The sequence below is a fragment of the Flavobacterium sp. genome, from assembly GCF_043778725.1.
Classification (GTDB): Bacteria; Bacteroidota; Bacteroidia; order Flavobacteriales; family Flavobacteriaceae; genus Flavobacterium.
The window spans coordinates 1-115,343 of record NZ_JAYWFT010000001.1 but is presented as its reverse complement, the minus strand read 5'-3'; the positions used below and the strand labels follow the sequence as shown (position 1 = coordinate 115,343).

At 31.5% G+C, this 115,343-nt stretch carries 102 protein-coding genes and 1 pseudogene (1 of these 103 running past the window's edge); 38 read left to right on the top strand and 65 right to left on the bottom strand.

The genetic code is table 11. The features are described from left to right. The 8 genes from ACH2CG_RS00515 to ACH2CG_RS00480 form a co-directional block, all read right to left on the bottom strand. On the bottom strand, positions 1 to 660 hold the beginning of the coding sequence (locus ACH2CG_RS00515; protein WP_395061117.1) for a tetratricopeptide repeat protein. It extends 1,383 nt beyond the left edge of the window; only the first 660 of its 2,043 coding nucleotides appear in the window; its start codon is at positions 658 to 660; its stop codon lies beyond the left edge, outside the window. Positions 661 to 756: 96 nt separating this feature from the next. Beyond that, positions 757 to 996 carry a hypothetical protein gene (locus ACH2CG_RS00510; RefSeq protein WP_395061115.1) on the bottom strand — a complete coding sequence of 80 codons (240 nt, stop codon included), beginning with the start codon at positions 994 to 996 and terminating at the stop codon, positions 757 to 759. Positions 997 to 1,346: 350 nt separating this feature from the next. Then, positions 1,347 to 3,377 (bottom strand): sensor histidine kinase, encoded by a 2,031-nt coding sequence (locus ACH2CG_RS00505; protein WP_395061113.1) that lies wholly within the window; start codon positions 3,375 to 3,377, stop codon positions 1,347 to 1,349. A gap of 96 nt (positions 3,378 to 3,473) precedes the next feature. After that, positions 3,474 to 3,809, bottom strand: a complete 336-nt coding sequence (locus ACH2CG_RS00500) for a hypothetical protein (protein ID WP_395061112.1) — start codon at positions 3,807 to 3,809, stop codon at positions 3,474 to 3,476. Positions 3,810 to 3,888: 79 nt separating this feature from the next. Next, entirely contained in the window at positions 3,889 to 4,146 is a 258-nt protein-coding gene (locus tag ACH2CG_RS00495; RefSeq protein WP_395061110.1) for a hypothetical protein, read from the bottom strand. A gap of 1 nt (position 4,147) precedes the next feature. Next, positions 4,148 to 4,774, bottom strand: a complete 627-nt coding sequence (locus ACH2CG_RS00490) for a hypothetical protein (RefSeq protein WP_395061108.1) — start codon at positions 4,772 to 4,774, stop codon at positions 4,148 to 4,150. Positions 4,775 to 5,233: 459 nt separating this feature from the next. Then, positions 5,234 to 5,893, bottom strand: coding sequence for a response regulator transcription factor (locus ACH2CG_RS00485; RefSeq protein WP_395061106.1), 660 nt, complete (start codon positions 5,891 to 5,893; stop codon positions 5,234 to 5,236). A gap of 44 nt (positions 5,894 to 5,937) precedes the next feature. After that, a complete protein-coding gene (locus tag ACH2CG_RS00480; RefSeq protein ID WP_395061104.1) occupies positions 5,938 to 6,972 on the bottom strand; it encodes a LytR/AlgR family response regulator transcription factor in 1,035 nt (344 codons plus the stop codon). Positions 6,973 to 7,765: 793 nt separating this feature from the next. On the opposite strand from ACH2CG_RS00480, the gene ACH2CG_RS00475 reads away from it, so the two are divergent. Together ACH2CG_RS00475 and ACH2CG_RS00470 are read left to right on the top strand one after the other, a co-directional pair. Beyond that, entirely contained in the window at positions 7,766 to 8,083 is a 318-nt protein-coding gene (locus ACH2CG_RS00475) for an ArsR/SmtB family transcription factor (protein WP_395061102.1), read from the top strand. A gap of 69 nt (positions 8,084 to 8,152) precedes the next feature. Beyond that, positions 8,153 to 8,710 carry a DUF3575 domain-containing protein gene (locus tag ACH2CG_RS00470; protein WP_395061100.1) on the top strand — a complete coding sequence of 186 codons (558 nt, stop codon included), beginning with the start codon at positions 8,153 to 8,155 and terminating at the stop codon, positions 8,708 to 8,710. Between the two features lie 69 nt (positions 8,711 to 8,779). Here ACH2CG_RS00470 and ACH2CG_RS00465 read toward each other — a convergent pair whose 3' ends face one another. Further along, positions 8,780 to 10,324, bottom strand: coding sequence for a glycine--tRNA ligase (locus ACH2CG_RS00465; RefSeq protein ID WP_395061098.1), 1,545 nt, complete (start codon positions 10,322 to 10,324; stop codon positions 8,780 to 8,782). Between the two features lie 96 nt (positions 10,325 to 10,420). Between ACH2CG_RS00465 and ACH2CG_RS00460 the strand changes: the two genes are divergently transcribed. Next, complete coding sequence (locus tag ACH2CG_RS00460; protein ID WP_395061096.1) at positions 10,421 to 11,101, top strand: ComF family protein; 681 nt, start codon at positions 10,421 to 10,423, stop codon at positions 11,099 to 11,101. 82 nt (positions 11,102 to 11,183) lie between these two features. Then, positions 11,184 to 12,785 carry an Ig-like domain-containing protein gene (locus tag ACH2CG_RS00455; protein WP_395061094.1) on the top strand — a complete coding sequence of 534 codons (1,602 nt, stop codon included), beginning with the start codon at positions 11,184 to 11,186 and terminating at the stop codon, positions 12,783 to 12,785. Between the two features lie 93 nt (positions 12,786 to 12,878). On the opposite strand, the gene ACH2CG_RS00450 is transcribed toward ACH2CG_RS00455, so the two are convergent. From ACH2CG_RS00450 to ACH2CG_RS00415, 8 genes are all read right to left on the bottom strand, one after another. Beyond that, positions 12,879 to 13,643 carry an amidohydrolase gene (locus ACH2CG_RS00450; protein WP_395061092.1) on the bottom strand — a complete coding sequence of 255 codons (765 nt, stop codon included), beginning with the start codon at positions 13,641 to 13,643 and terminating at the stop codon, positions 12,879 to 12,881. Positions 13,644 to 13,702: 59 nt separating this feature from the next. After that, positions 13,703 to 16,534 carry a GH92 family glycosyl hydrolase gene (locus ACH2CG_RS00445; RefSeq protein ID WP_395061090.1) on the bottom strand — a complete coding sequence of 944 codons (2,832 nt, stop codon included), beginning with the start codon at positions 16,532 to 16,534 and terminating at the stop codon, positions 13,703 to 13,705. A 39-nt stretch (positions 16,535 to 16,573) separates the two neighbouring features. Continuing rightward, positions 16,574 to 17,413, bottom strand: coding sequence for an endonuclease/exonuclease/phosphatase family protein (locus tag ACH2CG_RS00440; protein WP_395061088.1), 840 nt, complete (start codon positions 17,411 to 17,413; stop codon positions 16,574 to 16,576). A 113-nt stretch (positions 17,414 to 17,526) separates the two neighbouring features. Further along, entirely contained in the window at positions 17,527 to 18,288 is a 762-nt protein-coding gene (locus tag ACH2CG_RS00435) for a succinate dehydrogenase/fumarate reductase iron-sulfur subunit (protein WP_395061086.1), read from the bottom strand. A gap of 94 nt (positions 18,289 to 18,382) precedes the next feature. Further along, complete coding sequence (locus tag ACH2CG_RS00430) at positions 18,383 to 20,392, bottom strand: fumarate reductase/succinate dehydrogenase flavoprotein subunit (protein ID WP_395061084.1); 2,010 nt, start codon at positions 20,390 to 20,392, stop codon at positions 18,383 to 18,385. Between the two features lie 19 nt (positions 20,393 to 20,411). Then, complete coding sequence (locus ACH2CG_RS00425; RefSeq protein WP_395061082.1) at positions 20,412 to 21,251, bottom strand: succinate dehydrogenase cytochrome b subunit; 840 nt, start codon at positions 21,249 to 21,251, stop codon at positions 20,412 to 20,414. Positions 21,252 to 21,412: 161 nt separating this feature from the next. Next, positions 21,413 to 22,291, bottom strand: a complete 879-nt coding sequence (locus ACH2CG_RS00420; RefSeq protein ID WP_395061080.1) for a hypothetical protein — start codon at positions 22,289 to 22,291, stop codon at positions 21,413 to 21,415. Between the two features lie 125 nt (positions 22,292 to 22,416). Further along, the gene (locus ACH2CG_RS00415; RefSeq protein WP_395061078.1) at positions 22,417 to 23,268 is read right to left on the bottom strand and encodes a ChaN family lipoprotein; all 852 of its coding nucleotides are present in this window, start codon (positions 23,266 to 23,268) and stop codon (positions 22,417 to 22,419) included. A 77-nt stretch (positions 23,269 to 23,345) separates the two neighbouring features. Between ACH2CG_RS00415 and ACH2CG_RS00410 the strand changes: the two genes are divergently transcribed. Further along, entirely contained in the window at positions 23,346 to 23,939 is a 594-nt protein-coding gene (locus ACH2CG_RS00410) for a Crp/Fnr family transcriptional regulator (protein ID WP_395061076.1), read from the top strand. Positions 23,940 to 24,193: 254 nt separating this feature from the next. Next, positions 24,194 to 25,483 carry an aminopeptidase P family protein gene (locus tag ACH2CG_RS00405; RefSeq protein ID WP_395061074.1) on the top strand — a complete coding sequence of 430 codons (1,290 nt, stop codon included), beginning with the start codon at positions 24,194 to 24,196 and terminating at the stop codon, positions 25,481 to 25,483. A 66-nt stretch (positions 25,484 to 25,549) separates the two neighbouring features. Here ACH2CG_RS00405 and ACH2CG_RS00400 read toward each other — a convergent pair whose 3' ends face one another. From ACH2CG_RS00400 to ACH2CG_RS00385, 4 genes are all read right to left on the bottom strand, one after another. Continuing rightward, entirely contained in the window at positions 25,550 to 25,873 is a 324-nt protein-coding gene (locus tag ACH2CG_RS00400; RefSeq protein WP_395061072.1) for a hypothetical protein, read from the bottom strand. Continuing rightward, positions 25,861 to 26,058, bottom strand: coding sequence for a hypothetical protein (locus ACH2CG_RS00395; protein ID WP_395061070.1), 198 nt, complete (start codon positions 26,056 to 26,058; stop codon positions 25,861 to 25,863). The genes ACH2CG_RS00400 and ACH2CG_RS00395 overlap by 13 nt, the downstream gene beginning before the upstream one ends. A 183-nt stretch (positions 26,059 to 26,241) precedes the next feature. Further along, positions 26,242 to 26,634: a DUF1398 domain-containing protein gene (locus ACH2CG_RS00390; protein ID WP_395061068.1), complete on the bottom strand. Its 393-nt coding sequence runs from the start codon at positions 26,632 to 26,634 to the stop codon at positions 26,242 to 26,244. A gap of 2 nt (positions 26,635 to 26,636) precedes the next feature. Beyond that, entirely contained in the window at positions 26,637 to 27,899 is a 1,263-nt protein-coding gene (locus tag ACH2CG_RS00385; RefSeq protein WP_395061066.1) for an AbiH family protein, read from the bottom strand. A gap of 131 nt (positions 27,900 to 28,030) precedes the next feature. Here ACH2CG_RS00385 and ACH2CG_RS00380 point away from each other — a divergent pair, with 131 nt between their 5' ends. Then, a complete protein-coding gene (locus ACH2CG_RS00380; protein ID WP_395061064.1) occupies positions 28,031 to 28,813 on the top strand; it encodes an alpha/beta fold hydrolase in 783 nt (260 codons plus the stop codon). A gap of 123 nt (positions 28,814 to 28,936) precedes the next feature. On the opposite strand, the gene ACH2CG_RS00375 is transcribed toward ACH2CG_RS00380, so the two are convergent. The 3 genes from ACH2CG_RS00375 to kbl form a co-directional block, all read right to left on the bottom strand. After that, positions 28,937 to 31,693 carry a PD-(D/E)XK nuclease family protein gene (locus tag ACH2CG_RS00375; RefSeq protein ID WP_395061062.1) on the bottom strand — a complete coding sequence of 919 codons (2,757 nt, stop codon included), beginning with the start codon at positions 31,691 to 31,693 and terminating at the stop codon, positions 28,937 to 28,939. A gap of 65 nt (positions 31,694 to 31,758) precedes the next feature. Next, positions 31,759 to 33,174 carry an OmpA family protein gene (locus ACH2CG_RS00370; protein WP_395061060.1) on the bottom strand — a complete coding sequence of 472 codons (1,416 nt, stop codon included), beginning with the start codon at positions 33,172 to 33,174 and terminating at the stop codon, positions 31,759 to 31,761. Between the two features lie 131 nt (positions 33,175 to 33,305). Then, the gene (gene kbl, locus ACH2CG_RS00365) at positions 33,306 to 34,496 is read right to left on the bottom strand and encodes a glycine C-acetyltransferase (protein ID WP_395061058.1); all 1,191 of its coding nucleotides are present in this window, start codon (positions 34,494 to 34,496) and stop codon (positions 33,306 to 33,308) included. 372 nt (positions 34,497 to 34,868) lie between these two features. On the opposite strand from kbl, the gene ACH2CG_RS00360 reads away from it, so the two are divergent. The 4 genes from ACH2CG_RS00360 to ACH2CG_RS00345 are packed head-to-tail and all read left to right on the top strand — an operon-like array spanning position 34,869 to position 38,109. Continuing rightward, positions 34,869 to 35,237, top strand: a complete 369-nt coding sequence (locus tag ACH2CG_RS00360) for a hypothetical protein (RefSeq protein ID WP_395061056.1) — start codon at positions 34,869 to 34,871, stop codon at positions 35,235 to 35,237. 6 nt (positions 35,238 to 35,243) lie between these two features. Continuing rightward, entirely contained in the window at positions 35,244 to 35,777 is a 534-nt protein-coding gene (locus ACH2CG_RS00355; RefSeq protein ID WP_395061054.1) for a hypothetical protein, read from the top strand. Positions 35,778 to 35,781: 4 nt separating this feature from the next. Further along, positions 35,782 to 36,321, top strand: a complete 540-nt coding sequence (locus ACH2CG_RS00350) for a hypothetical protein (protein ID WP_395061052.1) — start codon at positions 35,782 to 35,784, stop codon at positions 36,319 to 36,321. A gap of 6 nt (positions 36,322 to 36,327) precedes the next feature. Further along, positions 36,328 to 38,109, top strand: a complete 1,782-nt coding sequence (locus ACH2CG_RS00345) for a T9SS type A sorting domain-containing protein (RefSeq protein ID WP_395061050.1) — start codon at positions 36,328 to 36,330, stop codon at positions 38,107 to 38,109. Here ACH2CG_RS00345 and ACH2CG_RS00340 read toward each other — a convergent pair whose 3' ends face one another. The 4 genes from ACH2CG_RS00340 to ACH2CG_RS00325 form a co-directional block, all read right to left on the bottom strand. Further along, positions 38,110 to 41,280: a UvrD-helicase domain-containing protein gene (locus ACH2CG_RS00340; protein ID WP_395061048.1), complete on the bottom strand. Its 3,171-nt coding sequence runs from the start codon at positions 41,278 to 41,280 to the stop codon at positions 38,110 to 38,112. A gap of 57 nt (positions 41,281 to 41,337) precedes the next feature. Next, positions 41,338 to 41,955 (bottom strand): transposase, encoded by a 618-nt coding sequence (locus tag ACH2CG_RS00335; protein ID WP_395061046.1) that lies wholly within the window; start codon positions 41,953 to 41,955, stop codon positions 41,338 to 41,340. Positions 41,956 to 42,041: 86 nt separating this feature from the next. Next, a complete protein-coding gene (locus ACH2CG_RS00330; protein ID WP_395061044.1) occupies positions 42,042 to 42,335 on the bottom strand; it encodes a hypothetical protein in 294 nt (97 codons plus the stop codon). Then, entirely contained in the window at positions 42,332 to 42,862 is a 531-nt protein-coding gene (locus ACH2CG_RS00325) for a GNAT family N-acetyltransferase (protein WP_395061042.1), read from the bottom strand. Before ACH2CG_RS00325 ends, ACH2CG_RS00330 begins: the two co-directional genes overlap by 4 nt. 263 nt (positions 42,863 to 43,125) lie before the next feature. Between ACH2CG_RS00325 and ACH2CG_RS00320 the strand changes: the two genes are divergently transcribed. Continuing rightward, positions 43,126 to 43,734, top strand: a complete 609-nt coding sequence (locus ACH2CG_RS00320) for a superoxide dismutase (RefSeq protein WP_395061040.1) — start codon at positions 43,126 to 43,128, stop codon at positions 43,732 to 43,734. 417 nt (positions 43,735 to 44,151) lie between these two features. On the opposite strand, the gene ACH2CG_RS00315 is transcribed toward ACH2CG_RS00320, so the two are convergent. The 5 genes from ACH2CG_RS00315 to ACH2CG_RS00295 all read right to left on the bottom strand — a co-directional run bounded on the left by ACH2CG_RS00315 (position 44,152) and on the right by ACH2CG_RS00295 (position 48,895). Continuing rightward, the gene (locus ACH2CG_RS00315; protein ID WP_395061038.1) at positions 44,152 to 46,050 is read right to left on the bottom strand and encodes an amidophosphoribosyltransferase; all 1,899 of its coding nucleotides are present in this window, start codon (positions 46,048 to 46,050) and stop codon (positions 44,152 to 44,154) included. 155 nt (positions 46,051 to 46,205) lie between these two features. Next, positions 46,206 to 47,132 carry a PfkB family carbohydrate kinase gene (locus ACH2CG_RS00310; RefSeq protein WP_395061036.1) on the bottom strand — a complete coding sequence of 309 codons (927 nt, stop codon included), beginning with the start codon at positions 47,130 to 47,132 and terminating at the stop codon, positions 46,206 to 46,208. Between the two features lie 106 nt (positions 47,133 to 47,238). Further along, positions 47,239 to 47,721: a ribonuclease HI gene (gene rnhA / locus ACH2CG_RS00305; protein ID WP_395061034.1), complete on the bottom strand. Its 483-nt coding sequence runs from the start codon at positions 47,719 to 47,721 to the stop codon at positions 47,239 to 47,241. Between the two features lie 5 nt (positions 47,722 to 47,726). Continuing rightward, positions 47,727 to 48,332 carry a hypothetical protein gene (locus ACH2CG_RS00300; RefSeq protein WP_395061032.1) on the bottom strand — a complete coding sequence of 202 codons (606 nt, stop codon included), beginning with the start codon at positions 48,330 to 48,332 and terminating at the stop codon, positions 47,727 to 47,729. Positions 48,333 to 48,334: 2 nt separating this feature from the next. Next, positions 48,335 to 48,895: a phosphoribosylglycinamide formyltransferase gene (locus ACH2CG_RS00295; protein WP_395061030.1), complete on the bottom strand. Its 561-nt coding sequence runs from the start codon at positions 48,893 to 48,895 to the stop codon at positions 48,335 to 48,337. A gap of 176 nt (positions 48,896 to 49,071) precedes the next feature. Between ACH2CG_RS00295 and ACH2CG_RS00290 the strand changes: the two genes are divergently transcribed. The 12 genes from ACH2CG_RS00290 to ACH2CG_RS00235 all read left to right on the top strand — a co-directional run bounded on the left by ACH2CG_RS00290 (position 49,072) and on the right by ACH2CG_RS00235 (position 59,848). Next, positions 49,072 to 49,308 (top strand): acyl carrier protein, encoded by a 237-nt coding sequence (locus tag ACH2CG_RS00290; protein WP_007137004.1) that lies wholly within the window; start codon positions 49,072 to 49,074, stop codon positions 49,306 to 49,308. 189 nt (positions 49,309 to 49,497) lie between these two features. Further along, on the top strand, positions 49,498 to 50,751 hold the full coding sequence (gene fabF / locus ACH2CG_RS00285; protein ID WP_395061028.1) for a beta-ketoacyl-ACP synthase II: 1,254 nt from the start codon (positions 49,498 to 49,500) through the stop codon (positions 50,749 to 50,751). A 6-nt stretch (positions 50,752 to 50,757) separates the two neighbouring features. After that, positions 50,758 to 51,501, top strand: a complete 744-nt coding sequence (rnc, locus tag ACH2CG_RS00280) for a ribonuclease III (RefSeq protein WP_395061026.1) — start codon at positions 50,758 to 50,760, stop codon at positions 51,499 to 51,501. Positions 51,502 to 51,615: 114 nt separating this feature from the next. After that, the gene (locus ACH2CG_RS00275) at positions 51,616 to 52,104 is read left to right on the top strand and encodes an IPExxxVDY family protein (RefSeq protein ID WP_395061024.1); all 489 of its coding nucleotides are present in this window, start codon (positions 51,616 to 51,618) and stop codon (positions 52,102 to 52,104) included. A 5-nt stretch (positions 52,105 to 52,109) separates the two neighbouring features. Continuing rightward, complete coding sequence (pyk, locus tag ACH2CG_RS00270; RefSeq protein ID WP_395061022.1) at positions 52,110 to 53,540, top strand: pyruvate kinase; 1,431 nt, start codon at positions 52,110 to 52,112, stop codon at positions 53,538 to 53,540. A 175-nt stretch (positions 53,541 to 53,715) separates the two neighbouring features. Further along, complete coding sequence (locus ACH2CG_RS00265) at positions 53,716 to 54,864, top strand: helix-turn-helix domain-containing protein (protein ID WP_395061020.1); 1,149 nt, start codon at positions 53,716 to 53,718, stop codon at positions 54,862 to 54,864. Between the two features lie 126 nt (positions 54,865 to 54,990). Beyond that, on the top strand, positions 54,991 to 55,521 hold the full coding sequence (locus tag ACH2CG_RS00260; RefSeq protein WP_395061018.1) for a hypothetical protein: 531 nt from the start codon (positions 54,991 to 54,993) through the stop codon (positions 55,519 to 55,521). Between the two features lie 193 nt (positions 55,522 to 55,714). Continuing rightward, on the top strand, positions 55,715 to 56,320 hold the full coding sequence (locus ACH2CG_RS00255; RefSeq protein ID WP_395061016.1) for a hypothetical protein: 606 nt from the start codon (positions 55,715 to 55,717) through the stop codon (positions 56,318 to 56,320). Positions 56,321 to 56,331: 11 nt separating this feature from the next. After that, positions 56,332 to 56,934: a hypothetical protein gene (locus tag ACH2CG_RS00250; RefSeq protein ID WP_395061014.1), complete on the top strand. Its 603-nt coding sequence runs from the start codon at positions 56,332 to 56,334 to the stop codon at positions 56,932 to 56,934. Positions 56,935 to 57,097: 163 nt separating this feature from the next. After that, positions 57,098 to 57,562: a hypothetical protein gene (locus ACH2CG_RS00245; protein ID WP_395061012.1), complete on the top strand. Its 465-nt coding sequence runs from the start codon at positions 57,098 to 57,100 to the stop codon at positions 57,560 to 57,562. Positions 57,563 to 57,702: 140 nt separating this feature from the next. After that, positions 57,703 to 58,455: a Bax inhibitor-1/YccA family protein gene (locus ACH2CG_RS00240; protein WP_395061010.1), complete on the top strand. Its 753-nt coding sequence runs from the start codon at positions 57,703 to 57,705 to the stop codon at positions 58,453 to 58,455. 163 nt (positions 58,456 to 58,618) lie between these two features. Beyond that, on the top strand, positions 58,619 to 59,848 hold the full coding sequence (locus ACH2CG_RS00235) for a GDSL-type esterase/lipase family protein (protein ID WP_395061008.1): 1,230 nt from the start codon (positions 58,619 to 58,621) through the stop codon (positions 59,846 to 59,848). Positions 59,849 to 59,863: 15 nt separating this feature from the next. Here ACH2CG_RS00235 and ACH2CG_RS00230 read toward each other — a convergent pair whose 3' ends face one another. The 4 genes from ACH2CG_RS00230 to dinB form a co-directional block, all read right to left on the bottom strand. Next, positions 59,864 to 61,342, bottom strand: coding sequence for an MBOAT family O-acyltransferase (locus tag ACH2CG_RS00230; protein WP_395061006.1), 1,479 nt, complete (start codon positions 61,340 to 61,342; stop codon positions 59,864 to 59,866). Next, positions 61,339 to 62,889 carry a hypothetical protein gene (locus ACH2CG_RS00225; RefSeq protein WP_395061004.1) on the bottom strand — a complete coding sequence of 517 codons (1,551 nt, stop codon included), beginning with the start codon at positions 62,887 to 62,889 and terminating at the stop codon, positions 61,339 to 61,341. Before ACH2CG_RS00225 ends, ACH2CG_RS00230 begins: the two co-directional genes overlap by 4 nt. A 165-nt stretch (positions 62,890 to 63,054) precedes the next feature. Then, positions 63,055 to 63,570, bottom strand: a complete 516-nt coding sequence (locus tag ACH2CG_RS00220; RefSeq protein WP_395061003.1) for a PAS domain-containing protein — start codon at positions 63,568 to 63,570, stop codon at positions 63,055 to 63,057. 81 nt (positions 63,571 to 63,651) lie between these two features. Then, positions 63,652 to 64,734: a DNA polymerase IV gene (dinB, locus tag ACH2CG_RS00215; RefSeq protein WP_395061002.1), complete on the bottom strand. Its 1,083-nt coding sequence runs from the start codon at positions 64,732 to 64,734 to the stop codon at positions 63,652 to 63,654. A 73-nt stretch (positions 64,735 to 64,807) separates the two neighbouring features. Here dinB and ACH2CG_RS00210 point away from each other — a divergent pair, with 73 nt between their 5' ends. Further along, the gene (locus ACH2CG_RS00210) at positions 64,808 to 65,275 is read left to right on the top strand and encodes a CYTH domain-containing protein (protein WP_395061000.1); all 468 of its coding nucleotides are present in this window, start codon (positions 64,808 to 64,810) and stop codon (positions 65,273 to 65,275) included. On the opposite strand, the gene ACH2CG_RS00205 is transcribed toward ACH2CG_RS00210, so the two are convergent. The 13 genes from ACH2CG_RS00205 to uvrC form a co-directional block, all read right to left on the bottom strand. Next, the gene (locus ACH2CG_RS00205) at positions 65,276 to 65,767 is read right to left on the bottom strand and encodes a septal ring lytic transglycosylase RlpA family protein (protein WP_395060998.1); all 492 of its coding nucleotides are present in this window, start codon (positions 65,765 to 65,767) and stop codon (positions 65,276 to 65,278) included. Between the two features lie 106 nt (positions 65,768 to 65,873). Then, entirely contained in the window at positions 65,874 to 66,305 is a 432-nt protein-coding gene (locus ACH2CG_RS00200; protein WP_395060996.1) for a hypothetical protein, read from the bottom strand. Positions 66,306 to 66,400: 95 nt separating this feature from the next. Beyond that, positions 66,401 to 69,244, bottom strand: coding sequence for a TonB-dependent receptor (locus tag ACH2CG_RS00195; RefSeq protein WP_395060994.1), 2,844 nt, complete (start codon positions 69,242 to 69,244; stop codon positions 66,401 to 66,403). A 218-nt stretch (positions 69,245 to 69,462) separates the two neighbouring features. After that, complete coding sequence (pgi, locus tag ACH2CG_RS00190; RefSeq protein ID WP_395060992.1) at positions 69,463 to 71,106, bottom strand: glucose-6-phosphate isomerase; 1,644 nt, start codon at positions 71,104 to 71,106, stop codon at positions 69,463 to 69,465. 115 nt (positions 71,107 to 71,221) lie between these two features. Continuing rightward, a complete protein-coding gene (locus ACH2CG_RS00185; RefSeq protein WP_395060990.1) occupies positions 71,222 to 72,445 on the bottom strand; it encodes a peptidoglycan DD-metalloendopeptidase family protein in 1,224 nt (407 codons plus the stop codon). A gap of 12 nt (positions 72,446 to 72,457) precedes the next feature. Further along, entirely contained in the window at positions 72,458 to 73,384 is a 927-nt protein-coding gene (locus ACH2CG_RS00180; RefSeq protein WP_395060988.1) for a tryptophan 2,3-dioxygenase family protein, read from the bottom strand. Beyond that, on the bottom strand, positions 73,384 to 74,157 hold the full coding sequence (locus ACH2CG_RS00175) for a DUF3108 domain-containing protein (RefSeq protein ID WP_395060987.1): 774 nt from the start codon (positions 74,155 to 74,157) through the stop codon (positions 73,384 to 73,386). Before ACH2CG_RS00175 ends, ACH2CG_RS00180 begins: the two co-directional genes overlap by 1 nt. Positions 74,158 to 74,497: 340 nt before the next feature. Next, positions 74,498 to 75,658, bottom strand: coding sequence for a 4-hydroxyphenylpyruvate dioxygenase (hppD, locus tag ACH2CG_RS00170; RefSeq protein ID WP_395060985.1), 1,161 nt, complete (start codon positions 75,656 to 75,658; stop codon positions 74,498 to 74,500). An 88-nt stretch (positions 75,659 to 75,746) separates the two neighbouring features. Next, the gene (locus ACH2CG_RS00165) at positions 75,747 to 76,106 is read right to left on the bottom strand and encodes a four helix bundle protein (RefSeq protein ID WP_395060983.1); all 360 of its coding nucleotides are present in this window, start codon (positions 76,104 to 76,106) and stop codon (positions 75,747 to 75,749) included. A 202-nt stretch (positions 76,107 to 76,308) separates the two neighbouring features. Then, the gene (locus tag ACH2CG_RS00160; protein WP_395060981.1) at positions 76,309 to 77,463 is read right to left on the bottom strand and encodes a homogentisate 1,2-dioxygenase; all 1,155 of its coding nucleotides are present in this window, start codon (positions 77,461 to 77,463) and stop codon (positions 76,309 to 76,311) included. A gap of 208 nt (positions 77,464 to 77,671) precedes the next feature. Beyond that, positions 77,672 to 79,309 (bottom strand): amino acid permease, encoded by a 1,638-nt coding sequence (locus ACH2CG_RS00155; protein ID WP_395060979.1) that lies wholly within the window; start codon positions 79,307 to 79,309, stop codon positions 77,672 to 77,674. Positions 79,310 to 79,391: 82 nt separating this feature from the next. Next, positions 79,392 to 81,770, bottom strand: coding sequence for a patatin-like phospholipase family protein (locus ACH2CG_RS00150; RefSeq protein ID WP_395060977.1), 2,379 nt, complete (start codon positions 81,768 to 81,770; stop codon positions 79,392 to 79,394). Between the two features lie 12 nt (positions 81,771 to 81,782). After that, positions 81,783 to 83,582, bottom strand: coding sequence for an excinuclease ABC subunit UvrC (gene uvrC / locus ACH2CG_RS00145; protein ID WP_395060975.1), 1,800 nt, complete (start codon positions 83,580 to 83,582; stop codon positions 81,783 to 81,785). Positions 83,583 to 83,685: 103 nt separating this feature from the next. Here uvrC and ACH2CG_RS00140 point away from each other — a divergent pair, with 103 nt between their 5' ends. Further along, entirely contained in the window at positions 83,686 to 84,270 is a 585-nt protein-coding gene (locus tag ACH2CG_RS00140) for a 5-formyltetrahydrofolate cyclo-ligase (RefSeq protein WP_395060973.1), read from the top strand. Here the strand turns inward: ACH2CG_RS00140 and ACH2CG_RS00135 are convergent. The 6 genes from ACH2CG_RS00135 to gdhA form a co-directional block, all read right to left on the bottom strand. Continuing rightward, positions 84,267 to 84,917: a lipoprotein signal peptidase gene (locus ACH2CG_RS00135; protein ID WP_395060971.1), complete on the bottom strand. Its 651-nt coding sequence runs from the start codon at positions 84,915 to 84,917 to the stop codon at positions 84,267 to 84,269. The genes ACH2CG_RS00140 and ACH2CG_RS00135 overlap by 4 nt on opposite strands. Positions 84,918 to 85,005: 88 nt before the next feature. Continuing rightward, entirely contained in the window at positions 85,006 to 85,386 is a 381-nt protein-coding gene (locus ACH2CG_RS00130) for a TraR/DksA family transcriptional regulator (protein WP_395060969.1), read from the bottom strand. Between the two features lie 6 nt (positions 85,387 to 85,392). Then, positions 85,393 to 88,806, bottom strand: a complete 3,414-nt coding sequence (gene ileS, locus ACH2CG_RS00125) for an isoleucine--tRNA ligase (RefSeq protein ID WP_395060967.1) — start codon at positions 88,804 to 88,806, stop codon at positions 85,393 to 85,395. A 158-nt stretch (positions 88,807 to 88,964) separates the two neighbouring features. Next, the gene (gene recO, locus ACH2CG_RS00120; RefSeq protein WP_395060965.1) at positions 88,965 to 89,678 is read right to left on the bottom strand and encodes a DNA repair protein RecO; all 714 of its coding nucleotides are present in this window, start codon (positions 89,676 to 89,678) and stop codon (positions 88,965 to 88,967) included. Positions 89,679 to 89,705: 27 nt separating this feature from the next. Then, positions 89,706 to 92,045 carry a T9SS type A sorting domain-containing protein gene (locus tag ACH2CG_RS00115; protein WP_395060963.1) on the bottom strand — a complete coding sequence of 780 codons (2,340 nt, stop codon included), beginning with the start codon at positions 92,043 to 92,045 and terminating at the stop codon, positions 89,706 to 89,708. Between the two features lie 125 nt (positions 92,046 to 92,170). After that, positions 92,171 to 93,514, bottom strand: a complete 1,344-nt coding sequence (gene gdhA / locus ACH2CG_RS00110; protein ID WP_395060961.1) for an NADP-specific glutamate dehydrogenase — start codon at positions 93,512 to 93,514, stop codon at positions 92,171 to 92,173. 261 nt (positions 93,515 to 93,775) lie between these two features. On the opposite strand from gdhA, the gene ACH2CG_RS00105 reads away from it, so the two are divergent. Then, entirely contained in the window at positions 93,776 to 94,564 is a 789-nt protein-coding gene (locus ACH2CG_RS00105; protein ID WP_395060959.1) for a glutamate dehydrogenase, read from the top strand. Between the two features lie 61 nt (positions 94,565 to 94,625). Here ACH2CG_RS00105 and ACH2CG_RS00100 read toward each other — a convergent pair whose 3' ends face one another. Next, a complete protein-coding gene (locus ACH2CG_RS00100; protein WP_395060957.1) occupies positions 94,626 to 95,771 on the bottom strand; it encodes a cystathionine gamma-synthase in 1,146 nt (381 codons plus the stop codon). Between the two features lie 255 nt (positions 95,772 to 96,026). Beyond that, the gene (locus tag ACH2CG_RS00095) at positions 96,027 to 96,464 is read right to left on the bottom strand and encodes an acyl-CoA thioesterase (RefSeq protein ID WP_395060955.1); all 438 of its coding nucleotides are present in this window, start codon (positions 96,462 to 96,464) and stop codon (positions 96,027 to 96,029) included. 71 nt (positions 96,465 to 96,535) lie between these two features. Here ACH2CG_RS00095 and ACH2CG_RS00090 point away from each other — a divergent pair, with 71 nt between their 5' ends. From ACH2CG_RS00090 to nadD, 6 genes are all read left to right on the top strand, one after another. Beyond that, positions 96,536 to 96,895 carry an arsenate reductase family protein gene (locus ACH2CG_RS00090; RefSeq protein ID WP_035127603.1) on the top strand — a complete coding sequence of 120 codons (360 nt, stop codon included), beginning with the start codon at positions 96,536 to 96,538 and terminating at the stop codon, positions 96,893 to 96,895. Beyond that, positions 96,888 to 97,772, top strand: coding sequence for a DMT family transporter (locus ACH2CG_RS00085; RefSeq protein WP_395060952.1), 885 nt, complete (start codon positions 96,888 to 96,890; stop codon positions 97,770 to 97,772). Before ACH2CG_RS00090 ends, ACH2CG_RS00085 begins: the two co-directional genes overlap by 8 nt. Before the next feature lie 174 nt (positions 97,773 to 97,946). Continuing rightward, on the top strand, positions 97,947 to 98,807 hold the full coding sequence (locus ACH2CG_RS00080; RefSeq protein ID WP_395060950.1) for a YicC/YloC family endoribonuclease: 861 nt from the start codon (positions 97,947 to 97,949) through the stop codon (positions 98,805 to 98,807). 95 nt (positions 98,808 to 98,902) lie between these two features. Continuing rightward, entirely contained in the window at positions 98,903 to 99,478 is a 576-nt protein-coding gene (gmk, locus tag ACH2CG_RS00075) for a guanylate kinase (RefSeq protein WP_395060948.1), read from the top strand. Positions 99,479 to 99,612: 134 nt separating this feature from the next. Further along, positions 99,613 to 99,975: a four helix bundle protein gene (locus tag ACH2CG_RS00070; RefSeq protein WP_395060946.1), complete on the top strand. Its 363-nt coding sequence runs from the start codon at positions 99,613 to 99,615 to the stop codon at positions 99,973 to 99,975. Positions 99,976 to 100,039: 64 nt separating this feature from the next. Further along, positions 100,040 to 100,621, top strand: a complete 582-nt coding sequence (gene nadD, locus ACH2CG_RS00065) for a nicotinate (nicotinamide) nucleotide adenylyltransferase (protein WP_395060944.1) — start codon at positions 100,040 to 100,042, stop codon at positions 100,619 to 100,621. Positions 100,622 to 100,659: 38 nt separating this feature from the next. Here nadD and ACH2CG_RS00060 read toward each other — a convergent pair whose 3' ends face one another. From ACH2CG_RS00060 to ACH2CG_RS00040, 5 genes are all read right to left on the bottom strand, one after another. Beyond that, positions 100,660 to 102,108 carry a nicotinate phosphoribosyltransferase gene (locus ACH2CG_RS00060; RefSeq protein WP_395060942.1) on the bottom strand — a complete coding sequence of 483 codons (1,449 nt, stop codon included), beginning with the start codon at positions 102,106 to 102,108 and terminating at the stop codon, positions 100,660 to 100,662. 21 nt (positions 102,109 to 102,129) lie between these two features. Next, entirely contained in the window at positions 102,130 to 102,960 is an 831-nt protein-coding gene (gene prs, locus ACH2CG_RS00055; RefSeq protein ID WP_395060940.1) for a ribose-phosphate diphosphokinase, read from the bottom strand. 102 nt (positions 102,961 to 103,062) lie between these two features. Then, entirely contained in the window at positions 103,063 to 108,459 is a 5,397-nt protein-coding gene (locus ACH2CG_RS00050) for an AAA domain-containing protein (protein WP_395060938.1), read from the bottom strand. A gap of 2 nt (positions 108,460 to 108,461) precedes the next feature. Continuing rightward, complete coding sequence (locus ACH2CG_RS00045) at positions 108,462 to 109,664, bottom strand: M48 family metalloprotease (RefSeq protein WP_395060936.1); 1,203 nt, start codon at positions 109,662 to 109,664, stop codon at positions 108,462 to 108,464. Positions 109,665 to 109,679: 15 nt separating this feature from the next. Next, positions 109,680 to 110,372: an NUDIX domain-containing protein gene (locus ACH2CG_RS00040; protein WP_395060934.1), complete on the bottom strand. Its 693-nt coding sequence runs from the start codon at positions 110,370 to 110,372 to the stop codon at positions 109,680 to 109,682. Positions 110,373 to 110,457: 85 nt separating this feature from the next. Here ACH2CG_RS00040 and ACH2CG_RS00035 point away from each other — a divergent pair, with 85 nt between their 5' ends. The 5 genes from ACH2CG_RS00035 (at position 110,458) to ACH2CG_RS00015 (ending at position 114,584) form a co-directional block, all read left to right on the top strand. Next, positions 110,458 to 111,030, top strand: coding sequence for a Crp/Fnr family transcriptional regulator (locus ACH2CG_RS00035; RefSeq protein WP_395060932.1), 573 nt, complete (start codon positions 110,458 to 110,460; stop codon positions 111,028 to 111,030). Positions 111,031 to 111,219: 189 nt separating this feature from the next. Further along, positions 111,220 to 111,900: a type 1 glutamine amidotransferase domain-containing protein gene (locus ACH2CG_RS00030; RefSeq protein ID WP_395061197.1), complete on the top strand. Its 681-nt coding sequence runs from the start codon at positions 111,220 to 111,222 to the stop codon at positions 111,898 to 111,900. Between the two features lie 3 nt (positions 111,901 to 111,903). Next, positions 111,904 to 113,070: an iron-containing alcohol dehydrogenase gene (locus ACH2CG_RS00025; protein WP_395060930.1), complete on the top strand. Its 1,167-nt coding sequence runs from the start codon at positions 111,904 to 111,906 to the stop codon at positions 113,068 to 113,070. A gap of 285 nt (positions 113,071 to 113,355) precedes the next feature. Next, positions 113,356 to 114,351, top strand: coding sequence for an NAD(P)H-dependent glycerol-3-phosphate dehydrogenase (locus ACH2CG_RS00020; RefSeq protein WP_395060928.1), 996 nt, complete (start codon positions 113,356 to 113,358; stop codon positions 114,349 to 114,351). Between the two features lie 2 nt (positions 114,352 to 114,353). Further along, positions 114,354 to 114,584, top strand: coding sequence for a hypothetical protein (locus ACH2CG_RS00015; protein ID WP_395060927.1), 231 nt, complete (start codon positions 114,354 to 114,356; stop codon positions 114,582 to 114,584). A gap of 38 nt (positions 114,585 to 114,622) precedes the next feature. On the opposite strand, the gene ACH2CG_RS00010 is transcribed toward ACH2CG_RS00015, so the two are convergent. Then, positions 114,623 to 115,030 (bottom strand): hypothetical protein, encoded by a 408-nt coding sequence (locus tag ACH2CG_RS00010; RefSeq protein WP_395060925.1) that lies wholly within the window; start codon positions 115,028 to 115,030, stop codon positions 114,623 to 114,625. A gap of 82 nt (positions 115,031 to 115,112) precedes the next feature. Further along, positions 115,113 to 115,343: pseudogene (locus ACH2CG_RS00005) on the bottom strand (phenylalanine--tRNA ligase subunit alpha); the annotation flags it as partial.

Genomic DNA, 115,343 nt, shown 5'->3' with positions numbered 1-115,343 from the left:
TCTTAATGATTCTTCGAGATAATTTATAGCTTTTTGATGTTGACCAAGTTGATTACACGTTAATCCTAATTGATTAAGTATTGCATTTTTTTTTAAATTATCATTGCTCTTTTTAGATATAGATAAAGCTTTGGAAAGAGTTAAATCTGCTGCTAAATAATCATTTATATAATATTGAATTATTCCTTTTTTTAAAAGAATAGTAGAATAACCATCATTGTCATTTAATTTTTTATAAATCTTTTCAGATTTAGAATAAAACGAAAATGCACTATCAAGAATTTTCTCCTGAAAATAATAATTTCCATATGACCTGTAAGATTTAGCTATATTTATAGAATCATTTGCAGATAAAGAATTGTTTAACAATAATTTTGCTGCTTTCTTGTATTTAATCCAATCATTAAGAGAGTAATATTTTGAAATAACTTCATAGTTAAGTTGTCTATTTTCAATAGAGTTTTTTGATTTTTCTAATAAAATTACAATTTTATCAAGTGATCTTAATATTTCTTTTTCAGAAACATCATTAATTCTAGACTTTAAAATATATAATGCAGTACTATCTGAAAGTTTTTCAGATAGTTTTATTTCCTTTTTGTTTTTTGAACACGAAAAAATAAATACTGAAATAATAACAATTAAAAATATTTTTTTCAAATCATATAACTTTTCAACAAACTTACTAAACAATTACAACAAAAAAAAACTATCATGAAAAATGATAGTTTTTTAAATATTTATGTTTTATTTTACTTATTGACCAACCGGGACTTCTGTTCCTTTACCTCCAATTTCAAGTTGACCTACTGGGACTTCCGTTCCTTTACCTCCAATTTCAAGTTGACCTACAGGAACTTCTGTTCCTTTACCTCCAATGTTAAATTGACCAACTGGAACTTCTGTTCCTTTACCACCAATTTCATTTGGAGAAGTAAAAGATGTTAATACCATCATTAAAGAGAATAATCCGAATATTACTAATGATTTTTTCATAATGTAATTGTTTTGTATGTTATTGTTAGACTTTAATTGTTGTAAAAGCTAAATCGTTTTAGAATTTGTTTGGGGCTTTTGACTTCGTAAAACTACTACAGCAATTAGCATCAATAAATACGTTTTACAATGTATAATGTAGAATGATATCGTTTGATAGTGAATGGATGTCAAATCTGGGTGAATGACACATTTAAGGAAATAGCAAATTTTAAAAAACAAAATAAATTATAAAACTTTGATAATCAACACTTTAAAAATATAAAATGCACTTTAACTTATAAAAATGCAGTTAGTCTGAGGAAGGATAACCAAGAAGTAATTATGTAGCTAATAATATGATTGTTGTTTTAAAATGGAAATGCAAAGAATATACTGGTGCCTTTATTAAGAACAGGATGAATTGTAATTTTACCTTTAACTTCTATAATTCTTTGACGCATGTTTTTTAACCCTATTCCATCTTGAACATAGGATTCATCGAAACCTTTTCCGTTGTCTTGAACTGCCATACAAATATTACGCTCGTCTAAAATGATATTAATAGAAGCATTTGTAGCATCTGCATGTTTATTAATATTATGAATGGCTTCTTGGAGTATTCTATATAAATTCATTTTTATTTTACTCGCTATCGTCTCCCAATTGATGTCGTTCTCTATCTCTAACTTATAATTCGTGGATTGAATAGTATTTTGTTCTTCTATAAGTTTTTCTATTAGGGTTTTAAAACTGTAAGTTTCTTCAAGTGATTCTTTGCTTAATGAGTGAGTAATAGATCTAATTTCATCTTCAATACCCTTAATTTTTGCTATATGGACTACAGCATTATCAATAGTTTCTTTGTCCGTTTTTTGAGAAATTGCAAATAAATTAAATCTTGTTGCAGCTAATTTATTCATAATATTATCATGCAGTTCTAATGCAATTCGCTTTTTTTCATATTGTCTTGCCTCATCTTCTTTAGAATGTTGGTTTAGCATTAACTGATAAATTTCTTCGTTAGACTTTTGTTGGTCTTGAAGAAATTTGAATTCTTTTTGTTTAGCTTTTTGTTTAAAAATTATAAATAGCAATATAACAATTAATAAAACTGCTGCTATTATTGCTATTGCAGTCCATTTTTGTTGTATTGCGGTTTCTTTTTCTTGAGTGATTTCGTTAGTATCAAGTTGTATTTTGTAAAATTGATTTCTTGTTTTTCTTTCTGCACTTAATAAACTATCAATCTTTTTATCGTATTTATCAATACATTGTTGAGCCTTACTTTCATCTGTATAACCAACTTGTCGCAATCCATTCAAAATACTAGATGAAACTTTAGATTTATTTCCAAAAAAAAGCGCCTTTTCAGCATATTGTTTTGCAAGAGTTGAGTCTTTCTTATATAAATAATATTCAGAAATATCAAAATAACTATCTGAAATTCTGTATGAAATATTTAGTTTTTTTCTTATTCGCAAAGACTCAAAAAATAATTTAGTCAAATCTTGATTATCATTTAATTTCATTTTCGACCAAGCTAATATCTCAATTGTATTAGAATATAATTCAGGATCTATGAGCTTCAAGTCTTTGTTTAACAAGGTTTTTTCACAATAAATGGATGAATTTTTATAATCTTTCTTTTTACAGTACAAAAGAGCCAAATTGCCTAGACAAAGTTCATAAAGATTATAGTGTTTAATATAAAAATTCTCTTTGTTTTTATTAATAATTTTCAATGCATCAAAGTACTTTTTTTCAGCTAACTCATAATTTTTAAGTTCAATATTTACCAATCCTTGTTGATTTAATACATCACAAATTCTTGAAAAATCATCTAGCTTTGATAATATAATATATGATTTGTTTAAAGATAACTCTGAACCGATATAATCATTAATACTATATTGGATTATTGCTTTTTTAAGTGAAATAATGGCATAATCACGTTTATCATTAACTTTTAAGTAATTCTTCTCAGCCTTAAGATAATAATAATAAGCACTATCTAATATTTGATTTTGATAAAAATAATTTCCAGTAGACCTCTGGGAAAATGCTAAAAAATATGTGTCCTTTGAATTTTTAGAATCTTGATAAAGTATTCTAGTCACTATTTTATATTTATACCAATCTTTTAAAATAAAACAACTACTTAAATATGACTTACATAATTTTCTTTTTTCAACACTATTATTCATTTTTAATATCAATGAAAATAATTTGTTATCGTAATTTTTTCTAGTTTTTAGAGATATTGTATCATTACTTGCCAACTCCAAATATTTTTTTATAAAATCATTTATAGGCTGCGATTCTAAAGTGTTGCTTGAGTTAGTACATCCAAAAAGCAATAACAATAAAAATGCAATTATAAAACGAATAATAAAGTTCATTGTTGGGAGTTTAAAGTTATTTGAAAAGTTAAAAATAAACAAAATGAGTTTCAAATTTTCACTTGAAACTCATTTTTATTTATAATTCTGCTAATCTTATTTTATTGTCATTGTAATTTCGTCATCAAACTTATATTCACCTTTTTTATAAATTTCTTTATTAGCAAGAATAATTTCGTAAATATAAATACCCTTAGGCAACTCCAGAAGGCATTCTTTTTCGTCTTTTTGGATTACGAGTTCTTTCTTTATAATGCTCCCATCTGCACCTTTTCCGATTAAACTAAAAGTTATTTTATCTGCAAGTTTATTTTTAATGCAAACACTTTCTATTAGTTTTGAGTTTGATGTATTTGTTAAATTTGATTTATTTCCTTTTAAAAAAGATAAACCATTAACTATTATCTCTCCTCCTTTTAAAATTTTGTCCACATCCGATTGAGAATAAGAATTATGAATAAAAAATAAAAAAACAAATACAATAATTTTATGCTTTGAAATTAATCGCATCTTAAACTAAAAACTTTTTAGTAATAACAAGATATCCAATAATTAAGAATATTAAAACCATAATCATATTAGATATCATTGTAATTTTTTCTTTTGGATTATCTTTATAAGTTTTTATTAATCTAATTATGAAGAAAGGAATAACCGTAATTAAAGCAATAATCATTGCATAAAATTGATAATCACCTTTAAATATAAATTGAATTAAAATGATTACTATTAAAAATGCCCATCCAATATTGAAATTTAGCTTTTTCATATTATTCAGTTATACAAGAGTTATAATCATCTAATGCGTCTGATTTACAAAACCATAAATTTGTACAAGCTATAGCGCCTCCAATAAGACCACCTATTCCGCCTGTTAACCCTGCTGCTATAACTGCACCAGCTCCAGTAATAGCAAAATTTCTATTACATCTACTAACAGCAACTTGCCATTGACCATAACAACCTCTTGTAGTGCTATTGTTTGCAATTACATCTTTAAAATCTGAGTTGTTAAATGAAGTTTCAAATGATTCGTTAAACATTTTTAATCTTTTATCTTCATCAGTGTTATAAAAATTTGGGTTTTGTTTCCTAAAATCATTAGTCAAATCTTCACCCTTCTTAATAAGCAAAATTAATTCATTTGAATTTTTAATATTGTTATTAATTAATAGATTATTTAATTCTGTCTCGGTTTTACAATTTGTAAGTTTATCTTGAAAAGATTTTTCTAATTTTAAATCTTTATTTGCATAAAGTTTAGTTACTATTTCTATATCATTCTTCAAAGAAGCATTTGTGTAATCAGTAAGATTCTGTTGAATTGTTGTGTTTTGACCAAATGAAAAACTTGATACTAGAATTGTGGCAAATAAGCCGAAAAAAATATCCTTCATATTAAATTGTTTATTATTCTATTCTTTTTTTTGCGAATAGATTATGTTTTTATTTTAAAATTTTTACTTCAAAATTCAATTTACAAACAGCAATAGTTGTAAATAGCATTATTTAAGGTGGTAAGCCTCTGTAAATTTAGTTTTTTTACCAAGAGTGTTAAAGATATTTTTTTATAACTTTGATTCTATTTTTTTATATTTTACAATTAATGATTTTCAATAATAAAAACATTTTTAATATCTAGCAGGAGTAAATTGATTTAATATGCTTGTATACAATTTATTCCCTAAGAGAAAACTAAAAAGCATTTTTTACATCTAATACTTTATTGGTTAATATCACATTGTTAATATTCAAAAAATAATATCATTTTGTTTATTTTGATTTGACAAATGTAAAGAGGGATTTTCAAACAATTGGTAAGCAAAAAGTGTACATTTTTTAAAAATAAAGTTTTCTTATATTAATCCTATTTTTCTGGCTTCACGTAAAATATCCTCGTCGTTACCTTTGTCAATCCCTAAATACGTCTTAATTATAACTTTTCTTTTATCTACAGCACTTTTAGAAAGATGTAATTGCTCTTGTATGGTTTTGTTCATAATCCCTTGTGAAAGAAATACTATAATTTGTTGGTTGTAACTATCTAAAAGTTTTTTACTTGCCGAAAACACAAATTTATATTTTCTAACTGTTTCACTATGATAACACTCTCCATTTATAATCGTCGTAAAAGCAATAAGAAATTCTTCTGCGTGCATATCATTTTTAAGTAATAATCCGTCTGGCTTACATTCTTCAAGCAATCTATGTAAAATGAATTTTTCGGTATGAGATGTAAGAATAACAATTTTTGCAAAAGGCATGAATTTTCTAACCAAAAAAACTAAATCTTCCCCAGATTTTATTTTTTTTTCAGGAAAATCAGGTAATGTAATGTCAATAAAAACTATATTAAAAAGCACTTTTGGCTCTCCAATGATTATTTTATAAGCATTCTCACAATTAAAAGCTGTAGTAGTTTTAATTTCAAAACCTAGCTCATTAAATGATAAAATTGCTTTATAACCTTCAATTATGGCTGGATGATCGTCGACCATCAGTACATTTAATTCCATATTTTAATTTTTGTGAAACTATGAAATTTTTATAAAACAAAAAATTAAATTTCCAAGTAGTTTCCTGATGCAATTGTAGCAATTATTTCTTCAATGTTTTCTTTGTAAGATTTAGAAAACGGAAGTTTGGTTGTAGTATTTTTAATATGACATACAGCATTTCCTGTGTGAATTCTTGAAACATAATCAATGTTAACAATATAGCTGTTATGAATTCTCACAAAAGGATAACTTAAAACTCCTTCAAAGTGCTTTAGGGTTTTAAAGGCTGTAATCATCTCGCCAGAATTTAAGTGTATATCCGTCGAATTGTTATCTGCCTGTAAGTAACAAATATCTTTCGCTTCTATATACCGGTAATCGCCATAAGATTTTACACATATTATTAGTGGTTTCTCCTTGGTATTCTCCGTTTGAAGAAAAGTAACCGATTTAGCCTCTAAATCATTGTTCTTGAGAACTTCTTCAGTAATGTCACTTTCTTCCTTAACTTGTATAATTTCTTGATTTTGAACGTATTCCTCAATAACATCTTGGCTTTCTATAGAAATCAATTCAATAATTGGATTTTCTATGATTGACGCATTTGGTGCAGTATCGTTCAAACTTTCTACATCTTCTTCGGAAACATTTTCTTCAGAAGCATTTTTTACAATAGATTCAACTGTTTTAATTGCTGTTTGTGGTCTATTTTTACCTGGTATTTCTTTATCAAATCTAAATAGGGTTTTGCGAAGCTCTCTAGTTTCTAACGGATTAATAAAATAATCATAAACACCATATTTAAAAGATTCCCGACAATGATTTTCTGTAGTTGTAGTTATAAAAACCTTGGGAACCACTGTCATGTATCGGTATAATTCATTGATAAAAGCTAAAGAAAGCTTAGATTCTTTATCTAACGGATCAATTTCTAGAAAAATAATGTCTGGATTGTATTCTAAAACAACATCTATTCCGTCATCATAATTATCGGCCATAGCCAAAAATTTCAGGTTTGGAAAACCCTCAGCCGTAGCTTTAGTCTTCAACCTGTTTTTTTGGTTGTCATCAATGATTACAAATGTAAAATTATTCAATTGCCTTACTTTTTTGGGGTAAAGCATTAGATTATTGAACTAAAATTAGTTCTAGGTTAAAAATATAGATAGCTTGGGACTATTTTTATTCGAAAAAATTGTAAAACCACACCTTTTACAACGTTACTAAAGTAAAGGTTTTCTAGATACCTACATAATTTGTATTTACGATTTTTTAACAATCAAACCTTTTTAGTTGAACGGAATATATAGCCGATGAACCACAATAAAAATGTTGTTTTTTCTTACAATATTACAATTTTAAGCAATGCGTAAGAGAATTAATAAAAAATAATTACTATATTGCCACATAGTAATATATAACAAGATAATTTATTTGCAAATTACTCAATATTAAATACATAAGTAAATTTAAATAAAAAATAAAAAAATAAAATCTAGAAAAAATAAAAAAAAATAAAAAAAAATATTTTCAAAAAAGACATCATTACTGTTGTAATTCATTTTTTTATGTACTAAATAATTTTTAATGTTATCAACAATGAAGTTTAGAAAATTCAATTAATTTGAATGAATATAATTTTAAATACATAATTAAAATTGATTGTTTTAACTTTCAATATAAACTAATGTCTTACATAACAAATAATTAAAAATAAAGTCGTGGGTTTTTAAAAAGGCAAAACCTAAAAGATGCTTTATAATTTAAATAAACAATTAAGATGGCTTACTTCATTTAAATTAATTATTGCAAAACATATAAAAAATGATGGATCATTTTCTAAAATAATATAAATTACAATACAAATAATTAAATACTATATATAGCGATATGGGAATCACAAAAACGTTCGGTTTCTCTTTTAAAATCAATGAAATGGCAGATATTTTGAAAGCATTAGGCAATCCTGCAAGGCTTAAAATAATTCAATTTTTAATGACCTCTCCTACTTCTTCTTGTGGCGATATTATAGAAGTTTTACCACTTGCTCAATCTACTGTTTCTAAACACTTGTCTGAATTAAAAAGAGTAAAACTTATAAAAGGGAAAAATAAAGGAAATAATATTTTTTACTCCTTAAACATAAAAACTTGGGATAAAGTGAGAGAATTTGTTTTAACCGAAATTAATTTACCAAAAGAAGATTAAAATTTTAACTTTAAAAAAATAAAAAATGTAAGTTAAAACGCTATTTTTGATCAAACTAAAAACTTAAACATGAAAAAAGCTATTGTTCTATTAACATTATTGTTTATCAATGTTACTTATTGCCAAGAAAAACCAAAAGATGATTTCAAGAAAAACGAAGTCAAATTAAATGCTTTGTATCTAATTTTAGGCGCTTTTGAAGGTACTTACGAACAAGCAATAAATGACGAATCAAGTTTTGGCACCTCATTAACTTTTACGCTTGGTGACGATCCAGATCTTAATACTGCATTTGCTATTTCTCCTTACTATAGATTTTACTTTGGTGAGAAACCTGTTGCCGGATTTTATGTAGAAGGATTTTCACTCTATCAAAGTTTAAATAGAAATTATGACTCTTACACTTATGACACAAACGGAAACTATTCTTATGGTTCTAAAGAAGAAAAAGTAAAAGCATTTGCTTTGGGTATTGGACTAGGAGGAAAATGGTATACAAAACGCAATGTAATGTTCGAAATTGGTGGTGGACTTGGAAGAAATCTTTCTATTTCATCCAACATTCCTAACACGGATTACTCAAGAATAACGGGTAAAATTGCTATTTCTGTAGGATATAGATTTTAAAAAAAACATATTAAAAAAGCCATTTAGATTTAAATCCAAATGGCTTTTTTTATATAAAAAATTAAGAAATTAAACAATCTTCATCAACCAATTTCTCATAGAAACTTCTTCGTTAATAATTCCGCGTAATTCAGATATTGCAACTCTATCTTGTTTCATTGTATCTCTGTGACGAATTGTTACTGTTTGATCTTCTAATGTTTGATGATCTACTGTAATACAAAATGGCGTTCCAAGTGCATCTTGACGTCTGTAACGTCTTCCTACGGCATCTTTTTCATCGTACGCCACGTTAAAATCCCATTTTAAATCGTCAATGATTTTTTGGGCTGCTTCAGGCAATCCATCTCTCTTAATTAATGGAAAAACTGCAGCTTTTGTTGGTGCTAAAACTGATGGCAAACTTAAAACTATTCTAGTAGAACCATCTTCTAATGTTTCTTCTTTTAATGAAGTTGCAAAAACGGACAAGAACATTCTGTCTAGTCCAACCGAAGTTTCTACAACATAAGGAACATAATTAGCATTAGTTTCGTTATCAAAATATTGCAATTTTTTGCCCGAGAATTGTTCGTGAGCTTTCAAGTCGAAATCTGTTCTAGAATGAATTCCTTCCAATTCTTTAAATCCGAATGGGAAATTAAATTCGATATCGGCAGCAGCATTGGCATAATGTGCTAATTTTTCGTGGTCGTGAAAACGGTAATTTTCTTTTCCTAAACCTAACGACAAATGCCATTTTAGACGGTTTTCTTTCCAATATTCGTACCATTTCATCTCTTCTCCTGGCTTTACAAAGAATTGCATTTCCATTTGTTCAAATTCACGCATTCTAAAAATAAATTGTCTTGCAACAATTTCATTTCTAAAAGCTTTACCTGTTTGAGCAATTCCGAATGGAATTTTCATTCTACCAGTTTTTTGAACGTTTAAGAAGTTTACAAAAATTCCTTGAGCCGTTTCTGGACGAAGGTATAAATCCATTGCTGTATCGGCAGAAGCGCCAAGTTTTGTTCCAAACATCAAGTTAAACTGACGCACTTCGGTCCAATTTCTAGAACCAGTTTCTGGATCTGCAATTTCTAATTCTTCAATTAATGCTTTAACATCTTCTAGGTTTCCATCACCTAGAGATTTTCCCATTCTTTCTAGAATTTCTCTCTCTTTAGCAAGATATTCTACAACTCTTGCATTGGTTGTAATGAATTCTTGTTCGTTAAAAGCATCTCCAAAACGAACTTTTGCTTTTTCAATTTCTTTTTTGGCTTTCAGGTTTAATTTTTCGGCATAATCCTCAATTAAAACGTCAGCTCTGTATCTTTTTTTAGAATCTTTGTTGTCAATTAATGGATCATTAAAAGCATCAACGTGACCTGAAGCTTTCCAAGTTGTTGGATGCATCAAGATCGCCGCATCAAGTCCAACAATGTTTTCGTGCATTTGCACCATTGCTTTCCACCAATATTCGCGGATGTTTTTCTTTAGTTCAACTCCATTTTGTGCATAATCATAAACTGCACTTAAACCATCGTAAATTTCGCTTGACGGAAAAATAAATCCGTACTCTTTTGCGTGCGAAACTACATTCTTAAATAAATCTTCTTGTTTTGCCATAATGATGCAAAAATATAAAAGTGAAATTAAATAGTAACATAAATTGCTAATGAATCGCTGATTTTTATATTTTTATAAAATAAAACAGCATTTTATATGATAAAAAGTATTGCAAATTTATTTTTTCCGAGAGCTTGTTCAGGTTGTAACTCATTTTTACTAAAAAATGAAATTGTAATTTGTACAGAATGCCGACATGAAATTCCGCTTACCAATCATCATAAAATTCAAAACAATGAAGTATTTAGTAAATTTTATGGACGAATTCCAATAGAATTTGCTTCGGCACTGATGTATTTTCACAAGAAAGGTATCGTTCAAGAAATGATTCATAAATTAAAATACAAAGGCCATCAAGAAATTGGTGATGCCATAGGATGTTGGTATGGCGAGGAATTAAAATTAGAAAAAAAAATAAAAGATATTGACTTTATAATTCCTGTTCCTTTGCACAAAAAACGTCTTAAAGAACGAGGTTATAATCAAGTTACCGCTTTTGGAAAATCATTATCTGAAAGTCTTAAAATAAAATACGATGACACCGTATTAACAAGAAATGTTTATTCAAAATCTCAAATTTCTAAATCAATTTTAGGAAGAAGCGAAGTTGTTGAACGTATTTTTGGAGTAAATTTTGACGAATCACATCACAACAAACATTTTTTATTAGTTGATGACGTGATAACAACAGGCTCTACACTGGAAGCTTGCAGCAGAGAATTGCTAAAAATTCCGGGTGCAAGATTGAGTATTGTTTGCATGGCAATGACGCAGTAATGGTTTTTAGTTAATTATAAATAAAAAGATTTCATTTCCTCTAAATATAATTGTTATTTTGCATTATGAAAATCATGAATTGATGCAAAAAATTTATTTTAAATATATCTTTCTATTATTGGCAATTTCAGTTGTAAGTTGTGCCAAAAGAGGTTCAATTACTGGTGGATTGAAAGACACTTTGTCTCCAAAAATGGTGAGTAGTTTTCCTAAAAATAGGACAACCAATTTTAACGGAAAAGAAATTAAAATCTATTTTGACGAATATATAAAGCTGAAAAACATTAATAAACAACTTGTTGTATCGCCACCAATGAAGAAGCAGCCCGAAATTTTACCTTACTCAGCAAGTAAATTTATAAGCATTAAAATTAAAGATACATTATTACCCAATACTACTTATAGTTTCAATTTTGGAAAAAGCATTGAAGATAATAACGAAGGAAATCCCTACCAACAATTTAAGTATGTTTTTTCTACAGGAAGTTATATAGACTCATTGTCGCTAGATGCTAAAGTAAAAGATGCTATTGCATTAAAGGTTGACAACTACGTTTCATTGATGCTTTATGAGGTGAATGAAAAGTATAACGACTCTACTATTTATAAGCAAGTTCCTAGATACATAAGCAATACATTAGACAGCTTGAAGGTAGTAAAATTTGACAATATCAAGGATGGAAAATACCAACTTATTGCGGTTAAAGATGTAAATGGAAATAACAAATATGACCCTAAAACTGATAAAATAGGATTTCAAAAAGACTATATAACCTTACCTAATGATACCCTTTATGAATTGGAATTATTTAAAGAAATACCAGTTTTTAAAGCTGTAAATGTTTCTCAGGCATCGGGTTCTAGATTTACTATTGGGTATGAAGGTAATGCAAAAGACATAAAATTGGCGGTGAAGAAAGGCGGTAAAGAAATACCATTTGTTGTCAGTCAATTTCCTAAAAAAGATTCTCTACAAGTATGGGTAAACGCTATAAAAGGTGATTCATTGGATATTGCTATTACAAAAAACAATTATAAAAAGAGTTTTTTATTAAAAATAAAGGCTCAGAAAAAAGATACAATTGGTTTTTCTGCAGAGCAAAGTGGCGCATTGGCTTTTAGAAATACATTTACCATTAATACCGTAACTCCATTATCTAAATGGGATGAAAGCAAAATGAAATTAATCAATAAAGATTCGGCAGTTGTAAAATTTACTACCGAGTATGATGCCCAAAATCAGAAGCTGAAATTTAACTTTGAAAAACAACCCTTAGAAAAATATAATTTAAAAGTCTTTCCTGGCGCAATAACCGACTTTTACGAGAGAAAAAATGATACTTTGTCTTATGATTTTACCACAAACAACACATCTGATTATGGCAACCTACGCCTTGTTTTAGAAAACGTAAAACGCTATCCAATTATTATTGAATTAACAGACAAAGAAGGTAAAGTTTTAGCATCACAATATTCGGAGAAATCTAACAATATTGTTTTTGACTTATTGGAGCCTACACTTTTTACAGTTCGTGTAATTTATGACGACAATAAAGACAGAGAATGGACACCAGGAAGTTTCATAGAAAAACGCCAAAGCGAAGAGGTTATTTATTTCCCTAAGCAAATTGATGTTAGAGCCAATTGGGATGTTGAGCAACCATTTGATATAGGTACTAAGTAAAGAACGAGGTTTTAAATACAAAGATGAGATAAGAGAATTGAAATACTGTTTACGAATATTGAAATATGAGAAACAGAATACGAAATTTGGAGTTTATATTAATTTAAAGTTGTCTTTGTCGTTTAGGAATGCCAATTTTTTTCTAGTTTCTAATAGTTGGTTTTTATCTAATTCTACTATAAAAACTCCTTCAATTTCTTGTGGTTCTTGTATGTAATTACCAAGAAAATCTACAACTTGTGAATGTCCAACGTATTCGTGATTATTTGCATCGGTTCCAACTCTATTTACGCCTATTACATAACTCATGTTTTCTACGGCACGTGCTTTTAACAAAATATCCCATGCGCTTACACGTGGTTTTGGCCAATTGGCAACATATATTAAAACATCGTAATCTTCAACATTTCTTGCAAAAACCGGGAAACGCAAATCGTAACAAATTAGTGGACAAATTTTGAATCCTTTATATTCGATAATTAATTTTTCTTTACCAGATGTATAAACTTTGTCTTCACCGGCTAAAGTGAAAAGATGTCGTTTATCATACGTTTGAATTTCTCCTGATGGAAAAACAAAAACCAATCGGTTGTAATAATTGCCGTTTTCTTCGATTACTAAACTTCCTGTGATAGCGCAATCTTTTTCTTTTGCAGTTTCTTTTAGCCACGAAATTGCTTCACCTTGCATGGTTTGTGCTACATTTTTTGGATTCATTGTAAAACCAGAGGTGAACATTTCGGGCAGAACTATCAAATCGATATATTGCGAAATAGCATTTATCTTTTCTTGAAGTAATGCTTTGTTTTCATTGGGATTTTCCCAAGATAGTTTAGTTTGGATTAAGGCTATTTTCATAGTTTTTGGAACGCGGATGAAACGGATTCACTTTGTGAAAACGCGGATTTTCGCGGATTTTATTTAATTGTTATTTCATCTATAAAAATAAATGCTTCGCCTTTATCATAATAGCCAATATGCCATTCTGGAAGTCTACCGAAATTGTAAGCTTTCACTTTTATGTATCTTGCATTGATTGGTTTTGCTGATTTGAAATTGAAATCTTTAATGGTGTTTTCCTCTTTTTTGGTATCAACATCATTGGCGACAGCTGTTATTAATGTAAAATTGATATTATCTGATGAACTGTAATATTCAACTTTGGTTGGCATTAAAATCCAAGAACGTTGATCTTGTAGAAAAGTTGCACTAAAATTGGATACATTTTTCTCAGATTGCAAATCAACAATTGCCTCAAAATCTTGACTTTGATATCCTTGCCAATCGCCTTTTCTCCAGTTGGTAGAACCATTAATTCCGTCAATCAAACCTTCGTTTCCTCCAGCATGATATTGCGGATTGTATTTGGATTTGATGTCTATGGTGTAATTGTTTGGTTTTTTGAAATAGGTTGCTGAAATTTTTTGACTTCCTCCTAATCCACTTTCTAAATCAACAACCGAATAAGCTGTTACTTTTGTTGTTTTATTTATCTCAAAAGGCTGACTATAAACTTTAAATTCTGAATTATTTTGAGTTCCATCTTCAACTTTATATTTAATCAAATTAGGTCTGTAATCTTTATCGAAATTATCTGTTTCCATTGAAACAATAAGTTTTTCTTTAAACGATTTACTATCAGCATTTATTAATGGCACAGATATTATGATTTCATAGGTTAAATCACTGAATTCAACAGGTAATTTTTCAATTCCCAAATCAGAAAAAACATGATTAAATGGTTTATCAATAATTCTTTTTCCTTCCTTTCCACAATTTATAATAATATTTTTAAAATAAGGTTTTGAGGTACTCCAAATTTTATCGCCTGGCGTAACCGCATAAATTCCCATAGAACTCAACACATACCAAGCACTCATTTGTCCGCAGTCTTCATTTCCTATCAATCCATCTGGTGAATTTTTGTAGAAATTATTTAGTATGAAATGTACTTTTTCAGTTGTTTTTTCTGGTTTTCCAATATAGTTATACAAATATGCCATGTGATGACTTGGTTCGTTTCCGTGAGCATATTGACCAATTAATCCTGTGACGTCCGCTTGTTCTCTACCTGTAGTTTTACTTTCAGAATTGAACATTTCGTCAAGTTTGGCTTCAAATTTATCGTTTCCGCCATAAGCTTCAATCATTCCAGGAATATCTTGTGGCACAAAAAATGAATATTGCCACGAATTTCCTTCCGTATAATTATTATTGATTTCTTTGGCATCAAATGGTCTGTCCCAACCGCCATTTTTCTTAGGTCGCATGAAACCAGTATTCCAATCGAAAATGTTCTTCCAACTTTGAGAACGCTTCATGAAGTATTCATAATCTTCTTTTTTATTTAAAATTTCAGCCATTTGAGCAATACACCAATCGTCATAAGCATATTCTAATGTTTTAGAAACGCTTTCGTGCTCGTCATCCATCGAAATAAAACCTTGCTTTTTATAAGCATCCAAACCCAAATGATCTAACATAGCAGAATGTTTTGCTGCTTCAAATGCTTTTTCATAGTCAAAACCGGTAATTCCTTTCGCCATTGCATCTGCCATTACCGAAACCGAGTGATAACCAATCATACAATCGGTTTCATTGGATGCCAATTCCCAAACCGGTAATCTTCCGCCTTGTTCGTATTGTTTTAAAAAAGTATTTATGAAATCGGCAGTACGTTTCTTTTCGATTAATGTATATAATGGATTTGCGGCTCGAAACGTATCCCAAAGAGAGAATACTGAGTAATAATCAAATCCTTCTGCTAGATGAATTTTATTATCACGTCCTCGATACTTCCCATCAATATCTTGAGCAATATTGGGCTGAACCATTGTGTGATATAAAGCCGTGTAGAAAATCGCTAGTTTATCTTTATAAGATTCTGTAATCTCAATTTTAGATAATTGTTTGTCCCAAAGCTGTTCGGCATCTTTCTTAACTTTATTGAAATCCCAACCTTTTATTTCGGACATATTCAATTTAGCACCTTCATAACTTGTTGGCGAAAGCGATACTTTTACTAAAATTTTTTCGTGTATTTTAACTTGTTTTGAAAAAGCAATTTTTAAAATTGTACCAGAATAAAAGTCTTTTTTGTTTTCTTGATTGGCATCTACTTTAGAAATTTGCATCGGTTTATCAAATTCAATTCTTGCATAAACGTATTGATCTTTTGCCCAAGCTTCACTTCTTCTTAAAATTTCTATGGTTTTATTATCGATGATTTTTATATCGCCATATAGCAATTTGTCTCTATGATTTAAATCGAGAATTATATTGGCTTGACCAGCTTTATTAAAAGTATATTGATGAAATCCAACACGAGTTGAAGCGGTTAAATTAACATCAATATTATGTTTATCTAACTTTACAGAGTAAAATCCGGCAGTTGCTTTTTCATTCGAATGTGAGAATTTAGAACCATATTCTTTTGGAGTAAAGTTTGGTTCTCCCATAGTTGGAATTAACATAATATCACCATAATCGGTACAACCAGTTCCGTTTAAATGCGTGTGAGAAAATCCGTAAATCACAGAATCGTCGTGATGATAACCCGAACATCCATCCCAACTTCCGTCAATTCTAGTATCTGGAGAAAGTTGTACCATTCCAAACGGAACTGTTGCGCCAGGATAAGTATGACCATGTCCGCCAGTTCCAATCATTGGATTAACGTATTTGTGAAAATTTTGTCCGAATGATATTATTGAAGTGAATAGAAGCAACGATAAAAATAAGTTTTTCATTGTGTGATAAGTTGGTTTTCCAAAGATAAAAAAATGCTTTTAATTAAAATTTATTTCGGCGTAAACTGGCAAATGATCTGATGGATATTTCAAGTCTTTGGAATCGCTTAAAATAGCAAATTTATTAACTTTCAAATTATTATTTTTCGATAAAAAGATGTAGTCAATTCGTTTTGTAACGGCTTCATTGTGTTTAAATGCATTGAAAGTTCCTGATGGACCAAATGGTTTTTCTACAGAAACATCATAACTGTCTAACATTTCCTTTTTTAAATTTACAATTCGTTCTTCCGATGGTTCTGAATTGAAATCGCCCATAAAAAATACAGGATAATTTTTAGCATTCAAAGTTTTAATCTTCGAAAGAATTAATTTAATTGAATTTGTTCGTGCCAATTCACCAATATGATCAAAATGTGTATTAAAAACCCAGAAGATTTGTTTGGTTTTTTTGTCTTTCAATAAAGCATAGGTACAAACTCTATTCAGCGCAGCATCCCAACCTTTGGACATGACTTCTGGAGTTTCTGACAACCAAAAAGTGCTTTCTTGCAATAATTCGAATCTATCTTTTTTGTAAAATATATTGGACGATTCTCCTTTTCCTATGCCATCGCGACCGATTCCTACATAATTATATTTGGGCAAAGCCGATGCTATAGCAATAACTTGATGGGGTAATGCTTCCTGAATTCCAAAAACATCTGGTTCATAAAATGCTAGTTGGGAACAGAAATAATCTTTTCTGTTAGACCAAGCGTTTTCGCCATCACTTACCAAATCTAAACGAATATTATACGTCATTAGTTTTAGATTTTGTGCCTTTGACGAATTACTAAAAAGTAAAATTACAGTTGCTACTAAAAGAAATTTCTTCATGTTAGTTGAAATACAAAGATTTGAATTGTAAAGATAATTGATTTGGTATTTATCCAACAAAAAAACGCATCCAAATTAATGAATGCGTTTTAGATATTTTGATAAGCAGTTACTTACTTAATACTAGCTTTTAAATATTCTCTATTCATACGAGCTATGTTTTCTAGAGAAATTCCTTTCGGACATTCTACTTCACATGCTCCAGTATTAGTACAGTTTCCGAAACCTTCTTCGTCCATTTGACGTACCATGTTTAACACACGATTAGTAGCTTCTACTTTTCCTTGAGGTAACAAAGCATATTGTGATACTTTTGCTCCAACGAATAACATTGCTGATCCGTTTTTACAAGTTGCAACACATGCGCCACAACCAATACACGCTGCTGCCATAAAGGCTTTATCTGCATTGTCTTTTGCAATTGGAGTTGCATTGGCATCGATTGTTCTTCCAGATGTATTTACCGAAACGAAACCACCAGCTTGTTGAATTCTGTCGAAGGCACTTCTGTCAACGACTAAATCTTTTACAACTGGAAACGCTTTACTTCTCCAAGGTTCGATAAAAATAGTATCTCCATCGTTGAATTTTCTCATGTGTAACTGACATGTTGTTGTTCCAGTATCTGGTCCGTGAGCACGTCCGTTGATGTACAATGAACACATTCCGCAAATTCCTTCGCGACAATCGTGATCAAATGCTACTGGTTCTTTTTTCTCGTTTATTAATTGCTCGTTCAATTGATCAAGCATTTCTAAAAACGAACTTGCAGTAGAAACATTATCTAATTTATAAGTTTCCATGCTACCTTTAGCTTTAGCATTTTTCTGACGCCAAATTTTAAGGTTTATATTGATATTTTTTGCTGAAGACATAATGTATTTTTTTTGAGTGATAAGTTATTAGTAAGTAGTGATTAGCTTTAAAAACTCTCTTGATCACTAGTTACTCTTTACTTTTCACTAGTTACTATTTGTAATTTCTAGCTGCAATTTTGATAAACTCGTATTTCAATTCTTCTTTGTTAAGAATTTCTTTGGTAATGTCATAACCCATATATTCCCAAGCGCTTACGAAAGAAAAATTCTCGTCGTCACGAAGTGTTTCACCTTCTGCATCTTGATATTCTTCACGAAAGTGTCCGCCACAAGATTCTTTTCTTTGTAGTGCGTCCATTGCCATTAGTTGACCTAAATCGATAAAATCGGCAACACGAAGTGCTTTTTCCAATTCTTGATTTAACTCATCTGAACTTCCTGGAACATAGACATCTTTGTAAAATTCTTCTTTCAAGGCTGCAATTTCTGAAATAGCTTCTGTTAATCCAGCTTCATTTCTTCCCATTCCAACTTTATTCCACATAATTAATCCTAAACGCTTGTGAAAATGATCCACAGTTTTAGTACCATTATTATTTATAAATTTATCTATTGATTCCTTAACTCTGTTTTCTGCATCAGCAAATTCTTGAGTATCTGTTGCGATTTTACCTGTTCTAATTTCATCTGCCAAATAGTTAGAAACTGTGTAAGGCAAAACAAAATAACCATCGGCTAAACCTTGCATTAAAGCAGAAGCTCCAAGTCTGTTTGCTCCGTGATCAGAGAAGTTAGCTTCTCCAGCAACGAAACAACCTGGAATTGTAGATTGTAAATTATAATCTACCCAAACACCACCCATTGTGTAGTGAACTGCTGGATAAATTTTCATTGGAGTTTCATACGGATTCTCATCTGTAATTTTTTGATACATTGTAAACAAGTTACCATATTTTTCTTCCAACCATTGTTTTCCTAGTTTGGTAATTTCTTCATCAGTTGGATGATGATTTCCTTTTGCATAAGCAGATTGGCGACCTTTATTTTGAATTTCTGAAGAAAAATCCAAGTAAACACCTTCATTAGTATCGTTGGCTTCAATTCCGTGACCTGCATCACAAACTTCTTTCGCTGCTCTTGAAGAAATATCTCTTGGAGCTAAATTTCCGTAAGATGGATATTTTCTTTCTAAGTAATAATCTCTATCTTCTTCTGCTATTTGAGCTGCTTTTAATTTTCCTTCACGAATTGCTTGCGCATCTTCTTTTTTCTTTGGAACCCAAATACGACCAGAATTACGCAATGACTCTGACATCAAAGTTAATTTTGCCTGATTGGTTCCGTGAACAGGAATACAAGTTGGATGGATTTGAACAAAACATGGATTGGCAAAAGCTGCTCCTTGCTTGTGAATTTTCCAACCAGCAGTAACATTACTTCCCATAGCATTTGTAGAAAGGAAATAAACGTTTCCATATCCACCAGTTGCTATAACTACTGCATGAGCTGAGTGTCTTTCTAATTCACCTGTAACTAAATTACGAGCAATTATTCCTCTTGCTTTTCCATCTACTTTTACTAATTCTAGCATTTCATGACGGCTAAACAATTCTACTCTTCCTAGACCAACTTGTCTAGATAAAGCCGAATACGCTCCAAGCAACAATTGTTGTCCTGTTTGTCCAGCTGCATAAAAAGTACGTTGAACTTGTGTTCCACCAAAGGAACGGTTATCCAATAATCCACCATAATCTCTAGCAAAAGGAACTCCTTGCGCTACACATTGGTCAATTATATTAGATGAAACTTCTGCTAAACGATGAACGTTTGCTTCACGCGCTCTATAATCACCACCTTTAATGGTATCGTAAAATAATCTAAAAGTACTATCACCATCATTTTGGTAATTTTTAGCAGCATTTATTCCACCTTGTGCAGCAATTGAATGCGCACGACGTGGTGAATCTTGAAAACAAAATGCTTTTACATTGTAGCCCATTTCGCCAAGCGAAGCTGCAGCTGAAGAACCTGCAAGACCTGTTCCAACAACGATAATATCAATTTTTGGTCTATTGTTTGGAGCTACTAATTTTAAATGATCTTTATAATCGGTCCATTTATCTGAAATAGGACCTTCTGGTATTTTTGAATCTAACTTCATAATATATATCTGATGTTGATTATTTTAAGAAAAAGTGAATGTAAACTGGAATAATAGCGAATAACAAAGGAACAACTATTGCAAAAGCAGCTCCAGCTTTTTTAATTCCAGGAGTATATTTTGGATTGTTTAATCCAAGTGATTGAAAAGCACTACTAAAACCGTGTAATAAGTGAAACGATAACGTTATCATTGCTAAAACATAAAGTATTGTTGCAATTAAACCCCATTTTGCATCTTTGAAAAAAGCTACTGTTATTTTATGAAGATCTTTGTAACCATCACCCATTTTAACATTTGCAACTTTGTTATAAAACTCAGTTTTGTTTCTAATTTCTAGTCCAGCTTGTACAAGTTGAAGACTGTCTTTTGGAAAAAACTTACCGGTATCTGTGGTAATATAATATTCTAATTTTTGACCTGCATTTTCAACTACAACAGTTTGCAAAGGCATCTTTTTATCAAAGTGCATTACAGCCCAAAAGTTTACCATGTGGGTTATTATAAAAACTAAAATAATTGTACCAAGAACAGCCATATTTCTAGAAGAAAAGCTACTGTTTTTACTTGGATTGTTTTTTGCATAACCAATTGGTCGTGCCTTTACATTTTGATAAGTTAACATGAATCCATCGACCGCATGGAATAAAATAGAAATGTAAGTAAGGTAAGAAAGTAATTTTACAGCTGGATTTGAAGTCATAAATAACGCATATTGATTAAAATGTGATGCGTCGCTAAAAATCAATTGAAGATTTCCAGCTAAATGTCCTGCCAAAAACAAGCATAAAAATAAACCTGTAAGAGCCATCCAATATTTCTTTGCGATGGATGACTTTAAAAGTGCAGATTTTGCCATAAGATTGTATAATTTATTTTAAAAAATCAAACAAAAATACAGCATATTGTTATTAACTACAACCTTTTCGACCTAATTTATAATGAATTTAAAGTGAGTTTAACACTTGTTGATTTTCAAAGTGTTATAAACCCAAAAAACAGAATAATTGTTAAACACTTTTACTTTGTAAATGACGGAATTAATCCTCTTAGTCCCATATCAACTACTGTTTCTCCTTGAGAAGGATCAAACTTTCCATTTGCATTAGTATCAATCCACTCAAAGCTTTTGTTTGTAGATAATGAAAGTGTTACTGTAACATTCTTTTTTTCTAATCCAGTTATTGTTAACGGCGCATCGAATTTTCCTGTAACCACACAAGAGGAAAGAGGAATAGGCGATGTTGCTGCTAACGGATTTGGTACTGTTGTTGCTCCTGCTGGTGCTTGACCCGAAGAGGAATAGGGAAAATCATTTAATGCAAATGCCCAATATCCTTGTGGTTTGTTTGCGTCAACTTGAAAGAATGCATTTCCTATTGAATGGGTTCCAATATAAGTATTAAAACCTACAAAACTTTCTAATGTGCCATCATACTCTAGACTTGAGCTTGGTTTGCGGATTTTAATTTGAAAATTTTGATATGATAACGATACTCGCATCCATTCATAATTTCCAATGGCTAATTCTTTTAATGGAATTTCTAAAAAAACTTCGTCTTGAGCTACAATTTTAGCTTGACTAAAATCTATTGCATTGTCGCCTCCAACTGTTGTTTCTTGACCATGATAAACTATACTTCCTGCTCCCAATTGTGTATTGGCGTCTTGTGCAAACTCGATATAATGTGATGAAATGGTATTGAAAATTGGTGTTTGTGCGGCATGACCAAACGGAACAAATGAACCTTGCCCTAAGTTATTCAACCTAGTTTGAGTAGGATTAAATTTAAATTTAATTACCAACATTGGCTCTACAGGAGTGTCGTCAATATCTTCGCAAGAGAAGAAAGAGATGCTTGATAAGAATATTATTACTAGTAAAACTATTTTTTTCATACTAAGGTTTAGGTTTTAGCCCTGATCGCAATGGCATCTCGTCTTTTGGGACGAGATATAATGTAGAGCAGGAATATGGATTGCAAAAAAAGCCTACTGATTCGCTCCACAAATATAGGACGAATCTAGTAAGTTTTTGTTACATCTTCATCTATAACGAGAATAAAGTTGGCTTTATTGTAATTTTCTTGTTCTAATTTTGAAATATCCTTTTGTTCAACGGTTGAAATTGTGATGATTTGAACCGCAGAATTATAAGTTTTTAAATACCAACTAATTCCTTCAAAATTATCGGAATGGTAGCTTCCATTGTAATGAATGAAAACAGTGTTTTCTTTTAGATTTTTGTTAATGAAATAAGCCATTGTTGCGTCTTTGCTGGCTTGCGCTTTGGGCATATTCGGACTAGTATGTTCGCCCATCATCTTCATCATTTCTAAATAACCTGGTAAATTGGCGTCGTAAGGAATTGGTTGTGGCGCAATCCAAGATTTCTCTTCTGCACTTAGAGTTTCCAATGCTTCAAAACCTTTTTTTGAAACTATTGAAGCAAATCTTCTTGGAATATTTGTTGCTACAAATGGATTTTTATTTTCTAATGCAAAATCGACTAATGGTTTATAATCGGTTTTATAATTTGGCCAAAGTCGTGCTGTGGAATCTAATTTTTTTTGATTGATTTCTCCGTTTAAGTATTGATTTACTTGTTTTTGATTGTCGGATTCGAGCATTTCGGCACCTTGAACGATAGCTTTGTTTTGGGAAATATCTTTGGTTAATTCCAATTCTAACCAATGTGAAATGGCGTTGTTATGGAATTCACCGAACAAAACTACTTGTGTAGATTCAGCTGATTTTAAAAGTTTTTTATAAGATAATTTCTTTCCGTTTCTATCAAATAGTTGATACGCTTTTTTATCTTGTGCTTCAATAACAATCGTAAAAAGTAGCACTAGTGAAAGAAAAGTAGTTTTCATTGTGAAAATTTTTATAAAAATATAGATTTTAATCTGAGTTGAAAACTATTTGGATATTTTTGTTGAAAGTTTTACAAATGTCGATTTCAAAATCTAACGATGCTTTTCTTGATTATTTATGTCAATTTATTGATGTGAAGGACCAATCTATGGAGGAATTGATTGTAATAGCAAGAGCAACTTTTCAAGTTTTGCATCTGAAAAAAAACGAATTCTTTGTTAAAGAAAATGAAATTTGCCAGCATTTTTGTTTTGTAGAAAGCGGAATTTTACAGCATTCTATTGAAGTTTTAGACGAAGAAAAAACAACTTATTTAGCGTTAAGAAACTCTGTTACTTCTTCTTTAAGCAGTTTTTTATTTAGAAAACCATCCAGAAAAAGCATTAAAGCTACTGCTGATTGCAAATTGTGGATTGTAGATTTGAAAACTTTCAAAGATTTAATTGAAAATAACAAAGCATTCAATCAATTTTATTATAATGTTATTGAAAAACAAATATGTTTAATCGATGATTATCGCATTGATTTATTGACTTTAACTCCAGAGGAACGTTACAAAAAACTATTAACCACCGAACCTAAATTACTTCAAGAAGTTCCGTTGCATTATTTGGCTTCATTTTTAGGAATTTCGTCGCGACACATGAGTCGTATTCGTAAAAGTATTTAGCCACGAATTACACAAATTTACACAAATTAGTATTGTTAAAAAAATTACACAAATTAAAATTCGTGTACTATTACTTTTATAGAATTCGTGACAATTAGTGAAATTCGTGGCTAAAATAAAATAACGCCATTTGGCTACACATTAAAAAGATAGTTTATGTAATTTTGTTAAATAGAAATTATCAAATTTATTCAAAATGACATGAGCCATTTGGCGACTGCACACGACCATTAAAAAACAATAAAAAAAGACATATGAAATACCATCAAATAAACCGTGATTTGTTTATTAAAAACAGAGCGAAATTTGCGGCACAAATGAAACCTAATAGCGTTGCCGTTTTCAATTCGAATGATATTTACCCAGTTTCTGCCGATTCTACTTTGCCATTTGCACAACATCGCGATATTTTTTATTTATCTGGCGTTGATCAAGAAGAAAGTATTTTGTTGCTTTTTCCAGATGCACCTTACGGGCATTTGAAAGAAGTTTTATTCCTGAAGGAAACCAACGAACACATCGCAATTTGGGAAGGCGAAAAACTTACTAAAGAAAGAGCGTTTGAAGTTGCCGGAATTAAAAGTGTGATTTGGTTGCAAGATTTTCATAAAACGTTGAAAGAAGTTATGGCTTACGCCGAAACGATTTACATCAATACTAACGAACATTATCGAGCGGTTATTGAAACTGAAACTCGTGAAGCGCGTTTTGTAAAATGGTGGAAAGAGAATTATCCTGGACATAAAGTAGAGAAATCGAATCCTATTTTACAACGTTTGCGTTCGGTTAAGGAAAGTGAAGAGTTGGATTTGATTCAAGAAGCTTGCAATATTACCGAAAAAGGCTATCGCAGAATTCTAAATTTTGTGAAACCAAACGTAATGGAATATGAAATTGAAGCCGAATTTGCGCATGAATTTCTAAGAAATCGTTCTAAAGGTTTTGCTTACACGCCAATTATTGCTTCGGGAAATAATGCGAATGTATTGCATTATATTGAAAACAACCAACAATGTAACGCAGGCGATTTGATTTTGCTTGACGTTGGTGCCGAATATGCAAATTATTCTAGTGATATGACGCGAATGGTTCCAGTTTCGGGACGTTTTTCTGACAGACAAAAAGAAGTTTATAATGCAGTTTTACGTGTTAAAAATGAAGCTACAAAAATGTTGGTTCCAGGAACTTTGTGGAAACAATATCATGTAGAAGTTGGAAAAATAATGACTTCCGAACTTTTAGGTTTGGGATTAATTGACAAAGCCGATGTTCAAAACGAAAATCCCGATTGGCCTGCATACAAAAAATATTTTATGCACGGAACGTCGCACCATATGGGATTGGACACGCACGATTATGGATTATTACACGAACCAATGCAAGCGAATATGGTATTTACAGTTGAACCAGGAATTTATATTCCGGCTGAAGGTTTCGGAATTCGTATTGAAGACGATATGGTGATTCAAGAAAAAGGAGAAGCGTTCAACTTGATGCGCAATATTCCTATTGAAGTGGAGGAAATTGAATCGATAATGAACTAATAGTGATCAGTAAATAGTTTTAAGTGTTCAGATATGACGGTTTGCGAAAGTGAGCCGTTTTTTTATTTATAAATCGTTTAGTTCTTTAACGTGATTGTTGGTTAGATGCGTAATTAAATAACGATTGTTACTTTTTTCGAAGAAAATATACCAAGTTGTTCTGTTATTTGGTTTGTAAAAAACATAATTCGAACCAAGTTTTTTTAATTTTATAGGAGTTGTTTTATGTGGGAAATTTATTAAATCGTTTTCAATGAAAAAGGTTAAATTGTCTACATAATCTGCTGCATATTCATAAAAAGAGAAATATTCTTTTTCAAAAAGTAAGTCACTTAAATTATTAATAAAGTATTCGATTTCAGGCAGATATTGAACACTTATTTTTTCCAAGGTAACGATTTTAAGTGTTTTTTTGTTCTGTCTCTTAACTCATCACCTGAAATACCTCTTGCCCATTCTTTTTCAAAATCAAAAGTATCGTCTGATTTAATAGATTCTATTTTTTTTAAAATGGTCGCATCTTCAATGGTTTGAATCCATTTTATTAGATTGTCTTTTTGAGTCGCTATATTCATATTAAATTGTAATTTTTAACAAAGCTACTAAAAAAAAAATTGATTGAATAATTTAACTGAATAATTGTAATCTGATTTTAAAATACTTAAGGAATTGAAGTGTTTTTATTTTAACACAAAAGGCACAAAAATTTTTGCTTCTGTAACTTTTGCTTTTTCTTATGTGACTTTTGTGTTTGAAGACTAAACTGATGGAATTACTTCCACAACCATTTCATTTCCTAGTTTGTCATAATAGCTGCAAGTCATTGTATCCATTACAACAATCCATTTTTCAACGCCAGATTTTGCGCAGTCGTTTAAGAACGTCATATAATCGGTTTTTCCTTGTTGGTGCATTTTTAAATCCGATTTGAATTGCTCGATGTTGCTTTTGTCTGCAATAACTAACGTTTCTGAAAAACCAATTGACGAAATTTGAAAATTATCTTTTCCGTAATAATTGGTGTGATTATCAAATACAAATGTTTCAAATGAAGTAACACCAAGTGCAATAATGTCTTGCATGTATTTTGGGAAATCTGCTCCGCTTTTTACTTTGGAATGGGCTTCTTTTATTTGTTGGATTGTGAACATATTTATTTTTTTTCTGGTAATTTATAACTAGGCATAATCTGTTTGTCTGATTTATGAACTATTTTTAAACGCATTAAAGCTTTTTTATTAAAATGTCTAGAAATGTTTTGTGTCAATTCTGTAAAATTATCATTTTGTCCATTTTTATAATAAAAAATTTTTATCAATCTACAATTCTCATTTTCAAAAATAGAATTTAATAAAGTTCTATCTGATAAACCACACGATGAGCCCATTATAAAAACTTCAAATTTTTCACTTTCTGTAAAATCTAATAATCTTTTATAATTCGAATTTTGAAAGTATTGGAAAGATTTAAAATTCTTTAAATATTCATTGTCATCAATATTTTCAATTAATTTATAATCATTATCCATTTCATCTCCAAAACCAAAGTTTATTTTATTGTCATTCGTATTACCTACAAGACCATGTATATAATTAATACCAACTTCTATTTCAGGATTACCTTTTAGATACTCATAATATTTATTAAGAGTTGGTGTGTAATTAAATGTTAAGAAATGAATTTTAATCTTAAGCTCTTTTTTACTGATTACATTCTCTATTTGTTCTCTGTCATTTTTTGAAAATAATTCTAAATATTTTGAAATTTGAATTTTATCATTTGTCAATAATTCAGGAAAAAAAATATTGTGGAATTTAAAAAAATTACCTGTTGAATCGGGATATTCTTGAAAAATAAATTTATTTATTACTTTATCTTTTAAATAATTTTCTAAAAGATTTTTTATTTGTTCAAACTCATTATTTAACTTTTCTAATCTTTTCTTCCTGCCGTTTTCAAAATTTTTTCTTTCTAAATCGTTAGGAGTTCCTGTTAAATCATCTTTAACTATTAATTTTAATTGTCTATAATATTCATTTTCTATATCAACCCAGTTTTCCGAATTCCTTTTATTTATTTCTTTGAAAAAATCATTTTTAAACTCAAATATTGACTCTTTCTTATCAAATTGAAATTTACTAGTATAAAAAAATAGCGATTTTTCTTCAAAATGACATTCTGGATAATCCATACAATACGCAACAATATTAGATTTAAAATCTTCAAAATTCTTTATTGGTTTATATGAAGTATAATATCTGTCATATCCAATATTTGTATAAACTAACTCTTGGTAAGCTTCATTTTTACAATAATCTTTGAAATTTTTCCAAAAATCATCAATAAAATCTCTATAACTAGTAGGCAAACCATGAGCTAAATCAAATCCATTTCCAACGATAACTAATCTATTCATATTCTAATATCTGTTTATCAAATATATTTATTTTCAACCAAAAAAGACACAAAAGTTATTAACCATAATTGTTTTTACTTTCTTTTGTGACTTTTGTGTTTCAAAAAAATTAAAGTTATAGTTTTGCACCAATGAAAACCACAATCTACAAAAACACAAAAATCACTTTCACCGACCAAGGAAAAGGAACGGCTGTAGTTTTACTGCACGGTTTTTTGGAAAATCAAACGATGTGGAATGCTTTTGTGCCAGAGTTTTCAAAGAAAAATCGTGTAATTACAATCGATTTATTAGGTCATGGACAAACCGAGTGCTTGGGTTATGTGCATTATATGGAAGATCAAGCCGATATGGTGCATCATGTTTTACACGAATTAAAAATTAGAAAAACAGTTTTTGTTGGTCATTCAATGGGTGGATATATTGCGTTGGCTTTTGCCGAATTGTATCCCGATTTTATGAAAGGTTTGGTACTTTTAAATTCCACTTCTAGAGCTGATAGCGACGAACGAAAAACCAATCGTGACCGAGCAATTGTGGCTGTAAAACAAAATTATTCGGCATTTGTAAGCATGAGTATTGCCAATTTATTTAGTATTGACAATAGAGAACGCTTAATTGAAAAGATTGAAAAAGTAAAAATTGAAGCGTTGAAAACTCCGTTACAAGGAATTGTTGCTTCGCTGGAAGGCATGAAAATTAGAAACGATAGAGAAGTGATTTTGCATTTTGCAAACTATCCAATTCAATTGATTTTGGGCAAAAAGGATGGTGTTCTAATCTATGACGACAATATCGAACAAATTGAAGGGACACAAGTAAAACTAACCACTTTCGCTGACGGACACATGAGTCATATTGAAAATGAAAAACAATTACTGAAAGTTTTGTTGGAGTTTTTTAAAAGAGTTTAATTTTTTTTAACCGCAAAGACGCAAGGAAAAAAGCGCAAAGTTCGCAAAGTTTTTCTTTACTATTTTCAAAAACCTATTTCATTTTCTTTGCGAACTTTGCGAAAAAACCTTGTGTCTTTGCGGTTAGATCTTTTCTTCAAAAGCCACATCTTTACTCAAAATTTCATTTAATAAAACCGCAATTTCCTCTATATAACTTTCCATTATTTCAGGAGAAATCACTTCGAAAGTTTCTTTGTCGACTTTAAAATTGAATGGTAAAAATCCAGCTTTTAAGTTCTTGAAAGAGATAATTCCGGCTTCAATTTCTAAACCTTTTGCTTCTTCTTCATACATAAATGCGTAAGCAAGAATTTGGATGATTTTGTCGTTTTTAATGTCTTCTGTTAAACCATTCCATGATTTTAAAGTAACACTTGGCTTGGTTACATTTCCGGTTTTATAATCGATGATTCTTATTTTTCCATTTCGGTTTTCGATTCTGTCTACGTTTCCTGCAATTTTTACTGGAAAAGGTAAACTTGGATCATCAAGAATTCGAGCCAAAGGTTTTTCTAAAGCAATAATCTGAATTTGATCTCCGTTTTGAATCGCTTCCAATTCTAATTTTAGAAAATTTAGTACATTTCGTTTGGCAACTTCATACGCTAAAAGGTTTCTCCCTTTTTTGATATCGCCTTCTTTGTAAACTTCTTTAAATTGTTTTAAAACTTCTTCGTCAATATTTTTGATGCAGATTTTAATATCATTTTCAATTAAAATTTTACCAATAAATGGTTTATACAATTCTTCTAAAGCGCCATGAATAATAGTTCCTAGAGTATTTACCGCAATATTTTCTTCTACTTCATCTGTTTCAGAAATGCGTAAAATTCGTTGAAAATAAAACTGAATCGGATTCCGAATATAAGTAGTCAATGATGATGGAGAAAATCCTTTATCTGCTATTTCTTTTAATCGCAGCATTACCTTTTCCGATTTTTCAACTATAATTGGCTGGTGGGCAATTTCTGGAACATCGGCATTATAAGTTTGAAAGGTCAAGTTGTGTTTGGGTTGTTTTTCGACTTCCAATTGCGTTATGAAACGGCTTTTTTCTCCGGCATCCAAACCTTCACTATCAGAATTATAAAGTAAATAAACATTTTTAGCGCGTTGCAATAAATGATAGAAATGATAGGTATAAATAGCGTCTTTTTCTTTAAAAGTTGGCAAACCATATTCGCGTTTCACATCATACGGAATAAAGGAATTCATACTTTTTCCTGCTGGAAATTTTCCTTCGTTTACCGAAGTGATTATAACAGTTTCAAAGTCGAGCACACGACTTTCAAGAACACCCATAATTTGTAATCCGTTTAATGGTTCACCTTCAAATGAAACTTCGGCTACATCAATTACTTGTTTGTATATGGCATAAAGTGTATCGATAGAATCAATATTTTCGTGAGATGAAAAATAAGAAATCAATTGATTAATTACTTTAAAAATTGAATATACAAAGGCGTTAGTGATTTTTTCTTCTTCGTTATCTTTATTCAAATTTGACTTTATTGTCAATAAAATCTGCGATAAATTCTCAAGAACTTTAACCGAATTGGTATCCCATTTTTGAAAAAGTAATTCAAATAATTCATTAGAATCAGGATGTAATTCTACAATCTTTTTATGAAGAATAAACGTGTAATTATTTTGATTGATTCGGTTAACCAATTCTTTCGCATTCACAAATGGTTCAATTAACGGATGTGTTAAAATGTCGAGAACATCTTTGTAATACAGCACGTAACTAGTGGCATTTCGAGACAACGCATTGGTATGCATTTTGAATAATTTTGCCATTAATAGCTGAGCAGGATTGTTCTTACTAGAAAATCCCATAGTGATATTTAAAGCATCAACATTACTTGGTAATGAGTATAAAATGGGAAGTAAAAGACTTTCTTCACCAAGAACTACGGCAACATTTTGAAGTTGTCCATTATTTTCATTACTGTGTTTTTCTATAATATCGCCTACAATTTTGGCTTGACCAATAGATTTTGGCGTACCAATAACCTGAATGTTTTTTTCTTGCTGATAATCTTTAGAAATCCACTCATACGAATTGGTTTTATAATGCGACCAAGTTGATTTAAATCGGCGCTGAAAAAGTCCTGTATCGTGATAACTATCGTTTAAAAAAGTTTCATCAATATCCCAATAAATTTTGGCTTTATCAATGGCTAAAAGATGTTGTACAATTTTTTCTTCAGCTTGATTGAGTGCGTTAAATCCAGCGAAGATAAATTTCTTTTCTTTTATAGTTTCCGAAAAGTGATTTAGATTATTGACTGCTTCTCTATAAATTAATCCTTGATAGCCAACTCCTTTATTTAGTAAATAGTTATAAAGTGAGTGATAATATAACGGAAGTTTTTTCCAGAAAATTAGATAATTATCAATTAAAGTAGTTCGTTTATCGGCGTCAACTGCCCAATGTTCTACTTCTTTAATGTTTTCTAGATATTTTAAAATCTTATCAGGTTCTAATAAATACCTATCAATTTCATTAAAATCTTGAAGCAATGTTTTTGCCCAATTAGCAAAGGTTTCAAAAGACTCTTTATCTTTTTCTGTAATTTCTAAATAAATGGTATAAAATTCAAATAGTAGTTCGACGCTATCAATAGAACGAATTCCGGCTAAGTCTTGAATAAAGTCTTCAATGCTTATAATTTCTGGAGAAAATATTGTTTTGGTTGCTTGCTTCTTTAATGCATCAATTAAAAAGACTTTAGCTCTTCGGTTTGGAAGTACAACAATTGTGTCTGATAATTTATCGGAAAAATCATTTAGAATAACTTGAGCTATGCGTTGAAGAAAAGTTTCATTTACCATTTTATAAAAATAAAAAAAACGCTCCGAATATCGGAGCGTTTTCTTGAAAATATTTTAAGAGGAAATTATTTTACTAATTTCACTTCAACTCTTCTGTTGTTAGCTTTACCAGCTTTAGTTTTGTTAGAATCAATTGGTTTAGATTCACCATATCCTACAGAACTTAATCTAGAAGAAGCAATACCGTGCTCAAGTAAATAACCTTTTACAGCAGCAGCTCTATCTTCAGATAATTTTTGGTTAGCAGCATCTTTACCGTCAGAATCCGTATGACCTTCGATAGAGAAATTAGAGTTTGGATATTCTTTCAAGATAGAAGTAATAGCCTCTAATACTGGGTAAGTTTGTTTTTGGAATGAAGCTTTAGCTGTATCAAACAAGATAGTTTTAGCATAATCGTTCAATCTTTTAATAGCTTCTTCAGTAACTTCTGGACAACCTTGATTAGCAACTGTACCTTTTACATCTGGACATTTGTCATCTTTATCTAGAACTGAATCTCCATCTCTGTCTGGCCAAGGACAACCACCGTTTTCTTTTGGACCTTTAACATCTGGACATTTGTCAGATTTATCAGTTACACCATCACCGTCAGCATCTGGACAACCACCTAATGATTTTAAACCAGCAACTTCAGGACAAGCATCATCTTTATCAGCGATTCCGTCTCCATCAGTATCAGGACAACCTTGAAATTCAGCTAAACCTGCAACATCAACACATGAATCTTTGCTATCTTCAATTCCGTCTCCGTCTGTATCAGGACAACCTTTAAATTCTGGTAAACCAGCAACTTCTGGACAAGCATCTTCTCTGTCGTAGATTCCGTCTCCATCTGTATCTTTAGCGCCAAATTTGAATGTTAAACCAGCGAAATGTTGCATGTGAGCAGCAACATCTACATTTGGAGTTCTTGTATCATCAAATGAATGTTTGTAAGTAGATTGAAAAGATAAACCTACGTTTTCAGAAAACCAAAAAGTCAATCCTAAACCTCCGTTTATAGTTCCAGCAGAAGCATCACCTAACCAAGTATAACCACCACCAATGTGAGCAGAAGGATCAATTACTTTAGATTTAAGGAAACTCATGAAGCTATATTTAATAACTCCATCAACGCTATAATACATTAAATCACCAGGATTAGTAACTACATAATCATTAGTGTTTGTTGTAGGATCATAAGTTCTTTCGCCAACAAATTTTGAAATTTTGTTAACAGAACCAGTTACTCCAAAAGAAAAATTATCGCCAACGTATTTTGATACGCTTACGTAAGAAACTGAAGGAATAATGTTCCAATATTTTTTTGCGTCAAAATATTGAGAAAATTGATCCTCAATTTTAGAGGCTGCGCTTACTCTACCTCCGTCTACTGCGTTTGCACCAAACCCAATAGCCCATTTGTTGTTACTATCTTGTGCTTGAGAACTCAATCCCAATAGCATCAATAAAGCAAATAATTTGTTAAGATGTTTCATACTTAATTTTGTTAGATTATATACATATAATGACGCAAAAGTAATACGTTAAAATGAATTATCAAAATGAAAATGTTAAAATGTGGGAATTATGAAATAATTCTACAAAAATATGTAAACAAACTGCTTACTTAAATCACGTTTAAAGTCTTTGCGACTTCTGTAAAAGCACTAATTGCCTTGTCCAAATGTGCTTTTGTATGTGCAGCAGAAAGTTGCACTCTAATACGCGCTTTATCCTTTGGAACAACTGGATAAAAGAAACCAATAACATAAATTCCTTTCTTCAATAATTCATCTGCCATGACTTGCGACAATTTAGCATCATATAACATTACTGGTACAATTGCCGAATCACCATCAATAAAATCGATGCCTGCTTTTCTCAAACCGTCCTTAAAATAATTGGTATTCCATTCTAATTTATCTCGTAGTGTTGTGTCTTTTTCTAAAAGCTCAAAAACTTTAATAGATGCGCCAACAATTGCTGGAGCTAATGAATTGGAAAATAAATACGGCCGCGAACGTTGACGTAAAATTTCAATTACTTCTTTTTTGGCTGTTGTATATCCGCCCATTGCGCCTCCAAGTGCTTTTCCTAATGTTCCTGTAATGATATCTACTCTTCCCATTACGCCTTTTGCTTCAAGCGTTCCTTTTCCTGTTGCACCAATAAACCCAGCCGCGTGACATTCGTCAACCATTACTAAAGCATCATATTTGTCGGCTAAATCACAAATTTTATCTAATGGAGCAACCAATCCGTCCATTGAGAAAACTCCGTCGGTTACAATTAATTTGAAACGATGTCCAGCTTCAACAGCTTTCTTTAATTGATTTTCCAAATCTTCCATATTGGAATTTTCATATCGGTAACGTGCTGCTTTACACAAACGAACACCATCAATAATAGAAGCATGATTTAATGAATCAGAAATAATACAATCTTCTTCACCTAATAATGGTTCGAAAACACCACCGTTAGCATCAAATGCTGCTGCATATAAAATGGTATCTTCTGTTCCGTAGAAATCGGCAATTTTTTGTTCTAATGTTTTGTGAATGTCTTGAGTTCCGCAAATGAAACGCACAGACGACATTCCGAAACCGTGTGAATCTAAAGCATCTTTGGCAGCTTGAATCACTTCTGGATGTGATGATAAACCTAGATAGTTATTGGCACAAAAGTTTAAAACTGTTTCGCCATTAACTGTAATTTCTGCTCCTTGTGGAGAAGTTATAATGCGTTCTTTTTTAAAAATACCGTTTTGTTCAATGGTATTTAGTTCGTTTTGTAAGTGTTGTTGGATTTTTCCGTACATGTTTATTTTAGTTTGTTTTATTTGTTTGCCACGAAGACGCTAAGTCACGAAGGTTTTTGGACTCGAATTCTAATTATTTTATTATTACACAAATTTAAAACTTCGTTTTATTTATTTCAATAAATTAACTCTTTTTTAAATAATTCTTTTATTCTAAATTTTATAATCATACCAAAATTACGAAATATTCAACAAAAAACTAAAATTATTAAATTATTAACATAACTACAACGTTATCGAAATATATTATTAATGTTAAATTTTAAAAAAACTGTAAATATTCTTGCAAAAGTCGTTTTTTTTTTTATTTCGCTATTGAATATGCAAACAAACATTTATTAACCGTTGAACTTTTCAACTAAATTAAACATTATGAAAAAAATTGCATTAATGACTATTACTTTAATTGTTTTAAGTTCTTGTAGTAAAGACGAACCAATAGATTCGACTTCATCACAATATCAAAAATCTAAAATTAGCCAAATTGAAATTGAAAATTTTAAATCTGTTTTGATGAAAGATATAGATAACAGAATTTCGTCTAAAACATTAACTGGTAAAGATGATATTGTTTTAGGCAATCAAAATCAAGTTCTAATTTATGATGCTTCTTGTAAATTACTTATTTCTTCGGGAATGACTGAAAATAAGGTTAAATCTTATTCAAACCATTTAGAAGTTATTGGCCTTGCAATGGATTTCTTTGCAAATAATAATCAACAAAATCAATCTATTAAATAATTTACTATGAAAAAGTTTTTTTTATCTCTAATAATTTGTTTTAGTGTTTTTAGTTATTCTCAAAAAAGAGTTTTAATTAACAACCTATCAACACTTCCTGTTACAATTATTGCAATAAATACTGTTGGTACAAGTAACGCTCAATATCCATCGATAAGAAGTGAAACTCCTAGCAACTTAATTATACCAGCAAGTCAATCAAGAACGATGCAAAGTCCGACATCAAATGTTACTCAATTTCCATTTAACTCAACCTCTTCTAGTATACAATATACCTCTTGGAGAAGATTTACAAGTGGAACAACTTCAAGTACAGCACCAAATAATAGTGGAAATATTACAACATTATATGGAAATGGCAACAAATTTAATTTTGCAGAAATTACAGTTGGGACATTAAATTACAAAATTGGAACTGGTTTAAATAATAGCTCTTCGACCTCGTTTACTGGAACATCTGGAACTACTAACTTTACTATAACCTATTCAGAAAATGTAATTGCGCCTGGAAATATTCAGTATATAATTCAAATTAATTAATATCATGAAAAAAATAATTTTACTTACGTTTTTGTTTTTATCATTTACAATTAACGCACAAAAGACAGTTTATATTTACAATGGTTCTTCAAAGATTTTATATGTTGGTAACTTAAAGACAAAAAGTTTAACGAGTCCAAATACTTATTTAGTTACTAATAATTACAATGTTATTAATGGTATATTGCAACCAGGACAGATACTTATTTTAGAGAATACAACAAGCGCAACACGTTTTCCGTTTCTTTATACATCAAGCCAAATAAGCAATTTATCTGTAGTTAATTGGCAAAGAACAATTAATAACGGAGCTACTTTCAGTACTGTTAGTAACAGTGCTGCATATTCAGCAAATGGTGCTAGTCAAATATTTGACAGAGCAAGTTTTAGAATAGGAACTGGAGGTAGTCTTGGAAGTTTTACACTAGGTGTTGGCTTACCAACTATTGTAAGCGGTAGTACTTGGACAGCAGATTATACAACCAATACCGATCCAAATTTTCCCAATTTACAAGAAACAGTAATAACAATTAATGACTTATAAATTATCATGAAATCCTCACTACTTTTTTTGATGTTATTTTCTTCATGTGTTTTCAGTCAATCAGTAAGTTTTACCAAGACATGGTCAACTTATTATTGCGATGGTTACACCTTTGTTAACATGTCGGCTGTAGATAAATTAGGAAATATTTACATGGTTGGAAATGTAAAAGGAAATGGAGTTAATTCTCAATTTACACCAACATTAAATGCGCATCAAACTCAATATGGTGGTGGAACTTGTGATGGTTTTATAACAAAATTTAGCCCAAACGGTGAAATCGTTTGGGCTACTTTTTTTGGAGGTATTAATGATGATGCTATTGAAAGTATAAGTATTGATGGTAATAGTAACTTAATATTATCTGGATCTACAACAAGCCCTAATAATATTGCAACTACCAATAGTTATAGACCAAACATAACAGGAAATATTAATAGTTATTTGTCAAAATTTACTAGTGATGGACAATTAATATGGTCAACTTATCTTACAGATTATAATTCATCAAGTACTGTAGGTGTTGGTAATAGTTCCATACTATTAACAGATACAAGTGTTACCCATGATGCAAATAACAACATTTATATAATATCTACCACTGGCGAGGATAATCAAGCAACGTCAGGTACTTTTCAAACAGACAAGCAAAGTGCTAAATCCTTAATTTCAAAGTTTTCACCTAATGGACAAGTTATATGGTCAACCTATTATGGCATTAACGAAAGTTACTTGTCAGGATTATGCGTAAATCAAGCCGGACTTTATGTCTCGGGCAGATCAAGCAGTTGTAATCAAACAGTTGCTTCAAATTATTTTGCAACGCCTAACTGTTATCAAAGTGATGGTTATAACGAATGTGGCACTCCATTTGTGTCTAAATTTGATTTAATAGGACTACGAGAATGGAGTACTTATTATGGAGGAAATAACATTCAAGAAGACATCATATTAAAAAATAGTATCAAGTGTTTTGATGACAATTTATATTTTGTTGGTTATACTTATCTAGATACAGATATTGCAACAACTGGAAGTTTTCAAGAAAACAAAGACTTCCAATACTGTAATTATTTAGCCAAATTTAATTCAAGTGGACAGAAAATTTGGGGAACTTATATAGGGTTAAATATTTTAAATAATTATATTATACTTCAAAATTCGTTAGAACTAGATTTTTCTGGAAATGTTTATGTTAGCGGCGTTACCAATTTTCAAAACAATATTAGTACACCAGGATGTTTTCAAAACAATATAGTTTATACTCAACCAGATTTTAATGTTGATGCTTTTGCAATGAAATTTAACCCAAATGGTGAGCGAATTTGGGGTACCTATTTTGGAGGAGAAAATCCTGAGTATTTAGGAAATATATTACTTTACCAAGATTATTTTTATATGTATGGTTTTACGCAAAGTACAAGTGGTATAAGTACGCCTAACGCTTTGCAAGAAAATTACAATACTAATGGAATATCTAATTTTTATGATAGCAATATATTTTTAGCTCGTTTTGATCCAATACCATTATCCAATTCAACATTTAACGAAGACTTTTTTTCAATTTATCCTAATCCTAATAATGGTACTTTTACAATTTCATTAAAGGAATATCCGTTAGAACATTTAAAACTGGAACTTTACGACGTTTTAGGTAAAAAATTAGCAACACAATCGTTAGGTCAATTAGAAACAAGCATCAAAACCAATAATTTAGCTAAAGGCATTTATCTAGCTAAAATTTATTCAAAAAATAAATCTACTAGTAAAAAAATAATTGTTGAGTAATTACAAATTTACAATTTCAATTCCTTCTCCTATATATATAAGCGATTTTTTTGCAACTTTAAATCCCATCGATTCAATTGCGTTTTGATAATTTTCTAATTGCGCTTTATATTTTGGCAAATGCGAACCTGTTTTATAATCTAACAAATAGATTTCATTGTTAGCATTCAGCACCATTCTATCGGGTTTTACCAAATTTCCTTCTTTTTGGATGATGGTTTGCTCGTTTAAAACTTTGGTCCCGTCTGCGAAAAAATCTATTAAATCATGATGATTTACAATTTCGTTTATCGTTTTAGTGACTTCATCTTTTTGAGTAAACACAATTAATCCGTTTTCGATGGCTTTTGTTATGGCTAAATCAATGTCGTTTTTAATTTTTATAAATGAAAGAATTTCGTGAATGGTGTTTCCGTATTCTATGGCATTTTGCTGTTTTGTATTCCACATTACGCTTTCTCTTTGGGCAATTTTGATGCTTTTCGGATTCAAAGTCGATGCAATTTGCGGAATTACTTGCGTTATTTTTTCGGTTTTAGTATCAACTGATAATTTTTTGGCTTGACCGAATTCATAAGTAAAATTGGTCTCTTCAAATCCTTTATCTTCAAGAAATTCTATAAAAAACGATGATAAATTATTAGGCAAACTTCCATCTCTTTTAATATTCATTGCCGAAATTACGTGCAATTGTTCTTCGGCACGCGTTAAGGCAACGTACAAAACATTTACCGTATCTAATAAATCTTCCTGTTTTTTCTGATTGTAAATTTGCGATGCGTCTTCGCCATAACCTTCTACTTTGCTGCTTTTATCGACCAAAGCTTTGGGCAAACCAACAATTTCTTCATCGGCATTGAGCCACATTTTTTGTTTCGGACTTCTACTGAAATCTTCTTCGGCAAACGGAAAAATCACTACTGGAAATTCCAATCCTTTAGACTTATGAATGGTCATAATTCGAACTGCGTCGTTTCCTTCGGGCGATGGAATGCTTAATTTTTCTCCGTTTTTATCCCAATAAGTAAGAAAATCGGATATTCCTGCTTGGTTTTTTATATCACGTTCCAATACAATATCCAAGAAATATTGCACGTAGGCATTTCGTTTTGCCATAGGAATAACTTTAGAAATAATAATTTCTGTAGCTTCGTACAATGATTTTTTTCGGCTGTTTTCAAATGAAAATTCCAATCCGAATTGCGAAAGCCACGTTTGAAATTCCTTCTCGTTTCTATGTTCAATTCCTTGAAATATAAAATCGTGAACTGGCAATGCATCTTGTTGATTGTTGGCTAAATAATACAAGAAATTTGCCTTAGCTTCAAGATCATTATTATTTTTCAAATATCGCAATATATGAATTACACATTGCACTTCGGAAGATGCGCCAATCAACAAACTTTCGGATGAAAGAATTGGAATTCCGTTTTCCGTTAAATGATTTGCAATGGCTGTTCCTTGCGATTTTTTACGTGTTAAAATTACAATGTCTTTATTTCGAAAACCATTGGCTTTTGATTCTTGAATTTTCTTAAATGTTGCTTCTAAATACAATTCGTTTCTGTCCAAACTGTCTTCGTCAAGTTCTTCTTTCTCTATTTTTGGAATAAAAGAAATAGACACGAATCCGCCTTTTTTACTGTTTGTTTTTTGATGGCTGTGGTTCAAATACAACTCTTTGTAATCTTCGTTTTGAAATTCTTTAGATAAAAATCCGAAGAAATTATTGTTGAAATCAATCACTTCAGAATAACTTCTGTAATTGGTATCGAGCGTAAAAGGTTTTTTATCAGGATTATTAAACGGATTTTTATCTTTACTTAATTCGATAAATTGCTCGGCTTTTCCACCACGCCATCGATAAATAGATTGTTTTGGATCTCCAACCAACATTAGCGAACCTCTTTCGCCTTGCAAATCTTCGCTAACCAAAGCATTATCTATAAGCGGAATCAAATTTTGCCATTGCATTTCGGAAGTATCTTGAAATTCGTCAATGAAAAAATGCTTGTATCGTTCGCCCAAACGCTCGTAAATAAAAGGTGCAGGCTGATTTTGAATTTGTTCGTTAATCAACTTATTGAATTCAGCAATGGAAAGAATATTTTGTTCTTTTTGGATTTTTGCTAATTCATTACTAACGGTATTCAACAGCGAAAGTGGTGTAATGTTTTTTAGAAAAGCTTCGTAAAAATTTCGCTTTTCAAATTTGGTATAAATGGATTTTAAAAGTTCTAAAAGTTGCGGAATTATTGATTCTATTATCGCGCCATCTTTAGCCGTTTTATTGATTTTTATATCGTCAAATTCATGGTAGGTTTTATTAGCCGGATTGAATTTTCCTTCTTGAATACTAACCAAGTGTTTTGGAAAATGTCCAGCAGAAAACGACTTTAAATCGATTCCGTTTTTTTCGATTAGTAACAAAGATTCGGTTGCCAAATCTACAGTTTCGGCTTCAATTTGTTTGGAAAGTTCGCCGAGTTTGTTTTTGATTTCTACAAATTCGGCAATTGTTTTATTGTTAAAATGCGTAATTTCTTCGCGGTTGTTTTCGTTTAAAATCAATCGTCCAGTATCCATAATTTCTCGTGAAACGTCCCAACTTTTATCGTCGTCGGTTTTTTCCATTGTGAAATCTACCAGTAAATTGGTCAGCGTTTCGTCTTCTCCAGCTTGTGCAATAATGGCGTCAACTGCTTCTGTTAATAGGTTTTCGGTGTCAAGTGAAACTTCAAAAGTTATGGGTAAATTCAAATCGTGCGCGAAAGCGCGAATGACTTTATGCGTGAATTTATCGATGGTAGAAATATCAAAAGCTGCATAATTATGAATTAGGTTTTTGATGATGCTTTTGGCTTTGACTTGAATAGTTTTTGGATTCCAATGTGATTTTTCTTCAAGATTTTCGTTGATTTCTTTGAGAATATCGTGCATCAATTGCAACGCTTTATCGGATGGACTATCTTTGGAAAACTCGGACAGACTTTCTACAACGCGGCTTTTCATTTCGTGTACCGCTTTGTTGGTAAACGTAATGGCGAGAATGTTTCTGTAGGCATCATTTTTACTAGATAACAGAATAATTTTTAGATATTCTTTTACCAAAGTATAGGTTTTTCCTGAACCTGCGGATGCGTCGTATATGGAGAAAGCTGGTTTTGTCATTTGATTTTATTTAACCCTTTTAGAGTTTTGAACTCTGAAAGGGTTGTTATTAAAAAATTATTCAATTATTAAATCTATAATTTCATTGAAATTTTGTTTTTGAGAATGATAATCAATGAATTTTTCCTTTGATTCAAATATATTAATAACATTATCACGTTTTAATTTTGTTGGTTTATCTGAAATGATTGTTTCATAAGAACTCCAAGGATAATTATTTATATGATCTGTAAACCTATGAAATACTGGATTGTTATGAATATAAAAAATTAAATTTTGAAAATATTTTTCAGATTTTACTAATTTTCTTTCGAAAGGCTTTTCAAATAAACTTCCTGTTCTATTAAATTTTTTATTTATTGCTTGTGTGTATGCATTAAATAAGTGTCCGAATTGTTTAGATGCATCAATTACTTTTGGGCTTTCAACTGTAGAATATTCGAGTTTTGAAATATCAATTTCATCATCAGTTTTAATGTATACTAATAAATGAAAATGATTTTTCAACAAACACCAGGCAAAAGTATCAGCAATTGGTATTATATATTTTTCATAAAGTCGCAGAAAATGATAATAACTCTCGGTATCATAAAATATATCAATACCATTATTGCCACGGTTATAAATATGGTAATAACTTCCTCTTTCTAGCGGTTTAGGTTTATATGAACTCATTTTTGTTTTATTTTAATTAAACCCTTTCAGAGTTTTGAACTCTGAAAGGGTTTTTGAAAGAACGATTTCCAAATTTAAAACAATCTCTAATCATCATAATATTTGAAAATTAAAGATTTTGATACTTTATCAAATTTAAAAATATATTTATCACCAAAAAAAATATTCGAATTGTAAACTAATAATATATCGCCGACATCATCTTTATAGATAAATTCTTTATTTGGTTTTCCCCAATCAGATTTAAATATTTCTATACTTACACCTAGTTTTTGATTTTTAAATTTAGAATCTTTCTTGTATCCTTTATATATAAAAATTCCAAATATTAAAACTAATACAACTGCTGTTACAGTGAAAATATCGCTTATTTTTTTCATACTAATAGTACTTTATTAATCCGATAAATATAATTCAATTTAGAATCTTCTCCGTAATATTCTACTTCAAATTCGTCAATTTTTATTCCGCCAATTTTTTCTAATGCTTTTTGAGAACGAATGTTGTTGGCGCCAATGTGAAAATAAATGGTGTCAACGTATTGAAATGCATAGTCCATCATGAGTTTTTTTAATGCTTTGTTGTAACCATTTCCCCAAAATTTTCTTGCTATAAAAGTGTAACCTATTAATATGGAATTGGTTTCTGGATTATAATCATAAAATCTAGTACTGCCAATGGGTTCGTTGGTTGTTGCTTCACGGATAAAAAATGCACCTTTGGAAGCGATTGCTCCTTCAAAAAAGTTTTGGAAAACTGGTTTTTGATAGCGTAATTTATTGGGATGTTGTTCCCAAAGTAATTCGTCGTTTGCTACAGAATAGAGTTCTTCAAAATTTGTTTCTTGAAGTGGCTCTAATTTTAGTAACTGATTTTGCAGGTGTGATGGTTGTAAGTTGAAATTCATTATTGTTTCGATTGTGTTAGCCCAGAGTGCAATGGAAAGCTTTGTGAAGGAAAATTATATTTTTTCTTGTTGTAAAAAAGCGACCATAGAAGCTCTTTTTACAGCTTAGAAAAAAATAATTTTACAAACAAACTTGCAATGTAAAGCTGGAAATGGCTTCTAAAAGGATTTAATAAAATTATAACGTAATTGTGTAACATTTTTAGAAGTTAAATTTATAACTTTGAATTCACATAGTAGTAATCTTTTAAAATAAATATATCATGGCTTTTGAATTACCACAATTACCTTACGCGTATGACGCTTTAGAACCAAATATTGATGCTAGAACGATGGAAATTCATCATTCTAAACACCACAACGCTTATACTACCAACTTGAATGCTGCTGTTGCAGGAACTGAATTGGAAGGTTTAACGATAGAGAATATATTGATAAATCTTGACAAGAAAAATGCTGCTGTTAGAAATAATGGTGGTGGTTTTTACAATCATAATTTGTTTTGGACAGTTATGTCACCTGATGGTGGTGGTTTGCCAACTGGTGAATTACTTGAGGCAATTGAAAGAGATTTTAAATCGTTCGACGAATTTAAAGCACGTTTTAGCAAAGCTGGCGCAACTCAGTTTGGAAGTGGTTGGGCTTGGCTTTGTGTTAAAAAAGGTGGTGAACTTGATGTGTGCGGAACTCCAAATCAAGACAATCCGTTGATGCCAGAAGTTGGATGTGGCGGAACTCCAATTTTAGCAATGGATGTTTGGGAGCATGCTTACTACTTGCATTATCAAAACCGTCGTCCCGATTATATTGAAGCATTTTTTAATGTTATCAATTGGACAGAAGTTGCAAGACGATATGCGTTAGAGAAATAGTTTTTTATCAAGAAAAAGTAAAAAACCGTCATGTTGAAGAACTTGACGGTTTTTTTGTGTGAATTTTTTTAAAAAGACGTTCGTTTTCACGAACGCCTTTTTGCCCCAAATCTACCATAAACTTAACCTACTAAGTTCTATGATGCAGCAAACATAGTGGGAAGATGCTTACAAATGCTTATAAAATGATAAATATATTGGAATGATAGGCAAATGAGAGTAGAATTTACCTTTTTGAAAGTGGAACTTATAGAAAATAAAAAAGGTGAAATTTCTTTCACCTTTTTTGCCCCAAATCTACCATAAACTTAACCTACTAATGCTATGGTTCTCCAAAGATATATGCCCGAGTGTTGTGTTTCAAAATATTATTGATGAATTACAATAATAATCGACAAACTACATGTTTTGCGTTTTTTAGTATGCTCTTGCGTCTTTTCCTTCATAGAAATTCATAAATGCTCGGTTAACAACGCGGTTTCCGCCAGGTGTTGGATAGTCTCCGGTAAAGTACCAATCGCCCAAATTTTTAGGACAAGCTACATGAAGATTATCAACCGATTGAAATATGATTTTTACTTCGGCTTTTACACTTGAGGTTGTTAATAATTGTGCTATTTTATTGGATATTTCCATATCGCTAAATGGCGAATATATTTCTGTTACATAATTAACTACATCAGAGTCTTTTAAATTCTCTTGTGTCTTGCATTTTTTATAAACCTCATCAACAATATCATATAAATTTCGCTCTTTTAAAAGTTCAATTGCTGCTTGAAAAGCTACTAATCCTTCGAGCTTTGCCATATCAATTCCGTAGCAATCTGGATAGCGAATTTGTGGTGCCGATGAAACAACAACTATGCGTTTAGGATTCAATCGATCCATCATTTTGATGATACTCATTTTTAAAGTGGTACCACGAACGATACTATCATCAATAATCACTAAATTATCGGTTGGTTTTATAACTCCATAAGTTACATCGTAAACGTGCGCTACTAATTCGTCACGATTTTTATCATCGGTAATGAACGTTCTTAGCTTGGCATCTTTTATTGCAATTTTCTCTGTTCTAATTTTTACCGATAATAATTCATTTAACGTTTCTGCTGTTAATGTATTTCGGTTATCAAGAATATGTTGGTTTTTTCTTTGGTTTAAAAAATCTTGAGCTGCTTCTACCATTCCGTAAAATGAAGTTTCGGCTGTATTTGGAATGTATGAAAAAACGGTATTATCAGTATCGTCATCAATTGCTTCCAAAACTGCTGGAAGAATTAATTTACCAAGATTTTTACGTTCTTGATAAATTTCGGCATCGCTTCCTCTTGAAAAATAAATTCTTTCGAACGAACATGCTTTTTTTACTGTTGGAACAATAATTTCTTCTTCGGTAACTTTTCCGTTCTTTTTGATTATTAATGCATTTCCTGGTTGTAGTTCTTGCACTTTATCAAATGGAACGTTAAAAACCGTTTGAATAACTGGTCGTTCTGAAGCGACTACTACAATTTCGTCGTCTTCATAGAAATATGCAGGACGAATTCCGGCTGGATCACGAAATACAAACGCATCGCCATGACCAAAAAGTCCGGCCATTGCATATCCTCCATCCCAACCTTTGGAAGCGCGTTTTAATATTTTTGCAATATCTAATTTTTCAGCAATTACTGGTGAAGCTTCTCTTTTAGACAATCCGTTGTTTTTACATTCTTGGTATAAATCGGTTACTTCATCGTCTAGAAAATGCCCTATTTTTTCCATTACAGTAACGGTATCTGCCATTTCTTTAGGATGTTGCCCAAGTTCTACCAAACTGTTAAAAAGTTCTTTAACGTTAGTCATGTTAAAATTTCCTGCAACGATAAGATTTCGGTGCATCCAATTGTTCTGACGTAAAAATGGATGAACACTTTCAATGCTATTTTTTCCAAAAGTTCCGTAACGAACGTGACCTAAAAATAATTCTCCTATGTATGGAATATTGGCTTTTTGTGCCGCAACATCATTTACATATTCTGGGTGCAAAGTCAACTCTTCATTAATGCGTTCGTTTATTTGCTTAAAAACATCTTGAATTGCTTGCGCATCATTAGATCGAACTCGACTAATATATCGTTCGCCTTGTTCAACATCTAATTTAATTGATGCAAATCCGGCGCCATCTTGTCCGCGATTGTGTTGCTTTTCCATCAAGAGGTACATTTTTTGTATTCCGTAGAAAGCTGAACCGTATTTTTCTTTATAGAATTCTAACGGCTTTTTTAATCTTAAAAGTGCAATTCCACATTCGTGTTTGATTGCGTCGCTCATTGTAGTTGTATTTTAGTTGTGTTGTTTTGTTTAGACACGAGTTGTAAAATGCTTCGTGTTATTTTTTAATATATTTCACAAATATTTAGTAGTAAACTATTTATACTATTTGTGTATTTGAAATAAAAATGCCCCGAAAATTTCGAGGCATAAATTTATGATAATTCTATGTCAAATTGTGTTAAAGCTTTGAATTGTTTCAATCTTTCTTGCACCTCTTCTTTTTTCAATGTTTCCATTCGTTCGGTTCCAAATTTCTCAACGCAGAACGAAGCTAAGTTGGAGCCGTGAATGATTCCGTTTTTCATATTGTCAAACGAAATGTTTTCGCTTTGCGCGATGTATCCAGAGAAACCACCAGCAAATGTGTCACCTGCACCGGTTGGATCAAAAACTTCTTCTAACGGAAGCGCTGGAGCAAAGAAAACTTCTTTGTTATGAAACAACAATGCGCCATGTTCTCCTTTTTTAATTACTACATATTTTGGACCCATTGTATGGATTTTTGCAGCCGCTTTCACTAATGAGTATTCGCCCGATAATTGACGTGCTTCTTCATCGTTAATTGTAATTACATCAACACGTTTTACAATGTCTAATAATTCTGGCAAAGCACAATCCATCCAAAAATTCATCGTATCAAGAACTACTAATTTTGGTGTAGTTGTCATTTGATCAAGAACTGAGCTTTGAACTAATGGATGCAAATTTCCCAACATTACCACATCGGCGTTTTTAAAATCTTGAGCAACAACAGGATTAAAATCGGCTAGAACGTTTAATTCTGTAGCTAAAGTATCACGAGAATTCAAATCGTTGTGGTATTTTCCGCTCCAAAAGAATGTTTTTCCACCTTTTACGATTTCGATTCCAGAAATATCGATGTTTTTCGCAGTCAATAAATCAAGATATTCTTGCGGAAAATCTTCTCCAACTACAGAAACAATTCCTGATTTCACATTAAAATGTGATGCTGAAAGCCCAATGTAAGTTGCAGCACCACCAAGAATTTTATCTGTTTTTCCAAAAGGAGTTTCGATAGCGTCAAAAGCAACCGTTCCTACTATTAAAAGTTTGTTCATTTTTACGTTTTCAAATTAAAGGTGCAAAGATAAACTTTAGTTTAGAAGTTTAAAAGTTTATAGTTTAAAACTTTAAAAGGATTTGTGGATTAAAGTTTTGGATAGTTTACAACAACTTCCCATCTTCATTTTCATAAAATGCATCAATCGATAAGTTAGGCAAACCTGATGCATAAACGGCTAATTCATCGCAACGTTCATTTTGTGGATGATTGTTGTGTCCTTTTATCCATTTGAAATTTACTTGGTGTTTACGGTAAATTTTTAAGAATCGTTTCCATAAATCGGAGTTTTTTCTTCCTGCGAAACCTTTCTTTTCCCAACCTAAAACCCATTTTTTCTCCACAGAATCCACAACATATTTAGAATCGGAAATCACTAAAACCGTCATGTTTGGATTTTTTAGTTTTTCTAAACCTACAATTACTGCAAGAAGTTCCATTCGATTATTAGTTGTATGTCGAAAACCTTCATAGAATTCTTTTTTGTGTGGCGTTCCTACTAATTCCATAACCACGCCATAACCACCGTTTCCGGGATTTCCTTTGGCTGCTCCGTCTGTGTAGATGTGGACTTGATGCGTTTTCAAAATAATTACTTAGTTAATGCTATACTTTTTATCAATTTTTCAAAAAGATTATTATTGTCTTCTTTACCAACTTCTTCAATAAAATTTAAAGAAATATAATATCCTTTTCTTAAAATGTAATAACTGTTGCTCTTAATTTCATATTCCTTACCTTGATTTTTAAGCAAAAATTGAACTGAAAACTTTACAACATCATTATTAGAAATTTGAACAATTGTGGGGTTATCAACAAATCTGAAGTTGGTCAACGCTTTTTTGGCACTTTCATTGGAATCTTGAACAAATTTCAGAAAATCTTTACTGTCTTTTGATTCATTTAAAATAGTTCTGATTTTTATTGTTGGGATAATTCCGCTATATTTTCTTGAATCATATTTAGTGTAAGTTGAAATATTGAAAGAAGAATTGTTTTTCTTTAAAAGCTCCTCTAATTGATCATCTGTAAGTTCATAATTATCTAGATTCTTTAATATATCATCGTTATTCACAGAAATCCAATCGTTAGGAACGTCCATTGAAAATCCTAATTTTTTTATTTCTATTCTTTCTTGTGAATAAAAATTTAGTACTCCAAAAAAGAAGAAAATAGTTAGTAGAATTGATTTCATCATTTTTAAATTAAAAGTTTTTCAATAACTTCTGGAAAATGCAATTGTTCTAAAACGCTATTTTTGTCTGCAATTTCTTCAGCCGATTTACACTCTTCGATATTCACCGATTTTTGAAAAATAATTCCGCCTTCGTCATAATTTTCGTTCACATAATGTATGGTGATTCCTGTTTCTTTCTCATTATTTTCTAGAACTGCTTGATGCACATTAATGCCATACATTCCTTTTCCGCCATAATTTGGTAAAAGTGCTGGATGAATATTTATTATTTTATTTGGATATTGTTTTATAATTGCATCTGGAAATTTTAATAGAAATCCGGCAAGAACAATTAAATCGGGCTGAATTTTATTTATTAATTCTAAAACTTTTCCTTCATTTAGTTCTTGACGCGTAAAAATTTCGGTTGGTATTTCAAACTTTTTTGCTCTTTCTAATACTTTGGCATTAGGATTGTTAGTAAAGATTTTGAGTACGTTCGCAACACTTTTTTTATTGAAATGTAATATGATATTCTCGGCGTTAGAACCCGATCCAGAGGCGAATATTACTATCTTTTTCATTTATACTGTAATTTTTATTACGCAAAAAAAAGAATAATAAATGATAATAAATAATATAAATGAGGACTTTGTGAAATAATTTTTTTAATTTCGTATTCACATTTACTAACTAAAAGGTGGTTTTAAGATAAAGTTTTTTATTTTTGCCAACAATTAAAATTTTAAAATTAAAGATTATGTCAGACATTGCATCAAGAGTTAAAGCGATTATCGTAGACAAATTAGGCGTTGACGAGAATGAAGTTGTAACAGAAGCAAGCTTCACAAACGATTTAGGAGCAGATTCATTAGACACTGTTGAGCTTATTATGGAGTTCGAAAAAGAATTTGATATTCAAATTCCAGACGACCAAGCCGAAAATATTGCTACAGTAGGTCAAGCTATTTCTTACATCGAAGAAGCAAAAAAATAATAAAATAAATAACCCGTTCGCAATACTTGTGTGCGGGTTTTTATTATTTTTTTTGATTTAGAAAAAAAATTAGACTATTTTTGATTGAATTTCAATCACACTATATTGAAATACCCTTGTCTCTTTAAGCTAAATAAACATAAAGAAATATGGGTATTATTTATTTAAACGATATTTAAAAAAAATTATATGCAATTAAAGCGTGTTGTTGTAACTGGTCTTGGAGCATTAACTCCCATTGGCAATTCCATTGAAGAATATTGGAATGCTTTAATAAGTGGTAAAAGTGGTGCTGCTCCAATAACGTATTACGATACTGAAAAGCATAAAACAAAGTTTGCTTGTGAGGTAAAAAACTTCAATATTGAAGATTATATGGACCGCAAAGAATCACGTCGATTAGATAAATTCTCTCACTATGCTATTGCATCAAGTGATGAAGCTATTAAAGACGCCGGAATTACTCATGACAATGTAAACAAACATAGAGTTGGTGTAATTTGGGGTGCAGGAATTGGCGGTTTAGAAACTTTTCAAGACGAAGTAATGTATTATGCCAAAGGCGATGGAACTCCAAAGTTCAATCCGTTCTTTATACCAAAAATGATTGCCGATATTGCTCCGGCTCATATTTCTATGAGAAATGGGTATATGGGTCCAAATTATACAACTGTTTCTGCTTGTGCATCATCTGCAAATGCTATGATTGATGCTTTTAATTATATTAGATTAGGAATGTGTGACGTTATTGTTACTGGAGGTTCTGAAGCTGCTGTAACAATTGCAGGAATGGGCGGATTTAATTCAATGCACGCCTTATCTACTAGAAATGAAAGTCCAGAAACAGCTTCGCGTCCGTTTGATGCTACTCGTGACGGATTTGTTCTAGGTGAAGGTTCGGGTGCAATTGTACTTGAAGAATACGAACATGCAAAAGCTCGTGGTGCAAAAATATATTGTGAAGTTGGTGGTGGCGGAATGTCATCTGATGCTTACCATCTAACTGCTCCACATCCAGAAGGAATTGGTGTAATTGCTGTTATGGAAAACACGTTGCGTGATGCAGGTATGACTCCAGAAATGGTAGACCACATTAACACTCACGGAACTTCTACGCCACTTGGTGATGTAGCCGAGCTGAAAGCTATAAGTCATGTTTTTGGCGCTCATGCAAAAAACATCAATATCAATTCAACTAAATCCATGACTGGTCACTTACTTGGAGCTGCAGGTGCGATTGAAGCGATTGCAGTTATACTTGCAATGCAAAACAGCATCGTTCCTCCTACAATCAATCACAAGGTTGTAGATGAAAATATTGATCCATCATTGAACCTGACTTTAAACAAACCACAGAAAAGAGAAATCAATGTTGCTATGAGCAATACTTTTGGGTTTGGTGGTCACAATGCATGTGTTTTATTCAAAAAATTAGTAGACTAAGTTTTCATGCGATTACTTAAAAAAATATTTTTCAGAAATTCCCAACCTATTGAGGTTGGGAATTTTTTTATTGCAATAGAAAAAATTATAGGATTTAAAACTTCCAATATTAAATATTACGAAAAAGCCTTTACGCATCGCTCCTCCAACAAAGTTGATGCTCTAGGAAACCCTATGAACTATGAACGATTAGAATTTCTTGGAGATTCTATGTTAAGTTCAGTTATAGCAGCTCATTTATATAAAGAAGCTCCACTTGGAGACGAAGGTTATTTGACTAAAATGCGATCAAAGATTGTAAGTCGTGAGCACTTAAATGAACTTGGTAGAGACATGCATTTAATAGACTTTGTTGAAAGTAAAGTTCCATCATCCCATTTTGGAGAAAACATTCATGGTAATATTTTTGAAGCCCTTGTTGGAGCCATTTTTCTTGACAAAGGATATGCTGGTTGTGAAGAATTCATAAGAAAAAAAGTGATTATTCCTTACGTTGATATTGCTAGACTAGAAGGAAAGGTAATAAGTTATAAAAGTTTGGTTATTGAATGGTGTCAAAAAGAAAAAAAACAATTTCATTTTGACATTTATGATGATAACGCAAACGATGGTCAACGTTATTTTGGAGTAAAATTAAGTATAGACGATAAAGTAATTGCAAAATCGAGAGCTACATCTAAAAAGAAGGCAGAAGAAATTGCGGCAAAACGCGCTTATTTTGCATTTCAAGAAAAAATTAACAAAATATAATTCATATTCTTAAAAAACTACAACGTTTTCGTTTATAAAATAACGTTAATCTAACATTTCTGTTGTGTTTTGTTTCTTATAAATCTTATATTTACAACTTATTTTAGGCAATAAATGGCAGTTCATAGAGTAAATATTGAAGAATTCGAAGAAGATGATTACCATATTATCGCTATCCATACTTCATTAGAAGACTACCGACTTGCTTATTTTTTAAATAGAGATTTAAATATTTGTTTAGGTAAAAGCAAACATGATATTTCATCTGAAGTTAAAGAAGGAGAAACCTCATTTATTAGATTTACTTATGAAGATCAAGAGAAAATCATTAAATGGGATTTAATTCAAAATAAGAATGTAGTTATTGGTTCTGTAAATATTAAAAGTCAAGACTTATTTTCAGATTCTAAAAATTCTTTTTCTTCATTGGCTTATTTATTACCCGAATTTAAAAAAGTAGATTATTTTCTAAAAATTGGTAATGCCGAAAAAGAAATTAATACTTTAGAAATAGTTTCAAAAATAAATACTATTGATGGTATAAATATGGTTTACTCCATTGCAATAGATAAAATAAAATCGAAAAATAATTTAATTTTTTAATAAAAATGTCAACAAGAAAAAAGACTAAAATTGTAGCCACACTAGGTCCAGCTTGTAGTTCAAAAGAAGTAATTAAAGACATGATTGATGCTGGAGTAAATGTATTCCGAATCAACTTTTCTCATGCAGATTATGCAGATGTAAAGGAACGCATAGATATCATAAGAGAATTAAATCAAGAATATGGTTATACAACCGCTATTCTTGGTGACTTACAAGGTCCAAAACTTCGCGTAGGAGTTATGAAGGAAGATGTTGTTGTAAATCCTGGAGATATTATAACGTTTCAAACAGCAGAAGATATTCCTGGAACTGCAGAACGTGTTTACATGAACTACAAAGAATTTCCAAGAGATGTAAAACCTGGCGAAAAAATCCTTCTTGATGACGGAAAATTAATGTTTGAAGCTCTAGAAACTAACGGTACGACAGAAGTTGTTTGTAAAGTAATTCAAGGCGGACCATTAAAATCTAAAAAAGGTGTAAACCTACCCAATACTAAAGTTTCTTTACCTGCACTTACAACCAAAGATATCAATGATGCAATTTTTGCTATAGAACAGGATGTTGACTGGATAGCACTTTCATTTGTAAGAACTCCAGAAGATTTAATTGAATTACAAGAATTAATTGCAAAACATTCTGATCATAAAATTCCGATAATTGCTAAAATTGAAAAACCAGAAGCAGTTGAAAATATAGATAAAATTGTTGCTTTTTGTGATGGTTTAATGGTTGCTCGCGGCGACTTGGGTGTTGAAATTCCGGCTCACGAAGTACCTTTAATTCAAAAGAAATTAATTCACAGAGCAAAAACAGCAAGAATTCCTGTTATTGTGGCAACACAAATGATGGAAACTATGATTACAAGTTTAACGCCAACACGTGCCGAAGTAAATGACGTTGCCAACTCGGTAATGGATGGTGCTGATGCTGTGATGTTGTCTGGTGAGACTTCTGTAGGTAATTATCCTGTTCAAGTTATTGAAAAAATGACACAAATTATTGAAGCTGTAGAAGATTCTCCACTTATAATTGTGCCACAAAATCCGCCTCATGTTAGAACAAAACGTTTTATTACAAAATCTATTTGTTATCATGCCGCTACAATGGCAAATGATATTAAAGCCAAAGCGATTTCGACTTTAACAAATAGTGGTTATACTGCTTTTCAAATTTCGGCTTGGCGACCATCTGCTCATATTTTGGTTTATACATCTAATAAAAGAATTTTAACTCAATTGAATTTACTTTGGGGTGTAAATGCTTTTTTCTATGATAAATTTGTAAGTACAGATGATACTGTAGAAGACATTAACCTAATCGCTAAAGAAAACGGTTATGTAAAAAAAGGGGATATTCTTATCAATCTTGCTGCAATGCCGGTTGTTGATAAAGGAATGGTAAATACCTTGAGGATTACTGAAATAGAGTAAGTATCATTTTATAAATAAAAGGGTCAAAGTTTATTACTTTGACCCTTTTTTTATTGTAAAAAATCAGTCATAATTTATCTAAAATAATTTTTTATACATTTGCTTAGATTATAAGAATATATTTACAGAGGTGAAAAATAAAATTTGTAAAATAAATTGCTTCAATAAAAACTAAATGATATTAGCCAAAATTATTTTCAACTTCACGATGATTGCCGGAATTATACTTGGTGTAATTTTTATTCTTTTTACTCAATTTTCTAGTAAAAGGAGGGATAAAACAGTTGTATATCTAAATCTAGTAGTTTTGTTTATTACCTTAAACAATCTTCAAATTTTTATTATTGACAATCTGTTTACAGATGCCAACTACTTTGTAAGGAAATTATTGATTCCTTGGTATGTACTTATACTGCCTGCTTTCTATGCTTTTTTGGTATATTACTTAAAGATAGAGAAAAAGATTTATTCGTTTGTTTCTTTTTCTATGGCTTTGTTTGCAATTGAATTACTAGTTAGACTGGTTTTAACTCCTAATTATTATGGTCTAAATGGTGATTATTGTGTTGCCAAATACTCGCAAATTGAAGAAATTGTTAATGCTGGCTATACCGTTTTTTTATTTTTTAAATGTTTTTTAGTGCTTTTCAAATACTCTAAACTGTATAAATATGTCTTGAGTTTTGACAATATTAAATGGCTTAAAACATTTATGTTTCTTGGTAGTTTTGTGATATTAATGTGGATATGTGCCATTGTTTTAAATATTGACAAGGTGATAAACCCGATTATCTATATCTATTATCCATTGCGGTTTAGCTGTTCTGTTTTACTGTATTGGATTGGTTATCAAGGGTTTTATAATTATAGGTTAATGACAGAGCGAATTGAGTTGCGAAACTTGGTACATGATAATGAAGCAGAACAAAAAGAGGAGGTGCCAAAAGAGAAAAATAGCAGTGCTATTTCAACTAAGGAATTGCAAAAGAGTGATAAATTTTTAGCCATTGAAAAATATATTGAAAACAACAATCGTTTTTTAGATTCTGAATTGACCTTAGAATTGTTGGCAAGCGAGTTAAAATTAAGTACAAGCTCACTATCAAATAGCATAAACAAGGAGAGTTCTTATAATTTTTCTGACTACATTAATTCACTTCGTGTGGAGAAGGCTAAGGAATATTTAATTTCTAGTGACTTTAAAAAATATACTATTCTTTCTATTGGACTTGAATGTGGATTTAACTCAAAATCAACATTTTATTCATCATTTAAAAAGTTCACCGACAGTACTCCGTCAGAATTTAGGATTAAAAACAGCTAGATCTGATAGTCCGAAATTATACATTTTCATTAAAATACGTCCGAAAAGATACAATTTACATAATTTAGGACATTCGTTTTTTTTTTACACTTCTATTTTTGGAGAGAATTTTAAAACTAGTAGTTTATGAAATGTAACAAAATAGTACTGGTGTTTTTTTTATTTATTATTAATCACTCCTTTTCGCAAACTGGAAACGACAATAAATTGAAATTTCATTCTATCGCTATGGGATTTGGCGGTTTTAATGTTAAAAACGCTTACTCGGAAGATGGCGGAGTTTCTTTTACTACAGATATTGTTCTTGCTGTAAATAAAAATTTAATTTCTACGTCTTATATTACTGGCTCAGAAGTTGGGCTATTGGGCGGTTCTACTTTTAGTTTTAATGATTTAAGCTTGTCCTATGGCAGAGCGTTGAAGGTTACCAATTGGTTTTATCTTGAAGGATATTTGGGACTAGGAAGGTACACACAAGAAAGAAGTAGGTATTTGGTAAATTATGGTAGTACCGTCTCTTTTCCTATAAAAATAAATACGAAATTTTACTTTAATAAAAAATTTGGCATGGGCTTAAACACCTCCTACATTACCAATAAAATAAATAATAACCTTAGCGTAAATTTAATTTTTCATTATAAATTTTTAAAACAATGAAAAAAGTATTGCTAACATTACTGTTAAGTTTTATAATAGGTGGACGCTCTAAAGACAACGAAAAAAATGGCTCCCGATTATATAAACAAAGGCATGCAAGTACAACTATTTATACAACAACAAATAGCAGGTTTAACATAAATAAAAACTCGCTAGATTATTAATTCTTTCCTTAATAAACAAATTTAAAACAATGAAAAAAGCACTCTTAACATTAGTAACAATTCTCTTTTTAACAGGATGTTCAAAAGATGATGAAAATGAAAGTAATGGTTTACAACTACCTCAAGAAACTCAGTCTGGCGCAAATACTTTTGGCTGTTTCATAAATGGCAACTTATTATTGCCTCGCGATGGCGCAGGAGACATATCAGGCGATAACAAAGGATTAAGTTTTTTAGGAGGCTATCCTGATGGAGCATACAATGAACTTGACATTAGAGATTTAAAGAGTGAGCATGGAGCAAGAATGTTAATTCATATTCAAAATCTACAGCTTATTGGTGTTGGAACCTATATAATTGATGAATCTAATGGTTATAGTAATATTGATGGTTTAAACCATAATTATATTAATTGTAAACTATTTGATATGGCAACTAATTCATACAAATACTATCGTTCATCTACAAATTCAGGTGTTTTAAAAATAACTCGATTTGATTGGGCTAATGGAATCATATCTGGAACATTTACATGTCAAGTTAAAAACTCTACTAATATAAATGATGTAATAGAAATAACACAAGGTAGATTTGATATAAATGGTTACACATTACCAAACAAAATATTTCTATAATAATTTAAACAATGAAAAAAGTACTTTTAACATTAGTAATTGCAATTGGATTATTTGGCTGTAGCAACGACAAGCTAAGTGATGAACAAAAAGGATTCACCCTGCCCGATGAAACGCAAACAGGTGCAAACACGTTTGGGGTAACAATTAACAATAAAGTGTACATACCACGTGACCCAACTGGAGTAAATGTTGGACCACAAGGTCATGGAATGATCTTCACATTTAATTCTCCTGATCCATGGAGAGAGTTAATTATTGTGGATGGAGCAAGCGCAGTAGGATTTAAAATGGTACTGCACTTTAAAGACTTAGTTAACCAAGGCGTAGGCATTTATACTTTAAAGCAAAGTAACTTTCAAGACAATATTGATAGTATAGATGAGAACCATATTTACTTTAAAATATGGGATAATGCACTAGGTAATTATGCTTATTATGGTTCTATAGAAAATCAAGGTGAAATTAAAATAACCAAAAGAGATAGTGGTATTATATCTGGAATTTTTAAAGGAAAATTTGCTCGTTATGGCAGTACAACTGATATTATTGAAATAACAAATGGTAGATTTGATATAAAAACGGCTACATTAATTTCTCATGTTTTTCCATAAAACTAAAAAAATTAAAACAATGAAAAAAGCACTCTTAACATTAGTAACAATTCTCTTTTTAACAGGATATTCAAAAGATGATTAAAATGAAAGTTATGGTTTAATACTACCTCTAGAAACTCAGTCAGGCGCAAATACTTTTGGCTTTTTTATAAATGGAGGTTTGGCACTACCAAGAACTGGGACTGGAACTTTTAACTCTCCTGATAGTGGTGCAATACTTTGGGGTGGATATCCAAATACTACTGACTACTATGAACTTGATATACATGATTATAAAAGTACGTCTACTCCAAGTATATTTATACATATGCAAGCTATTCATGCAAATGGAATTGGGACTTCAATAATTAATGAATCAAATGGAATGACTGAAATTTATGGTTTAAATCATAATTATATGCATTGTAAAATATTCAAAGCTTCTTCTAATTCATATCAATATTTTAGATCTTACGCAAATTCTGGAACTTTAACAATTACAAAATATGATTATTTAAATAAGATTATTTCGGGCACTTTTAGCTGTAAAGTAAAAAATTCTACAAATCCTTTGGACGAAATAGAGATTACACAAGGACGATTTGACATAAAATGGCACACTGTATTTACCAAAGTAATTCCATAATAAATTTCATTTCTGAAAAGTGTTTTTCATCAAAACAAGATTATTTATAAAAAGGATTACAGAAATAGTTAAATATTTTAGTAATCCTTTTTTCATTTAGAAAGAAAAAGTATATTTGAACAACTAAAAACAATTTTTAAATGGAATCGAAGAATCCCTTTTTTAGAACTAAGACATTTAGCAACACTTCGCCTGCTAATGATTATGTAAATGCTATTGATTATAGCGAACCGATGACTGTTGCCGGAACAATAAACAAGAGTTTTATTCTTTTGATGTTGCTTGTTGCCAGTGCTTTTGGCACTTGGACATTGGCATATAGTGGTTATAATCCAATGCTTTTGGTAATTGGCGGTGCTATTATTGGAATGATATTGGTTTTGGTTTCTACTTTTAAACCGCACCTTTCTACCTATTTGGCTCCAGCTTATGCCGTATTTGAAGGTTTATTCATTGGCGGTATTTCAGCAATTTTTGAAGTAATGTATCCTGGAATAGTCATTCAAGCTGTAGGTGCAACTTTTGTAACTTTTTTAGTATGCTTTGCATTATACAAATACAATATAGTTCAAGTTACTGAAAAGTTTAGATCGGTTGTAATTGCAGCAACACTAGCCATTGGGGTTTATTATTTAATTTCGTGGTTGCTTACTATGTTTACAAGTTTTCAACCTGTTCATTACGGAAACTCTATGATGAGTATTGGTATTAGCGTTTTTGTAATTATAATTGCTGCCTTAAACTTGTTTTTAGACTTTGATCAAATAGAAAAAGGTGCGCAACAAAAAATGCCAAAATACATGGAATGGTATGGCGCAATGGGATTAATGATTACGCTTGTTTGGCTTTATATTGAATTCTTAAGATTACTCTCTAAATTGAATAGAAAATAAATATTTATAAAATACCTCTAAAGCCATCCGTTACTAAGGATGGCTTTTTTGTTTAAGTTAAATTGTAAAAAAAATAGTTGTAAAAAAACTATCTTTGAAACCTTTACAAAATTTGCCAAAAAAGGCATATTCTTTGTTTGCTATAATTAAAATTAGGTTTCTAATGTTTTCAAAAAAAATACTTTTGGTCGTTGCTTTTACATCTTTTATGACGATGCAAATCACTGCGCAACACATAGAAAATTGGAACATAAAAGGTATAGATTCTACTGTCTCTAACAAAATTGATCCATCTAAAAATATTTTTATCAATACCTACTCTATGAATCCGCTTTTGGCTAAATTGTATAAAATAAAGCATTTTAGTCAAGAAAATGCAGTCTTTGTTCATATTGGCGATTCTCATATTCAAGCCGATTTGGAAACTTCGGTTATTAGATCTCAATTGCAAAGTTATTTTGGAAATGCCGGACGTGGCTTGGTTTTTCCGTATCAAGTGGCCAAAACTAATGCGCCTTACGACATTATTTCAAGTTCTAAAAGCAGTTGGAAAAACAATCGTGTTGCTCGTATTGATACACTAATTTCTTGTGGAATTTCGGCCTTTGGAATTGAATCTCAAAGTGCAAATCCAGAATTTAATTTAGATTTACGATCTATAAATGGCATAAAAGATAGTTTTGACAAAGTAAAACTGTTTATGGGTGGAGAAATTTCTGAATTGGCGTATGTATATAATGATAATCAAACTGAAAATATTTGTTATGCTGTTGCTCCCAATTATGCTGAGTTTAATTTAAAATCGGCTACTTCTGGATTCAAATTGACTTTTCCCACCACAGATACCATTCAGTTTTTTGGCGTTTCTTTAGAAAAAAAAGAAACTTCTGGCATTATATATCATAGCATTGGCGCTAATGGTGCAAAATATTCTGATTATACTAAAACATCAAGATTTTGGAAACAACTTAAAAATTTAAATGCTGATTGTTATATTATTTCTTTAGGCACAAATGAAGCGCAAGATCCAAATTTGAAAGCCGAAGATTTTCTTGATGATGTAAATAGTATGATTAATAAAATTCGCTTGATTTCGCCAAATGCTTGCATAATACTTACAACTCCACCGGTTTCTTATTTTAAGAAAATTAGTCCAAATAAATCTTTAGAAGTGATTACCAATGCTTTAATTGAATTTTCTAATGAAAACAATGTTGTATGTTGGGACTTATTCAACGTTAGTCGCGGTTTAGAAGGTGCTAAGGTTTGGAAATCTACGCAGCTTTTACGTAGCGATTTAGTGCATTTTTCTCGAGAAGGTTATATACTTCAGGGCACTTTATTTGCAGCTGCATTTGCTGAAGTTTGGAATAAATTTATGCTTAAAAATTAGTTTTCTATTCAATTATTAAAACTGCAAATAGATGGGCATCACTGGCTCGGCACTTTTAAAGAACGAATATAACGTTATAAATAACATCATTACAATCACATAATACACTAAAGGAAAACGTTTTTGTCTTTCTATAATTTTCTCTTGAAAATTGTCTGGAATAATGTGAATTGAAAACCCAATTGCAATCATAATAACGACATATTTATAATTTTCAAAATACTCATAGGCACCATCGAATGTAAATTGATATACAATTTGGTGTATGAATTGTAAAGCTGTATCTAGGTTACTGGCTTTAAAAAAAATCCAACAAAAACAAACAAAGTGAAAGGTAATTAGTGCAAATAAAAAGTTTGCTACAACTTTAGGCAAGATTCTAAATTTACCAAAAAGAGTATTCCAAAGTTTGTTTATTGCTAATCCGATGCCGTGTAATGCACCCCAAATAATGAAATTTAAACTTGCTCCGTGCCAAAAACCTCCTATTAACATGGTTAAAAACAAGTTCAAATTGGTTCTAAATTTTCCTTTTCTATTTCCGCCCATTGAAATATATAGATAATCACGAAGCCAACTTGATAATGAAATGTGCCATCTTCGCCAAAATTCACTAACCGATTTACTTTGATAAGGCGATAAAAAGTTAGTTGGAATAGTGATTCCCATCCATTTAGAAATTCCTATTGCAACGTCACTATAACCACTAAAATCACAATAAATTACAATGGCATATCCATACAAAGCCATCAAACATTCGAAACCATTGTGCAAATTTGGACCGTCAAAAACATAGTTAACTAGATTGACAGAAATATAATCGGAAATGATGAGTTTTTTGATTAGTCCTGTTACAATTAAATAAAATCCTTTAGAAAAATCGGAATCACTTACAAAATATTCTTTCTTTAATTGCGGAATAAAATCGGATGCTCTAACGATTGGTCCCATTACTAATTTTGGAAAAAAGGACAAGAACAATAAGTAATTTACAATTTTCTTTTCTGGCTCAATTTCTCCGCGATAGACATCAATGGTATAACTTAGGTTTTCAAATGTGAAAAATGAAATCCCAATTGGCAAAAGAATATGAAGCGGATCAAATTTTAAAACAGTAAAATTATTAACTAAATCAATAAAAAAATTAGTGTATTTAAAGTAAAACAGCAGTCCGAGATTGAAAATAACACTCCAAAAAAGAAAAAATTGCTTGAGTGATTTCTTTTTTGCTTTAAAAATTAAATTGGAAATACCAAAATTAAAAAAAGCAGATAGAATAACAATTCCAACAAAGCTTCCGCTGGCTTTATAGAAAAAGTATAACGAAAATAAGGTTAAAACAATGGCTCTGTGCTTATAGTTTTTTCTGAATAAATAGTAAAATAAAATGAACGCCACCATGAAATACACAAAAAAACCATTATTAAATAATAACGGATTGTGTGCATCATACAAAAGCTGATTTTGAACACTATTCCAATCAATATTAATCATAAAGAATCAATTTTTTTAGTGTTTGCTTTTGTAACTATTTGTTTTATAACTTTAGATTTTGATGAATCTGTTGTTGGTGAAACAATTTTTGGCACGTTGGGTTTACCACGCAACGTTTCTTTTTCAACTATCTTTTTGTCAACTGCTTTTTTGTCAATTGCTTTTTTGTCAATTGCTTTTGGAGTTACCAAAGGTTTGTTGGCTTTTTTTAATTTTACTGCCTTTTCATAATCGTGAATGATAGCGCTATAAATAGTTTTGGCAGCAATTTTAGCGCCTCTAAAGTTAAAGTGAATATAATCTTTATTGGCCAATTGAAGTGTGCTGTCTGCCCATTTTACAACCGTGCCTTTTCCGCCAATAGAATTATAAAAATTATAAAACGGAATGTCATTATCATATGCCAATCGTGCCTGGGTATTGATAAGTGAATCAATTCCGACAGCAGTTTTCCATTCTCCGTCATAATTGAATGCTCTATCAGAACAACTAAACATTAAAAATTCGGTATTGGTCATGTTGTTCTTAAATTTCTTTAAAACCGGTCGCATGGCACGATAATAATAATCATAATTGGTATCGTTGGGCTTAAACATTAAATTAACACCATATTGAAAAACGATCAAATCATAATAACCCGATTTGTTGATTTCTGATAATAATTCGCTGTTCAGTTTTTTTAGTTCTACGCCAGTGATGCCTCTAAAAGAAAAATTATCCAATACTATTCCAGATTTTGGTTCGGAAGAAACGCCATAAATAGGAGTTTTATTAGACGAAATACTGAACGATACTTTATTGGATGCCGAGTTATTGATTAATACTTTATTGAAAGTTTTATCTGCTGGATATTTTCTAATAGAATCTTTAATTTTTACTGCAATAGAATCTCCTTTTCCATAAAGTAACCACTTTTGAGAGATTTGATTTTTAGCCGTATTATCAGTAAAATTGACGGTTAAATCATTGCTAAAAAAAGAATATCCCGAGAAGAATAAACTAGAATTTCCATCAGATTTTTTAAAATTATCGGCTTTTATATCTCCTGTAGTAAACAATTTGGCTGTTTTTCTAAAATCGGAAGAAACAGATGTTATTGGTACAAATCCAACACCTTTTTGTGATCCAAAGTAATTTTGAAGTAACGTTCTAATGTCTTGCGTAATAAAATCGCCTTCTATTTGACTATCTCCAAACCAAGCAATTCTAATCTTTACGTTTTTACCTTCAGACAAAGCTATTAGTTTCTCATTGAACTTTGTTAACGCTGGTTGTAAAGTATCGGCATTAAACCTAATTAAAGTTCCTTTTTTTATATAGGTATCGAAATCGTTTATTACAACTCCATCTACCGAGTTGGCATTGGTTTTTTTTACATTCTTGGCAAGATTATTTTTTGGTTTTTCTTTTACAAGAATATCCGAAAGTAAATGTACATTTTTAAAAGAAGGATAATAGTCAATAAACTCGCTTGAAAAAACGGATAATGTCAACTGAATAATAGTAACTACTAAAATTAGGATGATGACTTTTCTACTATTGTTCATTAAACTTGTAAAGATAAAATGTTTGCTTAAACCTACTAAAATCACTAACAACAATAAATTAATTTTATTGTGTTAAGCGATTGTAAATTTCACGCAAAAGTAGAAAAAAGGATGGATGTTTTGTTTTTTTGTTGAAAAAAATTTTAAGTAAAAAAATACTGCGATTTAAGCTGCAATTTTCTCAAAAGCTATAAAATTAATTAGCTCGCCTTTTTTATCAAATATTGGATAACCTTTAATATGACATTTGTATAATGAACCATCTTTGCAATAGTTTAAAATAATTTTATCAAATGGTTTTTGATTTTTTACAGCTTCGCTAATTTCTTTTGAAATTTTTTCATTGGTTTGCTCACCTTGAAACATTTTAGGCGAGTTACCAATCACTTCTTTCGGACTGTAACCGTTCATTTTAACGATGTTCTTAGAAGCAAATACAATCTTTAATTTAGAATCTGTTACTACAATAACGGTATCGTTTTGCAAATGCTCTTGAAAATTCCAGTTTGTTTTCCAATTGTTTAAATAAACAAGTTTCTTTAACTGGGTTGCATCTGCCACAGACATTTTCATTTTACTTAAGCCTTGCAAATAAAAATCCCAACTAATTAAAGGCGCACTCATTACAGACAAAGTATCGTAGTGTTTTGCTATTGCTTTTTCATATTCTAAGAATTCCATATCGTCTAATTTTGAACAAATATAGAAGATTTATAAAACTAGATTTAATTACAAGTAATATTTAACTTTTGTTGAAGGGTTTTAAAATTCAAATCGTAGTTGAACCACAACCGTTTTCTTGATTTCTGTGTTTAAATTATTCAAAGAAATTCCGAGAAGTCTAACGGATTCTTTCATTCGTTCTTGATACAATAATTCTTTAGCAGTTTCATACAGCAATCCTTTATCGGCAATAAAATAGGGCAAGGTTTTACTTCTTGTTTGTGTTGTAAAATCGCTGTATTTTATTTTTAAAGTTACCGTCTTGCCCGAAATATTATATTTTTTTAATCTTTTTTCAAGTTCGGCAGCAATTTGTTCTAATCGTTGTTGCATAAAAATTTCCGAAGTGAGGTTTTCGTTAAATGTATGTTCGGCAGCCACAGACTTAGATATTCTATCAGGTTTAACTTCGCTGTTGTGAATACCGCGAACGATACTGTAATAGAAAACTCCGCTTTTTCCAAAATGTTGCTCAAGATATTCTTTGGTTTTTAATTTTAAATCTTTGCCTGTAAAAATGCCATGTTGATACATTTTTTCTTTAGTAACTTTTCCTATTCCATAGAATTTTTTTATTTCTAGATCTTCTAAAAAACTTTCAACTTCATTAGGGTTTACCGTTTTTTGTCCGTTGGGTTTATTATAGTCACTTGCAATTTTCGCTACAAATTTATTTACAGAAATTCCGGCCGATGCTGTAAGACCAACTTCGTCGAATATTCGTTTTCTAATTTCTTGAGCAATTAAACTCGCACTAGGATTTCCTTTTTTATTGTGTGTTACATCTAAATAGGCTTCATCGAGTGATAGTGGCTCTACTAAATCTGTATAATCAAGAAAAATCTTTCTAATCTTTACAGAAATTTCTTTGTAACGATCAAATCGAGGTCTTACAAAGATTAAATTGGGACAATTTTTAGCCGCTTGAACGCCACTCATGGCACTTCTTACTCCAAATTTTCTGGCCTCATAACTTGCTGCCGAGACAACACCACGAATTTCGCTTCCGCCAACAGCCAATGGTTTTCCTTTAAGTTCGGGATTATCCATTTGCTCGACCGAAGCGTAAAATGCATCCATATCTACATGAATTATTTTTCGTTGTTTTATTTCTTCTGACACATTACAAATTTAGTTTTTTTATTGGATAGAAAAATGATGGAGTTTCACTATTTTTGATAAAAAAAGTTGTGTTATGATTGAAATAGAACGTAAATATTTGGTTACTTCCAATGATTTTATTAGAGACAGTTTTGCTAAAAATGATATTGCTCAAGGTTACATTTCTATAGTTCCTGAACGAACAGTTCGCATTAGAATAAAAAACCAAAGCGGTTTTATAACGATAAAAGGAATAGGAAACGAAAGCGGTGCATCTAGATTTGAATGGGAAAAAGAAATTCCAATTGACGAAGCTAAAGCGTTGTTAAAACTTTGTGAAAAAGGAGTTATTGAAAAAACACGTTATGAAGTAAAATCGGGCAATCACACTATTGAGATTGATGTTTTTCATGAAGATAATTCTGGACTAATTATTGCAGAAATTGAGCTTGAAAATGAAGATGAAACAATACTTAAACCCAAATGGCTGGGTGAAGAAGTGACAAATGATTCTAAATATTACAATGCTTATATAAGTAAAAATCCGTTTAAAAACTGGTAATTATTTTTGTAAAACCTCTAAAGTTACTTTAATATATCCTGCACCACTACTAGAAGCAATTGTATAAAATGCTTTTCTAGACAAATCAATTTCTCTACCTCTAACGAATGGTCCGCGATCTGTAATTTCTACTATCACTGATTTTCCATTAGATTCATTAGTAACCCTAACAATTGTGCCAAAAGGAAGTGATTTATGTGCAGCTGTTAATTTGGTTTTATCATATTTTTTTCCGCTTGCTGTTCTTCTTCCATGAAATTTATCGGCATAGTAAGAGGCGTGAGCAGTTTTTTTAAATGATTTAAATTTTCCTTTAAAAGTTATAATTGAATCAATTAATACTGGATCACTTGCTATTTTAAGTTTTTTAATGGTGTCAACTTTAACTTTTTTAGTTTCTATTAAAGTTGTTTTTTGTGCTACAAAAGTTAAGCTCGAAAGGAGCAAAATAAAAGTAAGTGATTTCCAAAAAAGAGGATTTATTTTTTTCATAATTTATTGAAACTAATTTTCAAAAATAATACCATATTAGCATTATTCTTGTAGAAATAATTTGACAAAAGATAAAAAAAGTCCTAATGCGGACTTTTTTTAGTATTTAAAACCATAGAGACCAGGGAATTCTTGCCAGAATTAGCAATAATCCTAATGAGAAGAAAATAGCAATTGATTTGAATTTTGCTTCGCTTGAAGTTGCTTTTTTATGTTTTGACCAACCAATAGTGATTAAAGTAATTGCTATGATATTTATTAATGGATGTTCTAACATTGTCAATCTTAGTGCAGGAATTTTCATCGCTCCTTCTGTTGAAAAAGCTTTGAAACCAACTTCTGATACAAAATATAAAATCAATCCTACTACTAATTGAATGTGAGTTGCAATTAAACCAAACAATGCTATTTTTCTATCTTTTGCTGTAAATTCTTTTTTAGAAGTCACACCAATAATCGCGTTAATAATGGCAACTAATAGTAATAAAAGTGCTAAATATGCCCAACCTGAGTGAAATTTTTGAATGAAATTATACATTGAAATTTAATTTTAGTTTTAACAAATATACAGAAAAAAAGTATAAAAAAAAGCATCCTTTTTCAAGAATGCTTTTTTTATAAATTGTTTAAGTCTTAGAAATTATAAGACATTCCAAAGTTCCAAGTTCTTCCAAAACCGAAGAAAACATTGTTTGCTGTTGCAACACCGTTGTAAGTTCTACCATTAGACTCATAAGTACCTTGTGATGGAACGGCATTATTAACGTTATCATCAGCAAATATATTAGAACTTGATTCTAAGATATAAATTTTATCTAATACGTTGTTAACATTCAATCTAAAGTTAACTGAGTTTGCTTTGTCTTTTCCAACTAGCATTTTATAAGAAAATCCAGCGTCAGCTAATCCAAAAGAAGGTAATTCTAATACACCTTTATTTGTTTCAGATTGAAAGTTTGTTGGCGTCATATTAGCATACAATCTTTCGGCATATCTGTAGTTAGCATCAATTTTAACTCTTTTTACAATTTCATAAGTTGCTCCAATAGAAGCAGTTGTTTGTGCAGCATTACCAACTTTTACTTTGTCCAAAAATAAAGTTTTAGCTGTTGCTGAACCACCAAATGCATCGTTAGAAACCGTAAATCTTGAACTAGAAGCATTACCATTATAGAACCAATCTCCAACAGAAACCATTCCGTTGATAACTAATTTATCAAATGGTTTATAGTTCATGTCAACTTCTATACCTTGATGTGTTTCGCTTATTCCCGAAAAAGAAAAATAACCATTTGGATTTTCTAATGCAGTTGCATTTGGATTTCCTGGAGTTGGCGCAGCAATTGTAGTAACGTCTGTTATGGTTTGAAATCTATCTTTCCAAGTAGTTCTGTAAAAATTTAAATTTGCATTAAATTTAGATGAACGATAACCATATCCAAGTTCAACACCAAGAATTTTTTCATTTGTTAAATTATCGTTTACAAAGTTTCTGTTGTTAGGATATACTGCATTGAAAAATGGTTGTTTAGAGTAGTAACCAGAATTTACAAATACATTATTGTGAGCATCCAAATTGTAATTTAACCCTGCTTTTACATTTCCTCCAAGAACTTTCTTGAAACTAGTTTCTTGATTTCCGCTAGCATCTGTAAATCTAAAATAGTCAATTCTCTTAAATCCTTGTTGAGAAACAGCGCCTTGAATAAATGCAGTTAAATCGCCTTTAGAATATTCTAATTGAGAAAAAGCACCCAACCAGTTCACTTTACTGTCGTTATTGTAATTTACTTTGGTTTGATAATCTGTATTCCATAATGGATTTAAATTTGGCAAAGCTTCATAAGTTGAATAAACAAGATTATTAGGCACATTGATATTACCATTGGTAGCAGTCAATAAATCTTTGTATCCTTTAGCACCAACATTATCGTTCACTGTTTGAAAGTGAATTCCTTTGTAAGTTCTTAAATCAACTCCAAAATCTAATGTAAGTTCGTTAGTAAGTTTAGTATTTAAACTAGCTACACCACCATACCAATCATGAGAATTTGTAGATGCAATTTTAGATATACCATTAGTAAGATCTGTTGCAGTGCTTGAATAATTTATGTATGCACCGTTAGTTAATACTCTAGGCTGAGCTGGACTAGTTCCTGCTGCAATAGCAAGATTTCCTGTATTCCAAGCTTGAATTTTATCTACGTTTAAAGTTCCATCTGCGTTTCTAAAAAGGTCATTTGTATATTGCAATCCTCTAGCAACACCATTAGCATTTGTTCCTCCACCACGACCCCAAGATCCGTAAAGAACTGTAGAGAATTTCATTTTTTCAGAAATTTTATAATCCCAATTTAAAGAAGCAACTGGTTTATGGTAATAATTAGTTCTAAAATTATAATCTTGACCGTTTAAATATCCTGCGTCTAAATTTAATTTACGATCTGGATCTCCATCTTGACCATATTTTAAATATTGAGCAATTGTAGGAGAAGTACTTCTTTGATTGTGCCATTGAGGCGCACCAGTAAAAGTAAATTGAATATCGTTTTTCTTGTTAATTTCATATCCTAAAGCAATAAAATAATTACCTCCTTGAAATTCAGTTCCTCTAGCATATTCGCTGCCGCTTGTTTGGCTCAATAAAACGGATGCAGACAAACCATTTTTCAATTTACCTGTATTGTAAGCAATATTGGTTTTTAAATAATTATTGTTGGCAACACTAGCAGAAACAGAACCACCTTCTTTCATGTCTGATGTTCTTGTAACTATATTAATATTTCCACCAACAGCAGCATTTACAATTTTAGACGAACCTAAACCTCTTTGTACTTGTAATGATGAAGTAACATCTGACAATCCTGCCCAGTTACTCCAGAAAACAGCACTGTTTTCCATATCATTAACTGGAACACCGTTAATCATAACTGCAATATTCTTCTGGTCAAATCCACGAATAGTAATTCTTGAATCTCCAAAACCACCACCAGCTTTAGAAGCATAAACCGAAGGAGTATTCGCTAATATTTCTGGAAATTCTTGATTTCCTAATTTTTGTTGAATTTCTGAAGCTTTAATTGTAGAAACAGCTACTGGAGTTTTTCTATCTTTTGCTACGTCAATTATAGTACTTTTTACTACCACTTCATCCAATTGATTTGTATCTGCATAAAGTTTTATCATTCCTAAATCAATTGTCTCTCCATTTTTTACTGAAAAACTCATTGTTTGAGATTTGTATCCAATGTAAGAAACAACTACTTGACCCGATGCTGAACTTGCACTCAATATAAATTTTCCGTCAATGTCTGTTGAAGTTCCAGTTGAAGAACCTTTAATCACAACGTTAACCCCTGGTATTCCACCCTTTAGATCGCCATCAATTATTGTTCCTTTAATCTTTCCTTGAGAAAACATTACTGTTGTCATTAAAAGAAACAATAATGAAAACAAATTAGTTGTACTTTTTTTCATGTTGTTTTGGTTTTTAAATATTTTCTGCAAAATTCCAATTTTTAAACGTTACAGGTGTTAAGCTAATGTTAACAAAGTGTTTTTTGTTACGCTTTTCTCAGTTAATCAACTCGTTTTGTCTAATTGTTGAATTATCACTAACACTTTGGCAAAATACATGAAAAAGCCTCAATATTTATCAAAATATTGAGGCTTATATAAAGTTAAATAAATATAAATTACTTATTTTCAAGAAAATATGTTAACAAAAATGATGTTGAACTATCATGTTGATTCACTTTGTTAGAATTAATTTCATCTAAAATAGAATTGGCTAGTTGCTTTCCAAGTTCTACACCCCATTGATCATAACTAAAAATATTCCAAATAATTCCTTGAACAAAAATCTTATGTTCGTACAAAGCCACTAATGAACCTAGGGATTCTGGTGTCAATTTGTCAATAAGAATTGTATTGGTTGGTTTGTTTCCTGCAAAAACTTTAAACGGTTTTAAATAATCTGCTTTAGATTTTTCTATTCCTTGATTGTCAAATTCTGCTTGAACTTGTGCTGTTGTTTTTCCGTGTAATAATGCTTCTGTTTGAGCAAAAAAATTAGACATCAATTTATTATGATGGTCTTCGTTACCATACAAAGGTTTTACATATCCAATAAAATCTGTAGGAATTAGTTTTGTACCTTGATGTATCAATTGAAAAAAAGCATGTTGCGAATTAGTTCCTGGTTCTCCCCAAATGATAGTTCCTGTTTGGTAATTTACTGGTTTTCCGTCGCGACCAATACTTTTTCCGTTACTTTCCATAATTCCTTGTTGTAAATACGGAGCCAACTTTTGAAGATATTGCGTGTACGGAATTAAAGCTTCACTTTCGGCACCAAAGAAATTATTGTACCAAACACTTAACAAAGCTAAAATTACAGGAATATTTTTATCAAACGATTCATTCTTAAAATGTTCGTCCATTAGATTGGCACCTTTTAATAATTTATCAAAATTATCAAACCCAACGGCTAAGCTAATTGATAAACCTACAGCAGACCAAAGTGAAAAACGTCCACCAACCCAATCCCACATTGGGAAAATATTGTTAGCATCGATTCCAAATTCGGTTACTTTACCAATATTTGTAGAAACGGCAACAAAGTGTTTAGCAACATCTTCTTGCTTAGCTGATTGCAAAAACCAACTTCTTATAGTTTCAGAATTAGTTAATGTTTCTTGGGTAGTAAATGTTTTAGAAACAATAACAAAAAGCGTAGTTTCTGGATTTATTTTTTTAATAATTTCATTTACATGATCACCATCTACATTAGAAACAAAATGAACGTTTAAATGATTTTTATAAAATTGTAAAGCTTCTACAACCATTGCCGGACCTAAATCTGAACCACCAATTCCGATGTTTACAATATCTGTAAATGCTTTTCCTGTGTATCCTTTTCTTTCTCCAGAGGTAACTTGGTTGGTAAATTTTTCTATACTTTTTTTTACTTCATAAATTTCGGGCATTACGTTATTTCCATCAACTAAAATTGTTGCTGTTTCTTGCGCACGTAAAGCTGTATGAAGTACGGCACGATTCTCTGTTTGGTTAATTAAATCGCCATCAAAATATTTATAAATTGCATCTTTTAAATTTACTTCTTCTGTTAATTTTAAAAGTAAATCTTTAGTTTCTTGATTGATATTATTTTTAGAATAATCTACTAAAAAATCATTCCATTGTATGTGAAATTTTTCTGCTCTTGCACCATCATTTTGAAACATTTCTTTAATAGAATTGTTTTGCATCTTTGAAAAGTGATTTTTCAAGTTTTGCCAAGCCTCTGTATTTGATGGGTTTGTATTTTGTAAAGCCATTTTTATCTAATTTTTGAACGGCAAAATTAGATAAATATTACAGATAAAAGTAGGAGTTTGAAGTTTTTATAATTGAAAAGCCAGTGAAAACGTTGTAGTTGAATAAAAAAATCTTTTATTTTTTAAATTTCAAATCGGCAACGCTATCCAATTCTCTTTTTAAAGGTCTAATTTGTTCTTTATATCGTGGCAAATTTCGGCCTTCCATAGCCTGAGAGTTTGGCAATTTTAATTGTAAAGCATCCACTTGAACACCATTTTTCCAGAAACGATAGCACACATGTGGTCCAGTTGCTAGACCAGTACTTCCTACTTTACCTATAGTTTCTCCTTGTTTTACACGTTGTCCTCTTCTTACAAGAATTCTTGACATGTGAAGGTATTGTGTTGAATAGATTTTATCGTGTTTTACTTTAACAAAATTTCCGTTTCCGGCGGTATATCCTGCTTGTTCTACAATTCCGGCAGCTGTTGACATAATTGGAGTTCCTGTTGGCGCTGCATAATCGGTTCCTTTATGAGCTTTCCATTTTAATTGAACAGGATGAAAACGATTTTTAGAAAAACGTGAAGTAATATTTACAAATTTTAATGGTGCTTTCAAGAAAAAGTTTTTCAAGGCTTTACCATTTTCGTCATAATAATCTACTTTACCATTTCGTTCTTGCACGAATGGAAAAGCATAAATTTTTTCACCTTTATATTCAAAATAAGCTGCTCTCAAACTATCAACTCCATCATAAATAGTATCATTGATGTATCGTTCTGTAAAGCTTAATGCAAATTTATCGCCTTTTCTAGATTTGAAAAAATCTATTGACCATGCAAACACTTTGGTTAGTCTACCCGATAAAGTAGGTTCGATTTTTAAACTGCGTAATGTTTGCGTAAGCGATCCTGTAAGTTCGCCTGCAACAGTTCGCACTTTGAAAGTTAAAGGTCTTGATTTTTTAAACCCAACAATAGAATCAGTTAAATCTATTAAATAATAGTCTAATCGGTTGGGTTGATAGATTAAATACTGCAATTTATTGTATTTATCTTTAGATCTTAGACAAATATAAGGTCGTTTAAATCTTACTGATGTTGGAAAAGAATCTTTTACAATTTTAATAATTTCAGATGCTTTTTTTCCGTTAAGGTTTTGTTTACTTAGGATTTTATCAAAAGTATCTTGACTTTGAATGGTGTCATAATGCACATTAAAATCGTCATAATGAAAACCAAAATCAACTATTGGTTTGTGTGGTTCACTATCTTCAATAACAAACTCCTCTTGTGCTTTTTTACAAGAAAACAAGGTTATTAAAACCAATAAAAATACTGCAGTTTTTTTCAATACTTGACTATTTTAGCAATCTTCACCCCAATTTTTTAATTCTTCATCGCTCCAAAGTTCAGGAAAAAATATTCTTCTTTGGTATTTTGGATGCATATATTTTTTCCACTCGCTGCCGCCTGTTGCTTCGCCCGAACCTTTTCCGCTTTCAATGTATTTCTTGGCAGCATTTAAATGTCCCATAACCCAAGTAATATTCACAGTTTTATCATAATGGCGCATTGCAGCAACCAAGTTAGAATCTTTTTGGTCGTTTTCTGGTAATTGTTTAAATTTTTGCCAAATATTAGTGGTGTTGTATTCTTCCATATAACGCAAAAATTCGTCTTTATATTTTCTTTCGAATTCTAAAATAAGGAAACTTTTTTCGCCAGTTTTATAATCTTTTCCAGCTGCTTGCCAGTATAAATGTTCAAAAGCGTGAGAAAAAGGAGTATCTCTATCTATTGTTGCTCTAAATCTATAATCGATTAAATTGATTAAATCTGTTGATGAAAATTCTATTAATCTATATTGCGCACTTTGAAAACCACTTGCTGGCGTCAGTGTATTTCTAAATTTCATGTATTGCTCTACTTCCATTCCGTCACCCATAATATCGAATGAAGTGGTTAGCATGTCAAAATAACGACTTATTCTGGTCACTCTTTCGGTAAAAAATTTAGTTTCTGGTTTTTCGCAATGGCATACTTGTTTTATCTCCCAAAGAATCATCTTAAACAATAACTCATTGACTTGATGGTACATAATAAAAACCATTTCGTCTGGCAAAATGGTTCTTTGAGTTTGTAAATTTAATAAAGCATCGGTTTGAATATAATCCCAATACGTGATTGGTTTAGACCAAAGCAATCCTTCAAGATGTGTATCTGTTTTTTGATTTATTGCATCAAATTTTTTTTCTAATTCTTCTATTAAAAAAGTTGTTTCTAAACTCATTATTTTACTTTAATTGTAAATGGATTTGCTAATCCCTTAAAAGATTCTAAATCTGCTTTTATAGAACCAACGGCTAAGCTGGCTTTTATTCTAAGAGGAAGTTTATTGTCATCGTCTGATATCCAAACCGTTAAACTCTCTTCTTCTTTAAAAACTCTACCTGACTGAACCAATGGTCTAAAAATCATACAAGGAACGGTTCCAAATTTAGTATCTAAATCTTCTCTTCCAATAAATTTTAACTTAAACTTTGTTGATTCATCGTCAAAAAACATGTCGATTGTTATAGCTTCACCTACTTTTAATTTATCTACATTGGGATGATTTCTTAAATAATAGAATGTAGAAATAATATCTTGAATGTTTTCAGATGTAGTAAACGTTTTATTAGTATCGTTTTTATAATCTTTTACTAAGATAGTATTTTTATCTTGATTGAAAAAACCTTCTTGATCTTTTGTGTAACCACCTTCATCAATTTTTCTAACATATTGATATGGTTTTCCTGTAAGTTTATCAAAATAAGACTCATAGTTATCTTCTACTTTAAAAAACCATTTGGACATACCTGTTGTGTAACCACGACCTATTGCATGATAAACTTTTTTGTTATTTTTAGTAGCTTCTTTAACTTCTAGGGTTGCATAACCTGCCGTCACTAATCCGTAGTGGATTCTAAATTTAAACCATTCACCTACATCAAATGCAGAAGCTTTTTGTGTATCAAAGCTAACTGTGACAAGAAATAAACCAAGTATAATAATCTTTTTCATTTTTAAATAATTTAGCGATTTTTCGTTTTTTAAATCCCTCAAATATTTTGAGTGATAAAACTGATTACTATGATATACGCAATTTCTGTTCCAAATGTATAAAAACAAAAAAACTCCGTCAAATAATGACGGAGTTTTTATGCTATTAACCAACCAAAATACTATAAATTATGAAAACTTATATAAAAATTGAAGGAAACCACTCCTTCTCTTTTTGTGAGTACAAAGATACTAGTGTTTTTGATTTATTCTCAAAAAAAAATCAACTTTAACATATATTTATTAAAAATAGCTGTACTACAACGTTGTATTTTGATAATTGTTTAATAAAATGTGAAAATTATAACGTTCCTCTCAAAGCTTGTTCGCGTTCAATTGACTCAAAAAGCGCCTTAAAGTTACCTGCACCAAAACCTTTTGCACCCATTCGTTGAATAATTTCAAAAAACAATGTTGGTCGGTCTTGAACTGGCTTGGTAAATATTTGTAAAAGATAACCGTCTTCATCAGCATCAACCATTATGGCTAATTTTTCTATTTCGTTGATGTCTTCTTTCATCATGTCCATGTGAACTCCTAAACGCTCCGGAATTGCCTCATAATATGCGTGTGGTGGCGCAGAAAGAAAATCAACTCCACGAGAACGCAACTCAGATACTGTTTTAATAATATCGTCAGTTGCAATGGCAATATGCTGAATTCCTGGTCCGCCATAAAAATCTAAATACTCTTCAATTTGTGATTTTTTCTTTCCTTCAGCTGGCTCGTTTATTGGGAATTTAATTCTTCCGTTGCCGTTACTCATTACTTTACTCATCAAAGCAGAATATTCGGTGTTGATTTGTTTATCGTCAAACGATAAGAAATTTACAAATCCCATAACGTCTTCGTAGAATTTCACCCAAGTATTCATTTCGTTCCAACCTACATTTCCCACCATGTGATCGATGTATTTTAGTCCGGTTGTTGTTGGATTATAATCGGATTTCCATTCTTTGTAACCTGGTAAAAATACGCCGCTGTAGTTTTTTCTTTCTACAAATATGTGAACCGTTTCGCCATAAGTATAAATTCCTGATCGAACTACTTCACCAAATTCGTCTTTTTCAACTGTTGGTTCCATAAACGAACGTGCGCCGCGTTTCATGGTTTCTTCGTAAGCTGAAGTTGCGTCTTCAACCCAAAGCGCAGCTACTTTTACACCATCACCATGTTTTTGAAGATGAGCATGAATTGGAGAATCTTGCGTTAATGGCGTTGTAAGTACAATTCTAATTTTATCTTGTTTTAAAACATAACTTGTCTTGTCTTTAACTCCAGTTTCAAGTCCAGCATAAGCTAACGATTGATAACCAAAAGCTGTTTTGTAATAATGTGCCGATTGTTTGGCATTTCCTACATAAAACTCTACGTAGTCTGTTCCTAAAAGCGGAAGGAAATCTTGTGCTCCTTCAAATATTTTTTCTAAGCCGTATTCGACTGATTTTACTTCTTTTGACATAATATAATTAGATAATGTGAAAATTAGAAAATTAGATAATGTGTTGAAATTAGAAAATTATCTAATTATCACATTGTTTATTTTCTAATTATTTTAGTTTAGATGTTGAAATTATTTTATTTAATATTTTTATTATTTCTGATAAGTCATTTAGTAGTTCTTTACAATCAGGATATGATTTGTGTGCATCGCAAAGAAATAACCAATACTCTGTTTCATCTGCTTCTTTGATTGCTATTTTTAGTTTATGAATAAAATCTGCTTTACTTTCGGCATTTTGAGCTTCTTTAGAGTTTGCACCTATTGATGTTCCGCTTTTCAATAATTGATTTCCAATCACAAATTTTTTATTTTCTTGCAACACTTCTGTTAAATCAATAATTTTAAGTGAAAATTCAAAAGTTTTGATTAAAAGTGCGTTATTCTTGTATTTCTCGTTGAAAGTCATTTCTTTTTAATTAGATAATGTGGTAATTAGATAATGTGTCAATTAGATAATGTGGTAATGTGGTAATGTGGTAATGTGGTAATTAGAAAATATGTTGGAATAAAATATATTAGTCGATATTTGAATTATAAAATTTTGCTTTTTTAATTAGATAATTTGACACAATTTCTAATTATCTCATTTTCTAATTATCTAATTGACATTATTCTAACCAACTCTTATAATACTGTCCATCGTCCAATCCCATCGCCTCTTCTGTAACCATTAATGGACGGAAAGTATCTACCATAACTGCTAATTCTTCTGTTTTTGTGTGCCCAATACTGCGTTCCATTGCACCTGGCGCTGGTCCATGAGGAATTCCTTTTGGATGCAATGTAATATGACCTTGTTCGATGTTATTTCGTGACATAAAATCGCCATCAACATAATACAAAACCTCATCGGAATCGATATTGCTATGGTTGTATGGCGCCGGAATTGCCTTTGGATGGTAATCATACAATCTTGGACAAAACGAACAAACTACAAAAGTTGATGTTTCAAAAGTTTGATGTACTGGTGGCGGTTGATGTACTCTTCCTGTAATTGGTTCGAAGTTGTGAATAGAAAATCCGTATGGGAAATTATAACCGTCCCAACCTACTACGTCAAAAGGATGTGTTGCATAAACGAATTCGTGCATCATTCCTTCTTTTTTTATTTTGATAGTGAAATTGCCTTTTTCATCGTGCGTTTCTAGTTCGGTTGGCAATTTAAAATCGCGTTCGCAAAATGGCGAATGTTCTAGATGTTGACCTGACTCGTTTTTATACCGTTTTGGTGTGTAAAATGGCGCAAAACTTTCTACATAGAACAATCGGTTTTCTTCGGTATTGAATTGGATTTGGTAAATCATTCCGCGCGGAATAATTAGATAATCTCCATATTCAAAATCGATGTTTCCCATCATGGTTCTTAATTTTCCGCTTCCTTTATGGATGAAAATCATTTCGTCGGCATCGGCATTTTTATAGAAATATTCTGTAAGCGATTTTCTTGGAGCAGCAAGTCCGATGGTACAATCTTTGTTGACTAGCATTGCTTTTCTGGAATCTAAAAAATCATCTTCTGGCTTAAGTTCAAATCCTTTTAGCAATAACGATTTTATGTTTTTGCCGATAGCTATTTTTGGTTCAACCGAATAGGATTTTGTAATTTCCTTTACCTGAGTTGGTCTATGAACATGATACAATAAAGAGGAATGTCCATGAAAACCTTCGGTTCCGAATAGTTGTTCGTAGTATAAACCGCCATTTGGTTTTTCAAATTGCGTGTGACGTTTTTGAGGAAAATTTCCTAGTTTATGATATAACATTTAATTAGATAATTAGATAATATCGTAATTAGATAATGAATCTGAAATCATCTAATTTTCAAATTGACACATTATCTAATTATGTTTAGCAAATATCGGAAAAATTTAAATTTGATGGCAATTTGTTGTGAATTATTTATAAAAAGAAAAAAGCATTACAAAATGAGGTTTCAAATTGTAATGCTTTTTTTATGAAATATTTGAAGAATTATTTTTTCTTTAAATAATTTAATCCGTAAACAATTGCATGAATTACTGCAAAAGCAATCGAGAAATAAAACAAATAGATATCATCTGCTTTTGGATCATTATGATGAATAAATGCTATTACAACAAGAGCAATAACCATTCCTAATCCAGCTAATGCAACTGTTTTGTAGTTTTTTAAGCTGAAATTTCCTTGGTTTAAAATACTGTTTTTCATTCCGTAATATAAATATAAATCAAACCCTATCATCATCCAAACAATTAAACGAATCCAAGTATCTAGTGGTAAGAAAACCATCATAAACAAACAAACACCAATTCCTAAAATTGGCACTAATGGCACTAATGGAGTTTTAAACGCTCTTTCTACTTCGGGCATTTTTACTCTCATAATCCATACGCCAAGACAAACTAGGATAAATGCAAACAATGTACCAATACTAGTCATTTCACCAACAACTCTTGCAGGAATAAACGCTGCAAAGCAAGATACAATTAACATAAACAATAAATTATTTTTAGCAGGAGTTCTAAATTTTGGATGAACTTCTGAAAATACTTTTGGCATCAAACCGTCTTTACTCATAGAAAAGAAAACACGACTCTGCCCCATTAACATAACTAATATAACTGATGCGTAACCTCCTAAAATTGCAAGAATAATCAATTTATTTAACCACGGAAAGGCTGGAGTAATCATTCCAGAAGCATTAGCAACTCCCATGTGATCTATTGCAATTGCAACAGGCGCAATACCATCTGCTCCAGCAAATGCTGTATAATTTACAACTCCGGTCATAACATGAGCAAATAAAATATATAAAACTGTACAAATCCCCAAAGACAATAAAATTCCAATTGGCATATCTTTTTTAGGGTTTTTTGCCTCTTGGGCAGCCGTAGAAACTGCATCAAAACCTATGTAAGCAAAGAAAACTATTGCTGCAGCACGAATAATTCCACTAAATCCGAATTCTCCAAAGGTTCCAGTATTATCTGGAATGTATGGTGTATAATTTTCTGGATGAATATATTGCCATCCTAATGCAATAAAAACTAATACAACTGTAACTTTTAGCATTACAATTATTCCATTTATTGTTGCAGATTCTTTAGTTCCGCGCATTAGTATAAACGACATTAGCATTACAATAAAAACTGCTGGTAAATTTATTGTTCCTCCCTCAAATGGAGAATGTGTTAAGCTCTCGCTAATATGAATTCCATAGGAATCTAAAAACTTTATGAGATACCGTGACCAACTTATAGACACTGTTGCGGCACCAACTGCATATTCTAGAACTAAATCCCAACCAATAATCCAAGCGATAAATTCACCCATTGTTGCAAATGAATAGGTGTAAGCACTTCCCGCAACAGGAATCATTGATGAAAATTCTGCATAACAAAGTCCTGCGAAAACACAGCCTAAAGCGGCAACTATAAAAGATATTGTTATTGCTGGCCCAGCGTTTTGTGAAGCTGCAAGTCCTGTTATTGAAAAAAGTCCTGCGCCTATAATAGCACCTATTCCCAAAGCAGTTAAACCTCTAGCAGTAAGTGTTCTTTTTAATCCTTTTTCAGATTCTGATGCTTCGTTCAGAAGTTGGTTAATTGGTTTTCTTTTCCAAATAGACATAATTCAGTTTTTTTAGTTTAATGTGCTCAAATATACTTTTTTTGTTTAATAATTTGAAGTAAATTTATTTTTTTGTGGTTTTTTAAAACCAAAACCCAATACTAAACCACGTATATCCTTTGGGTAATTCTGGCGACCAAGTGTATTTAATTTCTATTGGACCAAGTATTGTTTCTAGTCCATATCCTACTGCATAACCCGAATATTTGGGTGTAGCTAACCAATTTCCGGTGCTAAATAATTTATTTTCGGCATTGGCATAATTGGCGGAAAAATTTAAATGATTTTTCTTATAGAATTCAATATCTACTGTTGCTAAAGCTTTTATATAACTGTCTGATGCGATACTTATAAAATCATATCCATAAAAATGTTTGAAATTATTTATTGCATTAAATCCATAACCTCCAAGAACAAAATCTAAATAATGTACACTATCTTCTCCAAATGAGAAGCCGGCTTCTGATTGTAATTTCAAGTTTATTACTTTATAAAAAGTTCTTGTAATTCCTATTTCTCCTTTAAGGATTGAAAATCTATTAAATTGATTGGTATAATCGGTAGAATATAGATAGGTTTGTATATCACCATTGAAAAACCAACCTTTTTTTGGAAAATATTTATTGTCAAATGAATCGTACTTTACATATCCAAAAGCGCTAGTGTAATTACTGTTTTCAAATATTGGATTGTTGTTTTCTAGTGTTTTAGATCTAATTTTGATGTGTTTCAATTCTGCTCCTGCTCCAATAAGAAATTTTTGAGCAAAAATTGTTTGTAAATACGCCGAATTTGTTAAATCAGAAAAATCTACATTTATTGTATTAATGCCATATTGAGAAAACAAGCTACCGTTATTAAAATCTGTTGCAATATTTCTATTAAATTGATTGAATCTAGACTTGAAGCCAAAGCTAAAATAAAATCCGTTGTCTATATAATAGTCTAGATTGTACCTAAAGTTATCGCCAAGTGCCAAATCTAAAGACAAAACATCATTTCTAAACAGTGATTTTTTTTGGGTGAAATTTAATAAAGCAGCACTTTTATACAATCCGTCGTAATGGAGTCCAAATTTTAAAAATGATTTATTGTTACTCTCTGTAAGACTTAAACTCAATTCATCTGCTGCATTAAACTTGTTTAACTCATAGTTTATTGAACTGAAGTTTCCGGTTGTATTTAATGCATTAATTCCTTTTTTTAATTGATCATAACTTATTTTGGTACCTTGCTTAAAACCCAATTTTCCAATTATATATGAACGTGTATAGTTTTTTGTATCATTTATAGTAATTCTATCTATTTGAACGCTGTCTTTTATACAGTTTAATTTATTGATTTTAAATTTATTCTCTTTTTGCGCTACACTTTTTATTTTATCATAAACTAAAAGTGCTGCTTCTTCACCTTTTTTAATAATTTCTTCGCCTTTATCAAATGAAATTACAGAATAATTGGAAATATCTGGCTTGATATAAATATCAGTCTTCCCAATTTTTTCTTTCATACTTTCAATCATTTGAAGGTTAGAAATTTGTACCAATATTCGTGTAGCTTCTTTTAAAGAATTTCTATCTTTTAATCCGTCTTGTACATCAACACCTATTATAATATCGGCACCCATTTTTTTAACTTCATCAATTGGATAATTATTAGTAACGCCGCCATCTACTAACATTCGTCCGTTTATTTCTACAGGAGAAAAAAGTGTTGGAAAAGCCGAACTTGCTAAAAGTGCTTGTGGTAAATATCCTTTATTGAGTAATAACTGTTCGCCGGTTTCAATGTCGGTTGCTATGCATACAAATGGAATTGGAAGCTTATTAAAATCTCTTATATGACGCACTTTATGGGTGAGTTTTGTTAATAGATTATAGTTATACATTCCTTTGGACAAGGCAATTGGAACACCAATACTGAATTTATTAAATGGTAATGAAAAAGCATACAGCTCATCATTTCTTTTTTCGTAAAAACTTTTGGATGTTCTTGGAATATAGTCTTGTAGCAATTCGTCAAAATTGGTTGCTTTAAAAATAGAATCAATTTGTGATGCATTATAACCTGTTGCATACAAACCGCCAACTACTGCGCCCATGCTTGTTCCGCCAATGAAATCAATTTTTACTCCTGCTTTTTCTAAAACTTTTAAAACTCCAATATGAGCAAATCCTTTGGCGCCACCACCAGTTAAAACTAATCCAATTTTTGGTCTTTTAATTGTGTCTTGCGAAAAAGAGATGATAGATGATAGACAAAAAAATAATAGAAATAATGTTGCGAGTTTCGGGTTTCGGGTTTCGGGTTTTAAGAAAAAAGTTGTTTTGAAAATTGATTTTAGTGAAAGACAAAAGCTATTTAGCCCTGATAACAACGGAAATCCTTTTTCTTTCTTCTTTAGAAAGGAAAAGATTGGAGTGTATGGCAGGAAAATGGATTGCAAGAAAGCCTTTAACATTCGCTTCTAATATTAATTATCGATTTTATGGTAAAAGTCGGAAATTTTTTTGGCTTTTGAAACACCAACGACGTCAGAAATTTCTTTTTCGGTGGCTAATTTCAATCTTTTAACACTTTTAAAATGTTTTATTAATGTCAACATCGTTTTTTCGCCAATTCCTGGTATTTCTTCTACCGACGAATTTAGTGCGGCTTTGCTACGTTTATCGCGATGAAATGTGATTCCGAATCGGTGTGCTTCGTTGCGCAAAAACTGAATTACTTTGAGTGTTTCCGATTTTTTATCGAGGTATAATGGTGCAGAATCACCAGGATAAAAAAGTTCTTCGAGGCGTTTTGCAATTCCGATGATGGCGATTTTCCCTCGCAAACCTAAATCATCGATACTTTTTAGTGCTGACGAAAGCTGTCCTTTTCCACCGTCAATAATTATTAGTTGTGGTAATGGTTGGCTTTCGTCTAACATTCGTTTGTATCTTCGATAAACAACTTCTTCCATGGAAGCAAAATCATTTGGACCTTCAACAGTTTTTATATTGAAATGTCGGTAATCTTTTTTGGATGGTTTTCCGTCTTTAAAAACTACGCAAGCCGCAACAGGATTGGTTCCTTGAATGTTAGAATTATCAAAACATTCGATATGTCGTGGCTCTACCGAAAGGCGTAAATCTTTTTGCATTTGCGCCATAATTCTATTGGTATGACGTTCTGGATCTACAATTTGAATTTGTTTTAATTGATCTAATCGGTAATATCTTGCGTTTCGTTCTGACAATTCTAGAATTTGTTTTTTATCGCCAAGCTGCGGAACGGTAACTTTTATTTTATCGCCAAAATCCAGTGGAAAAGGCAAAATTATCTCGCGCGAAAGCAACTGAAAACGTTCACGAAGTTCAACAACGGCAAGTTCTAGAAGTTCTTCATCGGTTTCTTCCAGTTTCTTTTTTAGTTCTAACGTATAGGAACGAATGATGGCTCCGTGTGCTATTTGAAGGAAATTTACATAAGCAACCGCTTCGTCAGAAATGATTGAAAAGACATCAATATTGGAAATTTTGGGATTTAAAATCGTTGAACGCGATTGGTAATTTTCAAGAACTTCTATTTTTTCTTTTATTTTTTGAGCTTCTTCATATTGCATTTCTTGTGCTAAATGAAGCATTTTTATTTTGAATTCTTTCAAACTTTCTTTAAAGTTTCCTTTTAAGATTTCTCGAATGGCATCGACTTGTTTTTGATAATTTTCTAGTAATTCATATCCTTCGCAACCGCCTTTACAATTACCAATATGAAATTCTAAACAAACTTTGTATTTACCCGAATTGATATTGGCTTCGGTCAAATCATAATTGCAATTTCTAAGCGGATACAACTCTTTTATTAATTCTAAAATAGTGTTTACGGTTTTGAAACTGGTATAAGGTCCAAAATATTCCGAGCCGTCTTTTACCATTCTTCGCGTTGGAAATATTCGCGAAAATGGTTCTTTTTTGATACAAATCCATGGATAGGTTTTGTCGTCACGTAATAAAACGTTGTATCGAGGTTGTAGTTTTTTTATTAAATTATTTTCTAATAAAAGTGCGTCTTGCTCACTCGACACTACAATATGTTTTATGGTTACAATTTTCTTTACCAGCACATTAGTCTTAGCGGTATCGTGAATTTTATTGAAATAAGACGAAACTCGTTTTTTAAGATTTTTGGCTTTCCCAACATATAGAATTTTATCGTCTTTATCGTAATACTGATACACTCCGGGATTATCGGGTAGCGTTTGTATTTGTAATTCTAGAGATGGATTGGTCATTTTTTTGAGAAAATAGAGAAAACGGATTACATATGATTTTCTTCAAACAAATTTAACTTTAAATTCTACACAAAACAAATTGAAAATTTTCTACATTTACTTTATGTTTAAAAAAGAATTGAGAAAAAAATATAAAGATTTAAGACAGCAATTTACCTCATCAGAAATTGAAGAAATGTCGCTTAAAATAGCCAACAATTTACTCAAATTAAATAACTTGCCCAACGGCAGTGAGATTTGGAACAAGACCTATTACCATTTATTTTTGACTATTGAAGCACAAAAAGAGATCAACACCGAATTTATTCTTCACATTTTACAAGGAAAAGATAAAGAAATTGTGGTTGCCAAAAGTGATTTTGATGCTTTAGAAATGACTCATTATTTATTGACCGATAACACAAAGTTTAAGAAAAACCAATACAACATTCCTGAACCCATTGATGGCTTGGAAGTTCCTGTTTCTAAAATTGATGTGGTTTTTGTACCGCTTTTAGCATTTGATATACAAGGAAATAGAGTTGGATATGGCAAAGGATTTTACGATAAATTTTTATCACAGTGCCATCCACAAACTATAAAAATAGGATTGTCTTTCTTTGAACCAGAAGAAATAATTAGTGATATTTTTAAAGAAGATATACAATTAAATTATTGTGTCACTTTAAAAAACACCTATATATTTTAAATAAAATCTTCTTCGTCTAGCTTTGAAAACTTAACGTTTGCTGGCAATTTTACTGGTGCAAATGCCTTTTTATTAAAAAATATTAAAATACCAACTCCAGTAGAAATTGAAAAATCGGCAACATTAAAAATCGCATTAAAGAATGTAATTTCTTTTCCTCCAATAAATGGCACCCAACTTGGCATCATGTAATCTTCTACAATAGGAAAGTAAAACATATCTACAACTTTACCATGAAACCATGTGCCATAATTATCTTGCGGAAAAAATGTAGCTAATTTATTATGACTATCGTCAAACATAACTCCGTACAAAACAGAATCAATAATATTTCCCAATGCTCCAGCGAAAATTAATGCAATTGCTATAATTAAATACTTAGACTTTCCTTTATTAGTTGCGTCCAAAAGCCAATATCCTATTGCTCCTACGGCTAAAATTCTGAATATTGTAAGAATCAATTTTCCATATTCTCCAGGAATAACTGTTCCCCAAGCCATTCCTTCATTTTCTATAAAGAATAATTTGAACCAGCTGAAAACTTGAACTTGATCGCCCAGAATAAAATTCGTTTTTACAAAGACCTTTGAATATTGATCTATGATTAATATCAAAAAGATTATGAATGCAGAATTTCTTAGTTTCATTTTTTTGGAATTTTGTGGTGCAAAAGTACTATTAATTTCTAAAAAAAACGCTCCTTTTGGAGCGTTTTATGTTAAATAACCAATGTAATTATCGTTGTAAGTTCTTAGCTTCAATACTCATTGTGGCATGAGGTACAATTTTTAATCGTTCTTTGCCAATTAATTTTCCTGATACTTTACAAACGCCATAAGTTTTATTTTCTACACGGAAAAGTGCGTTTTTCAAGTCACGAATAAACTTTTCTTGACGAATCGCCAATTGTGAGTTGGCCTCTTTACTCATTGTTTCACTACCTTCTTCAAATGCTTTAAATGTAGGCGAAGTATCATCTGTACCATTATTTAAATCATTCATATAAGCACTTTTGATTAATTCTAAATCGGCTTGTGCTTTTTCCATTTTAGTGATAATAATTTCTTTGAACTCTGCCAAATCTAAGTCAGAGTATCTCATTTTTTCATCTACCATTTTAGTCTATTTTGAGATTAATATTTTTGTTTTAATGTCGTCAAACTCAATTTCTATACCATTTTCTAAACTATCAACAAAATTTAACTCTTGTGTCAATGTTTCATCTTTAATATAGCTTTCATTATTTTTTATTGCTTGTTCTAATTCGCCACTGCGTTGAATTTGAACTTTAATTTTATCGGTTACTTCAAATCCAGAATCTTTTCTAATGTTTTGAATTCTGTTAACCAATTCTCTCGCAATTCCTTCTTGCTTTAATTCTGGCGAAATTGTAATGTCTAAAGCTACTGTAATTCCGTTAGCATTTGCAACCAACCAACCCGGAATATCCTGCGATGTTATCTCTACATCTTCGGATGTTAAAATTATACTATTTCCTGCAATAACAAGCGATAGTTCACCTTTAGCATCTAATTCATTAATTTGTTCTGCCGATAATGATTGTATCTCTTTGGAAATCAAATTCATATCTTTGCCAAAACGTGGTCCAAGCGCTTTAAAATTGGGCTTAATTTGCTTCACTAAAACACCCGATGCATCGTCCAAAAGTTCAATTTCTTTAACGTTTACTTCGGCTTTTATTAGGTCAGAAACGGCTTCAATTTCGGTACGTTGATTCTCGTCAAGTATCGGAATCATTATCCTTTGCAACGGTTGGCGTACTTTTATCATTTCCTTTTTGCGAAGCGATAAAACTAGTGACGAAACCGTTTGTGCTTTCATCATTCTGCTTTCCAACGATTTATCAACAAAGTTTTCAACCGAAACTGGAAACAAAGCCAAGTGAACACTGGCAAAATCCTCTGTTTGAGTTGTTCTAACTAAATCGCGATACAACTGATCCATAAAAAACGGAGCGATTGGCGCAGAAAGTTTGGCAACATTTATCAAACAAGTATAAAGTGTTTGATAAGCCGCAATTTTATCAGTTCCATATTCGCCTTTCCAGAATCTTCTTCTGCACAAACGAACGTACCAGTTACTCAAATTTTCTTGAACAAAATCAGAAATGGCTCTTGCAGCTTTTGTTGGTTCGTAATCAGCATAAGCTTCATCAACGGTTTTTATCAAAGTGTGTAATTCCGATAAAATCCAACGGTCAATTTCTGGTCGTTCGTTCAACGGAATTTCTCCCGAAACTTCGGGATCCGAATAATTAAAATTATCCAAATTGGCATATAAAGCAAAAAACGAATAAGTGTTGTAAAGTGTTCCGAAAAACTTTCTACGAACCTCAGCAATTCCTTCTAAATCGAATTTTAAATTGTCCCACGGATTGGCATTTGAAATCATGTACCATCGTGTAGCATCTGGACCATATTCTGCCAAAGTTTTAAACGGATCGGCAGCATTTCCTAGACGTTTGGACATTTTTTGTCCGTTTTTATCCAAAACTAAACCGTTGGAAACTACATTTTTATAGGCAATTTTATCAAAAACTAAAGTTCCAATGGCGTGTAAAGTATAAAACCAACCACGAGTTTGATCGACACCTTCGGCAATAAAATCAGCTGGAAAATCTTTATTTTCGTCAATTTTATCTTTATTTTCAAATGGATAATGCCATTGTGCATAAGGCATTGCACCCGAATCGAACCAAACATCAATTAAGTCACTTTCGCGTTTCATCGGTTTTCCTGATGGAGAAACCAATGTAATTCCGTCAACTACATTTTTATGTAAATCGACTAAATCGTAGTTTTCTTCACTCATATTTCCAACTTCAAAACCTTGAAATGGATTTACAGTTTCTAAACCAGCCGCAATAGATTTTTCAATTTCTGAATATAATTCTTCTACTGAACCAATTAGCATTTCTTCGGTTCCATCTTCGGTTCTCCAAATTGGTAAAGGAATTCCCCAATATCTTGAGCGCGATAAATTCCAATCGTTGGCATTTTTTAACCAATTTCCGAAACGACCTTCGCCAGTTGCTTTTGGTTTCCAGTTGATAGTTTCATTCAAATCGAACATTCTATCCTTGATTTCGGTTACTTTAATGAACCAAGAATCTAACGGATAATATAAAATTGGTTTGTCAGTTCGCCAACAATGAGGATAACTGTGCACATATTTTTCGACTTTGAAAGCCTTATTTTCTTCTTTTAATTGGATTGCGATTTCAACATCGGCAGAGCGTTCTGGAGCTTCGCCATCGTTGTAATATTCATTTTTAACGTATTTTCCAGATAAATCACCCAACCCTTGGATGAATTTACCTTGTAAATCTACTAATGGAATTGGGTTTTCGTTCTCGTCAAGAACCAACATTGGCGGAATTTCTGGTGTTGCTTCTTTGGCGACTTTAGCATCATCGGCTCCAAAAGTTGGAGCTGTATGTACAATTCCAGTTCCGTCTTCGGTAGTAACAAAATCTCCAGAAATTACTCTAAAAGCATTTTCTGCATTTTGATATGGCAAAGCCAATTTCATTAATTGTTCGTAACGAATTCCAACTAAATCTGCACCTTTAAATTCTGCCAAGATTTGGTATGGAATGTTTTTATCGCCTTCTTTAAAATTTTCAAAATCAGATGGTTCATTTGATGCAAAAAATCCTTTTCCGAATTGTTTTCCGACAAGGTTTTTAGCCAAAATTACTTTCGTTGGACGAAAAGTATATTGATTGAAAGTTTCCACCAAAACATAATCGATTTTTGGACCAACGGTTAATGCTGTGTTTGATGGCAAAGTCCATGGGGTTGTTGTCCAAGCTAAAATATGAACATCGCCAAAACCTTGTAAAAAGCTTGGTAATGTTTCTGTTTTTGCTAGAAATTGCGCCACAACTGTTGTATCGGTTACATCTCTATAACTTCCGGGTTGGTTTACTTCGTGAGAAGACAATCCGGTTCCAGCTTTTGGAGAATACGGTTGAATTGTGTAGCCTTTGTATAATAAATCTTTGTTGTAAATTTGCTTAAGCAACCACCAAACCGATTCCATATATTTGGATTTGTAAGTCACATACGGATCTTCCATATCAACCCAATAACCCATTTTTTCGGTCAAGTCGTTCCATACGTCGGTGTAACGCATAACGGTTTTTTTACACGCTTCGTTGTATTCTTCTACCGAAATAGTTTTTCCGATGTCTTCTTTAGTGATTCCTAATTCTTTTTCAGTTCCAAGTTCTACTGGCAAACCGTGAGTATCCCAACCTGCTTTACGCTTAACTTGAAAACCTTTTTGAGTTTTATAACGACAAAAAATATCTTTAATAGCACGTGCCATTACGTGGTGAATTCCAGGCAATCCGTTAGCCGAAGGTGGACCTTCAAAAAACACGAATGGTTGGTTTCCTTCACGCGAAGTTACAGATTGTTCGAAGATGTTATTTTCTTTCCAAAATTTAAGGGTTTCCGACGCTACTGTTGGCAAGTCAAGTCCTTTGTATTCAGTAAATTTAGTGCTCATTTTGTTGTATTCTTAAATCAGTTTGCGAAAGTAGTAAATTTTAGTCATAAAGTTGAAAGTCTTAAAGTCGAAAGTCTTAAAGTTTATCAAAAACTACAAAAAACCAATACTTAAAATTAAATTTCAATTTACTTTTTTTGACTTTATGACTTTATGACTTAACTAAAAACTTCCTTTAAAACGTCTAAAGATTTTGGTTTTTTAAATCCGTCGAGGTGAATGGTGTAGTAATCTAACAAGATTTTTAGAAGGATTTGGCGTTCTACAGCCGCAAATACTTTTTGATTACTGTCAAATTTTAAATTTATTAGCTTTTTAAACAAATGGGTTTCATGCTCAGTTAGACAACTTATCCCTTGAAAAGGTGTAAAAAATCCTTCATTGATTTCAAAAAATTTCAAATCTATATCTGAAATATCAGGATAAAATCCGATAAATTTTGTGATTTCTAATAGTAAAATTAAATGAAAATTAGACGTTTCATCATGAGTATCTAACCAAATTAATGCGGTTTCGAGAAATGTAAATAAATCTTCATTTTTTTCTTCTTCTTGAATGCTATGGTGTAACATTTCTGACAAGAAAATCACTATGGTACTTTTTACAATATCGGTATTTATGGTTTGATAAGCCGTTGCTAATTTGATTTCTTTAAAATGCTCTAAAGTCCCTTTATTCTTATGCTTGGCTTCAATTTCTAGAATCGTTAACGGTTGAAAATAGGCGATTTTTTGATTGGATTTTTTCCCAGAATAAGCACTTTGAACAAAGTAACTTTTGAGTCCATCCGATTGTGTAAAACACTTTACAATCAAACTTTTCTCTTGATATTTTAATGACGATATTACTATTGCTTTGGTTTTTACCAACATTGGAATTTAGAATTTTCTAGTTGGAATTTATCTAATAATCATGACTTTTTTAACTGTAGTTTCAATTCCATCTTGTGCAGATATTAGAATCATATACACACCAGAAGCTACTTTATATTTGCCAAAAGCGGTTGTATCCCATTCTATAGTTCCACCTTCTGAAGTTTCCTCGTGTACTAAATTTCCTTCAATATCTGTAATTTTAATTATTGCTTTGTTAGTTAAACCCGATATTTTTACTGTTCCCGAAAACTCAGGACGAACAGGATTTGGATATACAAAAACACTTGCTAAATCATTACTTGGCCTAGTAGATGTTCCTTTAAAGGAGACAAGTCCTTTGTCTGTTGCCAAGAAAACTTCTCCTGTTATTCCATCAATTTCTATGTCATTGACGTTATTGCTAGGTAATGGTGAATTTTCTTTAGTAAAATGATAAATTGTTTCTTGACCATTGGATGATTGTAAATATACGCCTGACTCTGCAATTGCAACCCATTTTCTATTGGCTCCATCAACACTTATGTCTAAAATAAATTGTTCATAAAACAATTCTTGAGCCAAATCATTTTCTAATATAATAATGGCTTTTGTTTGAATATCGGTTTCAGAAATGAATGAATCTACAGTAGGAATAATTCTCAATCCTCTTGTAGTACCAATCCACAATTGATTTTTATTATCTACTGCAACACACCTAACGTCATTATCTGGAAGATTTCCTAGAGAACCTGTTTTAATTGAAATAAATTTATTGGCATAATTTTCATTAAATGCAATAAGTCCATTGGTACCTTTAGAAAGCCATTTTGTTCCGTTTTTATCAATTACTGGTGTTCCATAGCTTGTGTCTACTAAGTCTTGGTAAGACTCTGTACTACTAAAGTCATACGATTGCCATTGACCATTGCTACGCAAGACTTTTAAAGGTTTAGTAACAAAATTATTGGTCATCCATAAATCACCATTTTTATCGTAAACAGGTCCGTTTATTCTAATATCTAAATAGCTAGGATTGGGCGGAATGAGTTGCAAGGATTGCAATCCGTCTGTTCCTGTGTTAGTGGTATTGTATAATGTTGTTGGAATTTCGTTATCTACTTTTAAAAGTCCAGAAAAATAAGAACTTACATAAAATTGTTTTTCATTTTTAGGATTAAAAGCAATATTTGCCAATGACTTGGCGCCAAACAAACTTGAGTACGGTATTTCACTCCAACCATTATCTGTTGTATACTTACTTATTGGATATTGAAATAGTCCGTAAGGTGGTTCTAAATTGTATGGATTGTATCCTCTGTTGTATCGTCCATATAAAACCCAAAGTGCTAAACTTGATTTTCTAACTCTAAAAATCTTATTTCTTTCTGGACCATCGGGCATAATAAATTGGAAATTTATGGGAGAAGTAATAGAAGATGAAAGAATTCCATTTTCGTTAGTTCCTATGTAAACTATTCCATTTATAACAGTTGCGCAGGTAAAAGTAACAGCAAGAGTTGTAACCTGACTTGTTTGTATGCGAAGTGTTTGTTGTAAAGTAGTATTAAAAAAATATACATTGTTTAAGGAAGTTACTACTAGCATATTGTCGCTAACCCTAATATCTAAAGCTGTTTCTGGTAATTGAAAAAATTGAACAAAAGAAGAGCCATTAAATCTAAAAAGTTTGCCATCTGTTCTTGAGGCGATAATTTCTGTATTGAAAGCAACAACTCCGTTCCATTCATATCCAGTTTGATCAATCCATTGATTAAAATCGTCTAAAAACTGATTGGATAAATTGGCTTTTCTTATGCCACTTCCCATTGAACCACTTTTAGTTGCAGCATAAATAAATCCGTTGCTTATACAGGTTTGTTGAACAGAAATATAACTTCCTTGTGGACCCATATAGTACGTTTGCTCAAACTCTAAATTGGTAAGATTAAAAACGGTAATGCCATAATCACAAGATATATAAACCTTTCCATTGTATTCATTAAAATGATTAATCCTTTTTATTAATGGTGAAACCGGAACTTCATCTAATATTCCTGTTTTATATAAGATTTTTCCGTCTTGATTTACTACCAATAATAATCCGTTTTGATTTCCTACTAAAGTTTTATTGAACGTTTCGCTGTGGTAAAGTGCTGTAATTGTTTCTGCTTTTAATCCGTCTACAGATGTTGTCGTCTTTAAATCGTTGGTTAGACTGTTTTTAGAAAAAAAAGCATTTTCTGATGATGCAAATACAGCATTAGAAGATTCGCTAATGTCAGTAATTTGATTGTATGAGAAATAGCCTTTCCACAATTGATTATTTTGTGAAAGAACAATTGAAAAGCTAAATAGAACTATGATATTTAAAATTCTCTTAAACATTATTAAAAAATTATAAGTACAAATATAGTATAAAACGCAATTATATCTATTTTCATATTTAGGTCCATAAAAAAACCTTCTTTCAAAAAACATGAAAGAAGGCTATTTTAATTGAGGTATTTTTTTTATACGATTCCTTGCGCCAACATTGCATCGGCAACTTTTACAAAACCAGCAATATTTGCTCCTTTTACATAATCAATATACCCATTTGCATCAGAGCCATATTTTACACATGCAGCATGAATATCTGACATAATTCTTTTAAGTCTTTCATCAACTTCTTCTGAAGTCCAGCTTAAACGTAATGAGTTTTGAGACATTTCAAGACCAGATGTTGCAACACCACCAGCATTAGATGCTTTTCCTGGAGCAAACAATATTTTGGCATTTTGAAAAGCCGTAACAGCTTCTGGAGTTGAAGGCATATTTGCTCCTTCAGCTACACAGATACATCCGTTTGCGATTAATGTTTTGGCTTCTTCTTCGTTCAACTCGTTTTGAGTTGCACAAGGCAATGCGACATCACATTTTACTTCCCAAGGACGATTATTTGCAACAAATTTTGCGCTTGGGTATTTAGTCGCATAATCAGAAATTCTTCCGTAATTAATGTTTTTAATCTCCATTACATACGCTAATTTTTCGGCTGTAATTCCATCTGCATCATAGATATATCCTGATGAATCTGACATTGTTACTACTTTACCACCAAGTTCTGTTGCTTTTTGGGCAGCATATTGCGCAACATTTCCTGACCCAGAAACAACTACAGTTTTACCTGTAAAACTATCGCCTTTCGTTGCAAGCATACTTTGTGCAAAATAAACATCGCCGTATCCTGTGGCTTCTGGTCGGATTAATGAACCGCCAAAAGAAATTCCTTTACCAGTTAAAACTCCAGTAAATTCATTTCTTAATCTTTTATATTGACCAAACATGTATCCAACTTCTCTTCCGCCAACACCAATATCACCAGCAGGAACATCGGTATCTGCTCCAATATGTTTAGACAATTCTGTCATAAATGCTTGACAAAACTTCATTATTTCAATATCTGATTTTCCTTTTGGGTCAAAATCTGCTCCACCTTTTCCGCCACCCATTGGCAATGTTGTTAAACTATTTTTGAAAGTTTGCTCGAAAGCCAAGAATTTCAAAATACTTAAGTTTACAGATGGATGAAAGCGAATTCCTCCTTTGTACGGACCAATTGCAGAGTTCATTTGAATTCTATATCCTCTATTAACCTGTGTTTTTCCAGCATCGTCAATCCATGTTACTCTAAACATGATAACTCTTTCTGGTTCAACCATTCTTTCCAAAAGCATTTTGCCTTCGTATTTTTTATTTTCTTCAATAAATGGAATTACTGTTTCGGCAACTTCCTTAACGGCTTGTAAGAATTCAGACTCGTTAGGGTTTTTTTTAGCAACCGCTTCAATAAAGTTGTTGATACTTTGTGACATAAATTATAATATTAATGTTTAAGAAAACGTTTTCGCAATATTTGACAAAGATACATTTTATTAAAATAATGGCACAATTTTTTTTAAATTCTCATTATTTTTATGTTTATCTTAACCTTTTTTGTTGATAATTGAAATTATGTCCTTATTTTAAAACTATTTCTGCTTTTTTTCGTACATATATAAGTATTTTTTTATTTTATTTTATTAGTGAATGATGTTTTTATATATTTGTCGAGAATTGAATTAATCTGTATGAAAATGACCAAGTATTTTATTGTAACTTTTTTGCTTTTGTTTGGTATAACAAATAAAGCAAATGCTCAGTTTGGATTTTCTCATGAAATTGGAGCAATTGTTGGCCCAGTTGCCTTTCAATCTGATTATGGAGAAAGACATGATATTTCAACAAATTCTGGTAATACAGGATATGGTATTGGATTAATTCATTACTTAAACTTCTCTTATAGAGCAGAATGTAATTGCTATACTCCAGAAACCTATTTTAATGATCACTTTAAACTGAGAAGTGAATTATCTTATAACAAAACTAATTTACAACATTTTGGTGAATGGGTTGACGCAAAAAGAACTTCATTAACAGCTAATCAATTGAGAGCTATGAAAGGAAGTACTGCTGTTACTAATATTGGAATGCAACTTGAATTTTTTCCTTTAAGTATTAGAGATTTTACTGCAACCGAAGGTAGTTTTGCACCATTTATTAGTTTAGGAGGTCAATTTAGTTTCTTTAAACCAACGGCTTATTCTGATCTTGGTCCAGGTTTAGGTCAACTACCAACTGTTACCCCAATAAAATATATAGGTGCTTTTGACCTAAAAGGTGGAACTACTTGGTCTGTTGTTTCTAGTGTGGGAACAAGATATAAAATATCGCCATTGTCTGATTTAATGGTAGATTTAAGATTTCAATATTATTTTTCTAACTGGGTTGACGGATTGAGTCCCGATCCCAAAGTATATCTAGAAAATAGAGCAAATGACTGGAACCTTTGGCTAAACTTTGGTTATATTTACTACATACAATAAAAATAATTTACATAAAAAAAACCCGATTCTGGTAATTAATCCTGAATCGGGTTTTTTAATTTTATTTAAATGCTTGTTCGATATCTAAAAGTAAATCATCAATATCTTCAACACCAACGCTTAATCTTACTAAATCATCAGTAATTCCTACTTCAAGACGTTTATCTTCTGGAATGGATGCATGTGTCATTAATGCTGGATGATTTGCTAAAGATTCAACTCCTCCAAGAGATTCTGCTAAAGTGAAAACTTTAAGATTTTCTAGAAATTTAATGGCGTCTGCTTTTAAAGTTGATTTGAATGTAAAGGAAACCATTCCGCCAAAACCACTCATTTGTTTTTTAGCAATTTCATGAAATGGATGACTTGGCAAACCGGGATAATAAACTCGTTGTACCAACGGATGATTGTCTAAAAATTCGGCAACTTTCATTCCGTTTTCACAATGTCTTTGTACACGCAAATGCAAGGTTTTGATTCCTCTAAGAACTAAGAAACTGTCCATTGGTCCAAGAGTTGCGCCAGTTGCAAATTGTTTAAAATGTAATTCGTCACCTAATGCAGCATCTTTCATGATTAAAGCTCCAGCGATAACGTCGGAATGTCCGCCAAGGTATTTAGTAGCCGAATGCATTACAATATCTGCACCTAAATCTAATGGTTTTTGCAAATAAGGTGTTGCAAACGTATTGTCTACTGCAAAAAGAATTTTTTTCTCTTTTGTGATTTTTGCGATTTCAGCAATATCTGCTAATTTCATTAACGGATTGGTTGGTGTTTCTACCCAAACCAATTTGGTGTTTTCATTAATTAACGACTGGAATTTCTCCAAATCATTCATGTCAACAAAGTGAAATTTAATACCTGAATCTTTGTACAATCTTGTAAACAAACGGTATGTTCCTCCGTATAAATCGTCCATTGCGATGATTTCGTCACCAGCTTTAAACAATCTTAATAGACAATCGGTTGCAGCTAATCCAGAAGAAAACGCTAATCCGCGTGCACCGTTTTCGATACTTGCTAACGCATTTTCTAATGCGGAACGTGTTGGATTTGCGGCACGAGAATACTCATAATCTGGGTTTACTGGTTGTCCAGGACTTGTTTGTACAAAAGTTGATGTTTGGTAAACTGGTGGCATAACTGCTCCTGTACTTGGATCGTGATGTTGTCCGCCGTGTATGGTTTTAGTATTGAATTTCATTATTTTCTATTATTTTTTACAAAGATATAAAGATTGTTTTTAGCCACGAAGATGGTGTGTCATAAAGTTGTTTTAAAATTGAAAAGTCTAAATTTAACGTGAACACCTAGCCCAGATAGTAATGGAAAGCTTGGTGATGGAAAATTACAATTTTTCTTGACCAAAAATTGCGACCAACGGAAGCACATTTTTGGGCTTAGAAAAATGTGATTTTCCGGCACCAACTTGCAATGGATAGCTGGAAATAGCTTCAAATTATAATTGTGTGAAATCGTCTGATTTTGGCATTAAATTCATAACATCAATGGCAATTTGTGGTGTTGGATTTGCAATTTTTCTAAGTTTAGTGTCCATCCACGCGCCATCGACAGTAATGGTTGCAAGCAATTCGTCTTTATCGTTTTTAAATTCGTGAATAAGCGTCCATCGCGATGCATCTTCTTTTATTTTACCCACTTTTGTGGATATAAAAACCTGCTGATTCATTCGCATTTCTTTTCTAAAAACACATTCTTCGCGAAATAAAATTGGACCAAAATGTTGTTCTTGCATGATGCGCATTGACATTCCTAATTGTTCTAGAATTTCAACACGATGTTGTGCCCCAAAATCGTAATAAGCCGAATGACGCACGTGAAAATTTGGATCTAAATCGGCCCAACGGATGTGTATTTCTTTAGTAAATGTTGACATTGATTGTAATTTTTTTACAAAAATACAGATTATAAGTTTCAAATGAATTTTCTTTGCAAAAAGAAAAAACAATGACCGATACCATATATTATTTAGCAAGTTGCGACACGTGTAGAAAAATTATAAAATCGTTGCCAAAAAGTGCCAACTTGAAGTACCACGACATCAAACAAGATCCAATAACTGTGGAAGAATTGGAATATATGCGTTCACTTTCTGGAAGTTATGAAGCATTGTTCAGCAAAAAGGCGCAATTGTATAAATCGATGGATTTGAAAAATAAAAACTTAACAGAAGACGATTATCGCAAGTATATTTTAGAGCATTATACGTTTATTAGTCGTCCTGTTTTTATAATTCAAGACAAAATTTACATTGGAAACACGCAACAAAACATGTTGCAAGTAATGAAAGCATTAGAAAATGTCTAAAAGAACTTGGGCGTTAATATCCGCAACATTTGTTTCCATCATTTACGGATTGACTTTTACGATTGCCAAAGATGTAATGCCAAAATACATTGAACCATTTGGTTTTATTGTCATTCGGGTTTTTGGTGCTACCGTTTTATTTTGGTTGGTATCCTTTTTTGGTCCGAAAGAGAAAATTGCACTTGTTGATTTTCCTAGAATTGTTGCAGCCGCTTTTTTTGGTGTAGCGTTAAATATGCTAACATTTTTTAAAGGATTGAGTTACACTTCGCCAATTATGGGTGCGGTTTTAATGGTAACAACGCCAATGATTGTGCTAGTTCTTTCAGCAATAATCATGAAAGAACGCATGCTGAAACGTAAAGTCTTCGGATTGATTTTAGGTCTTGTTGGAACCGGAACTTTAATTCTTTACGGAAAATCGATGGTAAATGCACCAAATGCAACTTTAGGAAATTTACTGGTTTTTATAAACGCCGTTTCGTATGGTTTTTATTTAATTGTGGTGAAAAAATTAATGGATAAATACAACGCTTTTACATTTGTAAAATGGATTTATACCTTCGGATTTATAATGGTTTTACCTTTCGGATGGAACGAATTTCATGCTATAAATTGGGCAATAGTTCCAACTGATATTTACTGGAAAATTGGATTTGTGATTCTGTTTTCAACGTTTTTTACCTATTTGTTGAATTTACTTTCCATGCGCGAATTGAAACCGACAACAGTTGCTGTTTTTATCTATTTACAACCTTTATTTGCCACAATTTTTGCAATTAGTTTGGGTAAAGACGAACTTACTTGGATTAAACTAACATCGGCAGTTTTAATATTTGCTGGAGTTTATTTGGTGACACAGAAAAAGAGTACTTAGATTTTTAGTTCTTAGCTCTTACTTCGCATTTTTTTGTTATATTTTTTGTAGTAGAAAACAGTTCTTTTCTAAAGACTAATTACTAAAAACTTAGGAATAAGGACTACGAGCTAAGAACTAAAAAGCAAACTACTAAAAACATTTTCATATATTTGAAGTCTATAAAATAAAAGAATGATACAATCAATGACTGGTTTTGGAAAAGCATCTTTGCAATTACCAACCAAAAAAATTACCGTAGAAATAAAATCACTGAACTCAAAAGGTTTAGATTTAAATACTAGAATGCCGTCTGTTTTTAGAGAAATGGAATTGGGTTTGCGCAATCAGCTTTCGCAAAAATTAGAACGAGGAAAAATTGATTTTTCGTTATATGTTGAAATTACTGGCGAAGAAACATCGTCTAAAATCAATGTTCCAATTATAAGAGGCTACATCAACCAAATGAAAGCAGTGATTCCAAATGCTGATGAAACCGAATTGATGAAAATGGCGGTAAGAATGCCCGATGCTTTAAAAACAGAACGCGACGAAATTGACGAAAACGATTGGAAAGAAATTCAAACGGTAATCGATCAATCGCTAGAAAATATGATGCAATTTCGTAGAGACGAAGGCGTTGCGCTTGAAAAAGAATTTTTACATCGAATTGCAAATATCATGACGCTTATGAACAAGGCTGTTGCGTATGATGCAGAACGAATTGAAACTGTAAAAACCCGTTTAAAAACAGCACTTGACGAACTTGAAGCAAATGTAGATCAAAATCGTTTTGAACAAGAATTGATATTTTATTTAGAAAAATACGATATTACAGAAGAGAAAGTTCGTCTAGAAAATCACCTAAATTATTTCATAGAAACTCTTGCAGGAACTGAAGCCAACGGAAGAAAACTTGGGTTCATCACTCAAGAAATGGGAAGAGAAATCAATACTATGGGATCAAAATCTAACCATTCTGAAATGCAGAAATTGGTGGTGATGATGAAAGATGAATTGGAGAAGATTAAGGAACAAGTTTTGAATGTTTTGTAAGTAAATAGTTTTTAGTCCTTAGTAAAAAGTTCTAAACACTAAGGACTAAGGACTAAGAACTAAGGACTAAAAACTAAGGACTAAAAAGTTTAAGAATGAACAAAGGAAAATTATTAGTATTCTCAGCGCCATCAGGTTCGGGAAAAACCACTATAGTAAGGCATTTATTGGCTCAGGAAGATTTGAATTTAGAGTTTTCAATATCTTGTGCAACACGCGAACCAAGAGGTGAAGAAGTAGACGGAAAAGATTACTATTTCATCAGTTGGGAAGAGTTTAAAAAACACATCAAAGCCGAAGAATTTGTAGAATGGGAAGAAGTCTATACCAACAACTATTACGGAACTTTAAAAAGTGAAGTGGAACGCATTTGGGCGAAAGGCAAAAACGTAATTTTCGACATTGATGTTTCTGGTGGATTGCGAATCAAACACAAATTTCCTCAAGAAACGTTAGCTGTTTTTGTAAAACCTCCAAGTGTTGATGAACTAAAACGGCGATTAAAACAACGCTCAACCGAAAGCGATGAAAAAATAAATATGCGAATTGCAAAAGCACACGTTGAATTAGCAACAGCGCCACAATTTGACACCATTATCAAGAATTACGATTTAGACGTTGCAAAACAAGATGCTTATCAGTTGGTAAAGGATTTTATTTCTGGTTCTTAGTTTTAGTATTTAGTCCTTAGTATTTAGTCCTTAATATTTAGTCCTTAATATTTAGTCCTTAGTATTTAGTCCTTAAGTACTTAGAACATAGTAGTTAGTTTTTAGTCATTAATTTCAAAAAATCTAAAATAATTATGAGTGGAGTTAAATCGTATAAAGAGTTACTTATTTGGCAAAAAGGTATTAGAATAGTTATACAAGTTTATAAACTAACACAGAGTTTTCCTAAAGATGAAATTTACGCACTAACAAGCCAATTAAAAAGAGCGAGTGTTTCGGTTCCATCAAATATTGCCGAAGGTTTTGGACGTCAAACTGATAAATCATTCAATCATTTTTTAAATATTTCAAGAGGTTCTTTGAATGAAATTGAAACGCAACTTATAATCGCTAAAGAATTAGGATTTATTCAAGACGAAAATCTTTACAACGATTTATTATCCATAATAGAAGAGGAAAGCAAGATGATAAATGCTTTTGCAAAAAATCTAAAATAATTTTAAATTCCAAAAACCAAGGACTATGGACTAAAAATCTATGGACTAAAAACTAAGGACTAAAATGAAAATAGGACTATATTTCGGAACCTTCAACCCAATTCACATTGGCCATTTAATCATTGCCAATCACATGGCAGAGCATTCTGATTTGGATCAAATTTGGATGGTTGTAACGCCACATAATCCGCACAAACAGAAGAATACTCTTTTGGATGATTACCAACGATTGCATTTAGTGAATTTAGCAACCGACGATTATCCCAAAATTAAACCTTCGGATATTGAATTCAAATTACCTCAGCCTAATTATACGGTGAATACATTGGCGCATTTAAAAGACAAATTTCCACAGCACCAATTTTGTTTGATTATGGGTGAAGATAATTTGAACTCGCTTCATAAATGGAAAAACTACGAGTACATTCTTGACAATCATGATATTTATATTTATCCAAGATTAAATTCAGGTGAAATCGATGAACAATTTGTCAATCATCCAAAAATTCATCGAGTTGGTGCGCCAGTCATTGAACTTTCATCAACATTTATTCGCGAAAGCATCAAAAACAAACAAAATATTCGTCCGCTATTGCCCGAAAAAGTTTGGCAGTATGTTGATGAAAATAATTTTTACAAGAAATAAAAAAAGCCGAATTCACTGATTTGAATTCGGCTTTAATTTTAAACTATTCGGCTTCTTATTTCAGATAAAGAATGTTCAATTAGTAATTTTCCATCTCTAAAAACTTCTTTCAGTTCGCCTTGTTGTTCTTCTTCCCAAGAAACTTCGTCAAATAGTTTATAAATTCCGTTTTCTAGTTCGATTTTCATCAAACCTTTGGCTGATTTTTTAGTACCATCATCGGTAATTGGATCTTTAAAAATAGCTCTTCCTTCTCCGTTTACTTCGCCATAAGTGGCTTTCATTGCAAATCCGAAAGTGTCGCGCGTGTTATATTGATAAGTAAACGAACCAATTCCCAAAACAATATTAGTTGATGCAAAACCTTTTAATTTTAGTCGCTCACAAATTTGGGTTGCTCTATCTACAGTAATACTATCGCCATAAATTGCACCAATTTGCGGAATTAATTCTTTATAACCTTTTGCATTTGTGCTTCCGCCAAAAACATCCCAAAGCAATTCTACAACACCTTTTTGTTCTTCAATAGTTTTTCCGTTTGGATTTCCGCATATAATATCTACTGGATCACCGCTATCAGGACGAATTACGACTTTGCCTTCTCGACCTATAATTTCGTTTTTTAATCTTGGTAAATAATCGGTTAGGACTTTCCATAAATCCCAAGTATCAGAAACTATTGAGACAATTCCTTTTGGATAAACGTCGGTTATCAATCGTTTGAATGTTTCATATTCGCCTTCGGTTGTTCCCATACACATTACCGAATGTTCGGTTGCTGCAACCGATCCACCAATTAATTCTGTATCAGAATTGGCTTTGTAATAGTCTTCAAAAAATTCAATTGCTGGAATCGTATCTGTTCCGGTAAAACTCAATAAATGTCCGGCTGCCGATGTTACTGCTGCTTCAATTCCGCCCATTCCTCGCATCGAGAAATCGTGTCCTTGCCAACTTACAAATTCAGGAACAGAAGAAGTTTCTAAAGCATATTTATCTAAAACTTTTCGGTATTGTTTGGCAATTGTAGCCGAATTACAAGGCAACCAGATTACCGCAGAAAGTAAAGTTTCGAAATAATTGGTTAACCAAAAAAACTCTGGTTTGGTATTGAACATCGTAAACATCGGAACTCGAATTGGAACCGAAACGCCTTCTGGCAAAGCCTTAAAAACCATCGGAATATATCCTAAATCGTGTAAGTCTTCAATGTGTTTTGTACCTACAAGATTTTCTCCCAAATAATTATTGATTCTTCTGGAATATTTGGCTACAACTTCGGCTTTTGGTCGTTTGAAAAAATGTTCTTCAAAATCGTGGATGATGTATTTTTTTAAGAAATATTGCAATCCGAAGAACACAACTTCTTCTACACCTTCAATTCTTGATTTTCTTGGTGTCCAATTTGAATAAACTAATGTTGTATTTTCTGGATATTGGCGTCTGTGGTCAACTTTGTAACCATCGGTTAATAATAGTGGGTTCATGGTTTTATTTTATGTTGTGTTCTACAATTCAATTTTAATCACTTCAACTTTCGCTTCATCAAAATCCTTGAAAGAATTTGTAGTAAATATTCGTTCGAAAATGGTATTCATTTCGTTAAATCCTTTGTTGAAAATTCCGTGGCTTACTGCTAAATATAATTTTCCGGCGTTCTTGTTTTTCAATTCTTCGGCTAAGCCAATAAATGTTCCTCCACCATCGCAAATGTCATCTACAATTAGGCAATCCATTCCTTGTAAATCGTCGTCATAGACTTTAAATCCCGATAATTTTCCGGTTTTTACATCGCGACTTTTGCTGCATTCTACGACATCAATTCCGCCGAGAAATTCTGAAACTTTATAGATTTTTTTCAGTGCGCCACCATCAGGAGAAATTAATTTGATATTTTTTCCAATGATTTTTAGAACATTTGAAATAAATTCGTAATTGTAAATTACCTCAACATTGTTCAACAACGCAGGTGTAACTTCGCTGTGCGGATCGAAAACGGTTACTTTATTCAACTGCAAGGGATTGATGATATCAGCATATACTTTTACCGAAAGTGGTTCGCCAGCAATCATCAATCGGTCTTGACGCGCTGCAGGAAAATAAGGAATAAAAGCATTAATTACTTTTACATTCATTCGTTTTAAAGCATCGACAGCCAAAATCAAAAGTCCGAAATCATTGAACGAATTTAATCTATGTGTAATTGTAACCGCTTGATTTAAATCAAAATTAGAATTGATTTTAATATGTGGTTCGCCTCCAGAAAAAGTAAAGCTTTGAAATTCTATCTCTTGTTCTGATGCAAATGGTTTGAAATTTTTATCTAAATTAAGTATCATAGTTTTTTAGATTGTGTTATTATTACGCAAATATAGAATGTTATTTTCAATCAGCAAAATATTTTGTGTAAAATTTACACATAGTCTTTTTATTTACGCTTTTTACTCCTTAAAATATTCTTTAGAAACCTTTTGTGCAATGAGTTTTTTCATTTCTCTTTGGGCATCACTTTCGCTTTCAAAAGTTTTAACCATTCGTTGTCCTTTGGTTCCAATTCTGCCATATTGTACAATTACATTGTTGTTTTCTGTACAAATTTCCCAAAATTTATTACTTCCATTTGAGGTGTTAATGTATCGTTCAAACTCGCTCTCGTCTTCAATTTCTAATACAATCTCTGGACTAATTTCATCTTCTTCAACAACAACATTTTCCTCTTCTATTGCATCAAAAAAAGATTCGTTGTGTAATAAAGCACTAATCATTTTTAAAACACGTGGCTTGTTTTCCAACCAATCTTTAGCATAAATTTGACAGATTTTCCAACCGTTTGCTTTTAAAATTTCTGGTCTTAAAAGGTATTGTTCCAAAATATCATTGTTAGAATAATGCAAATCGTCGTCGATAATAATTCCTAATGCAAATTCGTCGTCTTCTGCTGCTTTCTTAATTCCCAAATGGCATTTAAACTTACTTTGCCCGATATTTTGAGTCACAAAAAACCCGAATTTTTTAATTTCTTTTTCAATTTGAACTGCGATGGAACTTGTAACTTCTGGATTATTTTTATTATTTATTGCCGCAAGTACATTATTGGCAGCTTCCAACTGACCCAAACTAACCAACTCCGCATATTGTAAATATTTTCTAAAATAATTGGCGCCTTCATTGTATTCATTTTTGATGTCAAAATATTTTATAGAACTCACTACACACATACTTTTCTTCGCTCTTGAGAAAATTACATTCAGGCGTTTTTCACCACCACGCTTGTTAATTGGACCAAAATTCATAAGCATTTTTCCGTTTGGATTATAGCCATAACAAGTACTCATAATGATAATATCGCGTTCATCACCTTGGACATTTTCAAGATTTTTAACAAAAAGTCCAACAAATTGATTGTTTTCAATTCGTTTATATTCTTCTTCAATTAAATTTTCAAATACTTTATCTTCAATGCAAATTGCTTCAATGGCTGCTTCAATTTCGTTTTGCTGTTCCATTGAAAAAGCAACAATTCCAATACTTTGTCCGCTATTACCTGACAGTATTTCCTTAACTAAATTGGCAATATATTGCGCTTCCTTTACATTTGATCTTCCTAAATAAACACCATTTTCAATATAATGATACGATATAGGTTTAGAAAAAAGTTGCTCCAAATTGTCTTTTGCTTGTACAACATCAGTAACAACAATAGGTTCCGAAATTTTGCTGTGGTCTTTTAAATCTGGAATAGTAAGCAATTTATTGTCATAAAAAGAAGCATTTGAAAATCCAATTAAAGCTTCATGCTTGCTTCTATAATGCCAACCCAACATAATTGACGGAAATTTTCGTGCGCCTTGCGTCAAAAAACTGTCCGCATCAAGTGAAAAATAATCGTTTTCATCGCCAGAAGCATCTTTCCATAAATCGTCTTGATTGCCCGATGAACTTCCAAAAAAGTTACTTGGTGGCATTTGCATTTCGTCGCCCACAATAATCGTTTGACTTGCTCTGTAGATTGGTACCAATCCTTCTTCGAGAGTTATCTGACTTGCTTCGTCAAAAATAACTACATCAAAATAGTTTTCATCCATTGGCAAAGCGTCGGAAACACTTAACGGACTCATCAACCAAACTGGTTTTATTTCTCTAATAATTTGTCCCGAATCTGAAGAAGCCAATTCGCGGATGGATTTGAATCGGATGCTTTTACTGAACTCATTTTCCAGAATTTTTCTTCCGTCTGTGATTGACTTCTTTTGTTCTTTTTCAAGAGTTGACATTCCGGCAGTTGACATTTCCGATTTTAAAATCAAGGATTTAATAGTACTAATTTGCTTAGCAATGATATATTTTCCGTTGATTTCTAGTAAATCAGAATGCATTTTCTTTACTTTTTCAATAGAAATATGCAACAAATCCATATTGAATTTTTTGTGCGAATAATTGATTGCATAATATCTTTCTAATGATTTTTCGGCTAAAGTAATTTGCAATTGTTCCGCCGAAATTTGGGTGTTTTCCAACAGTTTAATAACCGATGGATTGCAATTTTTAATCTCATCAAAAAACGCCGAATACAAATCGAAATAGGCTTTTTTATTACTGATTTCTTGCAGAATATTTTCAATTTCTGACAAAGTAAAATCTGCAAAACTATCGAGAATTAAAGCTAATTCTGTTGCGTTTTTCTCAAACGCTGTAGCCAATGCAACTACTTCATTTCGTTCGGATGGATTTAAACTATTGGCAAACGCAACTATATTTTGGTCGTATTCATTTTGAATAGTTCTGATTCTGTTTTGCAATTCAAAGACAGTTCCGAGTTTGTATTTTCTGTCAAATTCTTTTTGTAAATTCGTGAGCTTTTCACTCAGTTCGTCTTGCAAACAACGGTTTTCTAAAATGCTGGTCAAACTAGGTTTTACCGTATGTTTCGAAATATCATAAACCGCTAAAATCTGATTTTTAGTAGCTTTATAAGTAGAATTGAAGAAGTTGAAAAAGTTCTTTTCATTTTTACTGATAACTTCAAAAGCAGTTTTGGCATCGGTTTGCGAAATTTCTTTTGTCCAATAAGGAAATTGTTTTTCGAGTTTTTCTTTGTCTGATTGCAATTTGGATAATGTTTCCAAATCGGCTTCAAACGAACGAAATAAATCGCTGTTCGCTTGCAATAAATCAGAAACATTATTTTCGTAAAATGGAAAAACAACCACGGCTTTACTCAGAAATTCTTGTATTTCAGAAAAACGAGTCAACTCAATCGGTAACGAAATAAAATCCAATCGTTCCGAACAATTTTCTATCGAAGCTTGACTGTTTTCGACTTGATTTTTAAAACCCGAAACAGTTGTAAAATTGTCAAAAGCAGTTAGTTTTAAAAACCTAAACGGATGCAACGAAAAATACTCTGAAGCATTGGTTTCCTTATTAATTTCATACCATTTGACGAAAGCTTCTTTGTGATTCTCCCAATCTTGATAACTAGCATTTTCGTTAAGAATATCCAAACTACTTTCGGAAGCTTTGTATGGATTAGAAATTAAAACATCAATTAATTTTTTAATAGTAATTTCACTTTTTCCATCAATCTTATTGTTCATAAAATCGTGAAATCCTGCAATTTTATTTATTTCAGCATCAATGTTTTGAACCAATAAATTTCTACTGTTTTCAATCTTTACAAAATTATTTTTGGAGGCTGTAAAATCGTTAAATGTCTTCTTCAAATTTAAAATAAATTCTTTTTTATCGGCTTGCGAATCGTGAATTAAACAACATAAATCATCCAAACCTTGATTTTTCAATCGGTAAAACACGACATCGAGCGCGGCACGTTTCTCGCAAACAAATAATATTTTTTTTCCGTTGGCAACATAATTCGCAATTAAATTGGCAATGGTCTGCGATTTTCCTGTTCCTGGCGGACCTTGAATAATATAGCTTTCGCCACTTTCTGAATATTTAACGGCATTATTTTGTGTTGGATCACTTGCAACAACGTTAAACGTTTTAGTAAAACTATTGCTATTTGAAAGTTCAGTTTTAAAATCTTTCTGTGCCAACGAATTGAACAAATTTTTAAAAACATCGCTCTCAATATTATTTTCAATGATCTGATTATAATCTCGTACCAACGACATTTTTTTGTAATTGAAGTTTCCTAAAACCAAATTACAAGTATCAAATTCCCAACGAAAAGGATTGGTTTCTCCTTCGTCCAATTGAAAAAACTCGCGTTCCACCGTTTTATTTTCATTAAAAAACTGAGGGTTTTGTTTGATATCACTATTTATCAAATATTCCAGTGACGAAGCTTGCGTGTAAACATAATTTCTAAACAATTCTAAACCATAAGGTTGAAAATTTTCTTGTTGATAAGAATAGTTTAAATTTCGTTGATCTTGAATGACAACTTTATTTTTATTGCGTTTATTAAATTGCGTCAGTATCTGTTTTGCTTGCGAATAAATAAGTTTGATTTTAGGTTTATCAACAGCGTCAAGTACAATTCCCGAATTATTTTTCTCTACTTGCGACTTCAATAATTGGTAAATATCTTCAATTTTAGTTTCCGATAATTGAATTCTTTCGGGTAAACGAATGTCATACAAATCCTTAAGCATATTGGCCAAAACAGGATTTATTTCGACTTCAGAATCAAGAAATTCTAACGAATATTGGTCTTTTAAACCTTTCTTTTTAGTCAAAGTTACCGACGCTAACAATAAAGGTGACACAATTTTTTCAGAACTGTTTTCTTTAGTATTGAACCAATTGAGGTTACACAATGCCAATTTTAACTGACTAAAACCATATTCGTTGATGTCTTTATTCGATTCTAACCTAATTTTATCCAGCGTTGGAATTATGTACGGATTGTCTTCAATTTGCAAATATTTGTTGAGTGAAATCGTACTTGTATTGATAATTTTTTTGGATATTTCGGGATTCCAATAAAAAATAGTATTCGGATCAATGTTTTGATAATTAAGAACTTGCGGAACCGATGAAATGGTAAGATTTAAAAATTTTAAATTGGGTTGAAAATATAAAAGTCTATTGCGACGGCTGTTATCAAAAAGTCTATTGCGAAGTTTTTCGTGTATAAATTGATTTCGATTTTGCTTTTTTGCATCCACCAAAGTTGCCAAATCATATTCGGTTTCGGGATTATAATCTCTATAATTTTGAAGTTTTTCTATAATTTCGTTAGCATCTTTCCAGCGTTTTTCGCGATTTAATTCGGTCATTCCCAAAATAATATTGGCAATTGCAGGATGAATTTTGCTGTTCAAGAAATACATTTGCTTGCGATAATCAACAAACTTTTTCACATCTTCAACATCTGTAAAATCAAACTGAAACGCAATACTTGCCATTATCTGACCCAAAACAAAAATATCGGTTAGTGGATCGTGATGGTCAAATTGAAATTCGAAACAAGTATAATCTTTGAGATAAACTGCTTTATTGGTCTCATTTTGATTGTCGGAAACGGCTTTATCAGCATATTCTCTGGTTGTTTCTTCACCAATTTTTATAGAATTGTACACTTCGCCAGTAATTTCGAAAGCACTACTTTTACTAATAAACAATTTAGAAATTGGAGCCGCATTTTGTTTACTAACGAGAGTTATATCTTCAATATTTAAACGATTGTTATCAATAAAAATAGTTGAAATATCGTGTAAAGAAGCAACTTTTCCTTGATTATGAATTTCGGAAACCTTTTTTAACAAAGGTATAATTACTGCAATAATATCATCATTTGTAAAACTTCCTTTTTCGAAATTTTCAATGATAAATTTATAAAATGCGGTTTCTTTTATGGGCTTATTCATCGTTAATAGGTATTTTCTTGAGAAGATTCTAAAATAGAATTCAAGGTTGTTGTGCAAGTTTGACAGTAGGTTTTAAACGTTTTTTCGGTTAAATTGAGCTCTTTTTTAAGAACCGTTTTCAAGCTGTCTTCTAGCTCTAATTGTTCCGAAATATCTAAAATATGACCTACAAAACCCTCTTTTAAATCGGAATCGCAAAGTGCAAAATCCAGCATTACGTAGGCATAATATTCTTTTAGATTCTTTTTACTATTGGCAATTTTCAATTTGAATGCTTCATCAATAAAAACATCATTTTTTTTATCAAAATTCTTGAAATACTGTTTGTAAAGTGCAATACAATAGTCCGATTGTGTCCATTTTGGTTTTAAAATTATCGCAATTAATTCTTTGGTGATGTCGAAAACCGCTTGTTTAGAAAACAAATTAAGCTGATGCAAATCGGTTTTTCCTGAAATTATTTTCTCAATTTGTATATGATAATTTACCTTGTCCGTTTGATAAATCTGTAACGATTTGGCACGAATAAAATTCTCAGGATGTGTTTCGCCACTTGAACCTTCATTAATTCTATCCAAAATTTCATTGGCTTGTTTCAGGTAACTTTCAGCCGATACTTTTTCCAATCCTGTATTTAATTTCACTAACGTATTGATGGTAACTTCTAGGCTTTCGCAAACTTTAAGCGCACCTAAATCGCAAAATAACTCGGTGTAAAGCTGAAATAAACGTGCTGTTTCATAGTAAAATAACTCACTATTATTGTCATTTGCAATAGTGTTTATAATTCTATTTGTAATTTCAAAATCGCCGTTTTCTATTGTATAAAGTAAAATGTGCGACAATTCGTGACCCAATAATGCCAGTAATTCGGCGTCGTCTAGCAATTTCAAAATTGTCCCTGACAGAATAATGTGCGCTTCATTTTCGAAGAAAACTATTCCGGCATTATTGGCTTCAATAGTTTGCGATTGATACATTGTAACCGGAATTATAATGCCCAATTTATCTTTGGCAACAGTCAAAATTTCGTACACTTTTGGCTCAGTTTCTTGGTCAATTCTATAAGAATTTTTTAGCAAATCGGTTTTATACGTTTCACGTTGTTCTTCTTTTACTTTCTCTTCAGAAAACCAACTCCAAGTTTTACCTTGATTTTTAAAATGATCTCTAAGATTGGCATGAAATGGAAATGGTTGTAGCATCGTAATGTGTTTTTGTTAAGCTAACTTGATTTCAAAATGAAAACCTTTGTCAAGAAATGCTTTATATTTTATGGAATTAAATCTAAATAATTTGGCTGGTCGTCCTGTTTTTATTGGTGAAAATTGATTGGTTTCTTCAATAATTCCGAAGCTTAAAATCTTTTTTCTAAAATTTCTTCTGTCAATTTCTTTATTTAAAATGATGCAATATAAATGCTCCAATTCTGAAAAAAGAAATTCTTTTGGCAATAAATCAAACCCAACAGGTTGATACGATAATTTTGATTTTAATCTATTTACAGCATTTTCAATCATTTCATTATGATCAAAAGCTAATTCTGGAATTTCATCAACAGCGCACCATTGTACCTTTTCGGCATCAGAATCGGCTTTGATTTTAAATTTAGACAAGTCAACCAAAGCAAAATAAGCCACCGAAATTACACGATTTCTTGGATCTCGATTTACATCATCGCCAAAGGTGTAAAGTTGCTCAAGATAATTTACTGTAACATTGGTTTCTTCTTTCAATTCGCGTTGCACAGCATCTTGAAGCGATTCATTGTAGTGAACCAAACCTCCAGGCAAAGCCCAATATGATGTTTCGGTTCCAAATTTTTGTTGAATTAATAAAACGTATAATTTTCCATTTTGATATCCAAAAACTATGGCGTCGACTGCAATTTTTATATTTTGATTTTCAGACATTTTTTAATGCGTATATGTTACACAAATATAAAAGATTTCTATTAATAAAATGTAACTATTATCTTTGTAATTCAATTTAATTAAAATGCATTTACTTCGTCAGCAAATAGAGGAAATATCGTCGTTAACCGGTGAAGAATTTGAGTATGTATTATCTCACTTTGAAACCAAAAAACTCAAGAAACACCAATTTCTTGTTCAGGAGAATGACGGTGTAAAAAATGATTATTTTGTACTTAATGGTTGCTTAAAATCGTATCATATAGATTCTAATGGGAAGGAACATATTGTTCAATTTGCTACTCAAAACTGGTGGATTACCGATTTTCAGGCCTACTTTAATAAAACCAATGCAACACTATACATAGATTGTATTGAAGAATGCGAATTGCTATCTTTATCGCTAGAAAACCGAGAAAAACTATGTTCGGAACTGCATAAAATTGAACATTTTTTTAGAAAAAAATCCAATTCGGGTTATGTCGCTTTGCAACAACGAATTTTATCAATGCTTAACAATAATCCGCAAGAACGTTACGATAAATTATTGCTTTCAAACCCAATACTTTTTCAAAAAGTACCCAAAAAATTCATTGCTTCTTATCTTGGTGTGTCGCGTGAAACCTTGAGTAGATTTAATTCTAGCTCAAAAAAGTGAGTTATGTCACATTAAATTTGTGATTTTCATCATTTCTTAAAACTACTAAACAAAGTAATTTTGTAACAAATAATAAAACAAATGAAATATCTAAAACTCTTAGCATTGCTACCTTTGTTATTCTATGGTTGCAAATATCAATCGGAAGATAACAACACATCACAAATTAAAAATCAAAAAGAAAAAGTTATGAAAAAAGTATTATTCGTGGTTACATCTCACGACAAATTAGGAAATACAGGCGAAAAAACTGGATATTGGACAGAAGAATTGGCTGCGCCCTATTACGAATTATTAGATCAAGGAATAGAAATTACAATTGCAACTCCACTTGGCGGACAACCTCCAATTGATCCAAAAAGTGAAGATCCATCTGCCGCGACAGAAGACACAAAACGTTTTGATAATGATACCGAATTGCAATCAAAATTAAAAAATACTTTAAAATTAGCCGATGTAAATCAGGCAGATTACGATGCTGTTTTTTATCCTGGTGGACATGGACCACTGTGGGATTTAGCTACAGACAAAAACTCCATTGCTTTAATTGAAGCATTTTACACCAATAACAAACCTGTTGGATTTGTATGTCATGCTCCAGGAGTTTTGAAAGATGTAAAAGTAAACGGAGAATTTTTAGTAAAAGGAAAAAAAGTAACCGGTTTTTCTAATACCGAAGAAGAAGCTGTTGGATTGACAAAAATAGTTCCGTTTTTACTAGAAGATGTTTTACAAGAAAACGGTGCAATTTATTCTAAAGGAGAAAATTGGTTACCTTACGCTGTTGAAGACGGATTGTTAATTACTGGACAAAATCCGGCATCGTCTAAACTTGTGGCGCAAAAATTATTGGTACAATTAAAAAAATAAAACATGTTAAACTTCGAATTATACAATCCTACCAACTACATTTTTGGAAAAGGACAAACCGAAAAATTATCAAAACTTGTTCCAGCAAATGCTAAAGTTTTGTTGGCTTATGGTGGCGGAAGCATCTTTAAAAATGGCGTTCACGAAGCTGTAATTGCAGCTTTGAAAGGATTTGAAATCGTCGAATTTGGAGGAATTGAACCAAATCCGAGATTTGAAACTTTGATGAAAGCCGTTGAAATTATCAAACAAGAAAACATCACTTTCATTCTTGCTGTTGGTGGCGGAAGCGTAATTGATGGCGTGAAATTTATTTCGGGTGCAACGCATTACGAAGGAAATCCAATTGATATTTTAAAGAAAAAAGTGCTTTTTACCGATTTGACTAAAGTTATTCCTTTCGGAACCGTTTTAACTTTACCTGCAACTGGTTCAGAAATGAATTCGGGTGCAGTTGTAACTATTGATGCAACGCAAGAAAAATTAACTCTTGGAGGAAGCGCATTGTTTCCAAAGTTCTCTATTTGCGATCCAACGGTGATTACATCATTGCCAAAACGTCAAATTCAGAATGGTGTAATTGATGCTTTTACGCACGTTATGGAACAATATTTAACCTATCCGCACGACGCACTTTTGCAAGATCGTTTTGCAGAAAGTATTCTTCAAACACTAGTAGAAATTGGTCCAAATGTTGTTGAAAATCCAAGTGATTATAAACTGGCATCCAACTATATGTGGTGTGCAACTATGGCTTTAAACGGACTAATTCAAAAAGGCGTTCCAAGTGATTGGGCAACCCACATGATTGGTCACGAACTGACTGCTTTGTACGAAATAGATCATGCACGAACTTTGGCAATTATTGCTCCAAGTTTATACCGCGTGATGTTTGAAACCAAGAAAGATAAATTGGCACAATACGGCGAACGCGTTTTTAACATCACAGGAAATTCTGTAGATGAAAAAGCCGAAAAAGCTATTGAAAAAACAGTCGAATTTTTCCACACCATGGGAATGAAAACCAAACTTTCAGAAAACACTGAAAACTATAAAGATACAGCCGAATTTATCGTAAACCGTTTCACAGAAAGAGGTTGGAAAGGTCTTGGAGAAAAACAAAACATCACTCCAGAAAAGGTTAGAGAAATCGTTGAAATGAGTTATTAAATTTTAGTAATTAGTAAAAATCAAAAGGCGTTCAAGAATTATTTTCCTGAACGCCTTTTTTCAAACCCCAAAACAAAATTTTTAACTAACTAACTTGTATGAAATCAACCTAACAGAAATCATATATAACAATAACGTAGCACATAAAGTGTTATTGTGTTGAAAATCATAAATATAAGTTAAAGTTTAAATTCTATTTTAACTCATCATTGCTTTTTATAAGCCCAGAAATGAGTTTGTGATTAAATAAAAAAGAGTATTTTTGATGATTCAAACAAACTACAAATGAATCAATATCCAAAATTTGCAGTAATTGGTGGCGGAAGTTGGGCTACTGCAATTGCAAAAATGTTGTGTGTAAATCTAGATGAAATTGCTTGGTACATGAGAAATGAATCGGCAATTGATCACATAAAAACTCAAAAGCACAATCCAAATTATTTAAGTTCAGTTGAATTTGATATAAAAAAATTAAGGTTAACATCTGATATTAATGAAGCAGTTGCTTATGCCGATTATATCATATTTGCAATTCCGTCTGCTTTTTTAAGTGCCGAGTTGGAAAAACTTACTGTAAGCTTAAAAGATAAAGTAATTTTCTCTGCCATTAAAGGAATTGTTCCTGAAACGTTTTTGATTGTTGGCGAACATTTCAATAAAAAATTTGATATTCCGTTTGAAAATATTGGTGTAATAACTGGACCTTGTCACGCAGAAGAAGTTGCCCTTGAACGTCTTTCCTATTTGACAATTGCTTGTGGTGATTCGGCTAAAGCTAAAGTTGTTGCTAAAGTTCTAGCAGGAAATTATATCAAAACTAAAATCTCTGATGACATTATCGGAACAGAATATGCTGCGATGTTGAAAAACATTTATGCCATTGCTGCCGGAATTGCACACGGATTGGGTTATGGCGATAATTTTCAATCGGTGATTATGAGTAATGCCATTCGAGAGATGAAAAAATTTATTAGAAAAGTTCACAAAATGAAACGTAACATTAATAATTCGGCATATTTAGGCGATTTATTAGTTACTGGATATTCTGTGTTTTCTAGAAATAGAATGTTTGGCAACATGATTGGAAAAGGTTACACGGTAAAATCGGCGATGATGGAAATGAGCATGGTTGCAGAAGGATATTATGCTGTAAAAAGTGCCTATAAACTTAACCAAGAATACGGAGCAAAAACGCCTATTATTGATGCAGTTTATGAAATTTTGTACGAAGGAAAAGATGCTAAATCGGTGTTTAAAAAATTAACCGATAAATTAGATTAATTATGAGTGAAAGATGGAAATACCAGGTTAAAACTGGTGGGTTTTGGGGAATTTTTATGGTGATTTTCACTACATTATTTGATTTGAAAGAAAATCCTATTATGAAACAACTTTCTTCCACAAATTTTTATATCAAAAGTTTTATTTATATTGGAATAGGAATTTTTGTCCTTGGTTATTTCAACTGGAAAGCCAAAGTGAAAAATGAGAAAAAAGACAATCAACTAAAATAAAAAAAGGGATAAATAGTAAAGTATTTATCCCTTTTTTGTTACCTCACAATAACGCCATCGACAAATAAAATTGGCACTTCTTCAACATAATCTGGTGTTATGGTTTGTGCTCTAAAGATGAATGTCTTGTCGTATAATGTATTTTTTATAAAATAAGTAACCATAAACTCGTTGTTCAATCGCAGCACATTGCTTTCTATCATTTCTATTTTAACTACAGAAACAGCAGGAACATTTATAAATGCATGACGCAATAGTGACGTTTTTTTCATTTCGCCATCAATGGTTCCAAATGCTTTAGAAACTACCATTACGCTGTCTAAATCAAAGTCAGAATCGTTTACCAAATAAACATACCAAACTTTTTCCATGAAGTCATCGCTCCATTCTTGAACGGCTGCCATGAATACATTTTCTACTTTTGGAATTATGATGTCTGATTTCATTGTTTAGATAATAGATGATAAACTAAAAGAGAATAGACCAAGATACATCTGTCATCTATCTGTCTATTATCTTTTGTCTTATTTATATACTTGATTTAAATTGCTCTAAGAAACGAACGTCATTTTCAAAAAACATTCTAATATCGCCAATTTGATACAGTAACATTGCGATGCGTTCGATTCCCATTCCAAAGGCGAAACCTGAGAATTCGTCTGGATTGATGCCACAATTTTTTAACACATTTGGATCTACCATTCCGCAACCTCCAATTTCCAACCAACCTGTTCCTTTGGTAATTCTATAATCGGTTTC

Excerpts from the sequence above, each read along its gene's own strand:
- ACH2CG_RS00485 (WP_395061106.1), bottom strand. The coding sequence starts at position 5,893 with ATGGAATTAAATGTACTGATGGTCGACGATCATCCAGCCATAATTGAA.
- uvrC (WP_395060975.1), bottom strand. The coding sequence starts at position 83,582 with ATGACCAATCCATCTCTAGAATTACAAATACAAACGCTACCCGATAAT.
- rnc (WP_395061026.1), top strand. The coding sequence starts at position 50,758 with ATGCGATTACTTAAAAAAATATTTTTCAGAAATTCCCAACCTATTGAG.
- ACH2CG_RS00440 (WP_395061088.1), bottom strand. The coding sequence starts at position 17,413 with ATGAAGAAATTTCTTTTAGTAGCAACTGTAATTTTACTTTTTAGTAAT.
- ACH2CG_RS00035 (WP_395060932.1), top strand. The coding sequence starts at position 110,458 with ATGCATTTACTTCGTCAGCAAATAGAGGAAATATCGTCGTTAACCGGT.
- ACH2CG_RS00325 (WP_395061042.1), bottom strand. The coding sequence starts at position 42,862 with ATGAATTTCAACTTACAACCATCACACCTGCAAAATCAGTTACTAAAA.
- ACH2CG_RS00460 (WP_395061096.1), top strand. The coding sequence starts at position 10,421 with ATGATAAAAAGTATTGCAAATTTATTTTTTCCGAGAGCTTGTTCAGGT.
- ACH2CG_RS00390 (WP_395061068.1), bottom strand. The coding sequence starts at position 26,634 with ATGTTCACAATCCAACAAATAAAAGAAGCCCATTCCAAAGTAAAAAGC.
- ACH2CG_RS00210 (WP_395061000.1), top strand. The coding sequence starts at position 64,808 with ATGATTGAAATAGAACGTAAATATTTGGTTACTTCCAATGATTTTATT.
- ACH2CG_RS00345 (WP_395061050.1), top strand. The coding sequence starts at position 36,328 with ATGAAATCCTCACTACTTTTTTTGATGTTATTTTCTTCATGTGTTTTC.
- ACH2CG_RS00310 (WP_395061036.1), bottom strand. The coding sequence starts at position 47,132 with ATGAACAAACTTTTAATAGTAGGAACGGTTGCTTTTGACGCTATCGAA.
- ACH2CG_RS00140 (WP_395060973.1), top strand. The coding sequence starts at position 83,686 with ATGTTTAAAAAAGAATTGAGAAAAAAATATAAAGATTTAAGACAGCAA.
- ACH2CG_RS00080 (WP_395060950.1), top strand. The coding sequence starts at position 97,947 with ATGATACAATCAATGACTGGTTTTGGAAAAGCATCTTTGCAATTACCA.
- ACH2CG_RS00315 (WP_395061038.1), bottom strand. The coding sequence starts at position 46,050 with ATGAGCGACGCAATCAAACACGAATGTGGAATTGCACTTTTAAGATTA.
- ACH2CG_RS00040 (WP_395060934.1), bottom strand. The coding sequence starts at position 110,372 with ATGTCTGAAAATCAAAATATAAAAATTGCAGTCGACGCCATAGTTTTT.
- ACH2CG_RS00470 (WP_395061100.1), top strand. The coding sequence starts at position 8,153 with ATGAAAAAAGCTATTGTTCTATTAACATTATTGTTTATCAATGTTACT.
- ACH2CG_RS00495 (WP_395061110.1), bottom strand. The coding sequence starts at position 4,146 with ATGAAAAAGCTAAATTTCAATATTGGATGGGCATTTTTAATAGTAATC.
- ACH2CG_RS00100 (WP_395060957.1), bottom strand. The coding sequence starts at position 95,771 with ATGAAATTCAATACTAAAACCATACACGGCGGACAACATCACGATCCA.
- ACH2CG_RS00115 (WP_395060963.1), bottom strand. The coding sequence starts at position 92,045 with ATGTTTAAGAGAATTTTAAATATCATAGTTCTATTTAGCTTTTCAATT.
- pyk (WP_395061022.1), top strand. The coding sequence starts at position 52,110 with ATGTCAACAAGAAAAAAGACTAAAATTGTAGCCACACTAGGTCCAGCT.
- ACH2CG_RS00340 (WP_395061048.1), bottom strand. The coding sequence starts at position 41,280 with ATGACAAAACCAGCTTTCTCCATATACGACGCATCCGCAGGTTCAGGA.
- ACH2CG_RS00255 (WP_395061016.1), top strand. The coding sequence starts at position 55,715 with ATGAAAAAAGCACTCTTAACATTAGTAACAATTCTCTTTTTAACAGGA.
- kbl (WP_395061058.1), bottom strand. The coding sequence starts at position 34,496 with ATGTACGGAAAAATCCAACAACACTTACAAAACGAACTAAATACCATT.
- ACH2CG_RS00105 (WP_395060959.1), top strand. The coding sequence starts at position 93,776 with ATGACCAAGTATTTTATTGTAACTTTTTTGCTTTTGTTTGGTATAACA.
- ACH2CG_RS00240 (WP_395061010.1), top strand. The coding sequence starts at position 57,703 with ATGGAATCGAAGAATCCCTTTTTTAGAACTAAGACATTTAGCAACACT.
- recO (WP_395060965.1), bottom strand. The coding sequence starts at position 89,678 with ATGTTGGTAAAAACCAAAGCAATAGTAATATCGTCATTAAAATATCAA.
- ACH2CG_RS00260 (WP_395061018.1), top strand. The coding sequence starts at position 54,991 with ATGAAATGTAACAAAATAGTACTGGTGTTTTTTTTATTTATTATTAAT.
- ACH2CG_RS00360 (WP_395061056.1), top strand. The coding sequence starts at position 34,869 with ATGAAAAAAATTGCATTAATGACTATTACTTTAATTGTTTTAAGTTCT.
- ACH2CG_RS00350 (WP_395061052.1), top strand. The coding sequence starts at position 35,782 with ATGAAAAAAATAATTTTACTTACGTTTTTGTTTTTATCATTTACAATT.
- ACH2CG_RS00250 (WP_395061014.1), top strand. The coding sequence starts at position 56,332 with ATGAAAAAAGTACTTTTAACATTAGTAATTGCAATTGGATTATTTGGC.
- ACH2CG_RS00155 (WP_395060979.1), bottom strand. The coding sequence starts at position 79,309 with ATGTCTATTTGGAAAAGAAAACCAATTAACCAACTTCTGAACGAAGCA.
- ACH2CG_RS00175 (WP_395060987.1), bottom strand. The coding sequence starts at position 74,157 with ATGAAAAAGATTATTATACTTGGTTTATTTCTTGTCACAGTTAGCTTT.
- ACH2CG_RS00430 (WP_395061084.1), bottom strand. The coding sequence starts at position 20,392 with ATGAAGTTAGATTCAAAAATACCAGAAGGTCCTATTTCAGATAAATGG.
- ACH2CG_RS00335 (WP_395061046.1), bottom strand. The coding sequence starts at position 41,955 with ATGAGTTCATATAAACCTAAACCGCTAGAAAGAGGAAGTTATTACCAT.
- fabF (WP_395061028.1), top strand. The coding sequence starts at position 49,498 with ATGCAATTAAAGCGTGTTGTTGTAACTGGTCTTGGAGCATTAACTCCC.
- ACH2CG_RS00070 (WP_395060946.1), top strand. The coding sequence starts at position 99,613 with ATGAGTGGAGTTAAATCGTATAAAGAGTTACTTATTTGGCAAAAAGGT.
- ACH2CG_RS00300 (WP_395061032.1), bottom strand. The coding sequence starts at position 48,332 with ATGATGAAATCAATTCTACTAACTATTTTCTTCTTTTTTGGAGTACTA.
- ACH2CG_RS00290 (WP_007137004.1), top strand. The coding sequence starts at position 49,072 with ATGTCAGACATTGCATCAAGAGTTAAAGCGATTATCGTAGACAAATTA.
- ACH2CG_RS00160 (WP_395060981.1), bottom strand. The coding sequence starts at position 77,463 with ATGTTATATCATAAACTAGGAAATTTTCCTCAAAAACGTCACACGCAA.
- ACH2CG_RS00490 (WP_395061108.1), bottom strand. The coding sequence starts at position 4,774 with ATGAAGGATATTTTTTTCGGCTTATTTGCCACAATTCTAGTATCAAGT.
- ACH2CG_RS00165 (WP_395060983.1), bottom strand. The coding sequence starts at position 76,106 with ATGACTTTCAACGAGAAATACAAGAATAACGCACTTTTAATCAAAACT.
- ACH2CG_RS00420 (WP_395061080.1), bottom strand. The coding sequence starts at position 22,291 with ATGAAAAAAATAGTTTTACTAGTAATAATATTCTTATCAAGCATCTCT.
- ACH2CG_RS00135 (WP_395060971.1), bottom strand. The coding sequence starts at position 84,917 with ATGAAACTAAGAAATTCTGCATTCATAATCTTTTTGATATTAATCATA.
- ACH2CG_RS00370 (WP_395061060.1), bottom strand. The coding sequence starts at position 33,174 with ATGAAACATCTTAACAAATTATTTGCTTTATTGATGCTATTGGGATTG.
- ACH2CG_RS00510 (WP_395061115.1), bottom strand. The coding sequence starts at position 996 with ATGAAAAAATCATTAGTAATATTCGGATTATTCTCTTTAATGATGGTA.
- ACH2CG_RS00045 (WP_395060936.1), bottom strand. The coding sequence starts at position 109,664 with ATGCTACAACCATTTCCATTTCATGCCAATCTTAGAGATCATTTTAAA.
- ACH2CG_RS00150 (WP_395060977.1), bottom strand. The coding sequence starts at position 81,770 with ATGTTAAAGGCTTTCTTGCAATCCATTTTCCTGCCATACACTCCAATC.
- ACH2CG_RS00395 (WP_395061070.1), bottom strand. The coding sequence starts at position 26,058 with ATGAATATAGCGACTCAAAAAGACAATCTAATAAAATGGATTCAAACC.
- ACH2CG_RS00265 (WP_395061020.1), top strand. The coding sequence starts at position 53,716 with ATGATATTAGCCAAAATTATTTTCAACTTCACGATGATTGCCGGAATT.
- ACH2CG_RS00465 (WP_395061098.1), bottom strand. The coding sequence starts at position 10,324 with ATGGCAAAACAAGAAGATTTATTTAAGAATGTAGTTTCGCACGCAAAA.
- gdhA (WP_395060961.1), bottom strand. The coding sequence starts at position 93,514 with ATGTCACAAAGTATCAACAACTTTATTGAAGCGGTTGCTAAAAAAAAC.
- ACH2CG_RS00320 (WP_395061040.1), top strand. The coding sequence starts at position 43,126 with ATGGCTTTTGAATTACCACAATTACCTTACGCGTATGACGCTTTAGAA.
- ACH2CG_RS00275 (WP_395061024.1), top strand. The coding sequence starts at position 51,616 with ATGGCAGTTCATAGAGTAAATATTGAAGAATTCGAAGAAGATGATTAC.
- ACH2CG_RS00435 (WP_395061086.1), bottom strand. The coding sequence starts at position 18,288 with ATGTCTTCAGCAAAAAATATCAATATAAACCTTAAAATTTGGCGTCAG.
- hppD (WP_395060985.1), bottom strand. The coding sequence starts at position 75,658 with ATGTCAAAAGAAGTAAAATCAGTCGAATACGGCTTAGAAAAAATATTT.
- ACH2CG_RS00355 (WP_395061054.1), top strand. The coding sequence starts at position 35,244 with ATGAAAAAGTTTTTTTTATCTCTAATAATTTGTTTTAGTGTTTTTAGT.
- ACH2CG_RS00230 (WP_395061006.1), bottom strand. The coding sequence starts at position 61,342 with ATGATTAATATTGATTGGAATAGTGTTCAAAATCAGCTTTTGTATGAT.
- ACH2CG_RS00130 (WP_395060969.1), bottom strand. The coding sequence starts at position 85,386 with ATGGTAGATGAAAAAATGAGATACTCTGACTTAGATTTGGCAGAGTTC.
- ACH2CG_RS00475 (WP_395061102.1), top strand. The coding sequence starts at position 7,766 with ATGGGAATCACAAAAACGTTCGGTTTCTCTTTTAAAATCAATGAAATG.
- ACH2CG_RS00380 (WP_395061064.1), top strand. The coding sequence starts at position 28,031 with ATGAAAACCACAATCTACAAAAACACAAAAATCACTTTCACCGACCAA.
- ACH2CG_RS00445 (WP_395061090.1), bottom strand. The coding sequence starts at position 16,534 with ATGAAAAACTTATTTTTATCGTTGCTTCTATTCACTTCAATAATATCA.
- ACH2CG_RS00015 (WP_395060927.1), top strand. The coding sequence starts at position 114,354 with ATGAGTGAAAGATGGAAATACCAGGTTAAAACTGGTGGGTTTTGGGGA.
- ACH2CG_RS00410 (WP_395061076.1), top strand. The coding sequence starts at position 23,346 with ATGTCGATTTCAAAATCTAACGATGCTTTTCTTGATTATTTATGTCAA.
- ACH2CG_RS00235 (WP_395061008.1), top strand. The coding sequence starts at position 58,619 with ATGTTTTCAAAAAAAATACTTTTGGTCGTTGCTTTTACATCTTTTATG.
- ACH2CG_RS00085 (WP_395060952.1), top strand. The coding sequence starts at position 96,888 with ATGTCTAAAAGAACTTGGGCGTTAATATCCGCAACATTTGTTTCCATC.
- ACH2CG_RS00205 (WP_395060998.1), bottom strand. The coding sequence starts at position 65,767 with ATGAAAAAAATAAATCCTCTTTTTTGGAAATCACTTACTTTTATTTTG.
- ACH2CG_RS00030 (WP_395061197.1), top strand. The coding sequence starts at position 111,220 with ATGAAAAAAGTATTATTCGTGGTTACATCTCACGACAAATTAGGAAAT.
- ACH2CG_RS00090 (WP_035127603.1), top strand. The coding sequence starts at position 96,536 with ATGACCGATACCATATATTATTTAGCAAGTTGCGACACGTGTAGAAAA.
- ACH2CG_RS00405 (WP_395061074.1), top strand. The coding sequence starts at position 24,194 with ATGAAATACCATCAAATAAACCGTGATTTGTTTATTAAAAACAGAGCG.
- ACH2CG_RS00010 (WP_395060925.1), bottom strand. The coding sequence starts at position 115,030 with ATGAAATCAGACATCATAATTCCAAAAGTAGAAAATGTATTCATGGCA.
- ACH2CG_RS00225 (WP_395061004.1), bottom strand. The coding sequence starts at position 62,889 with ATGAACAATAGTAGAAAAGTCATCATCCTAATTTTAGTAGTTACTATT.
- nadD (WP_395060944.1), top strand. The coding sequence starts at position 100,040 with ATGAAAATAGGACTATATTTCGGAACCTTCAACCCAATTCACATTGGC.
- pgi (WP_395060992.1), bottom strand. The coding sequence starts at position 71,106 with ATGGCTTTACAAAATACAAACCCATCAAATACAGAGGCTTGGCAAAAC.
- ACH2CG_RS00200 (WP_395060996.1), bottom strand. The coding sequence starts at position 66,305 with ATGTATAATTTCATTCAAAAATTTCACTCAGGTTGGGCATATTTAGCA.
- ACH2CG_RS00025 (WP_395060930.1), top strand. The coding sequence starts at position 111,904 with ATGTTAAACTTCGAATTATACAATCCTACCAACTACATTTTTGGAAAA.
- ACH2CG_RS00375 (WP_395061062.1), bottom strand. The coding sequence starts at position 31,693 with ATGGTAAATGAAACTTTTCTTCAACGCATAGCTCAAGTTATTCTAAAT.
- ACH2CG_RS00180 (WP_395060988.1), bottom strand. The coding sequence starts at position 73,384 with ATGAGTTTAGAAACAACTTTTTTAATAGAAGAATTAGAAAAAAAATTT.
- ACH2CG_RS00450 (WP_395061092.1), bottom strand. The coding sequence starts at position 13,643 with ATGAAAATAGCCTTAATCCAAACTAAACTATCTTGGGAAAATCCCAAT.
- ACH2CG_RS00060 (WP_395060942.1), bottom strand. The coding sequence starts at position 102,108 with ATGAACCCACTATTATTAACCGATGGTTACAAAGTTGACCACAGACGC.
- ACH2CG_RS00330 (WP_395061044.1), bottom strand. The coding sequence starts at position 42,335 with ATGAAAAAAATAAGCGATATTTTCACTGTAACAGCAGTTGTATTAGTT.
- ACH2CG_RS00220 (WP_395061003.1), bottom strand. The coding sequence starts at position 63,570 with ATGGAATTCTTAGAATATGAAAAAGCAATAGCAAAACACTACGATACT.
- gmk (WP_395060948.1), top strand. The coding sequence starts at position 98,903 with ATGAACAAAGGAAAATTATTAGTATTCTCAGCGCCATCAGGTTCGGGA.
- ACH2CG_RS00455 (WP_395061094.1), top strand. The coding sequence starts at position 11,184 with ATGCAAAAAATTTATTTTAAATATATCTTTCTATTATTGGCAATTTCA.
- ACH2CG_RS00385 (WP_395061066.1), bottom strand. The coding sequence starts at position 27,899 with ATGAATAGATTAGTTATCGTTGGAAATGGATTTGATTTAGCTCATGGT.
- ACH2CG_RS00195 (WP_395060994.1), bottom strand. The coding sequence starts at position 69,244 with ATGAAAAAAAGTACAACTAATTTGTTTTCATTATTGTTTCTTTTAATG.
- ACH2CG_RS00415 (WP_395061078.1), bottom strand. The coding sequence starts at position 23,268 with ATGAAAACTACTTTTCTTTCACTAGTGCTACTTTTTACGATTGTTATT.
- ACH2CG_RS00020 (WP_395060928.1), top strand. The coding sequence starts at position 113,356 with ATGAATCAATATCCAAAATTTGCAGTAATTGGTGGCGGAAGTTGGGCT.
- ileS (WP_395060967.1), bottom strand. The coding sequence starts at position 88,806 with ATGAGCACTAAATTTACTGAATACAAAGGACTTGACTTGCCAACAGTA.
- ACH2CG_RS00050 (WP_395060938.1), bottom strand. The coding sequence starts at position 108,459 with ATGAATAAGCCCATAAAAGAAACCGCATTTTATAAATTTATCATTGAA.
- prs (WP_395060940.1), bottom strand. The coding sequence starts at position 102,960 with ATGATACTTAATTTAGATAAAAATTTCAAACCATTTGCATCAGAACAA.
- ACH2CG_RS00505 (WP_395061113.1), bottom strand. The coding sequence starts at position 3,377 with ATGAACTTTATTATTCGTTTTATAATTGCATTTTTATTGTTATTGCTT.
- ACH2CG_RS00095 (WP_395060955.1), bottom strand. The coding sequence starts at position 96,464 with ATGTCAACATTTACTAAAGAAATACACATCCGTTGGGCCGATTTAGAT.
- ACH2CG_RS00295 (WP_395061030.1), bottom strand. The coding sequence starts at position 48,895 with ATGAAAAAGATAGTAATATTCGCCTCTGGATCGGGTTCTAACGCCGAG.
- ACH2CG_RS00425 (WP_395061082.1), bottom strand. The coding sequence starts at position 21,251 with ATGGCAAAATCTGCACTTTTAAAGTCATCCATCGCAAAGAAATATTGG.